At 39.2% G+C, this 115,343-nt stretch carries 84 protein-coding genes and 1 tRNA gene (2 of these 85 only partly in view); 51 read left to right on the plus strand and 34 right to left on the minus strand.

The window, feature by feature from the left end; translation table 11 throughout:
* The 7 genes from ACUN24_RS14490 to ACUN24_RS14520 form a co-directional block, all read left to right on the plus strand.
* A protein-coding gene (locus ACUN24_RS14490) for a DUF4832 domain-containing protein (protein WP_445563129.1) crosses the window boundary here: on the plus strand, positions 1–1,374 show its 3' portion. 615 nt of this gene lie to the left of the window's left edge; 1,374 of the gene's 1,989 nt are visible here — the last part of the coding sequence; the start codon falls outside the window, past its left edge; its stop codon occupies positions 1,372–1,374.
* A gap of 494 nt (positions 1,375–1,868) precedes the next feature.
* Entirely contained in the window at positions 1,869–2,492 is a 624-nt protein-coding gene (locus ACUN24_RS14495; RefSeq protein WP_445563130.1) for a Crp/Fnr family transcriptional regulator, read from the plus strand.
* A 784-nt stretch (positions 2,493–3,276) separates the two neighbouring features.
* Positions 3,277–3,996 carry a DUF2490 domain-containing protein gene (locus ACUN24_RS14500; RefSeq protein WP_445563131.1) on the plus strand — a complete coding sequence of 240 codons (720 nt, stop codon included), beginning with the start codon at positions 3,277–3,279 and terminating at the stop codon, positions 3,994–3,996.
* Between the two features lie 493 nt (positions 3,997–4,489).
* Entirely contained in the window at positions 4,490–5,281 is a 792-nt protein-coding gene (locus ACUN24_RS14505; RefSeq protein WP_445563132.1) for a sulfite exporter TauE/SafE family protein, read from the plus strand.
* Positions 5,282–5,361: 80 nt separating this feature from the next.
* Positions 5,362–6,750, plus strand: a complete 1,389-nt coding sequence (locus ACUN24_RS14510; protein WP_445563133.1) for an MBL fold metallo-hydrolase — start codon at positions 5,362–5,364, stop codon at positions 6,748–6,750.
* Between the two features lie 74 nt (positions 6,751–6,824).
* Positions 6,825–7,388, plus strand: coding sequence for a YeeE/YedE family protein (locus tag ACUN24_RS14515; protein ID WP_445563134.1), 564 nt, complete (start codon positions 6,825–6,827; stop codon positions 7,386–7,388).
* A 9-nt stretch (positions 7,389–7,397) separates the two neighbouring features.
* Positions 7,398–7,892: a DUF6691 family protein gene (locus ACUN24_RS14520; protein ID WP_445563135.1), complete on the plus strand. Its 495-nt coding sequence runs from the start codon at positions 7,398–7,400 to the stop codon at positions 7,890–7,892.
* 245 nt (positions 7,893–8,137) lie between these two features.
* On the opposite strand, the gene ACUN24_RS14525 is transcribed toward ACUN24_RS14520, so the two are convergent.
* Together ACUN24_RS14525 and ACUN24_RS14530 are read right to left on the minus strand one after the other, a co-directional pair.
* Complete coding sequence (locus ACUN24_RS14525) at positions 8,138–9,343, minus strand: sensor histidine kinase (RefSeq protein ID WP_445563136.1); 1,206 nt, start codon at positions 9,341–9,343, stop codon at positions 8,138–8,140.
* 36 nt (positions 9,344–9,379) lie between these two features.
* Positions 9,380–10,714: a putative sensor domain DACNV-containing protein gene (locus ACUN24_RS14530; protein ID WP_445563137.1), complete on the minus strand. Its 1,335-nt coding sequence runs from the start codon at positions 10,712–10,714 to the stop codon at positions 9,380–9,382.
* 549 nt (positions 10,715–11,263) lie between these two features.
* On the opposite strand from ACUN24_RS14530, the gene ACUN24_RS14535 reads away from it, so the two are divergent.
* From ACUN24_RS14535 to ACUN24_RS14560, 6 genes are all read left to right on the plus strand, one after another.
* Positions 11,264–11,851: an RNA polymerase sigma factor gene (locus ACUN24_RS14535; protein ID WP_445563138.1), complete on the plus strand. Its 588-nt coding sequence runs from the start codon at positions 11,264–11,266 to the stop codon at positions 11,849–11,851.
* Between the two features lie 79 nt (positions 11,852–11,930).
* The gene (locus ACUN24_RS14540; protein WP_445563139.1) at positions 11,931–13,001 is read left to right on the plus strand and encodes a FecR family protein; all 1,071 of its coding nucleotides are present in this window, start codon (positions 11,931–11,933) and stop codon (positions 12,999–13,001) included.
* Between the two features lie 81 nt (positions 13,002–13,082).
* Entirely contained in the window at positions 13,083–16,265 is a 3,183-nt protein-coding gene (locus ACUN24_RS14545; RefSeq protein ID WP_445563140.1) for a SusC/RagA family TonB-linked outer membrane protein, read from the plus strand.
* 67 nt (positions 16,266–16,332) lie between these two features.
* Positions 16,333–17,742, plus strand: coding sequence for a RagB/SusD family nutrient uptake outer membrane protein (locus tag ACUN24_RS14550; RefSeq protein ID WP_445563141.1), 1,410 nt, complete (start codon positions 16,333–16,335; stop codon positions 17,740–17,742).
* Between the two features lie 26 nt (positions 17,743–17,768).
* Positions 17,769–18,668 carry a glycerophosphodiester phosphodiesterase family protein gene (locus ACUN24_RS14555; RefSeq protein ID WP_445563142.1) on the plus strand — a complete coding sequence of 300 codons (900 nt, stop codon included), beginning with the start codon at positions 17,769–17,771 and terminating at the stop codon, positions 18,666–18,668.
* Positions 18,669–19,060: 392 nt separating this feature from the next.
* Positions 19,061–20,695: an ABC-F family ATP-binding cassette domain-containing protein gene (locus ACUN24_RS14560; RefSeq protein ID WP_445563143.1), complete on the plus strand. Its 1,635-nt coding sequence runs from the start codon at positions 19,061–19,063 to the stop codon at positions 20,693–20,695.
* Between the two features lie 440 nt (positions 20,696–21,135).
* Here ACUN24_RS14560 and ACUN24_RS14565 read toward each other — a convergent pair whose 3' ends face one another.
* The 5 genes from ACUN24_RS14565 to ACUN24_RS14585 form a co-directional block, all read right to left on the minus strand.
* Positions 21,136–21,732, minus strand: coding sequence for a GIN domain-containing protein (locus ACUN24_RS14565; protein WP_445563144.1), 597 nt, complete (start codon positions 21,730–21,732; stop codon positions 21,136–21,138).
* Between the two features lie 866 nt (positions 21,733–22,598).
* Positions 22,599–23,354, minus strand: coding sequence for an oxygenase MpaB family protein (locus ACUN24_RS14570; RefSeq protein ID WP_445563145.1), 756 nt, complete (start codon positions 23,352–23,354; stop codon positions 22,599–22,601).
* On the minus strand, positions 23,338–23,841 hold the full coding sequence (locus ACUN24_RS14575) for a hypothetical protein (protein ID WP_445563146.1): 504 nt from the start codon (positions 23,839–23,841) through the stop codon (positions 23,338–23,340). The genes ACUN24_RS14570 and ACUN24_RS14575 overlap by 17 nt, the downstream gene beginning before the upstream one ends.
* The gene (gene xrtN / locus ACUN24_RS14580; protein ID WP_445563147.1) at positions 23,838–25,175 is read right to left on the minus strand and encodes an exosortase N; all 1,338 of its coding nucleotides are present in this window, start codon (positions 25,173–25,175) and stop codon (positions 23,838–23,840) included. Before xrtN ends, ACUN24_RS14575 begins: the two co-directional genes overlap by 4 nt.
* The gene (locus ACUN24_RS14585) at positions 25,169–27,682 is read right to left on the minus strand and encodes an XrtN system VIT domain-containing protein (RefSeq protein ID WP_445563148.1); all 2,514 of its coding nucleotides are present in this window, start codon (positions 27,680–27,682) and stop codon (positions 25,169–25,171) included. The genes xrtN and ACUN24_RS14585 overlap by 7 nt, the downstream gene beginning before the upstream one ends.
* A gap of 581 nt (positions 27,683–28,263) precedes the next feature.
* Between ACUN24_RS14585 and ACUN24_RS14590 the strand changes: the two genes are divergently transcribed.
* The gene (locus ACUN24_RS14590; RefSeq protein WP_445563149.1) at positions 28,264–28,731 is read left to right on the plus strand and encodes an Lrp/AsnC family transcriptional regulator; all 468 of its coding nucleotides are present in this window, start codon (positions 28,264–28,266) and stop codon (positions 28,729–28,731) included.
* A gap of 39 nt (positions 28,732–28,770) precedes the next feature.
* Here the strand turns inward: ACUN24_RS14590 and ACUN24_RS14595 are convergent, their stop codons facing one another.
* Genes ACUN24_RS14595 through ACUN24_RS14625 form a run of 7 tightly spaced genes read right to left on the minus strand, consistent with a single transcriptional unit; the run spans position 28,771 to position 37,257 of the window.
* The gene (locus ACUN24_RS14595; protein ID WP_445563150.1) at positions 28,771–30,042 is read right to left on the minus strand and encodes a sensor histidine kinase; all 1,272 of its coding nucleotides are present in this window, start codon (positions 30,040–30,042) and stop codon (positions 28,771–28,773) included.
* Positions 30,026–31,399 (minus strand): sigma-54-dependent transcriptional regulator, encoded by a 1,374-nt coding sequence (locus ACUN24_RS14600; protein ID WP_445563151.1) that lies wholly within the window; start codon positions 31,397–31,399, stop codon positions 30,026–30,028. Before ACUN24_RS14600 ends, ACUN24_RS14595 begins: the two co-directional genes overlap by 17 nt.
* A gap of 18 nt (positions 31,400–31,417) precedes the next feature.
* A complete protein-coding gene (locus ACUN24_RS14605) occupies positions 31,418–32,602 on the minus strand; it encodes an ABC transporter permease (protein ID WP_445563152.1) in 1,185 nt (394 codons plus the stop codon).
* Positions 32,603–32,610: 8 nt separating this feature from the next.
* Positions 32,611–33,843, minus strand: coding sequence for an ABC transporter permease (locus tag ACUN24_RS14610; protein WP_445563153.1), 1,233 nt, complete (start codon positions 33,841–33,843; stop codon positions 32,611–32,613).
* A 9-nt stretch (positions 33,844–33,852) separates the two neighbouring features.
* A complete protein-coding gene (locus ACUN24_RS14615; RefSeq protein ID WP_121287904.1) occupies positions 33,853–34,518 on the minus strand; it encodes an ABC transporter ATP-binding protein in 666 nt (221 codons plus the stop codon).
* A gap of 26 nt (positions 34,519–34,544) precedes the next feature.
* The gene (locus ACUN24_RS14620) at positions 34,545–35,969 is read right to left on the minus strand and encodes a TolC family protein (protein WP_445563154.1); all 1,425 of its coding nucleotides are present in this window, start codon (positions 35,967–35,969) and stop codon (positions 34,545–34,547) included.
* 40 nt (positions 35,970–36,009) lie between these two features.
* The gene (locus tag ACUN24_RS14625) at positions 36,010–37,257 is read right to left on the minus strand and encodes an efflux RND transporter periplasmic adaptor subunit (protein ID WP_445563155.1); all 1,248 of its coding nucleotides are present in this window, start codon (positions 37,255–37,257) and stop codon (positions 36,010–36,012) included.
* Between the two features lie 328 nt (positions 37,258–37,585).
* On the opposite strand from ACUN24_RS14625, the gene ACUN24_RS14630 reads away from it, so the two are divergent.
* The gene (locus ACUN24_RS14630) at positions 37,586–38,956 is read left to right on the plus strand and encodes a YeiH family protein (protein ID WP_445563156.1); all 1,371 of its coding nucleotides are present in this window, start codon (positions 37,586–37,588) and stop codon (positions 38,954–38,956) included.
* A 358-nt stretch (positions 38,957–39,314) separates the two neighbouring features.
* On the opposite strand, the gene ACUN24_RS14635 is transcribed toward ACUN24_RS14630, so the two are convergent.
* Positions 39,315–39,914, minus strand: a complete 600-nt coding sequence (locus ACUN24_RS14635) for a GIN domain-containing protein (RefSeq protein WP_445563157.1) — start codon at positions 39,912–39,914, stop codon at positions 39,315–39,317.
* Between the two features lie 352 nt (positions 39,915–40,266).
* On the opposite strand from ACUN24_RS14635, the gene ACUN24_RS14640 reads away from it, so the two are divergent.
* Entirely contained in the window at positions 40,267–41,154 is an 888-nt protein-coding gene (locus ACUN24_RS14640; protein WP_445563158.1) for a sugar phosphate isomerase/epimerase family protein, read from the plus strand.
* A gap of 141 nt (positions 41,155–41,295) precedes the next feature.
* Here the strand turns inward: ACUN24_RS14640 and ACUN24_RS14645 are convergent, their stop codons facing one another.
* Positions 41,296–42,435: a sensor histidine kinase gene (locus ACUN24_RS14645; protein WP_445563159.1), complete on the minus strand. Its 1,140-nt coding sequence runs from the start codon at positions 42,433–42,435 to the stop codon at positions 41,296–41,298.
* 77 nt (positions 42,436–42,512) lie between these two features.
* Here ACUN24_RS14645 and ACUN24_RS14650 point away from each other — a divergent pair, with 77 nt between their 5' ends.
* Entirely contained in the window at positions 42,513–42,644 is a 132-nt protein-coding gene (locus ACUN24_RS14650) for a hypothetical protein (protein WP_445563160.1), read from the plus strand.
* 28 nt (positions 42,645–42,672) lie between these two features.
* On the opposite strand, the gene ACUN24_RS14655 is transcribed toward ACUN24_RS14650, so the two are convergent.
* Positions 42,673–43,398 (minus strand): LytR/AlgR family response regulator transcription factor, encoded by a 726-nt coding sequence (locus tag ACUN24_RS14655; RefSeq protein ID WP_445563161.1) that lies wholly within the window; start codon positions 43,396–43,398, stop codon positions 42,673–42,675.
* Between the two features lie 449 nt (positions 43,399–43,847).
* Here ACUN24_RS14655 and ACUN24_RS14660 point away from each other — a divergent pair, with 449 nt between their 5' ends.
* The 28 genes from ACUN24_RS14660 (at position 43,848) to ACUN24_RS14795 (ending at position 96,177) form a co-directional block, all read left to right on the plus strand.
* Positions 43,848–44,852: an LLM class flavin-dependent oxidoreductase gene (locus ACUN24_RS14660; protein ID WP_445563162.1), complete on the plus strand. Its 1,005-nt coding sequence runs from the start codon at positions 43,848–43,850 to the stop codon at positions 44,850–44,852.
* Positions 44,853–45,786: 934 nt separating this feature from the next.
* The gene (locus ACUN24_RS14665; RefSeq protein WP_445563163.1) at positions 45,787–46,302 is read left to right on the plus strand and encodes an RNA polymerase sigma-70 factor; all 516 of its coding nucleotides are present in this window, start codon (positions 45,787–45,789) and stop codon (positions 46,300–46,302) included.
* Between the two features lie 63 nt (positions 46,303–46,365).
* Positions 46,366–47,310 (plus strand): FecR family protein, encoded by a 945-nt coding sequence (locus ACUN24_RS14670; protein ID WP_445563164.1) that lies wholly within the window; start codon positions 46,366–46,368, stop codon positions 47,308–47,310.
* Positions 47,311–47,539: 229 nt separating this feature from the next.
* On the plus strand, positions 47,540–50,770 hold the full coding sequence (locus tag ACUN24_RS14675) for a SusC/RagA family TonB-linked outer membrane protein (RefSeq protein WP_445563165.1): 3,231 nt from the start codon (positions 47,540–47,542) through the stop codon (positions 50,768–50,770).
* Between the two features lie 13 nt (positions 50,771–50,783).
* A complete protein-coding gene (locus ACUN24_RS14680; RefSeq protein ID WP_445563166.1) occupies positions 50,784–52,307 on the plus strand; it encodes a RagB/SusD family nutrient uptake outer membrane protein in 1,524 nt (507 codons plus the stop codon).
* Positions 52,301–54,166 (plus strand): alkaline phosphatase, encoded by a 1,866-nt coding sequence (locus ACUN24_RS14685; protein WP_445563167.1) that lies wholly within the window; start codon positions 52,301–52,303, stop codon positions 54,164–54,166. The genes ACUN24_RS14680 and ACUN24_RS14685 overlap by 7 nt, the downstream gene beginning before the upstream one ends.
* A 401-nt stretch (positions 54,167–54,567) precedes the next feature.
* Positions 54,568–55,470 carry a metallophosphoesterase family protein gene (locus ACUN24_RS14690; protein WP_445563168.1) on the plus strand — a complete coding sequence of 301 codons (903 nt, stop codon included), beginning with the start codon at positions 54,568–54,570 and terminating at the stop codon, positions 55,468–55,470.
* 405 nt (positions 55,471–55,875) lie between these two features.
* Positions 55,876–57,171, plus strand: a complete 1,296-nt coding sequence (locus tag ACUN24_RS14695; RefSeq protein ID WP_445563169.1) for an esterase-like activity of phytase family protein — start codon at positions 55,876–55,878, stop codon at positions 57,169–57,171.
* Positions 57,172–57,350: 179 nt separating this feature from the next.
* A complete protein-coding gene (locus tag ACUN24_RS14700) occupies positions 57,351–57,731 on the plus strand; it encodes a LytR/AlgR family response regulator transcription factor (protein ID WP_445563170.1) in 381 nt (126 codons plus the stop codon).
* Positions 57,732–58,108: 377 nt separating this feature from the next.
* Positions 58,109–59,884 (plus strand): aminopeptidase P family protein, encoded by a 1,776-nt coding sequence (locus ACUN24_RS14705; protein WP_445563171.1) that lies wholly within the window; start codon positions 58,109–58,111, stop codon positions 59,882–59,884.
* Between the two features lie 793 nt (positions 59,885–60,677).
* Complete coding sequence (locus ACUN24_RS14710) at positions 60,678–63,443, plus strand: DUF5695 domain-containing protein (protein ID WP_445563172.1); 2,766 nt, start codon at positions 60,678–60,680, stop codon at positions 63,441–63,443.
* Between the two features lie 1,065 nt (positions 63,444–64,508).
* Positions 64,509–65,915 (plus strand): aminopeptidase P family protein, encoded by a 1,407-nt coding sequence (locus ACUN24_RS14715; RefSeq protein WP_445563173.1) that lies wholly within the window; start codon positions 64,509–64,511, stop codon positions 65,913–65,915.
* Positions 65,916–66,154: 239 nt separating this feature from the next.
* Positions 66,155–67,825 (plus strand): M1 family metallopeptidase, encoded by a 1,671-nt coding sequence (locus ACUN24_RS14720; protein WP_445563174.1) that lies wholly within the window; start codon positions 66,155–66,157, stop codon positions 67,823–67,825.
* A gap of 336 nt (positions 67,826–68,161) precedes the next feature.
* The gene (locus tag ACUN24_RS14725) at positions 68,162–69,079 is read left to right on the plus strand and encodes a dihydrodipicolinate synthase family protein (protein ID WP_121287921.1); all 918 of its coding nucleotides are present in this window, start codon (positions 68,162–68,164) and stop codon (positions 69,077–69,079) included.
* Positions 69,080–69,093: 14 nt separating this feature from the next.
* Entirely contained in the window at positions 69,094–70,680 is a 1,587-nt protein-coding gene (locus ACUN24_RS14730; RefSeq protein WP_445563175.1) for an aldehyde dehydrogenase (NADP(+)), read from the plus strand.
* Positions 70,673–71,674: a 4-hydroxyproline epimerase gene (locus ACUN24_RS14735; RefSeq protein ID WP_219078304.1), complete on the plus strand. Its 1,002-nt coding sequence runs from the start codon at positions 70,673–70,675 to the stop codon at positions 71,672–71,674. The genes ACUN24_RS14730 and ACUN24_RS14735 overlap by 8 nt, the downstream gene beginning before the upstream one ends.
* 40 nt (positions 71,675–71,714) lie before the next feature.
* Positions 71,715–72,956: an NAD(P)/FAD-dependent oxidoreductase gene (locus ACUN24_RS14740; RefSeq protein ID WP_445563176.1), complete on the plus strand. Its 1,242-nt coding sequence runs from the start codon at positions 71,715–71,717 to the stop codon at positions 72,954–72,956.
* Between the two features lie 818 nt (positions 72,957–73,774).
* Positions 73,775–74,677, plus strand: a complete 903-nt coding sequence (locus tag ACUN24_RS14745; RefSeq protein WP_445563177.1) for an AraC family transcriptional regulator — start codon at positions 73,775–73,777, stop codon at positions 74,675–74,677.
* Between the two features lie 85 nt (positions 74,678–74,762).
* Positions 74,763–76,541 (plus strand): DUF885 family protein, encoded by a 1,779-nt coding sequence (locus ACUN24_RS14750; protein WP_445563178.1) that lies wholly within the window; start codon positions 74,763–74,765, stop codon positions 76,539–76,541.
* Positions 76,542–76,581: 40 nt separating this feature from the next.
* A complete protein-coding gene (locus tag ACUN24_RS14755; protein ID WP_445563179.1) occupies positions 76,582–78,030 on the plus strand; it encodes an APC family permease in 1,449 nt (482 codons plus the stop codon).
* Between the two features lie 77 nt (positions 78,031–78,107).
* Entirely contained in the window at positions 78,108–80,402 is a 2,295-nt protein-coding gene (locus tag ACUN24_RS14760) for a DPP IV N-terminal domain-containing protein (protein ID WP_445563180.1), read from the plus strand.
* 114 nt (positions 80,403–80,516) lie between these two features.
* On the plus strand, positions 80,517–81,008 hold the full coding sequence (locus ACUN24_RS14765; protein ID WP_445563181.1) for a DUF6265 family protein: 492 nt from the start codon (positions 80,517–80,519) through the stop codon (positions 81,006–81,008).
* Positions 81,009–81,036: 28 nt separating this feature from the next.
* Positions 81,037–81,822, plus strand: coding sequence for an NIPSNAP family protein (locus tag ACUN24_RS14770; protein WP_445563182.1), 786 nt, complete (start codon positions 81,037–81,039; stop codon positions 81,820–81,822).
* A 1,596-nt stretch (positions 81,823–83,418) separates the two neighbouring features.
* Positions 83,419–87,546: a hybrid sensor histidine kinase/response regulator transcription factor gene (locus ACUN24_RS14775; RefSeq protein ID WP_445563183.1), complete on the plus strand. Its 4,128-nt coding sequence runs from the start codon at positions 83,419–83,421 to the stop codon at positions 87,544–87,546.
* Positions 87,547–87,771: 225 nt separating this feature from the next.
* Positions 87,772–90,954: a SusC/RagA family TonB-linked outer membrane protein gene (locus ACUN24_RS14780; protein WP_445563184.1), complete on the plus strand. Its 3,183-nt coding sequence runs from the start codon at positions 87,772–87,774 to the stop codon at positions 90,952–90,954.
* Positions 90,955–90,959: 5 nt separating this feature from the next.
* Positions 90,960–92,669 (plus strand): RagB/SusD family nutrient uptake outer membrane protein, encoded by a 1,710-nt coding sequence (locus ACUN24_RS14785; RefSeq protein WP_445563185.1) that lies wholly within the window; start codon positions 90,960–90,962, stop codon positions 92,667–92,669.
* A gap of 14 nt (positions 92,670–92,683) precedes the next feature.
* Positions 92,684–94,207 carry a glycoside hydrolase gene (locus ACUN24_RS14790; RefSeq protein ID WP_445563186.1) on the plus strand — a complete coding sequence of 508 codons (1,524 nt, stop codon included), beginning with the start codon at positions 92,684–92,686 and terminating at the stop codon, positions 94,205–94,207.
* A 128-nt stretch (positions 94,208–94,335) separates the two neighbouring features.
* Positions 94,336–96,177: a glycoside hydrolase family 35 protein gene (locus tag ACUN24_RS14795; protein ID WP_445563187.1), complete on the plus strand. Its 1,842-nt coding sequence runs from the start codon at positions 94,336–94,338 to the stop codon at positions 96,175–96,177.
* 232 nt (positions 96,178–96,409) lie between these two features.
* Here ACUN24_RS14795 and ACUN24_RS14800 read toward each other — a convergent pair whose 3' ends face one another.
* On the minus strand, positions 96,410–97,024 hold the full coding sequence (locus tag ACUN24_RS14800) for a Crp/Fnr family transcriptional regulator (protein ID WP_445563188.1): 615 nt from the start codon (positions 97,022–97,024) through the stop codon (positions 96,410–96,412).
* Between the two features lie 407 nt (positions 97,025–97,431).
* Here ACUN24_RS14800 and ACUN24_RS14805 point away from each other — a divergent pair.
* Together ACUN24_RS14805 and ACUN24_RS14810 are read left to right on the plus strand one after the other, a co-directional pair.
* Positions 97,432–97,504 (plus strand) — tRNA-Lys (locus tag ACUN24_RS14805).
* A 248-nt stretch (positions 97,505–97,752) separates the two neighbouring features.
* Positions 97,753–99,078: a site-specific integrase gene (locus tag ACUN24_RS14810; RefSeq protein ID WP_445563189.1), complete on the plus strand. Its 1,326-nt coding sequence runs from the start codon at positions 97,753–97,755 to the stop codon at positions 99,076–99,078.
* Between the two features lie 224 nt (positions 99,079–99,302).
* Here the strand turns inward: ACUN24_RS14810 and ACUN24_RS14815 are convergent, their stop codons facing one another.
* From ACUN24_RS14815 to ACUN24_RS14830, 4 genes are all read right to left on the minus strand, one after another.
* On the minus strand, positions 99,303–99,713 hold the full coding sequence (locus tag ACUN24_RS14815; protein ID WP_445563190.1) for a type II toxin-antitoxin system VapC family toxin: 411 nt from the start codon (positions 99,711–99,713) through the stop codon (positions 99,303–99,305).
* Positions 99,682–99,912, minus strand: a complete 231-nt coding sequence (locus tag ACUN24_RS14820) for a hypothetical protein (protein WP_445563191.1) — start codon at positions 99,910–99,912, stop codon at positions 99,682–99,684. The genes ACUN24_RS14815 and ACUN24_RS14820 overlap by 32 nt, the downstream gene beginning before the upstream one ends.
* A 114-nt stretch (positions 99,913–100,026) precedes the next feature.
* Positions 100,027–101,289, minus strand: coding sequence for a hypothetical protein (locus tag ACUN24_RS14825; RefSeq protein ID WP_445563192.1), 1,263 nt, complete (start codon positions 101,287–101,289; stop codon positions 100,027–100,029).
* A gap of 13 nt (positions 101,290–101,302) precedes the next feature.
* Positions 101,303–101,830 (minus strand): HEPN domain-containing protein, encoded by a 528-nt coding sequence (locus ACUN24_RS14830; RefSeq protein WP_445563193.1) that lies wholly within the window; start codon positions 101,828–101,830, stop codon positions 101,303–101,305.
* A 147-nt stretch (positions 101,831–101,977) separates the two neighbouring features.
* On the opposite strand from ACUN24_RS14830, the gene tnpA reads away from it, so the two are divergent.
* A complete protein-coding gene (gene tnpA / locus ACUN24_RS14835; protein ID WP_445563194.1) occupies positions 101,978–102,424 on the plus strand; it encodes an IS200/IS605 family transposase in 447 nt (148 codons plus the stop codon).
* On the opposite strand, the gene ACUN24_RS14840 is transcribed toward tnpA, so the two are convergent.
* Entirely contained in the window at positions 102,401–102,757 is a 357-nt protein-coding gene (locus ACUN24_RS14840) for a hypothetical protein (protein ID WP_445563195.1), read from the minus strand. The genes tnpA and ACUN24_RS14840 overlap by 24 nt on opposite strands.
* Positions 102,758–102,886: 129 nt before the next feature.
* Between ACUN24_RS14840 and ACUN24_RS14845 the strand changes: the two genes are divergently transcribed.
* On the plus strand, positions 102,887–103,267 hold the full coding sequence (locus tag ACUN24_RS14845) for a helix-turn-helix domain-containing protein (RefSeq protein WP_445563196.1): 381 nt from the start codon (positions 102,887–102,889) through the stop codon (positions 103,265–103,267).
* A gap of 167 nt (positions 103,268–103,434) precedes the next feature.
* Here the strand turns inward: ACUN24_RS14845 and ACUN24_RS14850 are convergent, their stop codons facing one another.
* From ACUN24_RS14850 to ACUN24_RS14900, 11 genes are all read right to left on the minus strand, one after another.
* Positions 103,435–104,043, minus strand: a complete 609-nt coding sequence (locus tag ACUN24_RS14850) for a hypothetical protein (RefSeq protein ID WP_445563197.1) — start codon at positions 104,041–104,043, stop codon at positions 103,435–103,437.
* 34 nt (positions 104,044–104,077) lie between these two features.
* Positions 104,078–105,064, minus strand: a complete 987-nt coding sequence (locus ACUN24_RS14855) for a relaxase/mobilization nuclease domain-containing protein (protein WP_445563198.1) — start codon at positions 105,062–105,064, stop codon at positions 104,078–104,080.
* Positions 105,054–105,431, minus strand: coding sequence for a plasmid mobilization protein (locus ACUN24_RS14860; RefSeq protein ID WP_445563199.1), 378 nt, complete (start codon positions 105,429–105,431; stop codon positions 105,054–105,056). The genes ACUN24_RS14855 and ACUN24_RS14860 overlap by 11 nt, the downstream gene beginning before the upstream one ends.
* Before the next feature lie 134 nt (positions 105,432–105,565).
* On the minus strand, positions 105,566–106,012 hold the full coding sequence (locus ACUN24_RS14865) for a hypothetical protein (protein WP_445563200.1): 447 nt from the start codon (positions 106,010–106,012) through the stop codon (positions 105,566–105,568).
* A complete protein-coding gene (locus tag ACUN24_RS14870; RefSeq protein WP_445563201.1) occupies positions 106,009–106,272 on the minus strand; it encodes a helix-turn-helix domain-containing protein in 264 nt (87 codons plus the stop codon). The genes ACUN24_RS14865 and ACUN24_RS14870 overlap by 4 nt, the downstream gene beginning before the upstream one ends.
* Positions 106,273–106,290: 18 nt before the next feature.
* Complete coding sequence (locus tag ACUN24_RS14875; protein ID WP_445563202.1) at positions 106,291–106,563, minus strand: helix-turn-helix transcriptional regulator; 273 nt, start codon at positions 106,561–106,563, stop codon at positions 106,291–106,293.
* 178 nt (positions 106,564–106,741) lie between these two features.
* Complete coding sequence (locus ACUN24_RS14880) at positions 106,742–107,491, minus strand: hypothetical protein (RefSeq protein WP_445563203.1); 750 nt, start codon at positions 107,489–107,491, stop codon at positions 106,742–106,744.
* A 118-nt stretch (positions 107,492–107,609) separates the two neighbouring features.
* Positions 107,610–108,494, minus strand: coding sequence for a hypothetical protein (locus ACUN24_RS14885; protein WP_445563204.1), 885 nt, complete (start codon positions 108,492–108,494; stop codon positions 107,610–107,612).
* 17 nt (positions 108,495–108,511) lie between these two features.
* Positions 108,512–108,916, minus strand: a complete 405-nt coding sequence (locus tag ACUN24_RS14890) for a hypothetical protein (RefSeq protein WP_445563205.1) — start codon at positions 108,914–108,916, stop codon at positions 108,512–108,514.
* A gap of 642 nt (positions 108,917–109,558) precedes the next feature.
* The gene (locus tag ACUN24_RS14895; protein ID WP_445563206.1) at positions 109,559–111,397 is read right to left on the minus strand and encodes a phosphoribosyltransferase-like protein; all 1,839 of its coding nucleotides are present in this window, start codon (positions 111,395–111,397) and stop codon (positions 109,559–109,561) included.
* Between the two features lie 205 nt (positions 111,398–111,602).
* Positions 111,603–112,523, minus strand: coding sequence for an AlbA family DNA-binding domain-containing protein (locus ACUN24_RS14900; RefSeq protein WP_445563207.1), 921 nt, complete (start codon positions 112,521–112,523; stop codon positions 111,603–111,605).
* A gap of 428 nt (positions 112,524–112,951) precedes the next feature.
* On the opposite strand from ACUN24_RS14900, the gene ACUN24_RS14905 reads away from it, so the two are divergent.
* Together ACUN24_RS14905 and ACUN24_RS14910 are read left to right on the plus strand one after the other, a co-directional pair.
* Complete coding sequence (locus ACUN24_RS14905; RefSeq protein ID WP_445563208.1) at positions 112,952–114,433, plus strand: caspase family protein; 1,482 nt, start codon at positions 112,952–112,954, stop codon at positions 114,431–114,433.
* 55 nt (positions 114,434–114,488) lie between these two features.
* A protein-coding gene (locus ACUN24_RS14910) for a hypothetical protein (RefSeq protein WP_445563209.1) crosses the window boundary here: on the plus strand, positions 114,489–115,343 show its 5' portion. Its footprint extends 771 nt past the window's final position; 855 of the gene's 1,626 nt are visible here — the first part of the coding sequence; it begins with the start codon at positions 114,489–114,491; its stop codon lies beyond the right edge, outside the window.

Genomic DNA, 115,343 nt, shown 5'->3' on the forward strand with positions numbered 1-115,343 from the left:
GATTTTAATGATCCGGTACGTACTTCTTTTATCGATGCCTATGGTTTGGGCAAATGGGGAGAAGCGCATAATGTTGTGTATGCAGAACCGGGTACTTTAACTGCTGCACAAACAGAAACAGCTAAAGAAGAGGTTTTAGACTGGATTATGGCATTATACAACAGAACATTTACCAAGGTACCGCTGGTGATCAATTACCATAGATTAATAGGCCACCCTACGAGTTGGGGGGCAGCCAACGCTAATAGCGATAGGTTACTGGTTAAAGCCATCAATCAAGGGTATAGCCTGAGGCATGATGCCTTTGGAATGACCGACTACTACCAAAGCTGGGAGAAAAACTTTGCTGCAACCTGGAAACATAAACGTCCGATTATTATGGAGGGAGGATGGATTGTGAGTGGTACCCATCGTTACTGGATCGACTCCAGCGGACAATACCGTGAAGGGCATCCGGAAGATGTAAGGCTTGGCGAATTTAACAAGTCGGCCGAAGCCGCAGTGAACATGATGGATTTTAGGGTTGGAGAAACAACTTCCTGGTTTCAGACCAGCTTTTCGCTGGTACAACGTTTTAATGCAGAGGGAGGCTATCGGTTATATCCTGATGAGTTATCGTTACCAAACGCAATTGCCAATGGCGCCACGGCTACTTTGAGCCATCGCTGGAAAAATATGGGCTGGGGGTATTGCCCTAACAATATCCCTCAGTGGAACTATAAGTACAAAGTTGCCTTTGCTATTCTGGATACTGCAGGTGTGGTAAAAAAACTTTTTATTGATGAAAACGGAGATCCTTCTAAATGGTTGAAAGATAATCCCATCACTTACAATTTCACTACAACGGCAATCAATTTGCCTCCTGGTACTTATAAATGGGGAGTAGCCATCGTTGATAAAACAAATTTGAATAAACCGGGTATTGCGCTTGCTGTAACCGGCACCTTTAAAAATGGATGGCTGGAACTCGGTAACTTGCAGGTTCAGGCAGAGGCGCCCATTGGTCAAACGGTAAAATTAAAAGGTCCCAACAATATGTTTGTATCCGGAGAAAATGGGGAAGCACCGATGAGATGTAATCGCGCTAATGCTTCTGGCTGGGAAACCTTTGCCATTATAGATGCAGGCGGAGGAAAAGTTGCTTTGCGCAGCATGAACAAATATGTATCCTCAGAAAATGGGGCTACAACCGGGATAACCTGCAACCGAACAACGATCAGCGATTGGGAAAAGTTTGATTGGGTGGTTAACGCCAATGGAAAAATCTCACTTAAGGGGAATAATGGCAAGTATATTTCTTCTGAAGGTGGACAATCGGTAATGAAATGTAACAGGGCCACTATCGCAGGCTGGGAGGCTTTTGTGTTGGAGTAGGATAAAACATTCTGGTCTTAGCGTCTCGCTAAGACCTTGCATATTCTATTCTTCGCGTAATAAGCTCTGTTTCGCCAGCCGTCATTTAGGGCATATCCCGTTCCAGTTCTGAATAAACTGTGTGTCCTTGAAAGCGGCGAATGTTGCAAGGTATTTTAAGATAAGCTGGTTGACGAAATCCTGGTCAAAAGGATCGTGAGTAAGTCCGTACTCATTCGAGTCACTAATGGTTATCTCCTGCGTGATTCTATGCAGCCATCAGATGGATTCCCCTTTTCAGGTATTCAGAATATTCCTGCTGGTATCTTGCTCTCAAATCCAACAATGAGCTTGCGATCTGAAATCCTGGGTCCAATGTTGTAAAGTTCAATAGCTTTTTTAATTTTTACATCAAAATAATTGGCATCACAATAAAATGTAAATTATTCTGATAAAATCCATTTAACTAACTATTTCGTGATGGATATCGGTTGATGATTTAATACATTTAGGTCATGGAAAATTTAAACCAGTTAAAAGAGTTGAAATCGTCACCGGAGTTAGTGGAAAAACTCTACCAGCACAGTATAATTAAAACCTATGAAGCTGGCAGCATTATTCTTAATGAGGATGCACATATCAGGTCTATCCCTATTGTTGTAAGGGGCAGTATGAAAGTGATGCGCACGGAAGAAGATGGACGGGAAATTTTATTATATTATATACAAGCTGGCGAAAGCTGTATTATGTCTTTTTTAGGTGGTATGCACAACGAAACCAGTAAGGTAAAAGCAGAAGTGGAAGAAGATGCTGAAATCTTGTTTCTTCCGGTAGATAAAGCGTCGCTTTTTATAAAGGAATATCCGCAATGGCTAGATTATATTTTCCGTTTATACCATAAACGTTTCGAAGAGCTTTTAGAAATTGTAAATGCCATTGCTTTCAAAAAAGTAGATGAACGCCTTTTGAATTTACTTAAAAAGAAGTCGGAACTCACCGCATCTCACATCATACCTGTTACCCATGAACAGCTTGCCAATGAGTTGGGGACAGCCAGGGTTGTCGTGTCCAGATTGCTGAAACAACTGGAGGAAAATGGGATTGTCAGGTTAGGTAGGAATAAAATCAATCTTTTATAACTATCGTTACCGTGCAGTTTTTTGAATTAAATGACCGTCCATCAATTCAAAAACATGATTTTTTTTAGCGTATTTCGCGTCCGTCCTTATCTTTAACCATTAGGTTTAATTGGTTGCGGTGGCGTTATCCTGACGGTTTCCTATTGGCATATCTTTTTGGTATAGGTGCCATCCTGTAAACTACCTACGCTCTGCTTAGAATCGTTACTGTTAGTTATGCCTGCTCAATGAAAGTAACAATTGGTTCATCGCTATTCATCATCGAGCCCTGCTCGCTTAGCGGATTCTCCCTTTCCATGGGCGATCAGATATTACAATGGTCATTTCTGCTCATCATTGTGGCATTCGTGATATTTTGGTTGGCGGTTTCCTTTCTACGAAGATCGACAGTAAAAACTTTAGCCAACATTTAGATGATTAGTACTGGCTATGAGCATCTATATATCATTAAGATACCTTATTGAAATAAAAGGCTGCTATGTAACTAAAGTAGCCGGGGGTGATAATTGTACATGGCATCTTTGCAGCATGAATAATTTTATCAAGCAATATGAAAATATTAAGCCCATGTTTTTTTCAATACATTTTGATAGGGATTTAGCCCAAAGCAGCTGTTTTGTAAACTGTCAGAAAACCGACGAACCCATTAAGATTGGAACCTTACCCTTGAAGTAATGCATATGCCCGGCCATACTCCCAAAACCATCAGCCTGCTGTTAAGTGCCATTCCGGTGCCCGGGTATATGGTGTACTAAGAGAATAATTACCTCAATAATCAGATTCGATGATGTTTTTAAAAACGATGCAGGCAACTGCTATCTCGTTGATGCTGTCTCAGGCTACGATCGCCCAGACACATTATAATACCTGGTTCCGTACAACGGTTAGCGTACCTGCAGGAAAAAAAATCACAGTTGATGCCGAGTGGCAACATAGGAGACAGGATGGTTTTACAAACAGCAATATGCTCAACAAAAATCTTTTATTCTCCTTCCGGAACTGGATAAATTACAAATACAACAAGCAGGTTACCTTCTCACTCTCCCCATTTGCCTATTTTTCAAATTATCATATCATTCAAAAGCTTTCGGATGAAACCGCTGCTCCCAGTCACGAAATAAGATTCTCAGGTGCTCTGATGGTACAGAACGAATTTGCATCAAGGTTTATTTTTACGGGCAGGACCGCTATTGAGTATAGGTTACCAGATAATTCAAACAATATTATCCGGGCAAGGGAAAGGTTGGGGCTGGGGTATGGTTTCTCATCCCGATATAAGTTAACCGTATTTAATGAAGTGCTGTTAAACGTAATGGGTACTACTAAAAATCACTTTTTTGATCATAACCGGATTGGAATAGATGTAGAATATAAACCCGCCAGGCTTGTAAAGCTGGACTTGGGCTATATATATATAGCCCGGTTGCCTCTTGGAAATATAGACCTCTTGAATGAGCACGATATTTTCTTGAATTTAAGTTTTCAGCTATTTAACCGTGATTGAGATTAACACCACCCTCACCTGTTGGGATAGTTTTTTATTTAACAGTCAGTTGGATACTGATAACTTCAATATGATCGGACTTTACTTTATATAAGCGAGAATAAATGGCCGATGTGCTATAAGCTTAATGGAACCTTCATTAATTCTGCTCATAGCAGATAGTAATATGAGCAAAACGTTATAAATGAGCATGGACATATCAGGGCTATTCCTATTGTGATCAAAGGTAGTGATTAAGGTGATGTGAAGAAGATCTGGACACCGTAAAGCCCAATGTCATTAAGTTAAGGATTTTTAGCCACAGATAAATGCGGATTTTCATATCTGTGTGCATCCTTCCTATCTGTGGTTAAATTATTTTCTTATGCCGAGTGGCTTAACTTAATGACATTGCCGTAAAGCCTGGGAGGAACAAAATTATCCTTGTGTAACCAAAGTAGCCGTAGTCCTTTTTCATTTGAACTAGCTTTGGAATTATTAAAGCAAAAAAAAAATGGAAACTACAGGATATCTGGCTTCAATTCTTATTGGTATATCGCTTGGCCTGATAGGCGGGGGTGGTAGCATTTTAACGGTACCAGTATTGGTTTACCTCTTTGCCGTCGATACGGTACTGGCCACAACCTACTCTCTTTTCGTGGTGGGATCTACCAGTTTGGCTGGCTCATTTCCGTATTTCAAAAAAGGATTGATAGATGTAAAAACCGCGGTATTTTTTGGTATACCTTCTATCATTGCCGTTTTCCTGACCCGCCATTATTTACTGCCTCACGTTCCTGAGCATATTATGAATGTAGGCAGCTTTGCACTTACCAAATCCATTTTGTTAATGCTGTTTTTTGCTGTTTTGATGGTATTCGCCTCTTACAGCATGATTAAAAAAGGTAGTGAAGACCAACCCGCAAGTCAGCGGCCGGCCAACGCTATTGGCGTAATTGTACAAGGTACAATGGTAGGCATAGTAACCGGGCTAATCGGTGCAGGAGGGGGATTTCTAATCATACCAGCCTTGGTTAACCTGTTAAAATTACCCATGAAAACGGCCATTGGCACCTCACTAATCATCATTGCGGTAAATTCATTAACTGGCTTTTGGTTTTCATTAGGACAGACTTACATCCAATGGCCGTTTTTACTTACCGTTACCTTAATTGCCATCGTTGGTATTTTTATAGGCAGTTATCTATCCACCAAAATAGACGGTAAAAAACTAAAACCTGCTTTTGGCTGGTTTGTACTGATAATGGGCGTTTACATCTTGATTAAAGAAACCCTATTAAAATAAATCCAGTTGTGTAACCAAAGTAACTTTATAAGAAAAATATAAGTCGCAATTTTGTAGTAGAAGATTTAACCCCAGAATTTATGTTTTTTCAACACGTATATGATAAAAGTTTAGCTCAGTCGAGCTATTTGATTGGCTGTCAGGTCAAAGGTGAAGCTATAGTGATTGACGCACAACGTGATATGGATGTATACCTAAAGATTGCAGCGCAGAACAGCCTTAAAATTACGCACATTGCAGAAACACATATCCATGCCGATTTTTTAGCTGGCTCCAGAGAATTGGCCTTGGTAACTGGCGCCAAACTTTATTTATCAGATGAGGGTGGAGCAGATTGGCAATATCAATTTGACCACGTTGGCTCAAAGCATGGCGATGTAATCAGGGTTGGAAATCTTACCTTGGAAGTTTTGCACACGCCCGGCCACACACCAGAGAGCATCAGCTTTTTGTTAACCGACCATCCTGCAACGAGCGAACCTGTGATGATTTTTACCGGAGATTTTGTTTTTGTAGGTGATGTTGGTCGACCTGATTTGTTGGAAAAAGCAGGTGGTGTAGTGGGCAGTCAGGAAAAAGGTGCCAAACAGATGTATCAATCTGTACAGCGTTTTGCAGAACTTGCTCCGTTTATCCAGGTCTGGCCTGGTCACGGTGCTGGTTCGGCCTGTGGTAAGTCACTAGGTGCTGTGCCAAGCTCGACTGTAGGTTATGAGAAAATTAGAAATTGGGCGTTCCAATATGAAAATGACGAAAAAGGCTTTGTAGACTATTTGTTGGCCGGACAGCCAGAGCCACCAAAATACTTTGCCATGATGAAACACCTGAACAAGGTAGACCGACCATTGCTTGTTGAAGTGCCTAAACATGTGCAATTATCTGCAGAAGCATTTAATAAGGCTTATGAAGACGGTATCAAAGTAATAGATACGCGCAACAAGGTAGACTTTGCTAAAGGCTTTCTCGCAGGCAGCATCAATATTCAGCACAATAACAGTTTAGCCACTTGGGCCGGTTGGATCTTAAACTACCAGGAGCAATTTATCTTAGTTGCCGGCGCAGATGAGATGGAAGAAATTACCAGAAAACTAATGCGCATTGGATTAGACAATATTTATGGTTTTGTGAGCCAAGTTGATGATTTAGGCATTGAGTTACAAACTGCTGATGTAATAGATTTGGATACATTTAAAACATATGTAGGTAGGGACAATGTGCAGATCGTAGATGTACGTGGTTTAACAGAATATAACGATGGACATATTGAAGGTGCAGAACATATTTTTGTGGGTACTTTACAAGATAACCTGGATAAAATTAATAAGGATAAACAGGTGGTGATCCATTGTCAAAGTGGCGACCGTGCTGCCATTGCATATTCCATTTTAAAGAAACATCATGTTGATAACGTAAAAAACTATTCTGGCGGAATGAAAGAGTGGTTGGCAAATGGAGGTAAAATCGTCTAGTATAGGATTATTTCATCATTTTCGGAACGATAAACAGTACAAATTTCGTACAAGTAATTAAATATCATATCAATATGTTAGAATTTTTAAAGCAACCCTGGCCTTGGTACGTAGCCGGCCCGCTAATTGGGTTAACCGTGCCAGCATTGTTAATACTCGGCAACAAATCATTTGGCATCAGCTCTTCTTTGAGACATATCTGTGCCGCCTGCCTACCTGTAAACATCCCTTTTTTTAAATACGATTGGAAGAAAGAAGCATGGAATTTGTTCTTCGTATTTGGGATTTTAATGGGGGGTGCCATTGCGATGGGCATTTTTTCTAACCCTAACCCTATTATTGTTAATCCAAAACTGGCCGCGGAGTTAGCAGGTTATGGCATTACCAATTACGATAATTTAATACCACAGGACATTATGAATTGGGCGGCGTTGCTCACGTTAAAAGGCTTTCTGCTAATGGTAGTTGGTGGGTTTTTAGTGGGTTTTGGCACCCGGTATGCTGGTGGCTGTACCAGCGGACACGCCATTATGGGTTTGTCTAATTTGCAATGGCCATCATTAATAGCCACCATTTGTTTTATGGCCGGCGGCTTTATTATGGCCAATTTAATTTTACCGTACATTTTATCCCTCTAGGCAATCATCATGAAGCAACATACAAACACAGATTTTGAAACCCGCTCTTTAGATGCGGTGTGCGTAAACGAAAGTCAATTAACACACAAATGGTATCATAACATCAAATACCTGATTGTAGGTGTGCTATTCGGTATCGTCTTTGTTAAATCAGAAGTGGTTAGCTGGTTCCGTATCCAGGAAATGTTTCGCCTCCAATCATTCCACATGTATGGCATTATAGGCAGTGCAATAGTGGTAGGGATGACTTCCATTTGGTTGATCAAAAAATTCCAGATTAAAACCATTTACGGGGAAAGTATCGAATTTCATCCGAAGACTTTCAATAAAGGCCAAATATTTGGCGGCTTGCTATTCGGCTTTGGTTGGGCCATTACAGGAGCCTGTCCGGGGCCGCTTTTTGCGCAAATTGGTACAGGCGCAACAGTAATCTCTGTTACGCTTTTAAGTGCTATTGCTGGTACCTGGGTATACGGACTACTCAGAGACAGGCTGCCACATTAATTTATCGATATGCTAAGAAATAGGTTGTTACCGATGTACATAATCACCTGATTTTTCAATTCTATATTTATACAGTTATTTTCTAAGCGTGAATCCCAAAAACTGTCGGTTATGTTAACGATGAAACGTTAACATAACCAAAGTTTACAGAGAGAGGCCGTATCATAAAAATAGAATCATAAATCATGATACAGCCTCTTTTTTATTTTATTACGATTTTCAAATTGTTGTGAGCGCTGGCTTTTTTATGATCTGATCGTAAAGGTAAAGGCGCTGCCTGTGCCAGGGGTAGACTGGACGCTGATTTGTCCACCAAGTTTCTCAACCAAAAGTTTTACCGTTGCAAGGCCAATTCCGGTTCCACTCTGGGCGAAGCGGTCAGCAGTGTTTAGGGTAACGTTCCTTTGAAAGATACGTTCCAGTTCTTCTTTTCTGATGCCCATACCATTATCGCAAACGGTGATGTAGGCCAGGTCGTCTTTAATTACACAACCGATTTGGATCAGGCAAGTCTGTTTGTCGTTATACCGCACCGAGTTGGTTAATAGGTTGATCATGATCTGCTGGAGTGCGATTGCTGAAGTGCTGATCTCTATCTTTGCTTCCGGGTAGCTGATTTGTACATTTTCTGGAATGCTGAGCATAGATACCGTTTTACGAAGGAAGCCACCAAGTTCGATGGGTTCGCGTTGCGCCGTCAGAATTTCTGGTCTGATGGAATAGTCGAGCATGTCGTTAATCAGTTTCGCGAGGGTTTTTGCACCATTTAGGCTGGTAGATGCCAACCTGTGACCTTTTTGGTCACCACTATGGTGCAGGTGACGGGTCAAAAGTTCTGCACTCATAGAAATGGTACTTAATGGGTTTTTGATGTCGTGGGCTGCAGCTGTAGCAAACTGTTGCATAAATTGATTGGTCTCATTAAGATGTCTGTTCGCCTCGCTGAGCAGTAGCAGTTTCTTTCTCAGTTCCATGTGGGCAATTACCTGTTTACCCAGTACCTTCAGCGACCATAGCTGCTGTTCATCTAGTGTTCGTGGTACAGTATCGATTACGCATAGCGAACCTAGTTGCATCCCTTCCGGGGTTTGGAGTGAAATCCCAGCGTAGAAGGCAATATTGGGATTACCCGTAACAAGCGGGTTTTCTGCAAATCGCTGGTCTTGCCTTGCGTTGCTAACCATCAGTATTCCAGATGGATCAGTAATAGTATGTGCGCAGAAAGCATGTTCTCTGGGAGTTTGTTGGACATCAATGCCAAGCTTACTTTTAAACCACTGGCGCGAGCTGTCTACCAGGGTAATCAGCGCAATGGGTGTTCCACAAATCTGGGAAGCCATTTTGGTGAGCTCATCGAAATCCTCTTCAGGCAGGCTATCCATAATCTGGTAGGAATCTAAAGCTTGTAGACGCTGTTTTTCGTAATCGGGGAGGTTTGGTGTATTGTTCAAATTGCGGTAAATGTAGCGTTAAATTTTTCTTTATGGTCAGTTTCTGGTTGCCTTGAGCTTCCCGCTCTTTTGGTACTGCTGGGTTTTGATGTTTTCCCACATGATCAGCTTGTCCTCTATTCTTGAGAATACACGGATATCCCCATCCTGGGAAATGACAATACCCAGGCTACCGGGATGCGACCAGCAGTGGGCGATCATTGAGCGGTGCCGGGTACCAAAATGTTTTGGATCTATGGGGATCAATGATTTAGGGGTTGCGGTGGCCGTAGAGGATATATAGATTTTTCCTGGCATCTTTTTCGATCGGATTACCCCACCAAAGCCGCGCGCCACCATGTCCTGTCCAAATAAAACTACGCCGTCTACGCAGCTTTGCGAAGCGATGAAACTCACTGAGCCCTTAATCTCGTTTGCCACTTCTGTTTTTGCATGCAGGGCGAGTGTTTCCTGATCATATAGCGATCTGGTTACCGTTTGCTTGCCAGAAGTCAGCCGCTGGTCGATCATGTGTTCCGTCACATAACTGTTGATGGTCTGCTTCAGGTAGGCGCTGATGGCAAGTAGCAATCTTTTGTAGTTTAGTGCATATTTAATGTCGACTGCGCTACTATCCTCTGAGATCAGCACCGCTCCGCCATGATGGTAGTTTTGAATTTTAAGCAGCAATCTGGAAAGTGTTTGGATCCAGATACTGTCTACAAATTCTTCCCAGTCTGCAAAATCTTCCCCCGGGTGTGAGGCAAACAGGAAGGCCTTGATCTCGGCCCTGATTGCGCCGGCATTTTTCCTGATAATCTTGGATACTGGTCCAATGGTGAATACATCCAGGTACCGGGTCACGAGTACATTCTGTTTTAAAGTGGCCAGGAGTTCGTAGTCGAACATCACCTTAAGCGTGGCAATGTCATCTATAAATACCTGGAACAGCCCGGGCTGCTCTGATCCCGATTCGGATTCGTAGTTCAGAAAGCTCTGGTAGTGCATCGCCTGGTCGATCATTCCCCAGATAAAAAGTTTTCCATCCTGATCATAATAAACTGCCAGCGAAGTTCCAGACGGGTCGGCTGCCTTAGACAGCTTGGTCAGTGACCTAATGTCAAGAGGAATGTGCTGGGCGAATTCTACACAGCTCCATCTTTCTGAAACGATCTTCCGTGGCGGATTGGGATCAGGATTGGCAGGATCGATCAGCGTAACGGCCACCTTTGTCAGCTCGCCCTCTTCGGTTCTCATCGAGGTATAGAAAAGGCACTCGAAAAGTTCTTCAAGAACAATTAATGGAGGAGTAGCCAGTGCCAATCTGCTATGGTTCAGCTTGGCATGGATGTGCGCTGCAAGGTCCGTTGTTTTTGATTTTTCCTCAATCATTGCTAGATCGCACTTGTTATTTTGGTTTGATATACGGTTTATAACAGCATATGGATGTATTGTGTTTTTAAAAAAAATAATTAACCACAGATAGGAAGAATGCACACAGATATTAAAATCCGTGTCTATCTGTGTTCATCTTTGGTTAAACTCTTAACTTAATGGTATTGGGATTATGGATTGGCCCAATGTGATTAAGTAAAGCCATTCGACCAGCAAAAATAATTAACCACAGATAGGAAATCCGTGTCTATCTGTGTTCATCTTTGGTTAAACTCTTAACTTAATGGTATTGGGGAGTATGGATTGGCCCAATGTGATTAAGTAAAGCCATTCTACTAGCAAAAATAATTAACCACAGATAGGGAGGATGCACACAGATAATAAAATCCGTGTTTATCAGTGCTCATCTGTGGTTAAAAACTCTTAACTTAATAACATTTAGGTTTGGCCTTGCATTACCGGGCATTGCGAAATAGAAAGCTTAATATATAGTTAACATGGACGCTGTATTTTTGTGCAAAATATTTTTGGTCAATCTAATTCTTCATGGTAAAGCATCAATTTCAAAACGATCCGTTGTATAACAGGGATGTTTTCGATCAGATTTACAAGGAGTACCACAAGGCTGTATATGCCAATATTTTTAAGCTGATCAAGGATACTTCTATCGCCGAGGATATTCTACAGGATGTATTTTTTGCACTTTGGGAAAATAAGGCTAAACTAGATCCTGAACAACCGGTATCGGCATGGTTATTTGTAGTGAGTTACAACAAATCAATATCTTACCTCAGAAAGAAAATAAAACAAAATATCAGCTATGTAGATAGTTATGATCCTTTTCATACTGTTGCAGAAGAAATATTTCCTGATCAATACCTGATTGAGGCAGAACTCAACATGCTTGAAGAAGCTATAAATGCACTATCTCCCCAGAAACAAAAGGTATTCAGGCTATGCCGGTTCGAAGGGAAATCGCAAAAAGAAACCGCACAACTCCTGGGATTATCTACAGAATCGGTAAAAGACTACCTCAAACAATCCAAGTACTTCATCAGGGAATATATGCTGTCCAGAAATCCAACTGGTGGAATTATCAGTGTATCGGTTTTGGTTATGTTAGTATATCTATAGTTTTCTTAATGGTAATTTAATGTTTTAATAACATAATTAGTCACCCCCATTTCACCCCCTTCAGCGTATTTACAGGCAGATGAAAGAAATAAAGGAACTCATAGATAAACTATGGGCTAACGAGATCAGTTTAGAAGAACAGCATAAACTCCTTGAATCTTTACAAAAAGATTCAGCAGGATTAAAGTCTGATTTAAAAACTGGCTATGATCTGGAGCTATCAGAGGGTAAGAAAGAAATTACGGAAAAGCGATTCGACCACATTTTAGCCAGGCTCCATATCCGGATGGATGATCACGAGGTAAAACACAGTGCAAAAATATTTCCACTCTACCATTGGATAAAAATGGTTGCTGCTTTATTAGTTGTTGCCTTAGTTACAGTGCTATATTTTAACCATAACCATGCCCCACAGAAGAAAGAACCAGCAGATCACTATGTACAGGTAAAAAAAGAAATACTCAGGCAGCCATACAATTCTGGTAAAAGTGCAATGATTATAAATCTTTCTGATGGTTCACGCGTTACCCTGCAGCCCAAGAGTTCATTGAGTTATTATGAACCTTTTGATAACAGAAGCAGAAATATCAGCATGAAAGGTGAGGCTACTTTCAAAGTTGCTAAAGATAAGCACCATCCTTTTATCGTAAGTGCAAATGGCTTTACCACAACTGCACTGGGTACCGAATTTACCGTTAACACCAATAAAGAGAATCGTCTTTCGGTAAAGTTGATAGAAGGGAAGGTAGTTGTTAAAGCTGGCTCCGAAAGCAGGATGAAAATGAGCGATGTTTATTTGATTCCCGGAGAGCAGTTATCCATTAATACCAAACTAAAGGTGCATAGCCTGATCAATTTTAAAGATCCGGATAAAGCAGTTAAGCCGCAGCCAACACTAAACGTAGCCACAAAGGATGCACTATTATTTAATGAAACGCCTTTGAGTGAGGTGTTTAGCAGCTTATCGAAACGCTATGAAACTGATCTTGTTTATGAGGGAGTTGAAGAGGCCGAACTGCAGAAACTATACTTTACCGGTAGCGTTGGTGCTGCTGAAAAATTGAATACGATACTGCCTGTTATCTGTAATATGAACGGGTTAACCTATAAACTTACCGCTAAAAGCATCATCATCAGCAAACAAAAATAATTTTTAAACCCTGGTTTTAACCAAAATGAATGTCCCCGAAACGGGATAAAGGGACGCTATTGCTTAATTTTTAATCATATCATGCAAACAAACAAACTTAAAAAGACAATCAGAAAATTCAAATGTTTTGCCGCATTTGCGCTACTGACCATGATTACCCATGCTGTTTATGCACAGCAGAATACCTCAGTTAAAGGAACCGTAGTTGATGAAAAAGGCGCTACACTTCCCGGGGTATCGGTAATGATGGTAGATCAGACAACTAAAAAACAAGAAAGTACGGTTACCGATTTAAAAGGAATATTTGTTTTTAACAATGTTAAAATAGGAAACAGGTACGATTTTTCTTTTAATTATGTCGGTTACGAAAAGAAGACGTCACTTGGCTTTCTAATCAATCCGGGTACCAATAATTCTATCCTCATCCGTATGGAAACCAGTTCTTCAGGTTTGAATGATGTGGTGGTGGTAGGTTATGGTAGCCAGCGGAAAACCAAGATTACCGGAGCAATTTCTCAGGTGAAATCAGAGGAACTGAATAAATACGCTGGCAGTAACTTCGCCCAGCAACTCGCCGGTAAAGCAGCTGGTGTGGTGATTAATGATGCTTCAGCGCAACCAGGCACCGATCCACAGATCGTGATTCGCGGTATCGGTACGCTTACGGCGGGTGTAAGTCCTTTGGTCGTAGTAGATGGTTTTCCACTTTCTGAAGGAAGTTCGCTCAATACCGTGAATCCACAGGATATAGAAACCATTGATATCCTAAAGGATCCGGCATCAGCAGCCATTTATGGTTCAAGGGCTGCCAATGGGGTGATCCTGATTACCACTAAAAATGGCCGTTCAGATAAGAATACCGTTTCTTTCGACTTTTATACTGGTGCGCAGGTGCGTGCAGATAAAGTTGATCTTGTAGACGGTTATCAGTTCGCCCAGCTGAATACCGAAGCACGGGACTGGGGCTATGTGTCCAGAAACACAACAAACAGAAGTATTAGCGATGATTATGCCACCAGGGTTTCGAAGGGTGCAAATAAAAGAGATTTAAGGTTAAACTACATTCAGCCCTATTTAAATAACCAGCCAGGATTAACCAATACCGATTGGCTGGACGAGATTTTTCGAACAGCCCCCATCAGCAGTTATAATGTTGCGGTTTCGGGTGGAAACGATAAATCTAAATATTATTTCTCGGGCAATTATTTTGATCAGGACGGGATCGTGATAGAAACCGGACTGAAACGTTACAGCATGTCGTTTAAGTTTGATTCCAAACTCTCTAAATCATTTGATATAGGTTTGAGCATTAACCCAAGTTACAACCGTCAGAAATTTTTCCAGAATGACGCAAGCAGGAGCAGCGATGCCATTGGTGCCGCACTGATTATGTATCCTTTTTTCCCTGCCAGAAACAACGATGGCACTTTAGCCATAAGCCAGCAGATTACGGCGAATACACCAGAAGATGGTGCCCTTGGTGAAAATCCTGTTGCGATAATGGAAAAAACGAAATACAATAAAAACCTGTTTCGCACCTTTGGTAATGCCTACCTTAATTTTAAACCGGTTGCAGGGCTTACCTTTAAATCACTTTTAGGTGGAGATTACAGCAATAGTTTTATCGACTTTTTTACCCCATCTGATGTGGGTGAATACCGTACCGCAGCACCAAAACCAGCCCGGGCGAGCGAAACAAATGGCTCAGTCATCAATTACCTTTGGGAGAACACCCTTACTTTTGAGAAGACCTTTGGGAAACACGATATCAATGTGCTGGCCGGAACCACTTTTCAGAAAGAATCTGGTAACAATACGCTGGTTTCGGGTACCGGAATTCCTGATAATAATATTGACAACATTGCCGGAGCATCTTCATTTTCTGTGGTTCCGCAAAGGTACGTCTGGACACAGCTTTCTTACCTGACCAGATTACAGTATGCTTATGCAAACAAATACCTGTTTTCGGCAGCTATCAGGAGAGATGGTTCTTCAAGGTTTGGTCAGGATGCAAAATGGGGTAATTTCCCATCGTTAACCGGGGGATGGATTTTGAGCAGGGAAGATTTTTTTCCAAAGGTAAACTGGATTAATTTATTAAAGTTTAGGGCTACTTACGGCAAGGCCGGAAATAATCAGATTGGTAATTACAGTTCTTATGCCCTTGCAAATCCGCTAAGTTATGTAAGCGGATCAACACTTCTTCCAGGCTTTGCTGCAGTTAACCCGGCAAACAGTACACTATCCTGGGAAACTAAAACCTCTTATAATTTTGGAATGGATTTAGGGCTTTTCAAGGTCTTGAACCTTTCTGCCAATTATTATTCGATGGTTACTTCAGATCTTTTATTGCAGGTTCCCTTGCCCTCGCAATCAGGTTATGATAGCGCACTGCAAAATGTGGGCAGGGCTAGCAACAAAGGCCTGGAACTCGAACTCTCTGGTACAAATATTAAACTCGGTCCTTTAAACTGGAATTTTGGTGCCAACATCGCCAGCAATAAAAATAAGGTATTGGAACTGGGGCCAGGGCAGAACCAGATTGTTACTGGTACCAATAGCGCATTCAGAACCAAGGTTGGTGGCCCCATTGCCGAACTTTATGGCTATAACGTAACCGGTGTATATAAAAACCAAAGTGAGATAGACAATAGCCCGCACGTTGCCGGAACCCTGCTTGGCGATTATATTGTGCAGGATGTAAACGGTGATGGAAAAATAACGCCCGATGACCGGATGGGCTTCGGTACCTATGCACCAAAAATTACCTATGGTTTCAACAGTAGTTTGGCTTATAAAAGCTTTGAACTGAGTTTCTCCATCAACGGAATATGGGGAAGGAAGATTTATGATAATGGATTAGTCAATATGGAATCCGGAGAAGGTTTCTCGATGGCCGATACTTATTATTACGAGAACAGGTACCATCCTGTTAATAACCCAAATGGTTTTTTGGCGCAACCCAATACCAATTATTCTGCCAACAGGCTCAATACGAATGCCTCGAATGTTTTCTTCCAAAAGGCTGATTATATCCGCCTGCGTAATGTTCAGCTTACTTATAACCTGTCTTCGAAATTATTGTCTAAACTAAAAGTATCCAGGGCAAGTGTATATGTAACCGGAAATAACCTGCTCACCGTAACTAATTTTCGGGGATTCAATCCTGATGCCACAAGCGATAACGTACTGACCTCAGGCTATTCTAATTCCAACTATCCCGTGGCCAGGTCTTTTGTAGCAGGTTTCAATTTAACCTTTTAATGTAAAGCAACATCTTAATTATATGAAACCATCATCCAGCCTGCTGCTTAAAAACCATAATATACCGATGAAAAAAATAATCAATAAAATACTTGTTACAGGAGGACTTTTCTGTCTTTTAGGAATAACTTCCTGTACTAAAGAACTCAATCAACAGCCCATCACTTCTAAATCTCTCACTAATTTTCTCACCACAGAAACCGAAGTTGAAGAGTATGTGAACGCGGTTTACGGTACCTTACAATTAAATGGCTTATATGGCCTTTACCTGCCTGCCATCGGAGAAATTCCCTCAGATAATACATTCGATGAGGTGCCTGCAAACGACAGCGGGATGTATGGCCAGCTCGATCAGTTTACTACCGTTGCCTCCAATGGTATGCTTTCAGATTTATGGAAGAATTCCTACCAGGGCATTCAGCGCGCCAATACGATACTGAACAGGATAGATGGTATTTCTTATTCCAGCGCTGGCACAAAGCAGGCCAGAAAAGGGGAAATGCATTTCGTACGAGCCCTGCTCTACTTTAATATGGTTCGTGTATTTGGCGATGTACCTTTAGTGACCAAAGAAACCACCAATCCTAACGAGTTTTTTGGGCAGGGGCGTACAAATAAAGATCTGGTATATGCGCAGATCATTTCAGACCTGACCAATGCCATACAAGAATTGCCTGTAAGTACTACTACACCGGGCAAAGCTGTTAAAACAGCTGCTCAATCTTTAATCGGAAAAGTATATTTAACCTTGGGCAAATTTGCAGAAAGCAAAGCCGTACTGGCAGATGTAGTTGCCTCGGGAAGGCACCAGTTGCTTGCTGAGCCAGCTGACATTTTCGCATTGACTAACAAGAACAATAATGAAATTATTTTTGCCGTGCAGTTTGCATCAGGTATAAATGGAAACAGCGAAGGCAGTTCAGCTTATCAGCAGTTCAGCCCATCGGGTACCATCAGCGGCGCAAAAGGCCATAACCTGCCAACCAAAAGTTTCTATCAGCTGTATAGTGCTTCGGATAAACGCAAAACAGCTTATGTTGGCCTAACCAGTGCCGGAACTCCTTTCTCTACCAAACTGAAGGCGTCAGCAACAACACCGGTAGATGGAGGCAGTAATTTTGTGGTGTTGCGTTATGCAGATGTATTGTTGATGCTGGCAGAAGATGAAAATGAGCTGGGGAATGCTGAGACAGCAAAAACTTACCTGAATCTGGTACGAAGAAGAGCGGGCCTGACCGATGCCACACAGCAGAGTCAGGTAGATGTTAGGGATGCAATTACGTTGGAGAGAAGATTGGAGCTGATAGGGGAAGGCCATCGTTGGTTTGATCTGCTCAGAACAGGTACTGCCGTTTCGGTAATGAACACCTGGTTTACCTCACAAAATATAACCACCAGAATTACAAACCACGATCTGCTGCAACCTATTCCGCAAGACCAGATTGATACAGATCCCGCAATTAAACAAAATCCATAAATACCATCAAATTTTAATAAAACGAAATGAAAAGAATTATTTTACAGTTATCCATAGCATGTATTGCTTTTAGTGGGTTTGCACAATCAGTACCAGAAGCTAGCTTAAAAGAAGTGCTAAACCCTAAAAGCCAAAGGGTATTGGTTACGGCCCATCGTGGCGACTGGCGCAATACGCCTGAAAATTCAATTCAGGCCCTTAAAAACTGCATTGCTATGGGAGTAGACATTATGGAACTGGACCTGAAGAAAACAAAAGACGGTCAGCTGGTGATCATGCACGATCAAACCATTGACAGGACCACAACAGGAAAGGGTAATGTGTCTGATTATACCCTAGCCGAATTGAAAACCTTTTTTCTACGCGCAGGTTCCGGGCATCCAACCAAACACCATATACCAACCTTTATTGAAATACTGGCCATTGCGAAAGATAAGATCATTATTGATGTAGATAAGGGATATGATTATTATCCTCAGGTAATTAAGGAATTGCGCGAACAGGGAATGATCGGCCAGGCCATTGTGAATGTAAAAGGAAGTACACCGTTACCCCAGATAGAACAGGAGGTAGGTAAAATTGAGGAAGACATTACCATCATGCCAATAGTGGATATGAAAAGAGCTGATGCTTCAGAAATTATCGCAAGTTATAAACCCCATCGTAAAACCATTATCCAGGCCAACTTCAGTACCGATACCTTATCTGTGTTAAGAAATATTGCCAGCCTGAGAACAAATTATGGTTTATGGATCAATAGTTTATGGCCAGAACAGAACGGTGGTCATGATGATGACCTGGCAGTTGAAGAAAACAAAAAGGATGAAAGCTGGGGCTGGCTGATTAGCCGTAAAGCAAACCTGATCCAGACCGACCGGCCCAAAGAACTTATTGAATATTTAAGAGCGAAAAAACTTCATAAATAGCATATTTGGTTAGATTTTGATTAAGTATAGTTAAGTATTGTATAGAGGCTGTATCATAAAGACTCCAATAGAATGGTCGTCATCTCGACCGGAGCAACGCGAAGTGGAGAGATCTATTTAGTTAGGTTTCTCGACTGCGTTGCACTCCGCTCGAAATGACGGTAACACAAGGGAATTTTTACGTGAAGATTAATTAGGTCATTTATATTGATTTTTATAAAATAAATTATCCTTCAGATTGACAGTTCAATATTTATGATACAGCTTCTTGTTTAAATTTCGTTCAGTTCAAATTTTATGAGATGGAGTCAATAGTTTGAGGTTTTTCCAGACTGGCTATTAAATTTAACCGCTTTCCTTTATCTTTGCCGCTAATTTAATATTCCCAATTCGTGATCAATGTAAATAATATCTCCGTTTCATTTGGCGGAACTACCCTTTTTAGCGATGTAACCTTTTCGATAAACGAGAACGATAAAATCGCGCTGATGGGTAAAAATGGTGCTGGCAAGTCGACCATACTAAAAATCATTGCCGATGTAGCTAAACCTACTTCCGGTAACGTAACAGGTCCGAAAGAAGCGGTGATTGCCTATTTGCCCCAACATTTGCTCACTCATGACAATGTTACTGTTTTTGAGGAAACCATGAAGGCTTTTGCAGAGGTAAACCAGATGCAAAAAGAACTTGATGAGCTGAATGAACAACTTACTATCCGTACCGATTACGAAAGTGATGATTATATGAAGCTTATCGAGCGCGTATCGGAACTGAGTGAGCAATTTTACTCCATTGAAGAAATCAATTATGATGCGGAAGTAGAGAAAGTGTTGAAGGGTTTGGGTTTTGAACGCAAAGACTTTAGCCGCCAAACTTCTGAGTTTTCGGGTGGATGGCGTATGCGCATTGAGTTAGCCAAGATTTTATTAAAGAAACCTGATCTGATCTTACTGGATGAGCCTACCAACCACATGGATATCGAAAGTATTCAATGGCTGGAAGATTTCCTGATCAATTCCGCAAAGGCCGTAATGGTGATCTCTCACGATCGTACTTTTGTAGATAACATTACCAACCGTACCATTGAGGTAACGATGGGCAGGATATATGATTATAAAGCCAAATATACCCATTACCTTCAACTGCGTGCTGATCGCCGTATACACCAGTTAAAGGCTTATGAAGAACAGCAACGTTTTATTGCCGATAACCAGGAGTTTATTGATCGTTTTAGGGGAACTTATTCTAAAACCTTACAGGTGCAATCGCGTGTTAAAATGCTCGAGAAGCTTGAAGTAATTGAGATTGATGAAGTAGATACATCGGCATTACGATTAAAGTTTCCGCCATCGCCACGTTCAGGTCAGTATCCGGTAATGGTAGAAGAACTTACTAAAACTTATGGCGATCATGTGGTTTTCGAAAAAGCATCCATGGTGATCGAACGGGGAGAAAAAGTGGCTTTCGTTGGTAAAAACGGCGAAGGTAAATCGACGATGATTAAAGCCATTATGGGGGAGATAGATTTTGAAGGCGGTTTAAAAGTAGGGCACAATGCTAAAATTGGCTATTTTGCGCAAAACCAGGCCGCATTACTTGATGAGAATCTCACTGTATTCGAAACCATTGATCAGATTCCATTAAGCGATGGCTCAATAAAAATTAAAGACCTTTTAGGTGCCTTTATGTTTAGTGGCGATGATACCACTAAAAAGGTTAAAGTGCTTTCTGGTGGCGAGAAAACGCGTTTAGCGATGATTAAATTGTTGTTAGAGCCTGTAAATGTATTAATCCTCGATGAGCCGACTAACCATTTGGATATGAAGACCAAAGACATTATTAAAGATGCATTAAAAGATTTTGATGGTACTTTAATTTTGGTATCGCATGACCGGGATTTCTTAGATGGATTGGTACAAAAAGTATTTGAATTTGGTAATAAACGTGTTCGCGAACACTTTGAAGATATAAAAGGATTCTTAGCTTATAAAAAAATGAATAGCCTGAAGGAAATTGAGCAGGGCTAAATAGTTTTCCCGATACTAAAATTGAAAAGCAGTTCTGAAGAGAGCTGCTTTTTTTTAAGCTAGCACCGCGAGTGGTCTCGAAGTATCGTCATTGCGAGAAGGCTTTTTCAGCCGACGAAGCAATCTTAATGCGGTCGCTATAAACCCATAGTTGTAAGATTGCTTCGTCGTTCCTCCTCGCAATGACGATCCTATTTAAAATCAAACATGGTACTTGATTAAAGGTCAGTGGCCAGCATCTTTTTATATATAAGCAAGACCCAATGCCATTAAGTTAAGCACCGCGAGTGGTTTCGAAGCATCGTCCTTTCGACCGCAGTGGAGAAATCTTTTAAGATAGTTCAAAGATCTCTCCATTTGCTGCGCTACATCCGATATTTATCGGATCGAGGTGACGACCATTCTATCGGAATCTGTCAATGGTAGAGGTTTGAATTTTTTTAAAGAACAAGAGCGGCAATTTCTTCATCAGAGGTTTCTACCCGGCTAACATCCGTTTGGGCAGCAGCAAAATGATCAATAGTTAAATTGGTTGCTTTGCCCATAATCAAAGCATGGCGATTGGTATTACCTTTTAATTTTAACGTACTGCTGTCGAGAATTTCAGTATAGAGCCCCTCAGTACTGGTGTCAATATCGGCAAAGGCATTTCCCTTAAGAATGATCTGGAGAAATTTCGTGGTGAGTTTTGCTTCTGTTTTCACTACCGCATTTTCATCTGCCTCAATGCGGTAGATATCGTTTACATAAATAATAAGTTTACACTTTTCTTTATCGAGGCTGGTAATACGTAGCACCTCGCCCTGCTGCGTAACTTTCACATGTCCAGTATTGTCATCGGCATAAAATACTCCAATAGTTGACCGCTGAACCAATATTACTTCTACATTGCCCTTTATCACAATCTTTCTAAAGTTTTGAATGTTGTAGAGTAACGTATTCTTTTTTTCTGCAGCTCTTAAATTGTTTGGAAGGGTAGCTGCCAAGGTTATTGCAGTTAATACCATCATGATTAGCGTTTTAATTGTGGTTTTCATATTGTGTTTAATTAAATGTAATTTTTTAGGCTATGGTGATCTGCTAATGGAAATTAGTTTGCACCAATATTATTCAGTTGCATGGTTAACTAAGCTGGTGCCAAAATGAAAATGTGCCCTTAATTGCTTCTTAAGAGGTGTTTCTGCTCATTTGCTTATCGAGAGCTGTTCATTTCCGAACAGTCGATGTGCGACAGCGAACAGTTTTTTTATAGCGCTTATAAAGAACTCCTGTTAAATATGGAAGTAGTTAACTTATTGATTAATAGTTGTTTGAAAATTAATATCAATGCTGGAGTCAATTTATTGCCTAAAATCGGTATGAAAGACAGGGAATTTAAACGAATTAATTGGCCGCGCAGAATCGTCATTCGATTGCTATCAGATGCGAGAAGGCTTTTTCAGCCGGCGAAGCAACTGATATTTAGTGTTATTTTTTTGACCATATAAGACATTTAAGGACATACAAGCTTACATGTTCTTTGTATGGTGTAAAGCTTAAAAGATTATTTAATGAATTAGATGTTCTTTGGTGTCTAAGGTAGTTAATTAAACTGCGTAGTCTTTAATTTTTACGACCACCTCAGACATCTTAACCCAATGAGTTTTGCAAGGATGCAAAATCTTAAACATAATACTTTAGAAAGTGCATATAGTACATCATTCCTATTTTTTTCAGGCCACAGACCTGATGGTTACTCAGCAATGACGACCATTTTATTAGATTCTTTCAATGGTAACCTGTCAAAGGACTAGATTAAATACGCCTTGGCAGGGCGTTTCGATACTTCGTCAAGCTCAGTACAGGCTGAGCTCAACGTGACAATACGAGTCGAAGTTAACTTTGTGATACAGCTTCATTATGCTTAAAAAGCTTCGAGGTTCAAAATCTGTGCCTTATACGCTGCCGGAAGAATTAAGTTTCGTAACGGTTTGTTCACTTTCAGTTTTCGGCTTATTTTGTATAAAGCAAGCACTGATTTAATGGGTTTTCCTTCTCCGAGTTCAAGCAACTCATTCACTTTATGTGGAACGATTAGTGCCTGTATTTTTATCATTAACAGATACCTCAGCGCACCCAGGTGTTTTTTGTACTGATCAAAAAGATCATGAGAAAAACAGCTGCAAATTAAGTTTTTCTCTAACTGTTGTTCATGCATCACTTGCCAGGCTGCAAAATTAGTTGGAAGTCCGTTTATTTCCATGCGATAGCCAACCAGATAGAAACTGGTAAATATTTCTTCCTTTTCTGTTAAAGTGAGTTTTCTTTCCAGCACTTCAAAAGCGCGGATAGAATAATCAATCAGCATGAACAATACATCCCGATAGGCCCAATCTGGAATTTTTGCCTTTCTTCCAGCTTCAACATGCTGATGGATCATGGTAATCTGATCTATCGCTGCATGGGCTTCAGTTAAAGTAGAAAATACGATTTTTTGCGCATAAGCAACCGTAGAAAAAAGTCTTCCCAACGGATCTTTTGGCAGTTTACCCGTAAAATATAACCAATCAACAGCTTTATTCAGGCTAAATTCTGCTGCTGCGCCGGCAAAAATAAAAAGAACAACATCTGTATTGCCCCATATTTTCCTTACGATGGAATGTTTATCTACAAAGTCCATAATCCTCTTCTAATATTTCAATTTTTTTAATGTTGATACGGCACAGTATCAACGGAATAATTCCGAGAATACCAAAAGAACAATCTATCATTTGCCAAAATATGGGAATCTGACGGATGTTCCCGGCAATTAAGGCCAATGGGATGATCGCGACACAGCAGATCATACCAAAATCGATCACCCATTTGTTTTTTACTGGATCTTTTAATGGGCCGATAAAAAGCACGGCCAGCATGAGATGCGCAAAAGCTAGCCAATCGGTGCCATAACTTAAAAATGGATAGCGTAGATTAGTCGTTTTAATTGCCTGATAAACCGTTCTAAGCCAGGTTTTAAGGCTAATTGGATATGTTTCACTGCGTTTAACCAAATAAGCCATTTCGGTTTCTAACGGAAAAGCGGTTAATCCGCTTATCGCCAATCCTACAATAATTGTACAGATATATATATTGACGTGTAGTCTTAGTTTTTGTTCTTCCGTATTCATCGCTTGCCAGTTAAATAATATTGATTTGCCAGCAATTGCACCACTTGATGGCGAAGGTCTTTACGATTGTTCGTATTTACATTTACCAGATAAAAAAGCTTCGATCCTGTTGCCCCAGTCCATCTCCAAAATAGCTGATCAATACTCTTAACCGTGCCATTGTCGAACCACCAGGCAGCATAAATCCGATCAGTTCCTTTGCTGAGGATGGCAGTGTAAATTTCAGTATTAGCTACTTTTTCTTTTTTAATATTATTAAAATCATAACCACTGCCTGTCCAGCATAGTTTAGGGTCGTGCCCGGGAACATAAAATGCCGCAGGCTTGATATAGATTAAGGCTTCGCTATTTTCGAACTTGGATATTCCTGTTTCCAATTGCTTCTTCTTAAAGCCGGATAATTGAATTTGATTGTTGATAGGCGTCAATTGATCCGCTTTTATAATATTTCGAGCAATAAAAATAAGCAAAGCTAATAAGGTGATATGTAATAACTGAAACCTGATATTATAACTTACTGAACTGCTTTGATTAGAAGGCTGTTCGACCGTCGAAAAGCGTTTGATTATAGCTTTCGAAATAAATATTAATGGCAGAATAACATAAATAGATAAGCAGATTATCCCGATCGCATCGTGAGAAATGGTACCAGGCATACTTTTGAAAAATACCAATAACAAGATCCTGAAAAAATTGCTGCAGATGTTTAATCCGATAGTTAGGGAAAACAGTCCGCCAACCAGTATAAATCGTAGCTGCTTGTCTGTCCGTTTTTGGTAATATACCAATAAGAATAAACAGATGATGAGCGAAATAACGAGCATATTTAAGCCTGCGCAGGCCGGATCTACTGCAAAACTATGTTTTTCGAGTTCGATAATGTTCCCAACAGCAGTAGCATGCATACCTATTGCATTAAGAAGCGCTGTTACTTTGGTGGTAAGCCATAAGCGGATGGGGAAATCGACAATGGAAATAAGATATTTAAATACCGGAGAAAGTAGAAAAAGTAAAAACAAAAAAGCTTCGCTTAACTTGCCCAGGCTATTTTCTATAAATAATAATGCCGCAAATAACAACGCAATAAAAAAGAAGGTCTTAACTGGTATACAAATAGCGAAAACAATTGTTATAACAGCAGGGATTAAGTACCTTAAAGAGAATTGACCGCTTTTAAAGTTGCAGATAAATGGAGATAGCAGGAGTCCTATATATAAATTTATACCCCAGCTTAAAAAGCCAGGTAGAAACCATAATAGTATAATAAAATACACGAAACTTATTCCCACAAACATAAATGGAAAGACTGGTTTTTTGAGATTGATAGCTAACATACTATAGCTTTTTTATCTTTCCTTTTAAAAAACATATAGCTAATAAAGCTCATACAAAGGGCAAAAAGTGCCCACTCGTGTGGCTCTGGCACGGCACCAGATGATTTCATTGAAGCATTTTTTAAACTGTTTTTGTTCTCCTCAATATTAAAACGATCATAATCTTTTTGTGTTTCGAGTACAATTAAGCTCGATACAGGTGATACAATGAAAGCTTGCTCTGCCTCTGCAATTAAATCAGGTTTGATGTAATTTTTCGAGAAAAAATCCGGACCTACTTTTTTCATAATATCATTATAGGCAAATAGGCGTAACAAATGATCAGGGACATTTTGAGTCTGTACATTATCTGCTTTTTTTATCATTAAAGCTGCATCTTCAATTACAACAGTTTGATCGTTTTCTTGATTCTGTATAAATAAATTATTGGCCATTAATTTATCCAGAGTTTCCATGCTTCCAGACGCATAGTTAAATACCCGAAGTTCTTTTAATGCTTTCAGATATGGACTTTCTAACAATCCCAGGTTAAAAAAATGGATCTGTTTTGGCGCTTTTAAATAATTTACAAGTTCCTTACTAAAATGGCTATCCCCAAGGTCGTTTAGGTTAGGGGTTTGTATACCTCCCTTCGATACAAGTAATGTTTTTTCGGGAGCGTTTATTTCCTGGATTGGAAACAAGCTAAAAGTGTAGCCAGAAAGCTTCTTAAACAGCTCTTCGCGGTTTTGCGGTGTAAGTTTAATCATCGAACGATCGAAAACATAGACAGGTTTTTCTTGCGCCATCATGCAAACTGAATCGAATTCTGCTTTACTCCAGCTGCGGTTAATGTCCAGGTATATGCAATCTGGACTAAATGAGCTATATTTTTTATTGTAATTGACGAGTTGATAACTGTTGCCAGCAAAAGAGAATGCTGCCGTTGATAATGGAGGGGCCAAACATGAAATACTTGCATTCCATTGCTGTTTTTCTTCAGATAAATAAACATTCCGGTCCATTTCTTTAAAAGATTTGGGTAGTTTTAATCCCGTTATTTTACCTGAATAGGTGAGTTGGGTAGTTTCTAAAACATTGCTGGCAACCGGACCCTCAAAAAATATTGGTTGATAGATCAGCTGCTTCCCTTCTTTCAGCAGCGGACTGGTTACACCAATCTTAAACTTGCGATTTTCTTTAGGCGTGCAAGGAAATACCCGTACTGTGATGGTATTGCCCTCTTGCCAATGAATTACAGAAGGATCACGTTGTTCTGTACCTACAATGGTATTATAAGCAGAGTCTGCTTTAGCTTTTGTAGTCAACCTCGATTTTTCTTCTTTTCCCGCTATCCATAACGATAATGAAGAAACTACCGAACCCTCTGAAAGATTAAAAGTGTAAATGGCCTCCTGACTGCTCCAGGAGGACTTAGCATTGTTTTTAATCATTACTGTTTTTTCGGTATAAGCTATTCGATATGCCGGAAATAATCTAATGTTATTGATCATACTTATGGTTTCGAGGTGGTCACCTGCCCATAAACGCTCTTGCGCCTGATGCCTTGCCCGATATAATGATTTTAAAATATTGATTCTTTGTTTTTCATCGAGGTTCGGTTTCTTAAACAACAATGTAGAAATCACCACTAATGGATCATGTTGTTGTTTCTCGTCAAATGATCTGTTAGGCATCCCCCCAAAAAAAAGATGGTCTATATCCGCTTCGTGATACACGAATCCTGTTTTCAATAAACGTTCGGTAACAAAAGTTGGTTCAAGTTGCTGGCCCACTTCAACCCATGCAGGCAATTTCGAATCATTCAAAGTATTTCTATTGATTATTGAATTGATTTTTTCATTGATTTTTTGCCACTTTAACGCGAAAAATGTTGCCGCGATGAGTGGTAATAGGCAACCTGCAACGATTGGATACCATAACTTTCTATCGATGCGTATCGCCTTTATGATAAGGGCAATGGTAATGATGGTTAAAAATAAAGGAACATAAGTATGAATGGAAATGCCTAAAGCCACTAAACCAATTAAACTGATGAAATAGAGCGGAAATAGAAATATTGAATAATAAATAAAAAGCATCAGGGCTAATCCAACAAAAAAGAACAGAACATAACTGAATTTTTGTAAAAGGACTAATCTAAAGTTAGAGGCTAGGATTAGTGTAACAACCGACAGAGCAATCCATACTGAACACCATGTTACCGAGCTATCAAATACATTTATTTCGCGGTTTAAACTAAATGCGCTAATGAATAATAGAATGAGTAATAAAACCGTATGGTGTAATTTTCCTTGCCCCCAATGCCATTTATAATTCGAAAAAAGATGTACAAGTAAACATATTTGATAAACTGCAGAAAGGGCATAGTTAACAAAAAATATACCTATACTATTTTCCTGTTCGATATTAATGGTTAATCCAAAAATGAGTGCAGAAATGGATACCATAATTAATCCGCCAAAGTATAGGGGATCCTGTGAGCGTAATTTATTCAATTGATTCATGTTTTTGGTTTTTAAAGTGCTTTGTATTTCAAAGTTAATATGGATAAAAAAACAGCTTTGTTGCTGTTTTGTAAAGTGCTTTGTATTTCAAAGTAAAAGCTAAAAACTGAATATTCCAAAAAAAGTTGAAGATTTTCGACATGATGAATTTTTATCTTCTTGTATTGAGATTGTAAATAGGGAGCCGGGTGTGCTTAAATATTGTGGGATAGTTGATTATTTACCGTGGGTTTGCACAAGATAAATATGCGTTTTTAAAAAGCAAAAGAGCCAGCATCGCGCTGGCGCTCTTGTTATCATTAACTAAACTAAATCAACGCACTGCTGCTAGCAGTTGTCTCATTCGTTAAACAAATATCCTTCGGATTGACAATTAAAACGAAGATGGTTGTTAAATACGGAAAATGTCCTGTTGAGTGGGTTTTGGCGGAATTTAATTTCGTTTGTATTTTTAATTATACTTTTAAGCGAAATTTTGTTCTTTTTTGTGATCTGCATAAGGGTTTAATAGAGAGTATTCATATATTTGGGTATTCATTATAAAACTAAGCCTAAAAGAAATAAATAGACTAACCACTATAATGGAATTATACACTCCTGACCAAACTGACAGAGATATTTTAACACTTTTACAAAAAGATGCAAGGCTAACCTACAAAGAACTTGCTGCTATACTACATCTTTCAAAATCTCCGATTCAGGAACGTGTAAAACGCCTGGAACGTTTAGGGTTCATTTCTTCTGTAGTGGCATTAATTGATCCTAATAAATTTGGCAACTGCATGATCTGTTATCTGCAGGTTCAGCTTACCAATCATTCTGTTAATACCTTCAGGTTATTTCAGCAGGAGGTAAGCAAATTCGATGAAGTATTGGAGTGTTACCATACTACAGGTGGCTTTGATTTTATGTTAAAGGTTGTTGCCAGGAATATGATCGCTTATAACGATTTTCTGACTAATAAATTTGGTCGTTTGGATAACATAGGCACCCTGAATAGTTCACTTGTAATTACACAGGCCAAACGCGAAACTGCTCTGCCTGTTTAGGGCTTAAAATAATATATTACTTTGATAATCACTAACCAATCAACCTAATGTAAACTTGATCGAAAACTGTGTTTCGTTAGGTTGTATTGTTTTTAGCGAGAAATCAAAGCCATGGTTTAAAAGAATTTCGCGCACTAAGGTCAATCCAATTCCCTGTCCATCTTTTTTAGTGCTGAAGAATGGACTGAACAACTGCTCAGTATCTTGTTGAGAAATTCCTTTTCCGGTATCTGATATGGTGAGCATTTGCTTAGACTGATCTAGCGTTAATGTAATTTTTCCTGTATTTTCGATCGCTTCAATTGCATTTTTAATAATATTGATCAGTGCCTGTTCCATTTGTTCAACATCGGCCGAGATAAAATAGCTTTCATGGGTACCTTCGAAATCAATTTTGATATTTTTTTCGTTTGCCTGAAAATACATGAGTTCAGTAACCGATTTTATCAGCTCAACCAGGTTTATTCTTTTTCTGTTTGCCGCTGGTAGTTTAACCAGATCTGCAAAGTTCCGCATAAAAATATTTAGGTTCTGATTCCTGTCTGCAGCAATTTTTAATGCATTTTTTAAGGAATAGTCCTGTTCGTTTAGCCACAGATTTTGTTGTGATAGCGCAGTATTGATGATCGAATTTACCGGCCCTACCGTATTATTTACTTCGTGTGCCATCATTCGGATCACTTTATTGTACACACCTTTCTCTGCCGCAAAAATTTCGGCGGTTACCTCTTCCATCATGATGAAAATACGCTCAAAACCGCGGTCAATAAATCTTGATTTCTGGATCTTATAGGTATGCACCCCGTTAACTCGCACTACTTTAGAACTGCCTGTTTCTATTTCATGTATCTGGTTTTCAAGAAAATGTTGGTTGTTGGCTAAAATTTCGGTTGCTTTTGGATTAATTTGTTTAACCTGCTTATCATAATCTAAAATAACAATGCCGGTAGGCGAGGTCTGAATCAATTTTTCGAGAAAAAAGTGTTGTTCCTGTTGTTTGGTCCGTTCCGTTCTAAGTTCATCAATCATCCGGTTGTAAACATCTACCAGCTCATCTACTTCTTTTTTGCCGGTAGATAGAAATTTAACATTAAAATCTTTATCTTTTATTGCCGAAACCCCCTGACTCAAATAACTAAGCGGCGCAATTAACTGTTTGTATAAACTCAGCGAAATCAATATCGAAATGATAATAAATACCTCAGCAAGCAAGAAAATAAGCTTATTTTCTTTGAAAATGAAGTAGCTCATCACCAGACAGATCAGGTGGAGCAGCACTAAAAAAAGGATATATTTAGTCTTCAGTTTCATTAAAAGGGATTTGATATTTTTCCAACCGGCGGTAAAGTGCATTTCGGGTAATGCCCAAAGATGCAGCGGCTTTTGTAATCCTGTTTTTATGGAAATTCATGGCTTGTTTAACCATCTCGGCTTCCATCTGGTCTAAAGTCATCGTGCCAACGCCAGGCAATTTTACTTTTTCGTTCCTTAAAGGGGATAAATTCAGTTGAGATTGAAATTCATCGATTCCCAATTCATTTTTATGGCTGATCAATACTGTTCGTTCTACCAGGTTTTTTAACTGCCTGATGTTTCCCGGCAAGGCCAGTTGTTGCAACCAGCGCATTGCCGCTGAGGAGATGGATAAATCAGGACGATCGTAAATCTCTTTCATGTTGTTAATGAAGAAATTTACAAGTAATGGAATATCTGATGGACGTTCTCTTAAAGCAGGCAGGTGAATGGTGATTAAATTGATCCGGTACAATAAATCTTCTCTGAAAAGGCCCGAAGCCACCATTTCGTTCAGGTTTTTATTGGTGGCGCAAACTACCCTGGTATCAACCGTTTTGGTGCGGCTGCTGCCCAAAACCTCGTAAGTTCTGTCTTGCAGTACCCTTAATAGTTTTACCTGACTCGAAGCTTCAAGGTCGCCAATTTCATCCAGGAATATAGTTCCCTTGTTTGCCATTTCAAAACGACCTGTTCTGTCAAAACGGGCATCGGTAAACGCACCCCGAACATGGCCAAACATTTCACTCTCAAATAAAGAGGAAGAAATGCCACCCAGGTTTACTTTTACAAAGGCTTTACTCATGCGGTTGCTGTTTTCATGGATGGCTTCCGCAATCAGCTCTTTTCCTGTCCCACTTTCACCTGTAATCAGAATTGAGGCATTGGTAGATGCAACACGACCAATAGTTTCAAGAATGGCCAGCAAACCCGGATCTTCCCCAATAATCTGCTTAAAATTATATTTTTTATCGAGTTCTTTTCGGCTTCTTGATATTACTTTTTTGCCGTTTAACTGTAGTAACGTTTCTACCGACTGTAATACATATTCATTGTTCCATGGCTTATTGATAAAATCGTTTGCACCCAGTTTCATTCCCTGTACAGCAAGTTCGATGCTTGCCCAGCCCGTGATCAATATTATAGGTATTGCAACATCAAAAGTCCTGATTTTTTTGAGCAGGTCCATACCTTCTTTACCCGAAGTACCAATCGAAAAGTTCAGATCTAAAATAATAAGTTCAGGCTTTTGGGTTTTTACCACCTCAAAAGCCTGAGCAGGACTATCTGTACTCACGATTTCATTTCCAGTATTTTTTAAAAGAAGCGAAAGTGAAGTACGTACAGCTATATCGTCATCAACAATTAATATCATATGCGAAGTTAAGATAAGTTATTCTTCATGCAATGCAACAGCAGGATGGATGCTGGCAGCCTGTTTACCGGGATATAACGAACAGAATAAAACCAGCAGATAAATGAATGCCACTGATAAGAGCATCGCAATGATATAAACACTTGCAGGAATATCAAAAACACTCAGTAATGGAAATTGGACAGCAAAAAAACAACCAACCAGTAAGGACATGGTAGCCAATATGATCGCTTCCATAACCAATTGATAAGAAACCGATCGACCGCTTGCACCGATGGCCCTGCGCAAGCCGATTTCTCCCTTTCTTTTATTGATGTTGTACCACAATACGCCAAATAAACCCAATGCAACATTAATAATCAGAAAACTGGCAATAATGATAAAAATAACCATTGGGGTAATGGTTCGCCTGTTTCTCTTATCGCGCATTTCATCTACATGTTGTATTTCCACAGCGTTATGCGTAGAGGTTGCCATAAATTTATACAATTTACTTTCGAAAGTGGCGTCTGCACTTTCGCGTACTTTAATTAGGACCGTACCGGTCCACTTTAAGTATCCCGTATCTAAAGGGCTGAACAAAGCATTATTGCCAGGCTGGAAATCGCCGTTCGCTTTAATATCAGCTACTACGCCAATAACCTTTAATTTGTTTTTGTCATCAAAATCGCCAATAAACTTTCCTATTGCTTTTTGTTTTCCAAACATTTCATTTTTTAAGGTTTCATTAATAATAACCCCTTTATCTTTGCTTACCGCATCTTCCGGCAAAAACCACCTGCCTTCGAGTAAAGAAACGTTCCATACTTTCTGATAATCATTGCCGACCATGTAATTACTCACACGATCGTATTTTCGTCTGTTGTGCGTAAGTCCTGTACTCATAAAACTATCAGAATAGGGATAATTAGAACTTGAAAGGGAGATACTTTCGATTTGCGGCATGGCTTTTAATGACTTAGTGAGATTATCATAAAAAGTAACCAGCGAATCGCGGTTTTTGGGAAGCTGGCCATTACCATAGGCAACCGACCAAACTCTTTTATAATCGAAACCAAGTGGTTTGCTATAATTCTGGTAATAATAAGTGAGGTAAGAAAAAACCGCAAATATCACCAGAAAGGAAATCAGGATTTCGGAAAGGAAAAGAAAATTCTGTTTCCTTTTATTCCATATCAATTTAAATAGGTGTTTAAACATCATAATATCTTTTAGGCTTTAAGGGCTTTAACTACATTCAATTTCGACATGCGCCAGGCTGGATAAACGCCAGAAATGAGTCCGAAAAATACGCAGGCAAGGAAACTATAGCACAGTACTGCGAAATTCATTGTAAGGCGCATGTTGGAAAGAAAATCGGATTCATTAATGAGCGTAATCACAACAAGTGAAAGAATTATACCGATAAATCCACCAAGAAAGGTAAGGATCATATTTTCTACAATAAACTGGTAAACCAATGTTTTTGAAGAGGCACCAAATGCTTTACGGACACCAATTTCAGACGAACGTTCCATAATCCTGGTGATGTTGATATTAACCAGGTTAATGGTTGGCAGTAGCAAGAAAAGCAGTATAAACCCGCCGGCCAAAGTAATTACCTTTGCAACTGCACCATTTGTAGAATCGCCTCCAATTCTTCTGCTAACGCTGGTAAAAAATGGATCGGCATTACAGTAAAGTTTATCAAAATCCTTGGGAATTGGTACTTTCTTGATCATCTGTTTAAATTCCTTTTCTAGTTTAGGAAGATCAGCTTTACTTTTTGCGAGCAGAACTGCATTGTAAGCACCCATTACATCAGTATTGTTGCGATTTTCTTTTGCAATACTGTAAGGTAAATACATATCGCCATTAAAATTCCGAACTGTTTCTGATACATTTTCAACTACCCCAATAACCCTGTAATTGATATTATCTGCAGAAATAAATTTGCCCACAACCGATTTTTCATCGCCAAAATAAGCTTCTTTTGTTTCTTTCGAAATTACCGCAACCAATTCTGCATTATCTATTTCCTTTTGTGAAAATGCTTTTCCTTCCAGAAATTTATATTCCAGTACATTCCAATAATCTGCGTTGGTGTATTGATAACCTATAACCAGTTTTTTATTGTTTACATAAGCATTAGATGCTTTCGAACCAGAGGTAATGGCCATTTTTTGCAGGTTTTTTAAGGTAGCTACATAATGTTCCAAAAAATAAACGGAAACATTACTGCTGTTCATCCAACCTTCTTTAGAATTTTTGATTTCAATTCGTTCTATGTATAATGATCGTTCTCTTTTATAATCGGGGTAATCCGGACTGATCATTTTATCAGCCAGTGCGGTAACCACCATCAAAATGGTGAGTGTAAAGCTAATCCCGAACAGGCTGATGAAGGTGAAGAATTTTCTCCGTTTCAATACAGCCAAGGCTATTTTAAAGTAGTTTTTTAACATAATTTCGGATTATTGAACTTGTGAACCATCAAATAGACGTACCAGGCGGTGTGTTTTATGTGCCATGCTTTCATCATGCGTTACCATAACAATGGTGGTACCTTCATTTTTATTCAGGTTGATCAGGATATCCATAATCTCGTTCCCCATAGCACTATCTAAATTTCCGGTGGGTTCATCGGCTAAAATAATCTGTGGATTGCCAACAATAGCCCTTGCAATGGCCACACGCTGCCGCTGACCGCCCGAAAGCTGTGTGGGGAAATGTTTTAAGCGGTTGCTTAACCCAACTTTTTCTAAAGCTGCAGTAGCAAGCACTTTTCGTTCTTTGGCTGATGAAGTACGGTACAATAGCGGTAATTCTACATTGTCCAATACCCGCAAATCATTGATCAGGTGATAACTTTGAAAGATAAAACCCAGTTTTTGATTTCTGAATTTTGCCAGTTTCTGATCGGAGAAACGGCTGATATCCTGTTCATCAATTTTAATGTTTCCTTTTGATGGCTCATCCAATAAGCCCATAATATTCAGGAGCGTACTTTTACCACAGCCTGATGGACCCATGATCGAAAGAAACTCACCTTTGGCAATATCCAGGCTGATTCCGTTGATGGCAAGTGTTTCTACCGTATCGGTCCGGTAAACTTTTTCAATGTTTTGTAAGCGAATCATAATGTATAATTAGTAATTAAGATTTATTAATAGGTTATTTTTCTGTTTTTTTCGAAATCGTAAAGCGAGAGGTAACGAAGCTGGTAGTAAGCACCCCAGAAATCGCGCAGGGAGGATACATAATCGCGTTTTGCCCTGTCGTTTTCCTGAAAGGCGATACTGAGGTCGGTAATACTGAGGTTGCCCAAAACATACCGCTCGCTGGCAATTTTGTATTTTTCGGCAGCAATCTTTTCGGCTTCATCAGTAAGCAGGATCTGTTCTTTCATCATGTTAAAAAGCGTTACCTGTGTTACAATCTGCTGTTTAAACGTCTGTTTATCCTGCTCTACAGCATAGGTGATAAATTGCTCGTTGGCCTGAGCAGTTTTGGTCCGCGATTTAGATCTTCCCCAATCCATTACAGGGATAGCGAGCTTTAATTCCACAGATTGCTGGTTTTTTGGCGAGCGGTAAATGTCGAAAGCGCTGTTTGCCGCATTAGAGAAACCAAGGTTAGCCCTTAAGGTTGCAGTTAAGCCATTTTCGCCTTTTGCTTTGGCTACATCTCTTTTGGCTTCGGCCAAACGGCGGATAAAGCCAATGGCATCCGAACGGTTTTCGAAAGCTTCGGCCAGAACTTTCTCTGTAATTACGGTCATTTGAGCTACTACTGCAGGCATCTGCAATTTAATCCTGTCGTCGCCTTCAATGCCAATGTAGCTTCGCAAGTTTAAGGTGGCAATTTCTACATCACGTTTTGCGGTACCCACTGCCTTCTGTGCATTTAAAACTTCTAACTGAAGTTGCAACATTTCATTTTTAGAGATTTTGCCCAATTCGAATTTTGTACCGGCAATGGTTAAAATGCGTTTGGTGTTTCCATAATTTAAATCGGCAATGTTCAGGTTAACCTGTGCCAGTAACAAATCGAAAAAATACTCTGTAACCGTAATAGCAATTTTTTCCTGTGTTTCTATAAAAACCTGTTTGCTTTCATTGAATTTTAAGGGTTCTATTTTCTTATCCCATTTTAGGCTGTTAAACTGTAGTAAGGGCTGTGTATAGCCAATGCCGTAGGGGATTCCGTTGTACAGCACACTGTTTCTGTCGAAATCATCAAAACGTTGGAGCTGCGTGGTTCCATAAACAGTTCCTCCGGTAGCGGCAATGCTCTGACTAAAATTTAATGTCAAAGAGGAGTTATCATAATGTACGGGTTGAAAAAGTATACTTCCGTTAGGCTGTTGAACCTGTGTGTAGGTTTTGGTGTATCCCGGTAAAATCCCTTCCAATGCGAGTTGTGGCTGGTAATTGGATTTAAATGTGCGCCACTCCCAATATTTGGTTTCCTTTACAGTGATAGCCTGTTTGGCCGCAATAGAGTTTGCCTTCGCCATTTCCACAACCTGCTGTAAGGTGAATTGCAGGGTGTCTGTTTTTGGAAATGCGAAACCTTTCCAAGTAACCATGATCAATAAACACATAAATAAAAATTTCCCTCGCATAGTCTTAATTACTGATGGTTATGGTTTTTGTATTTTTATAGTTGCCCATATCTGAGGTAATTACCTCATCGCCAGCTTTTAGTCCGCTTAAAATTTCTACATAATCGAAATTGCTTAAACCGGTTTTAACGGCTCTCCGCTCGGCAATCCCATTTTTAAGTACAAAAACTTCCTGGAGGTTGGAACCGTTAAATGCCGGGCCATTGGCAATCCTTAATACACCATTTCTGGTGGCGGTAACCAGAAAAACATCAACTTTTTGGTTTGGACGAAGTTCTTTACTGTCTTTTTGGTTCAATTGAATATCGAAGGAAACAATGGCGTTGCTGACTGAAGGAGAGATGTTTACAATGGAGCCACGTAACTGTGTATTGCCGATGCGGATAATGGCAGCCATATTGTTGTGGATTTTATCCAGCAGGTTATCAGACATGCTCCCGGCAACTTTAAAACCGCTTAAATCGGCAATTTTGACTAGAGCATCGCCCTCATGAACGCTCGAGCCTATATTTTTGTTTACCCAGGTAATTACGCCGGGTCTTGTTGCAATTACATCAGCCAGATCGAGCTTTCGTTTTAGCGCATCAAGATCATTCCTCTGGATGGCCAAAGCAATTTCAGCTTCCCTGATTTCGATTTTCATGGTCTGCTGTTTGCTCCTGATCTCATTTTCCAGTTGAAGTTTTTCCAGTTCAGCAACTTTTAGGTCAAGTTCAGTGCGTTCTACATCTTCCTTTGTTCCGCCGCCTGCTTTTAATAATCTTTTAGCTGAAGAAACTGCATCTTTTAGGTTACTGATGCGTAATTGTTTAATGTTGTTATTGGATTTGATATCGAAAAAACTCTTCTCCAGATCTAATTTCAGCTTACGGATCTCATTTTCTTTTGATTCCATTTGAAACTGAAGTTTTCCATAATCCGTTTGGGTAACGGATTTATCAAGCGATAAAATAGATTGACCTTTATTCACTTTGTTACCGGCATCCATTAATACATTTTTAATCGATGCGTTTATCGGACTTGTTAAAACCTCTTCGAATTCAGGTAGTATCTCGCCGGTAGCATTGATGGTATTTTCGATTATTCCGGTCTCTACCCTGGCTGTAGTAATATCAGCATCGGTTAGCGATGGCTTAAAATAAAACCGCACCAGCCATACGGTAGTCGCGAGAATAATGATGATGATAAAAATGATGAGGTAAGTTTTCTTTTTCCTTTTCGAAGAAACTTCTTCTTCAATGAGTTTGTCCATTTAAATATTTTATACCAGGCTTTACAATAGGAATGCCATTGTTAAGTTGTTGTTTATTAGAGGCTTATTCTTTATTCTGTAATTAAAAATGCCCGATATCGAACATCCTGTTTATTATCGGGCAAAAATTGAATTGCTGGGTTGTAGACGGATTTGTGGCAAAGGATTTAAGGTCAAATATTTGTTACGGATAAAACCTTGCTGAATAACTACTTTAGTTAGATATTGGGTAACGGTTTATCTTATAATAAGATCGTATTCGCTTGTTGCAGCCTGCCGAATGCAGCAATAAATGTTTTTAGAACTGAAATCAAATTAACATCATACTATGTCGAATCAAAACAATGCAGCAAATACTACCGGAGCCCTAACAGATGCCGGGATAAGTCCTGACAAGAAAACATTTTTGCAATCACTCACCGAAGATTGGTGGGCAGTTATATTGGGAACAGTGATTATTACCGCTGTACTATATTTAACCAGCGATGGCACTGCAATCAGTTTACCTGCATTTAAATGGGCAAATAGTGAAGATCTTTTGGGCAAGATATTATCAGCAGCTAACTTATTGCGGATTGTTGAAATGGGGGCTGTTTTTCTGGCTTTAGCTTCAATAGCTATAGGTTTATCAGGGGGTAATGTTGTAAGGTTTGCTGGTGGTTTTTCGCTTATCTATTTGTTAGCCATCGTTTCCTTTATTATAGGAGGCAATAAAAGTGTATCCTATTTTGGATTGGAATATGTGGTATTTGCATTGCTTATCGGTATTGCGTTAGGTAATTTAATCAAGTTGCCATCCTGGCTAAAAGAAGCGGTAAGATCTGAATTTTATATTAAGACAGGTTTAGTCATATTGGGAACGACTATTTTGTCGGCCGATTTGGTTAAAGCTGGTTTGCCTGGTATCATACAGGCGGTTATTGTTGTTACCGTAGTCTGGTTTTTTTCGATGTGGTTGAGCCGCAAGTTAAAAGTTGATGATGAATTTGGTGTGATATTAGCGTCAGCAGTGTCTATATGTGGGGTTTCTGCAGCAATTGTAGCCGCTGGCGCTATTAATGGCGATAAACGTAAATTATCTTATGTAACCACTTTAGTATTGATTATGGCTATCCCGATGATGATCATTTTGCCCTGGGCGGTAAAGTATTTTCATATACCTGAAGTGATTGGAGGAGCGTGGCTGGGCGGCACTTTAGATACCACGGCAACAGTAACTGCTGCTGGCGATTTGGTTGGGCCAATAGCTGTTAAAGCAGGTGTTATTGCTAAGTTTTCGCAAAATGTTTTTATTGGTGTCGCTGCATTTTTCATTGCAATATGGTGGGCCTATAAAAAACCTAAGGGTGATGATGGCGTAATCCTTAAAGCAGAGCGACCGGGATTGAAAATTGTGTGGGAGCGATTTCCGAAATTTGTATTGGGTTTTGTTGCGGCATCTTTAGTATTTTCTTTTCTTTTATCTCCTGCAACGGCAAAAAGTGTCGGGCCAACCTTAAATGGTTTACGAACCGTGTGGTTTGCAATCGCATTTATTTCGATCGGTATGGAAGCTAAATTTTCATCATTGGTGAAACTTCAGGGTGGTAAACCCGCATTTACTTTTGTTATAGCACAAATATTTAATATATTCTGGACCCTTTTATGGTCGTACATTTTATTTGGCGGGTATTTATTACCTGTGCCTGATTTTAAGTAGGTGAAGCATTGGATTTTACTCTATTATTCAAAGATTCCTGTAGAAAGGTCGTCATTGCGAGGAACGAAGATAACCGAACTAAGTGAGCTCATGAATGCCTTTAAAAACATGTGCAAAAATGAATAATCTTAATGCGGACGCTGGTAGCGATTGTTGTAAGATTGCTTCGTCTGCCTAAAAAAAGAGGGTATTCCATAAATTGTAATTCAATTGAAATTTGTCACGTTGAGCTCAGCATGTACTGAGCTTGACGAATGTATCGAAACGCCTTGTAAGGCATTTAAAATAGGCCCTTCGACAAGCTCAGGATGACAATTCTATATTTATGATATAGCCTCTTTTTACTTTTTTTGTTTCATTATTTTGCCAATGCAATAGTTTGCAATGCAATTGTTTCCGGGCTACTCATTTCTGTGGTTAGTGCAGCAAATCGGTCCAGGTTCAATTTTGGTGTTTTACCCATTACTAATGTATGTTTGTTAGTAGCTCCGCTTAATTTTAGATCGGCATTGTTTTCGATTACGGTATATAAACTTTCTGTATCAGAATTGATTTCTGCAAGAGCATTTCCTGTTAAAAATACCTGTAGATATTTAACATCCAATTTGCCTTGTGTTTTTACCACAGCGTAGTCGGATGCTTTAACCCTATAGATATTATTAACATAAAGGGTTATTCTGGCTATTTCTTTATCTTCTGAACTAATTTTTAATGCATATCCATCTTGTATTACTTTTACTTTGCCTGTATTGTCATCATTGTAGCTAATACCTTCTTTTTCTCGTTGAATTAAGGTAACTTCTACATTTCCACTTACGATAACCTGGTTAACGTTTTTAGGTGCTAAAACTTTAGTTGGTTGTTTCTCATCAGCCATTACACTTGTAGAGAAAATAGAAGCGCTTAAAACGATTGTTGCTAAAAGCGATTTTGTTAGGGTTTTAATAGAGGTTTTCATAATGCTGTTGTTTATTTTTTATATAATATTTTGTGATTGTTTTGTAGATAAGACGCCACTATGGGCGAAACGTTGCAGCTGAAATGCCGCTATTATACCAACACAGCTGAATTGTCGACGAACTGGATTTAAAAACTGCCCAATCGAAATTATTTTGTATTCGATCGATGTGGACTTCTGCTTATTTTGTTTCCCTTCCAATCCGTGATTTTTCTGATACAGAACTTAATGGTCAGATTTTATATTATCTTTAAACAAGGATTCCCACACACTCAACAACAAGTTATTCAGTTAATTAAGAGAGGGGATCTTGAGATTTCATTTTTTTTGACCAAATCATTTGAAGAATAATATGAGAAGTAAAAAATCTAGCTACCTGGCATTTTTGATTTGCCTGATTTATATCTGTTTTTCTGGTTTTATTTCAGATAAACAGGTTTATCCACGTTTAGGTATAGTATCTGGTTTAACACAAGATAGTTTAGCTTATGTTTCTGGTTTTAAAATGATCGGCGAATCGGTTCCGAAGATGCTTTCACCTGCATTAAGCGATGATCAATTTAATGCCAATTTAAAAAAGATTAAAGCAGCAAAATGTAAAGTGTTAAGCTGTAACCTTTTTTACCCGGCAAGTTTAAAAATAGCTGGTCCGGAGGTAGATGAGGCGAAGGTTTTAACTTACACCGAAACAGTTCTTTCAAGAGCGGGACAAGCAGGAGTTAAGTTTATTGTTTTGGGTAGCTCGGGTGCAAGAAGCATTCCCGCAGATTATGATGTCGTTAAGGCAAAATCTGATTTCGTTATTTTGGCTAGAAAGCTAGCGCGAATTGCCGGAAAATATAAGGTTACCATTTTGTTAGAAAATCTTGAGACTACCGAAACTAACTTCATTACCTCGTTAAAGTCGGCGGCAGAAATTGTAAGGGAAGTTAATCACCCTAATTTCAGGCTTAACGCCGATATATTTCACATGATGCGTGAAGGAGAATCTCCTGATGAAATTATAGAAGCCGGTGCCTTGATTGGATTTTCAGAGGTTGCCGAAAAACAAAACAGGACATTGCCTGGTGTTATGGGTGACGATTTTAGACCTTATTTGAGAGCTTTGCACAAAATAAACTATAAAGGTTTCATTTTTATTGAGGGGAGCATCAAAAATGCGGCGACAGAAATGCCGCTTGCTTTTAAATATCTATCTGCTCAGATTGCAGAAATATATTCAGAAAAGAAAACTAATTGATTGTTTATCGGCTATTTGAGATATAACTGGCCGTTATTCGATAATAAAACCAAAGATTGCATATTTGGTTCTTTTGCAGCGATGTCTCTCGCCGTGCCCGACAACATTTTTATTGTAAATATAAATTGGTTTTAACTATTCCTAAGCAGGAACAGGCTGTTCAGCTTTATTAGTTTTAGATACTATGTTTAGTGCATTTAAGGAAATACTGATGTTTAAAGTATAGAAACCTTCATCGTCAATTCCAGCGGTCATTTCTGCATTTTGATGATAGGCATATTTGAGTCGGTTATTGATATTGTCCATTCCTGAGCCGAAGCCTACCTTGCTTTTTATCAATCTCGGTAAATTACGGCTTTCGATATGCAATTTTCCATCAAAAGTGTAAACATCTATAGTAGCTTTATTTTCTACATCATTAAGGTTTCCATGTTTAAACATATTTTCCAGAATAGTAAGCAAAACAAGTGGAATTAATTTAATTTCATCAAGATCAGGTCCGCTGGCAAACTCAATATAAATTGCACCTTGGGTAATTCGGTGCAGGCCGATCAGGTTTTCACACTGCGAAATTTCATCACTTAAACTAACATAACCTTCGTTGTGTTGCGTACTCGCTGCAAAGCGCATCATGTCAGAAAGGTAAAGCATTACTTTAGCATCTTCCGGAGCGTAAGCACTTAGTTTTTGGTGCACAAACTCAAATGTATTAAAAAGCAGATGGGGATTAATCTGTGCTTTCATGAAAGCATTCTTAGACATGGCCAGTTCTTTATCCATTTTTTCCTTCTCAATAAGCATTTGAAAACGCTGTTTTTCGATACGGGATTTTTCAGCTTTTTCTTTGATGAACCGCTTTAAGAAATAATAACCTGTAGAAAAAAGAAGGAAAAACGAACCTCTATAAAGTACCCTGGATATTCTGATCTTCAGGCTTGGCAATTTCCCTGGTAAAATATTGGTATAAGTATTTAGCAAAATGTCAACTCCAGTAACTATGCCTAAATAAATCGAGATCGTAAATATAACAACCAGAGGAACCTTCCATATCGCTCTGTTAGGGAACGTTGTCGCTTTTTCCATCAGTAAAGCAGAGGTATAGAAAAAGGTAATATTAATGATATAATGAATGGCATAATTGCCGAATGTGCCTAGCATACCAGCAAAGTAAACAACCATAACAGTTTCCCAAATGATAAATACAGTCCATGCAATTATGTGTATCCTGTAAGTATATAGCCAGTTTCGCAACATGCTGTTGCTCCTTTTTAACCTATTCATAAAGACTTATTTACTATCCGTGTAACAATTAAAGTTACAGGGTGCCATCGCAGCTAGTTTTCGAAAAAAAACAAATTATGAAAACTCAAAAATTAGCTAAAAGAACACTTTTTGTATTTAAAAAAAAATATAGTGGAAAGATAAACGAAATAACAACCATTTCCGAGCCAACTACTGTAACAGTTACTACAAATACAGGCATAATTTAAAATTATTGAATGTTTTCATCAGTAGTCGCTATTTTTTACGGCTACTGATGATTAACCTTTCGGAAATAAAACTTTTAAACTCACTATAATAAATATCTCCAACGGTAAAGCTAATGTGGTTGTTCATCGTAATCCGATTGCCATCTATATACAAAATCTTATCAATGGCCACGATATAACCACGGTGTAATTGTATAAAGCCGTTTTTGATGCTAAGCTGTTCCCGAACATCTTTTAAGCTTAAGTAAGCAATAATTATTTTTCCTACAGTATGTAATTTAATATAATTATGAAAACTTTCAAAAGCAATAATATCTTCATATTTAACCATTACCGCACGGTGCTCTTCTTCCTTGTTTTTCACTAGAAAATAATCTTCGTTGGCACCCCCAGTCATTTCATGGCCAAAAAGCCGGGTAATTGTGGTGGCAAATTTAGCATAGCTATATGGCTTAAGCAAATAAGCATCTCCTGCAGCTTCAAAAGCATCAAAAGCATACTCTTGGTGTGAAGTAGTGAAGATGAGTTTTCTGGTTCTGAAGCGGATGGCCTTGGCCAGTTCCAGCCCTGAAATTTGGGGCATTTCCACGTCCATAAAAATTACATCAACTGTTTCTGAGCTGGCCAGCTCCCTTAAAGCAGTAATTGGGTCAGTATATTGCTGTATAAGCCGCATGTTTGGAGTATCTTCAATATATTTTTGTAGTCCCGCTAAGGAGCTGTACTGGTCGTCTATGGCTATGCACTTAATCATCTTCAAAATATCTGGTTCTCTTATAACGAAATTACGCCTTTTTGTAACGAAAAGAATACTATCTGTACGCTTTAATTTTAAATCCTTCCCTTATTCACTAATTTAAAGTAAAATTTATCGATTAAGTTTACAAGATGCGGGCAATAGCTACAATCCATAAAATATGCTGGCATCCCGATAAAATATACTCCACCTTAAATGGATTTGCTAATCTATTATAAGTTAAAGTTTATTTAATTAAGAGCACAGGCTCATCCGCTTTGTTACAAGAATATACATATACCTACACCCATGTAGTTTTAGCTGTTTATTAAGCCTTTTCATGTTTTGTGTCATTGCATTGCAATGTACCGTACTGATTATGTTGGCTAAACGTCATTTGTATTCATTTAAACGTGACTTGGTTTTATTAAAGATATTTTTGCAATACAGATTTATCCCTTTAATTTATGGCTGATCACTTATTGAAAAATGTACTTTATTCCGTTCTCGATCTTGCAACCGTTTTAGATGGTTTTACTGCTGCAGATACCTTTAAAACCAGTCTCGATTTAGCTAAACAGTCTGAAACTTTAGGTTATACACGTTACTGGTTTGCCGAACACCATAATATGGCCGGTGTAGCCAGTTCGGCAACGGCGGTACTTATTGGTTATATTGCCGGTAATACCAATAGTATACGTGTAGGTTCCGGAGGCATTATGCTGCCCAATCACGCACCCTTAATTGTAGCAGAACAATTTGGTACACTGGCTTCACTTTATCCTAATCGGATCGATCTGGGTTTGGGTAGGGCACCCGGAACCGATCAGGTTACGGCTATGGCCATCCGTGGCGAAAACTTTAATGCTGCCCATAGCTTTCCCAGGGATATTGAAAAACTGCAACAGTTGTTCTCTGCCAGTAATAATCGGGCAAGCGTAAGGGCAATGCCAGGAGAAGGCCTGGATATTCCGATCTGGATTTTAGGTTCGAGTACAGATAGCGCACGCTTAGCCGCAGAAAAAGGACTTCCTTACGCTTTTGCCAGTCATTTTGCCCCAACCTATTTCGAACAGGCGATATCCATTTATAAAAATAATTTTAAACCATCAGCATTTTTACAGGAACCCTATGTAATGGCATGTGTGAATGTGGTAGCTGCAGATACTGATGCAGAAGCAGAACGTTTATCAAGCTCAGTAAAACGTATGTTTTTAGGTGTCATTACAGGCAAAAGAGAATTACTAAAACCTGCTGTTGATGATATCAATGAATATTGGGGTCAGTTGGAAAAAGAAGCTGTAGAGCAGATGTTGTATTATTCTTTTATTGGCAGCGGTAATACCATTAAAGAAAATTTGGAAGCATTTGTTGCCAAATATGGTATAAACGAGATCATGAGCACATCGCATATTTACGACCATCAGGCAAAATTGCATTCGAATAAAATTTTTGCCGGGTTGTTTGAGTAGTTGCGAGTCATATCAATCGCGTCATGCTCCCGCAGATATCGCTGATTACGCAGAACCTATTGCTTTTTGATGTTAAGCAGTTAATGAAATTAAGACTATATTGTTAAATCAATCGCATCATATTCCCCGATATCGCTGATTATACAGAACTTATTTCATTTTGACCATTAAGTAGTTAATGACATTAAGACTCTGTTATAAATATCTGCGTCAATCTTCTTAGATCTGCGGGAAACAGATAGCCTACTTTTTTTCGCAAATATCGCTGACGTGCGCAGAATCCCGTCCATTTTACATCTTACATTTTCCCTTTAACCACCGAGTTCACAGAGAAAAAATCACAGAGGACACAAAGTTAGTGAGGTACAATTTCCGCGGTAGTCTTCTTAAATCTGCGGTAGCTAATCGCTTAATGTTCCCGCAGATATCGCTGACGTACGCAGAATCCCGTCCATTTTCCATCTTACATCTTCCATTTAACCACTGAGTTCACAGAGAAAAAATCACAGAGGACACAAAGTTAGTCCGATACAATTTCCGCGGTATTCTACTTAAATCTGCGGGAGCTAATCGCTTAATGTTCCCGCAAATATCGCTGACGCGCGCAGAATCCCGTCCATTTTACATCTTACATTTTCCCTTTAACCACCGAGTTCACAGAGAAAAAATCACAGAGGACACAAAGTTAGTGAGATACAATTTCCGCGGTAGTCTTCTTAAATCTGGGGGAGCTAATCGCTTAATGTTCCCGCAGATATCGCTGACGCGCGCAGAATCCCGATCCATTTTACATCTTACATTTTCCATCATCACTTATACTTTAAGATTTGTTAATAATAAGGGAATATTGAGCTGGTAGCTTTGCTGTGAAAATAAGCACCATCCCTTGAGCGAAACTTTACTTTCATCTTTACAGTGCGGAAGCCATCGGGCAATGGAAAAAATCTACCAGTTTTATTGGGGAGATATTTTTGATGCTGCACTAAAAAAAACGGGTGATGAAGCCCTTGCACAGGATATTACCCAGGAGATTTTCATTTCGCTCTGGGAAAACCATAAAACGATTAACCTGTCTGGAAGCCTGGCTGCTTATCTGCATGGAGCTGTAAAATATAAAGTGATTAATTATTTCAGGTCGGGCAGTATTAAAGAACAGCACCAAACTGCGCTTGCAGCCCTGATGGATGAGCAGCATACTGCCGCGGCGGATGATAAATTAATTTTAAAAGAGCTTCACCTGGAGGTAGATGCCGCCATTGCACTTTTACCCGAAAAAATGCAACTGGTATTCTCAATGAGCCGAAAACAGGAGAAATCCATCAAAGAAATTGCTGCTGAACTCAACGTTTCTGTACAAACAGTAAAAAACCAGATCTCTGCAGCATTAAAGCTTCTTAAAAAAAGTCTTTCCTATATCATGTTAATTGCTGTATTGATCGGATTAACATAAAGTTAATCTATAGATAACATCTTTGGTTAGTACCTCTTTGCTTTTGAACTGACATGTATTTAAATGACAGAAGAACAGGCAAAGGAACTGCTGCAGAAATATCTCGATCAGCAGGCAAGTCCGCAAGAGCAAAAAAAAGTTGAAGAGTGGTACGCCACACTTCAGGCAAAAGATGTGGTGTTACCCGCCGATCGGAAAGCTGCGATAGGGGCAGAAATGTTTGCTCACCTTCAGATCGCTATGCATGGGAAGCCAGAACCAGGCAAAGTATTCAAACTACAATCTTTTATCAGGATTGCTGCCGCCGTATTCCTCATCATTACAATAGGAATAAGTGTTTGGAAGCTCAATACCAAAGTGGCGTGTGAAAATCAGGTAACCATAGTTACCGGAAGGGCACAACAGAAGCGAATTACTTTATCAGATGGTTCGGTGGTTTTATTAGGTCCGTCAGCGAAACTCTGCTATCCTAAAACCTTTGCATTAAACAGCCGCCATATTGCACTTAAAGAGGGGGAAGCTTTTTTTGATATTGCTCATCAGGAAAAAAGACCATTTACAGTGCATACAAGCGCTGGGTTGGATATTAAAGTTTTAGGGACTTCTTTCAAAGTTAAAGCTTATCAGGGCAATAAGCAGCTTGAGGTTGCTGTAGTTACGGGTAAAGTTGCGGTGAGTAATCAAAAAGGCAACCTGGCTACGCTGGTTAAGGATGAGTTTTTAACCTATGATAAAAATGAAGGTCGCGCTGCCATCCGTAAAATCAAAGCGTCTGCTTTTATCGAATTTGCTTTCGATGGTGCAAACCTCGATCAGGTGATCACTAAACTCCAATATGTGTACAGTATTAAAATTTTGCTGAACGATACGGCTTTGGGCAAACTTAAAACTACTGCATCCTTCAGCAGCAAACAATCGCCTGAAGAGATTTTGGATATTATCTGCAGTCTGCATCACCTCAGGTTCAATGCATCAAAAAATCATAAAACATTTAATATATACAGATGAGATAGGATATAGAATTTTCTACGGTACCGGTCAGACTGGTCGCCGCAATCTTTCTTTCTGGCCAATGGCCAGCATAATTAAAGCTTTACAAAAATAAAATCAAACAAATTAAGCAATGAAAACAACCTCCGCTAAGAGGACACCAGCTCTTTACAAGATCATGAAATACTCATGTTTAACATTTACAATCCTCTGCTTTTTTTGCAGCTCTATCCTCGCTTCAGCAGGTATGGCACAAAAATTAGAGAAAACTACGGTTAGCATTACCATCAATAAAGGCCGTAAGATGACTGAGATCATCAAAGAAATTGAATCCCGTACCGGACTTAGTTTTGTGTACAATCCAGATCAGCTGCAACAAAAAAATATGTTTTTAAGCGGCGATTTTAATACAGAACCCGTAAGATCACTTTTAGACAGGCTTGGTTTGCAGGTTTTGGAAAAAGGTGGATATGTGATTTTAAACAATGCCGTGATGAATAAGCCTGACCGGGTGGTTACAGGCGTAGTAAAAGATACCACAGGTTTGGCACTTCCAGGTGTTTCGGTAAAGGTATTGGGCACACAAAGTGGTACTATTACCGATGGAAATGGTACTTATCGCATTGCAGTTGGCGCTGATGCTGTGCTGTCATTCTCCATGATCGGTTACCAGACCAGGGAAGCGAAAGTTGGCGAAGACCAGGTCATTAATATTGTTTTGAAAGAAGAACGCTCCACACTTGCCGATGTAGTGGTTGTGGGTTACGGTACGCAGAAAAAAGAAACCTTAACCGGAGCAATTAGTATTGTGGGGATGGATAAACTTTCATCACGTTCGTTAAATAGTGTAGGCGAGGTGCTTGCCGGAAAAACCCCGGGTGTGATTGTAACCAATGAGGGTGGTGATCCAACATCTACACCGCGTATCAACGTTCGTGGCTCAGGTGGTCTTAATGGAGAAAATGTACTGTATGTAATTGATGGATCTATATTTTCGGGTACACCACAGCTTAACCCTAACGATATAGAGTCGATATCGGTACTAAAAGATGGATCTGCTGCCATTTACGGCGCAAGGGCTTCTGGTGGCGTGGTATTAATAACCACCAAAAAAGGTAAAAACGGAAAAATGCAGATCAGTTTCGACGCCAAGGTTGGCCAACAAAGCGCCTGGAAAAAGCTAGAACCACTAAATGCACAACAACGTGCACAGGTGGCAGCAACAGCGGCCAAAAATGGCGGAACTACGATTTTGCCTTCCTTTGATGCCGCAAAATATCCTGACGGACAGATTACCCGCACCAATTGGATGGACGAGGTTTTTAGGGATGGATTGTTGCAAGACTACAATGCCGCAATAAACGGTGGTAGCGAAAAATCGAACTATTATCTAAGTTTTAATTACCGCAATGCAGAAGGGATTGTGTTAAACACCAAAGCCAAACGTTACAACTTCAGGATCAATACCGAGCATGAGGTGACCAATTGGTTAAAAGTTGGCGAAAACCTTTCGTATAGCAGTACCAACGGTAACGGAGCCAACACCAGCAGCGATTACACAGGGGCCTTGCTTTCGGCCATTTATTACCCAACCAATGGTACACCTTATAATGCCGATGGCAGTTTTGCAGGTTTGCCTGGACCGTATGCAGGAGATTACGGGGATGTAGTTAACCCTGTTGCTGAGTTGAAACGTATCGATATCAACAACCCTAAAAATGTGTTGGTGATTAATCCTTATGTTAACATTAAACTGGCTAAAGGCCTAAGCTTTAGATCGAATTTAAGTATCACTAAAATTGATTCGACATTTAAAAGCTTTACACCCAAAAGGCCAGAGGTAGGTAAACCTGTGTTGAGCAATAGTTTGCGTGAAAGTAGCAACCATAACAGCGATTTCCTGGCAGAACAAGTTTTAAATTACAAAACTACCTTTGGTAACCATCAGCTAGATCTTACCGGTGGTTATTCGTTTCAAAAAATGCAGTATAGAAGTTTAGTTGCTTCAGGGGCTGGTTTTGACGATGAATCGCCACAATACAGATATTTGATGAATGCTACAGTAATTCAACCTTCATATAGTGGTTATATTGCACAGGCACTTTCATCACTGTTTCTGAGGGCGAACTATAACTATCGTGAAAAATATCTGGTGTCGTTAATCGGTCGCCGTGATGGATCATCGTTACTCACCAAAAATAACAGGACCAGGAATTATGGTTCGGCTTCGGTTGGATGGGTAATGAGCAAAGAAGATTTTCTTAAAGATGTAAGTTGGTTAAATGAATTGAAATTAAGGAGCAGCTACGGCTTTCTCGGTAATTTAGCTTCACTAACTACCGATGCGGTTAATCCATTATTAACGCCAACGCAAAGTTATTTTGGGCAAACGCCAACTTTGCAAAATGGTTATGTACAAAACATTTTAGCCAATCCTAATATAGCATGGGCAGAATCAAAACAAACCAACATTGGTGCTGATGTAGCAGTACTGGGACGGATAAATCTTTCAGCAGATTATTTTATCAAAGAAATCGATAGAATGATCTTAACCAGAACATTGCCCGGAACTGCAGGTTTAAATACTCAAATCATTAATGCAGGTAAGGTAAAAGATAAAGGTATTGAGTTAGGGTTAACTTACAATAGTGATAAAAATGCAGCTTTCACCTACTCGGTAAATGCTACTTTAACCAAAATAAATAACAAAATAGAAGAACTTATACCTGGTATAGAAAACCAGGTTGTATCTACCAATTTCCGGAATGAGGTTGCTCCCCTTACCAATAGGGTAGGACAGGCGTTGTATAGTTATTTTGTATTAAAAACTGATGGCATTTTCCAAAGTCAGGCAGAAGCCGATAACTACAAAAACGCTAATGGACAAAAGATACAGCCGAATGCAAAAGCTGGTGATTTTAAATTTGTTGATATGAATGGAGATGGATCAATTGATAGTAAAGACCGTTATTTTGCAGGCAGTGCATACCCTAACTTTACTTACGGTTTAAGCTTTAATGCAAGTTATAAAAATTTCGACTTTAATATTTTTGCACAAGGTGTACAAGGCAATAAATTATTCAATGCGGTAAAACGTACTACTTACAGCGCTAGTGGCCCTTCTTACAATAAACTGGTCGGTATTCTTGATGCCTGGTCTCCTGAAAATCCAGGGGGTAAAGTTCCAATTATTTCTACCAGCGATGCCAATGGAAACTTTGCAGCTTCTGATTTTTATATTGAAGATGGTTCTTACCTGCGCATCCGTAATGTAACCTTAGGGTATAGTTTGCCAAAATCAATCGCCAATAAATTAAAAACAGGTGGCGTAAGGGTTTATGCCACAGCAAACAACCTTTTTACCATTACTAAATATTCGGGCTTTGATCCGGAAATCGGAATGGACAACAACGGAGTGGATGTTGGGCGTTATCCGCAAGCCAGAAGCTTTATCCTTGGTTTAAGTGTAAATCTATAATCACAAAATAACAATGAAAACGAATTTAAAATATATGGCATTTGCCGCCCTTGCTTTTTTCTCTTCCTGTACAAAAGAGCTTGATATCGTGCCTGAGGGATCTCCATCGGCACAAAATTTCTGGAAAACAAAAGAAGATGCGCTAAAAGCCGAGGGCGGAATGTACGAAAACTACAACGCCGAAGATTTTTACGGTCGCGGGATGTTCTGGTTTATCAATGCCAGCGATGATATGGTTACCGGCCGCAACAAGCCAGAGGCCGATAACATTAAAAACTTTAACCGTACTTACGTAGGCGGTGGTTATACCGAAACGCAATGGAGTATGCGTTATGCCATCATCAAACGTGCCAACGATATCATTATCAATGTGCCAAAGATCAATATGGATGAAAGTTTAAAGAAACAGATCATTGGCGATGCTTATTTTAATGCTGGTTTGGTTTATTTTCAGCTGGCTGCAAATTATGGAAATGATAAAGCGGGTGTACCAATTGTTAGGCCTGAAACCGATGCATCTCAGCCCATTCCCCGCGCCAGCAATGTAAACGAAAACTACGATTATATTATTTCGCTTTTATTAAAGGCAGCCGATAACCTTCCCTTGTTCTCTGCAATGAAAGCTGCAGATTATGGTAAAGCGCACAAAACTGCTGCATGGGCTTACCTATCTAAAGTGTACCTGTTCAAAAAAGATTATGCCAATGCTGCTAAATATGCTGATATGGTCATCACTTCAGGTCAGCATGATTTAATCAATACGGGTTTTGCAGATGTTTTTAAAGCTTCAAACAACTGGTCTAAAGAATACATTTGGTCAGTAGTTTGTACGCCAAGCGGCGGCGGAACAGGCTGGGGAAGCAAGCTCCCTGGTGTAATGCTAACCAACAAAGCATGGGGTATTTATAATGGATGGGGTTATTACCTGCCAACCAAAGAACTTTACGATTCTTACGAAGCCGGAGATCAACGCAGGGAAGCTACCATTTTGAAACCTGGTGATAAATTTATGTTCTTTGGTACTGAGCGCAGCTTTACCAAAGATGCAGGAGCGACTTCAAATTACCAGTTTAAAAAATACATGGAGCCGTTTTCTTATGCTAACCCAATTCCAACACATGTTAACCCTAACGGTGATAACGGAACTACGGATTTAAATGTGCCATTAATGCGTTATGCCGAAGTTTTGCTAATCAAAGCCGAAGCTGCAATTAACCTAAGCGGTGCAGGAGCGGGCGATACCGAACTGAACAAAATCAGGCTTCGTGCAGGTTTAGGTGCCAAAACGGGAATGACTATAAATGATCTTAAGCGCGAACGCCGTAATGAGCTTGCCGGAGAATGGGCAGATCGTCACCGCGATTTAGTAAGATGGGGCGATGCTCAATCCGCTTATGCCAAGCCATTACACGATTTTGATGGAACTGTAATCTGGCCGGCAAGAACTTTCAACCCACAGATACACGATGTTTGGGCGGTGCCACAAAGAGAAATCGATAACAGTGCAGGTGTAATTAAACAAAATCCAGGATGGTAAAAAAAATAGGGATAAACTTTGCAGTGCTGGCCTTTGTGCTGGGGCTGCAAAGTGCATCTGCCCAGGTAAAGCTAAATGCAAACCGTGGACATAGCCATAACGATTATAAGCAGGAAATCCCCCTTTTAACGGCATATTATGCCGAAATGGGATCTATTGAGGCCGATGTATTTTTAAAAGACGGACAATTATATGTAGCACATGAAGCTTCAGAAATTAAGCCGGGTTTTACCCTTAAAAAAATATACCTCGATCCGCTAGCCGGGTTTTTTAAAGCAAAAGGAAATCATCCTTATAGCAATGCGACCTTAAAACTACAATTGGTAGTTGATGTAAAGGAAGATTACAAGCATGTACTCCCGGTATTGCTAAAAGAGCTCGAAGGTTATGCTGAGGTATTCGATGCAAAAAAGAATGCCAATGCAATTAAAGTAGTGGTTAGTGGCGATATGCCTGCGCCAGCCGATTTTAAAGATTATGATGAGAAATTATTTTTCGACGGCAGGCCGGCAACCACTTATACCGATGCGCAATTGGCAAGGGTAGCGATGATCAGCGATGATTTGAAAAATCAGACCGTATGGAACGGAAAGGGTAATCCTACCAAAACAGATGAAGCAAAGATGAGAGGCACGATAGAGCAGGCACATCGTAAAGGCAAACCTTTCCGCTTTTGGGCTTCACAGGATAGTCCGAACACCTGGATTGTACTCGAAAGGCTTGGTGCAGATTGGATTAATACGGATAAACCGACCAAACTGAAAGATTTTTATCTTCATCAGGATAAATTGAGTTATACCAATCCAAAACCATATACGACCTATACACCAACTTATAAAACCGACGGCCAAGACAAAGCGCCCAAACATGTTATTTTGTTAATTGGTGATGGGATGGGACTGGCTGCAATCCACGCTGGCTTGATTGCCAATCATGGAGATCTGAACATGGCAAAGTTCCATTATATTGGCTTTTCTGAAACCGCTGCTGCCGATGCTGGAAACACCGATTCGGCTGCGGGAGGCAGTGCCATGGCAATTGGTTATAAAACCAATAACCGTTACATTGGTATGGGACCTGATGATCAGAATAAAACCAATTTGGTTGATACTTTAGCTATCTTCGGTATCAAAAGTGGTATCATCACCGCTGGCGATCTGACTGATGCAACACCAGCAGTATTTTACGCCCATCAGCTCGACCGCTCTTATAACGGTGCAATTGCGAATGATCTGTTAAGCAGCAAGGCCGAAGTTTTAGTCGGTTCTAACCGCAAAGCTTTCGAGCAGAATAAAAACAGCAGGCTTTTGGCAGATCTAAAAACTAAAGGTTTTCAGGTAACAAATAGATTAGCTGATTTTGAAAAGCAGCATGAAGGTAAACAATTGGTTTTACTTGATGATTCGGCTACCCGGCCTGTGCTAAAAGGCCGTGGCGGTATGCTTAAAAAATCTTTATCACACACCACGCAGATTTTATCAAAAAATAAACCTGGTTTCTTCATTATGGCCGAAGGTGCGCAGATCGATTACGGTGGCCATACCAACGATCTGCCTTATCTCGTTACCGAACTACACGATTTCGACCGTACCGTTGCCGAAGCCCTTCGCTTTGCTGATCAGGATGGTGAAACATTGGTGATCGTAACTGCCGATCATGAAACCGGTGGATTAACACTTTTAGATGGTGCCGCCGAAAAAGGAATGGTAAGGGGCGAATTTAGCACCAACGATCATACGGGTATCATGGTTCCGGTGTTTGCTTACGGTCCTGGCTCGCAAAACTTTACTGGTGTTTATCCTAATAACCAGATTTTTCATAAAATCATCAAGTCTTACCGTTTAGCGAAGGCTAAATAAAAGGAATAAGCCAAATCCCAATGGTGGTGTCTGCATACCAGAGCACAATATCATTAACCACTGATGCACACAGATAAACACGGATCTATATCTGTGTGCATCCTTTTTTCTGTGGTTAAATATATTTACGTCTACCTGATGCTTAACGTAATAACATTATTTACAATGCCGCTCTTTTAATTCGTTTTAAGTTAACAGGTGGTGTCTGTATACCAAAGCACAATATCATTAACCACTGATGCACACAGATAAACACGGATCCTATATCTGTGTGCATCCTTTTTATCTGTGGTGAAATATTATGCTTAACGTAATGACCTTATTTAATTTACAACGCTGCTTTTTTAATTCGTGTTAAGTTAACATACCGTTGCTAATTTTAACCCAACAAATAACAGATAATGGAAAGAAGATCTGCACTCAAAAATATCGGTGGCCTGTTTTTGCTGCCAACCTTATCAAAAAAATCATTCTCAACAGAGAAAAAACCTGTTTTAAGGGTTGCGCACATTACCGATGTACATCTGAAAAACCAATTTAATGCACCAGCAAGATTTGCAAAATGCCTGCACCACTTACAGGCACAATTTCCAAAAGTAGATTTGATTTTAAATGGTGGAGATATTGTTTTCGACATGAACAAAGAAAACATAGACACCATTAACGATCAATGGAAACTGGTACAGGAAACCATGAAAAACGAATGCAGCATTCCTGTACATTACTGTTTGGGGAACCACGATATCTGGTGGAATGAAACGGCTAAAGGAGATGTTTTTTATGGAAAAAAATATGCCATGGATAAATTGCAGTTGGCTAAACCTTATTACAGTGTGGTAAAAAGCAATTGGAAAATCATTGTGCTGGATAGTACCCATTTGGATATCGATAATACCTGGTACATTGGCAAACTGGGCGATGAGCAATTAGATTGGCTTAAAAACGAACTGGAAAACACCAGTAAAACGATGCCGGTGATGGTGATGTCGCACATTCCGATCCTTACGGCACTATTGATGATAGAAGATAATATTGTAAACAAATGGACCATGTTGGGTGGGGATATGCATACCGATACCGCTAAAATTATTAATCTTTTTTATCAGCATCCCAATGTAAAACTGTGTTTAAGTGGTCATTTGCATATGCGCGATAAAGTGGTGTACAACAATGTGACCTATCTTTGCAATGGAGCGGTATCTGGTGCGTGGTGGGAAGGCAACAGAAGAGAAACCGCACCAGGTTACGGTTTAATTGATTTGTATAACGATGGGGGTTTTGAAGAAAAATATGTGAATTATTAAATGATGAAAATGTAATATGGGTGATAGAGCAGGCTAGTTTAGGCCCAGTTGAATACTGCATCTGTATAGTTGTTCTACGCTTCAAGTCCTTCATTCATAAACCTGACAGCAACGGAAATCCTTTTTGTTTTGCAGCAACCTCAAATATACTGTCATGCTGAGGTACGAAGCATCTGCAGGCTATAAAACAGATGCTTCGTACCTCAGCATGACAGCATCACAAAAAGATTGAAGTGGATGGCAGGGCTGCAGTTCCCGATGGAAAAATGGGCATATATTTCCAAAAAAAAAAGCAAAAATAATCTATAAAATCTGAGCGGAACTTTCTAACGTTCTAAAACTATTCTTGTTATTCCCTTAACATTGCCTTCACATCCAGATCCTTGCTTTGTTCAAAAAAATTAAATGAAGAAAGAACTACTCACCTTGATAGTAGCCATATCTATCGGTATGGTATCGTGTAAGAAAAGTCACGAAGAAACCCCGGTACAATTTACTTATCCTGCCTTTGCAGAAGTTTCCGATCCTTCGGTGCTTTTCACAACTGCAGCCGGCGTAAAAGTGTACAACGGAGGTTTTGGATCAGCAGTTGCCGCCGACCCCAACTCGCCAGATGTTTTTTATATGCTAACCGATAGGGGAGCGAACGTTGCCGGACAGCTCGCAAACTCAATCATCATCGGAAAACCTGATTTTGATCCACAGATTGGAAAATTCAGGCTGAAAGATGGGAAATTGGTACTCGAACAAACTATCGAACTTAAAAATGCATCTGGCAATAAATTAAATGGCCTTCCAAATCCTGCGGGAATGGGGGCTTCCGGTGAAACTGCTTACGACTTAAATGGACAGGTGATTGCTCCAAGTGCTGATGGAATCGATTCAGAAGGCTTGGTAAGGGCAGCTGACGGATCATTTTGGATCAGTGATGAATACGGCCCACATATTGCACACTTCGATGCAACTGGTAAAACGATAGAACGCATTAACCCATTTGGGACGGGAACCGGTGGACGTACCATTCCGGCTGTATTCGCCAATAGAAGAGCAAACCGTGGTATGGAAGGTTTGGCCATTACCCCAGATGGAAAAACTTTGGTAGGCATGATGCAGTCGCCAATGTACAATCCGTCTAAAGCTGCAGTTACCAATTCGGTGGTATTAAGAATTTTGACTTTTGATATCGCAAGCGGAGCTACCAGACAATATGCTTACCTGATGGATAATGCTACTTTAACAGGTGTGAGCGATATTGTTGCCGTTAACAGCACCACTTTCCTAACCATTGAACGTGATGGATTGTATGGCGGCGCAGCAAGCAATCCCGCAACATTTAAAAAAGTTTTCAAAATAGACCTGAGTGGTGCTACGGATATTTCTGATTCCGGCAATGGCGCAACAGGAAAACTTTATGGCGGCAAAACCGTGGAAGAGCTGAATAACGCAGCAGGTTTAAGCACCGCGGGAATTATCCCGGTAAGCAAATCCATTGTTTTAGACCTGTTGAAAGATCTACCTTCCATTTATCCGCATGATAAAGCAGAAGGTTTAGCCTTACTACCAGGCAATATCCTCGTAATTTCTAACGATGATGATTTTGGTGTGGTGGATAATGGAGCTAGTGGCTTTGCACAGAAAATATTGCCTTTAACAAATTCGGTTGATAGAAACCGTTTATACTTTGTTAAAATTAAACTTTAAAGCATTTAGCCATGTGTCAATTGACTCATGGCTAATTTAATATCATGAAATAAGGCATAAGTTGAAAATTATGTACACTTAGTGAGTAGTTAAATACCGTAATTTTACCTTTTTTATGTCTTTCTGTATGGATTAAGGATAAGATTGTTAAGTTTGGTGTAGCCTATCTTAATTTGCCTATGTATTATAGCTGTGCAATTGTTGACGATGAACAGCATGCCATTGATGTACTTCATGATTATATTGAAGACACCTGTTTTTTGAAACTGTTTAGTACCTTTAATAATCCCATTGATGCATTAAAAACAATTAGTGAAGGTGATAAAATCGATTTTCTTTTTTTAGATATAGATATGGATGGAATGAAGGGGACTGAATTATCCCGGCATCTCCGCTCCAAAGCCAGGTTTGTAATCTACGCATCTTCCCATCTTGAAAATGAGGTGAGAAAAATAGATTCCAGCTTTGAATGTTATCTTGGCAAACCAATCTCAATGAAACGTTTTGCAGGTACCATTGATAAACTGATAAGACTTAATAATTTGCCGGTAAACAATTGAAATAGTTTATGATCGAACTCGCTTGCCCTGGTATTATCTGGTTGCAAAGGAGGCGCAAACGTCTTAAACAACGCTTTATACTGAGGGTTCATGCGTTGGCGCAAAGAAAATCGGGCCTTGTTTTTACCTTGCTTTCAGAGATCAGATTATTATGAGGTGCTTAAAGCGCTGGCGATTGATCTTTACGTTAAATTTCTTATCGCATTCGCGCTTCTAATGATGAATGATTTTCTAATTAGGTGGCGCTCCGATACGACAATTCTCTTTGCTTATTCTGGTTTCAGGGAAAAACAATCTCAACAGTATGGTATTAATTCTTGTTTGTTTTAAGATGTCAATGTAATATTTAAATTTGGCCCGATAAAACAATCCTCAATATGACCTTTGTAGAAAAATTGCAGGCCTTACGCCAATTAATGCTTGCTCAACAGGTAGATGCTTATATTATAACCGCTGCAGATCCACACATCAGTGAATATTTACCGGCACATTATAAGGCTATACCTTTTGCTTGTGGATTTACAGGGTCGGCTGGTACACTGGTCATTACTCAGGATTTTGCAGGTCTGTGGACTGATTCGCGATATTTTACACAAGCTGAAACAGAATTGAGCGGTACCGGTTACGAATTGGTAAAGTTGAAAGTGCCACATACACCAGAGTATATCAATTGGCTGCCCGAAATTTTGCCGGGTGGTGCAAAAGTAGGCTTTAACCACGAACTCATTACGGTGGCATTAGCACTTGAGATGCAGAATAGTTTATCCCAGCGTGAAATAGAAATCATTGATATTGATTTTATCAGCACAATTTGGCAGGATAGGGCAGGTCTACCCGCAGAAAAGGCTTTTTTAATCGGCGAAGAGGCTGCGGGACTTAGTATTTCGGCTAAAATAAACGAAGTAAGAGCGGCTTTAAAAATAAATGGGGCAGATTATCATTTTATTTCTTCGCTTGATGACATCGCCTGGCTTTTTAACTTAAGGGGAAAAGATGTAGATTATAATCCTGTAACTTTAAGTTTTGCTTTAATAACACCTGCAGCGGTAAAACTCTTTATCGACAAACAAAAGCTTTCGCAAACTGATATCGATACTTTAAATCAGCAGGACGTAACTTTGCATCCGTATGGTGAGGTAGCTGAGGCATTAAAAAATCTACCAACAGACTCGAAGGTTTTTATTGATCCAAAACGTACCAGTTTCGGCTTGTTTGAATGTTTGCCAAAAAGTTCTAAGATAATTCAGGGAATTAATCCAAGTACACATTTAAAGAGTTTAAAGAACAATACTGAAATTAATCATATCCGCAAGGCGATGTTGCAAGATGGAGTTGCTTTAACCAGGTTCTTTAAATGGATGGAAGATCATTTGGGCAAAGAAAAAATTACAGAATGGTCTGCAGCAGAGAAATTGGCAACCTTTAGAGCAGAACAAGCTTCTTTTGTGGGCTTAAGTTTTAATACCATAGCTGGTTATAATGCAAATGGAGCATTGCCACATTATAGCGTAACAGCAGAAAGCAACCAGGAAATTTTAGGTAATGGTTTGTTCCTTGTCGATTCCGGAGGTCAGTATTGGTATGGTACAACCGATATTACCAGGGTAATGCCTATTGGTAATTGCTCAGTAACCCATGCTGATGATTATACCTTAGTATTAAAGGGCCTGATTGAAGGTTCTAAATTAATTTTTCCAGAAGGTACCAAAGGTTATCAAATCGATTCCATCTGTAGAAAACCGCTGTGGGAACATGCCATAAATTTTGGTCATGGAACAGGTCACGGCATAGGTTTTTTTCTTAATGTACATGAAGGACCTCAGAATATTAGTCCTGCAAATGTAGATGTTGCCTTTAAGTCAGGTATGGTAACCTCCATCGAACCTGGAATTTATCGTCCTGGTAAACATGGCGTGCGGATTGAAAACCTGGTTTTATGTGTACCTAAGGGAAATAGTGAATTCGGCGATTTTCTCACTTTTGAAACCTTAACCTTATGTTTTATTGATACCATTATCATTAATAAAACACTTTTAGCAACAGATCAGATCACCTGGTTAAATCAATACAATCAAATGGTATTCGAGAAGCTTCAACCTATGTTATCTGATGAAGAATCAGAATGGTTGAAAGTGAAATGTCAGCCTATTTAAAAGTCTGGATAAGCTAAATGGTCAGCCTGAGCTGGTCTAAGCCCCTTTTGCTATTTAGTGATAAACGGCTTAAATGTCCTTATATCTCTTATATGGTTAATGATTGATATAGGAAAGCAATTCCTGCACTTCAATCAATATCCGTTGCGGTTTCTGCTACATCTGCGATCATCCTTAAGTTCCAGATGCCATGCTAATATGCTAGGTTTTCCATCATGTATGATAATCTGCGTTTTTTGCGTAATCTGTGGGAAATTAATGGACTAGTATTTAATATAATCACTGTCAGTCTGAGCTTGTCGAAGATCCTTATTACTATTAGTGATAAACTGCTTAAATGTTCCTATACCTCTTATGTGGTTAATAATTTGATATGGTAAAGCAATTCCTGCACTTCAATCAATATCCGTTGCGCTTTCTGCTACATCTGCGATCATCCTTAAGTTCCCGATGCGATGCTAATATGCTAGGTTTTCCATCATGTATGATAATCTGCGTTTTTTGCGTAATCTGCGGGAAATTAATTGACTAGTATTTAATATAATCACTGTCAGTCTGAGCTTGTCGAAGACCCTTATTGCTATTTAGTGATAAACTGCTTAAATGTTCTTATATCTCTTATGTGGTTAATAATTGGGAAAGCAATTCCCGCCATCCGCTTACCGCCTCACGCCCAACTTCTCGTAAATACACCAATTCTTTACCGATTTTGCGCTATTTATAACTTCCATGCCCGCTTTACTTTTTAAAGTTTATTTTTGATTAACTACATTCCTAAATCTGCTTTTTCGCTATGATTATCGAACCAAAAAAGAAAAGAGTCTTATCCATAATAACTTTTAAAGCAATATTTTGCTGTATTTTAACTTTTATAAATATTGGTGTCATTCATGCCCAATCGCCGTGGATTGCTTTAGGCAAAAAGCCATCCACTTTGGGTTTGGAAAATGGTTTTTCGACCTACAACGCCGGGGCATTTAATCTAAAGCTCGTTAAGTCATCGCAAACCGTGGCAGGTCTTCAACCTAAAATGGTTAAAGATTTCGATTTTGTACCCAGCGATAGTTTAAAAGTGCGGAGTTCTGATGGTTTGTACCATTTGGGAGATATCAATTTAAAATTGCGCAATGTTGGTGAAGAAGCCTGGAAAAGCTATAGCACTGCGGCAAAACGAAGTCCTGTGAAAAATATAGTGCCGGGTAAAAATGTACTCGCCGCTGCCGATCTTGCTGCAACACTTCCAGCCGATATACCATTGCAGGTTAAAAGGACTTGGGAAATTTTGAACGGAAAGCTGGTGCTGCGCTTCGAACTAAAAAACAAGACCGATAAAAACGTAGAAATTGGTGCGCTAGGTATCCCGATGATTTTCGATAACATTTTAGAAGGCCGTACATTGGAGCAAACTCATGCTAAGAATGTATTTTACGATCCCTACATCGGGAAAGATGCTGGTTATTTGCAGGTTACCCGGTTAAGTGGGCATGCGCCTTCTTTGCTGGTTGCGCCATTGGGACATACACCATTTGAAGCTTATAATCCACTTAATGACGACCGCACACCAAGGGGAATTGCTTTTGAAGGCTTTTACGAATGGATGGTGTACAGTAAAGCCTATGCAGAAAACGAATGGAAAAATGCCGAACAATGGAATACACCTACTTCAACCTTTTTAATGCCTGGCGAAAGCCGGAGTTATGCCCTTCAGTTTATTCTGTCAGGAACCGCGAAAGATATAGAAAGCAAACTGATCGAAAATAAAAGACCTGTTGCCATATCCGTTCCAGGTTATGTACTGCCTAAAGATGTGGAAGGGAAATTGTTTATCAACTACCCTAAAAAGATTAAAGCTATTCAGGTTCAGCCCGAAAATGCCTTAACAATAGTCGCATCAGGCTCAACCAAAAATGGTTGGAAAAGTTACTCCGTGAAAGGAAATATCTGGGGAAGAGCCAGATTATCCATTACTTACGAAGATGGCTTGGAGCAAAGTATTAATTATAAAGTAATTGAAGCAGAAAGTGATGTGATTGCGAGTTACGGCAATTTTTTAACAACTAAACAATGGTTTAACCAGGCCGATCCCGTTTTTAATAGAAATCCTTCTGTTATTACCTACGACAATGAAAAACAGCAGCAGGTAATTCAGGATAACCGCGCCTGGATATCGGGTTTGAGCGACGAAGGCGGTGCAGGTTCGTGGTTAGGTGCAATGATGAAGCAGTTGGTACAACCAAAAAAAGAAGAGGTTGATAAACTGAAGCAATTTGTAGATAGTGTAATGTTTGGGAGGATACAACTTAAAAGCGGCCCTCAGAAATATGGGGTAAAAAAGAGTTTGTTTTATTATGCGCCGGATTCGCTCCCTAAAGATACTTATGATGCAAAGATCAATTTTAAAATATGGTCTGCATGGCCAAAAAAAGAAGCTGATAACCTGGGGCGGTCTTATAACTACCCACATGTAGCAGCAGCCCATTGGGTAATGTACCGGTTGGCACGTAATTATAACGGCCTTGTAGAGGAGCAGAGCTGGAAACAACACCTTATAGATGCTGCTGAAACTGGTATGGCTATGGTTAATATTGCTCCTTATTACGCACAGTTTGGTCAAATGGAAGGTACAGTCTTTTACCTCATCTTAAACGACCTTAAAAACGAAGGACTAACAGACGAAGCAGCCAGGTTAGAAAATGAAATGAAGAAGCGGGCCAACCACTGGCGATCTTTACAATATCCATTTGGTAGTGAGATGCCTTGGGACTCTACAGGTCAGGAAGAAGTTTATGTGTGGTCGAACTATTTTGGCTACCAGGATAAGGCGAATGTAACGCTTGACGCCATTTTAGCCTATATGCCTGTGGTACCGCATTGGGCTTACAATGGTAATGCCCGAAGATATTGGGATTTCCTTTATGGAGGTAAACTCTCACGTATCGAGCGGATGATCCATCATTATGGTTCGGCGCTTAATGCCATTCCTGTGTTAATGGATTACCGCAAAAATCCAGGAGATTTCTATCTTTTACGTGCCGGTTACGGTGGGTTATTGGGTTCGATCTCCAATATCACCCAGGAAGGTTTTGCGCCTGCTGCATTTCATGCTTATCCATCAACCTTAAAAAATGACGGTATTACCGGCGATTATGGATCTGGCTTTTTTGGCTACGCGGTTAATACATCATCTTACATTTTACAGCATCCTGAATTTGGCTGGTTAGCTTTTGGTGGCAATTTGAACAAAAAAGGGAACATTATCAATGTTAAATTAACCACGGCAGCAAAATCGTCGGTTTACATTGCGCCTGCCGGGCTATGGATCAGCCTTGATGCCGGAACCATTGATGAAGTTGATTATAATACTGTAAATGGTGAAATTCGCTTAAAGCTCACTAAGGCAAACGAATACTTACCTAATGCCTTGTTGAGGTTGTCGCAACCAACAAAAGTCAATGGTGTTGGAATTTATTCCATAAAAGGCAATGGTGTCAAGAAAAGAGGAGGGTACGAATTTCCACTTTCAAAAGCTAATTCTACTGAAATTATTCTTCAAAGATAATATCAATTCATCTACTGTCTGTGCCCCGTGAAATAAAATTTACGGGGCTTTTTAGGATAATTTAAATTGCTGATAATGAGTCGAAAATATGTGTTTAAATTTAAAATGAGGTAGATTTTTCTTATTTAAAAAGAGGATGCATGAGAAAGGCAATTTTATCGCCGATAAACATATTTTTATTTGTAACCCCCAACAAATGTCATTCTCGCGGAAAGCATATTGAGTGTGGCATTTCTTGAGGTTGATTTTTTATGCGTTTTGCAAGCTTCCTCGAATAACACACTGTTTTAACCGAAGAACGCCGTCAATCCCAAGGGCCAGAGAAATCAAAAAAACAGTTGCAGGAAAGAACAGATAGCCCTGCCAAACCTAAAACGCAGTGGTTTTGTGTTCGTAATCACTGAATTAAAGTTCAAAAAAGGATTGAACACAAAACAAAGTGCCGCTGTTTTTTTGATGCGCGTAGGGTTGTGTGAAGGGCCCATTGCTGGATTGACAGAGCGCTTTGGGTACTTTGGCGCTCCAAAATGCAGAGCATTCTTGAGCACAAATAAAAACAACATTATCTGCGAAAAACTACCATGCCACCGCGGCATAGAGCGGAAAAAATAACAACATTTATCTCCAAATTAATAGTTAAGATATCAAAGCTTGTTATTTCGAAGGAAAGATGCTGACCACGTAGTAGCTACAAGGCGATTGAAAACACTATTTCTACTTGTAAAATAAATTCAGCATGACGATCGTCTTAGGAATATCTACTAAAAACAAATACATGCTAATGTAGATGTGTCCGTAAGATAGCCGCAGTTGGAATAACGGAACGCCTTATAAATACTCAACGCCATCTATATCTCCGTAGCTAAAAATTGTAAATGATACCTATAGACTTTCTTTCATCATCCATAAATCTGTAGATTTTACCCTTATTTTTCGCTAACCTAAAATTTATTGTGATTTTTGTGCCATAACCATAGCTTATAATTTGCAGATATAAACCATATTTTATCCATTCATTTTAATTCTGATGTAATGAATATGGCTTTTTGGATATTTGCTTAACACATGAAAAATATGTTTGAAAAGAAAGTTTACCTCCAAAGAAGAGCAGCACTAAAATCAAAGATAAATTCGGGAATATTACTCTTTTTGGGTAATGAAGAAAGCCCGATGAATTATAAAGACAATACCTATCATTTTAGGCAGGATAGTACCTTTTTATATTATTTTGGGATCAGTGAGCCATCTTTAGGCGCTATTATCGACCTGGATGAAGATCAGGTAATTCTTTTTGGCGATGAAATGGGCATTGATGATATTGTGTGGATGGGCAGGCAGAAAACACTTGAAGAAAAAAGTCTGGATGCTGGCCTAACCAAAGTTCTGCCTTTTGCGCAACTAAATACTTATCTTAAACAATACCAGGACAAAAATCGTGAGGTTCATTTCTTACCTCCTTATCGTTCTGAGAATAAGATTAAATTGGCCAACTGGCTTAACCTGCCAATCGATCAGCTTAAAGAAAAAGCTTCGCTAAACTTTATTAAAGCTGTTGTTGCACAGCGATCGGTTAAATCTGTCGAAGAAATTGAAGAGCTGGACCGTGCTGCAGCAATATCTGCCGATATTCATTTAATGGTGATGCAGCAGGCAAAACCTGGAATGTATGAACGCGAACTTGCCGCAAAAATTCAGGGAGCTGCGCTGGCTTCTGGCGGTAACCTGGCCTATCCGGTTATTTTGACCGTTCGCGGCGAAATTCTGCATAACCATTACCATGGGAATCAGCTCCAGGAAGGACAATTGGTTTTAAACGATTCTGGGGTAGAAACTGCTTTAGGCTATGCCGGCGATCTCACTCGTACTTTTCCTGTAGGTAAAAAGTTTAGTGCAGAGCAGAAAGATGTTTATGATATCGTATTAAATGCTTACACGCATGGAAAAAATATGCTGGCACCGGGGGTAAGGTACTTAGATGTGCATTTGGCCTCGTGTAAAATGCTGGCACAGGGTTTAAAAGATATTGGCCTGATGAAAGGTAATATAGACGATGCCGTGCAGGCTGGTGCGCATGCCATGTTTTTTCAATGTGGAACAGGGCATATGATGGGCTTAGATGTACACGATATGGAAGATTTAGGTGAGCAGTACGTAGGTTATACAGATGAGCTGACTAAAAACACCACGCAGTTCGGATTGAAATCGTTAAGGTTGGGCAAAGCACTTGAAGCAGGTTATGTATTAACGGTAGAACCAGGTGTTTACATTATCCCGGAACTAATAGACCGTTGGAAAGCCACTAACCAGTTTGCCGAATTTATTAACTACGATAAATTGGAGCAGTTCAGGAACTTTAGCGGCATCAGGGTAGAAGACGATTTTCTGGTTACGGAAAACGGAAGCCGGATGTTGGGAAAACATTTGGCCTTAACTACGGATGAAATTGAATCGATTAGAAGCGAAGCTTATTAGTAACGTTGGTTATTTGGAATAACTGCTGTTTTTTGTTTTGGAGCGCAGGGTTTTTCGATTTTTTAAAAGATAGCCCCGACAGAAGCACAGAACCAGGATTAAATAAACCTGATAGAACGGATGCTCCCGATTCTTCATCGGAGCAGGAGGGATAGCAGGACTACCGTAACCGATGAAAAACTGAAACTGCTTTTCAAATTATAAATACGCTATTGCAACATGATAACCAGCAAAAAGATATGAAACAAATAACCTCCTTAACCCTGCTTTTCTTAACGTTTAGTACCCTGCTTTTTGCACAAAACCCCAAAAAGGTTTACACTTTGGCCGATACTTTAAGGGGAAGCTTAAATGCCGAACGGACCTGGTGGGATGTTCAGCGTTACGAACTTTCGGTTAAGCCCGATTACAATGACAAGAGCATAACAGGCTCAAATAAAATCGTTTATAAAGTAGTGCAGCACAATAATGGTAATACCCGTATGCAGATCGATTTGCAGGAGCCATTAATCATTGATAGTGTTTTATATAATGGTGGTTCAAAGGTAAAATTCGAACATATTGGCAGTGTTTGGTATGTACATGTGCCTGCGCAAAAGTTATCGGCACTGAATGACGTGAATATTTTTTACCATGGAAAAGTGCATCAGGCCAAAAGAGCACCCTGGGATGGTGGTTTTATTTTTACTACCGATTCGCTTTCGCGTCCGTGGATGACAGTGGCCTGCCAGGGCTTGGGTGCTTCGGTTTGGTATCCAAATAAGGATCATCAAAGCGACGAGCCTAATCTGGGTGCATCTTTAACCATGACTGTTCCGGATACATTGGTAGCAGTAGGTAACGGGCGCCTGGTATTTAAAAAGGATAACCACGATGGTACCACGACCTATCAGTACAATGTTAAAAATCCGATCAGTAATTATTGCATTATCCCTTACATTGGCAAGTATGTTAATTTTAAGGAGAAATATGCAGGCGAAAAAGGTGCCCTTGATGTGAATTATTGGGTGCTTGATTACAACTACCCAAAGGCGAAAACTTACATGCCAGATCAGGTGCATAAAATGATGAAAAGTATGGAGCATTGGTTTGGCCCATATCCTTTTTATGAAGATGGTTATCAGTTAATCGATGCTTCGCATACGGGTATGGAGCATCAATCGGCAGTTTCTTATGGCAATGGGTACAAGTTTGGCTACAGAGGTAGAGATATGTCTGGCAACGGCTGGGGTTTGAAGTGGGATTTTATCATTATTCACGAAAGCGGGCACGAATGGTTTGGCAACAACATCACCACCAACGATCTGGCCGACATGTGGGTACACGAAGGCTTTACTAACTATAGCGAAACACTTTTCGTTGATTATATTTTTGGTAAGCAGGCTGGTAATGAATACAATTTTGGCATTAGAAAAGGCATTAAAAATGATAGCCCGATTATTCCCCCTTATGGTGTAAATGCACAAGGCAGTGGCGATATGTATCCTAAAGGGGGCAACATGCTGCATTCCATCAGGCATAGTTTAAATAACGACGAACTTTTTAGAGCCATATTGCGTGGGCTTAACCAAACCTTTTACCACCAAACGGTAACCACTGCGCAGATCGAAAATTATGTTTCTAAAAAAGCAGGTTATAATTTTTCAAAGGTTTTTGATCAATATTTACGTACGGTACAGGTTCCCACTTTTGAATACTATCTTAAAGATGGTAAAGCCTTTTACCGGTATAGCGATTGTGTTAAGGGCTTCAATTTGCCTTTAAGTCTTAAAAAAGAAGGAATTAAAACACTTAAAATTATTCCTTCGCAAAACTGGCAGCAGGTTACGTTAGCCAAAGGGCAGGATGCACTTTTTACAAAACCGGCTATTGAATTTATGTACTACCTTCAGGTAAAAAATACAAAATAAATCATTTTGAAATAAAAAGAGAAGGAAGACGTTCTCTATCTGACTGATTTTAAAGGTATTCTTGTTTGAGGTGTTAGCTTTTTTTATGGTATCTAATTTCTTTTACAAATGTTCCGGGCTTTTTCTAATTAAATCTGTCTGATTGAAATGGCGTATTTATGACCAATATCGGTTAAAATACAACAATATTGAAGTTTTGTAATTCCCTAACTTTGAATATCGTTTACATGATTCTATCTTCGATAATCTGATTAAATGATGCTTGCCAATTACATCCGGTTTTTGGATTAAAGGCCGGATTAATTTTGAAAATATTTATTAAAACATAACATTACAATGGGTATCAAATGGACTGGGGTTTTCCCTGCTGTAACTACTAAATTTACAGCAAATGATGAGTTAGATTTTCCGGCTTTCGATTTAAATATCGAAGCGCAATTAGAAGCAGGTGCTGAAGGGATAATTTTAGGTGGATCGCTTGGTGAAGCCAGTGTATTAACCGATGAGGAAAAGTTTGGCCTGTTATCGCATACCTTAACCGTGGTAAACGGTCGCGTACCGGTTTTATTGAACATTGCTGAGTCAACTACAAAAAAAGCAATCGAAGTAGCTCAAAAAGCCGAATCGCTTGGTGCGCAAGGTTTAATGTTGTTGCCGCCAATGCGTTACAATGCTGCTCCAGACGAAACCTTGGCCTTTTTTGGTGCCATTGCTGAAAGCACAAGTCTTCCGATCATGATTTATAACAATCCTGTTGATTATAAAATTGAGGTAACCTTAGATATGTTCGAGGTTTTGACCAAATACGATAACATACAGGCGATCAAAGAATCTACAAGAGATGTGTCAAATGTAACGCGGTTAATCAACCGTTTTGGCGACCGTTTCAAAATCTTCACAGGAGTAGATCCATTAGCGATGGAAAGCATTGTGATGGGTGCACACGGATGGGTTGCGGGTTTGGTTGATGCTTTCCCAAGAGAAACCGTTGCTATTTTCAGATTGATTAAAGAAAATCGCATTGCTGAAGCACTAACGATCTACCGTTGGTTTTTACCAGTGCTTGAGTTGGATATTCATGCGAAATTGGTGCAATACATTAAACTTGCAGAGGTTGCAACAGGATTAGGAACCGAAGCCGTTCGTGCACCGCGCTTACCATTAAGTGGCGCAGAGAGAGAGAAAGTATTAAAAATTATTAATGATGCATTAGCTGTTCGTCCGGAATTACCTGCAGGTAGCTGGGGAAAATAGTTTAAAAACCAAATATGAACGGGAAAAATATTGTAGCCAGCACTTATAGTGAAATTAATGAAAAAAGCCTTAAAGCTGTTAATCCCGCAACGGGATTAACGCTTGATGGCGAATTTTTTAAAGCGAACGAAAACCTGGTTAATGAGGCTTTAACATCAGCAACATCGGCTTTCCAAAGTTATCGAAGTCTAAACAAAGATCTTAAAGCAGCTTTTTTAAATGCCATTGCTGATGAAATCGCCAATCTTGGCGAGGAACTGGTAAACAGGGCTTCGGCAGAAAGTGGTTTGCCTTTAGGTCGTTTACAGGGTGAATTGGGCAGAACTACCGGCCAATTAAGGTTATTTGCCAATCTGGTGGCAGAAGGCTCTTGGGTTGATGCCATTATTGACACCGCATTACCTGAAAGACAGCCTTTACCGCGACCTGATATCAGGAGAATGCTGATCCCAATCGGACCAGTGGTAGTTTTCGGTGCAAGTAATTTTCCACTTGCTTTTTCAGTTGCAGGTGGCGATACCGCATCAGCACTAGCTTCTGGTTGCCCGGTAGTTGTGAAAGCACATCCTGCACATTACGGAACCAGTGCTTTGGTAGGTGGTGCCATTATTAAAGCTGCAGAAAAAACAGGAATGCCTAAAGGTGTTTTCTCTTTGTTGTATGATGATGGTTATACCATTGGCGCTGGCCTGGTTCAGCATCCGTTAACTAAAGCAGTAACTTTTACCGGTTCGTTTAAAGGTGGAATGGCCTTAATTAATCTTGCTCAACAGCGCGAACAACCTATTCCGGTTTTTGCCGAAATGGGAAGTATTAACCCGGTAATCTTTCTTCCGCTGGCCATAGAAAACCAGGCAGAAGAACTGGCTAAAAAATATGCCGCATCTATTACCCTGGGCGCCGGTCAGTTTTGTACTAACCCAGGTTTATTGTTAGCGGTACAATCACCTGCATTAGAAAATTTTAAAGCCGTTTTAAAAGAAGCTATTTCAACTATTCCTTCGGCAACCATGCTTACTGAAGGTATTGCCAATAATTATGGTAAACTTTCTGCCGGGGTAGTAAACGAAAGCGGTGTTGCCCTTTTATCGGCATCAACCGTAAAAAATACCGAGCTTCAAAATCAATCAGAGGCGAAAGTTGCCCAGGTAAGTGCTGCCGATTTTATTGAAAATCCAAAACTCCGCGAAGAAATTTTCGGTCCCTACTCATTATTGGTTGTAGCTCAGGATCGTGCAGAACTGGAGCAGGCTATTGAAGTTTTGGAAGGACAGCTTACTGTAACCTTAATGGCCGAAAAACAGGAACTTCAGCATTACCAGACTCTCGTAAACAGGTTGACTGATAAAACCGGAAGGATTATACTGAACGGTGTGCCTACAGGTGTAGAAGTTTGTGCGGCCATGCAACATGGTGGTCCATTTCCGGCTACTAACGATAGCCGTTTTACTTCTGTTGGTTCTACTGCAATCAATCGTTTTGTAAGGCCATTGGCTTACCAGGATTGGGAACAGGAACTATTGCCAGATGAATTGAAAGATGGTAATCCATTGGATATTTTCAGAACGGTAAATCAAAAATTAACGAAATCTCATGAGTAAAACTTTTTTTTGTGTAGATGCACATACTTGCGGAAATCCGGTTAGATTAGTTGCAGGAGGGGGGCCTCAGCTTATTGGCTCAAACATGAGTGAAAAGCGTCAGCATTTTCTGAAAGAATTTGATTGGATCAGAAAAGGTTTAATGTTCGAACCCCGTGGACATGATATGATGTCGGGTAGTATTCTTTATCCGCCTCACGATCCTGCTAATGATGTAGCTGTACTTTTTATCGAAACCAGTGGTTGCCTCCCAATGTGTGGGCACGGTACCATTGGCACCATTACCATTGCTATTGAAGAAGGACTCATCCAACCGAAAATACCAGGGGTGATCAGAATGGAAGCGCCAGCCGGATTGGTATTGATTGAATATAAACAGGAAGGAAAAAAAGTAAAGTCTGTTAAGCTGAAAAATGTGGCATCTTACCTCGCGGCTGAAAATCTTCAGGTAGAGTGCCCTGATTTAGGCACACTTACTTTCGATGTAGCTTATGGTGGAAATTTTTACGCAATCGTTGATCCACAGGAGAATTTCCCTGGACTGGAAAACTATACCGCTTCGCAACTGATTAGCTGGAGCCAGATCATCAGGAAACGCATTAATGAACTTTATAGCTTCGTTCATCCACAAGACCCTACGATAAATGGCTGTAGCCATATTTTGTGGACAGGGAAAACAATAGATCCTACATCAACTGCCAGGAATGCAGTTTTTTATGGCGATAAAGCCATCGATCGTTCGCCATGTGGTACGGGTACTTCTGCCCGTTTGGCACAGTGGTTTGCTAAAGGAAAACTAAAACAGGGAGAGGATTTTATCCATGAAAGTTTTATAGGCAGTAAGTTTATTGGAAGAGTGGAAGAGGTTGTGGATCTGAATGGAATTAAAGCCATTATACCAAGTGTAGAAGGTTGGGCAAAGGTTTACGGTTACAATACTATAAAAATCGATGCCGAAGATGATCCGTATGCATACGGATTTCAGGTGATTTAATGAGTTTTTAAAAAGAATGTCAGCAGTATAAATTAAAAGCATGTCGAAAGTATTAATTATAGGTGGTGGAATAGTAGGTTTAACTTCAGCATATTACCTGCAGAAAAGAGGCTACGAGGTAACAGTTTTGGATAAAGGAGAGATTACCGACAATTGCTCATTTGGTAATGCGGGGATGATTGTTCCAAGCCATTTTGTTCCTTTGGCTGCACCGGGAATGATCAAGCAGGGGATCCGTTGGATGTTCGACAGCAAAAGCCCCTTTTATGTTCGCCCATCTTTAAATATGAACCTCGTTAATTGGGGTTTGAAATTTATGAAACATGCTACGGCAAAACATGTAAGCGAGGCGGCAGTGCCATTGCGCGATTTATCGTTGCTAAGCAAAAAACTATATGAAGGTCTGGCAAAAGAGTCTGATTTCGATTTCGAATTAACCAACAATGGTATTCTCGCATTTTATAAAACAGAAAAAGCAGGAGAAGAAGAAGCGCATTTAGCTGCAAGGGCAATTGAACTGGGCTTGGATATGGCTGTACTCACTGCCGACGAATGCCATGCGTTACAGCCAGATTTAAAGTTAGATGTTTTAGGAGCGGTACATTATCGTTGCGATGCACACCTTTATCCAACAAAGTTGATGAATGCTTTGCTTAAGTATTTATTAAACAATGGGGTTAAAATAGTGCGTAATAAAGAAGTTGATAAAATTGAGACGGCAAGTAATCGCATTACAAAGGTTTTTACAGGTGGTATTGCCTGGGAAGCCGATCAGTATGTTTTGGCAACTGGTTCGTGGTCGCCTGCTGTGGCTAAAATGGCCGATGTTAAAATATCTTTAATGCCAGGAAAAGGTTATTCTTTTATGGAGCCTGAACCTCAGCAGCGTTTAAGTATTCCGGCCTTGTTATGTGAAGCCAGGGTAGCCATAACACCAATGAACGGTCAGATCAGATACGGCGGTACGATGGAACTGGATAAGATCAATACCCGGATCAATATGCAAAGAGTTAAAGGGATCGTAGAATCCGTTCCGGCATATTTTCCCGATTTAAAACCTGCGGTTCCTGCAGAAAAAGATATCTGGTATGGCTTCCGTCCTTCATCGCCTGATGGTTTGCCGTATATTGGCAGAAGCGAAAAAAGAGAAAATCTGATCATCGCTACAGGCCACGGCATGATGGGTTTAAGTTTAGGACCGGCAACAGGTTTGTTAGTTAGCCAGATTGTTTCAGGCATAGCCACTGATCTGAAAATGGAGCCATACAGAGTAGTTCGATAGTATACTATAGAGGTCTGGTTTTTACAGTTAGTCGGGATTTGTAATCCCGTCTTCATCGATTTTGAATTCTTTACCAGTGGATTGAAAATCCACAGTACTTCGGTCTGGATTACAAATCCAGACCAGCATCAGGTATCGTCATCTCGACCGTAGTGGAGAGATCTTTTAAATTTTCAATAACTTGGTACAAAGATATCTCCATTTCGCTATGCTACAGTCGAAAGGAAGACTACTACAGTTAGTCGGGATTTGTAATCCCGTCTCCATTAGATTTTGAATTCTTTACCAGTGGATTGAAAATCCACAGTACTTCGGTCTGGATTAAAAATCCAGACCAGCATCCCAGTATATATCTAAGAGGTCTGTGGCATTTAAAATGGGTCTTTCGACAAGTTCAGGAAGACAAAATCCATTAGCACGGCCGTTATTCTGTTAGTCGGGATTTGTAATCCCGTCCATCATTAGATTTCAATGCTGTACCAGTGGATTGAAAATCCACAATACTTAGGTCCGGATTACAAATCCAGACCAGCATATCAGCTGTATTATTTCAACGTTAACGCTTAAAGTAATTATAAATCACGTGATGTCATTGTGTATTTTGTTAATTCTAGTTTAATTTATTCGTTTTAAATCTTGCATTACAGTAGGTTAACTAAATGTGTAGTGATTTTCGAACTACCGAATTCATCATCAAATCCGTCATATATTATCAAATTATAGCAGGATTTTAACCTTATTTAGGTTTTATTGGTTTATTTGAGTTAATATTCATACATTCAGTTCATAATCAACAACCAAACCTCACTAACTGAATCATGAAAGTATTACCATTTACCATGCTTGTTCCCGATGACAAGAGTGTGATATCGGAACATATTGAATTGCCTTTTTTTTACCAATACCTGCACCGCCACGATGAATGGCAGATCACGTATATCGAAAAAGGAGAGGGGACGTTAATTGCGGGCAATGATATGCATGCCTTCCGATCGGGCGATATTTTTGTAATTGGGGCAAAACTTCCACACTTATTTAAAAGTAACCCCGAATATTTCTCTGCTGATAGCAATAAAACAATCAAAGCATGTTCCATTTACTTTAATCCGAACGGTATTTTAGCGGCTTTGTTTAATCTTCCCGAAATGAAGATGGCAAGTAGTTTTTTAGCTAAAAACAAACATGGTTTTAAGGTTCCTGCTAATGCTACCAAAAACATGATCACCAAAATGTTGAATGTTCATGAGGCATCAGGAGTTGATGTATTGTTTAACTTTCTGAAATTGGTTAACAGTTTTCAGGATTTAAATGAAGATGTAGAATCCTTATGCTCAGATATGTATTCTTCTAACGTAACAGAAAATGAAGGTATGCGTTTGAGTAAAATCATTAACTTCATTACCGAAAACTACAATAATCAAATTTCATTAGAAGATGTAGCCAATGCTGCGTTTATGACACCACAGGCATTTTGCAGGTATTTTAAGAAACATACCGGTCATACTTTCGTGTCATTTTTAAATGAAGTAAGAATAAACGATGCCTGTAAAAGTCTAATATCAGGAGAAAAAGCCGATTGCATCTCAGGCGTGGCTTATAAGGCTGGCTTTAATAGTATTACCAATTTTAACAGGGTATTTAAAAGTATTATTGGTCAATCGCCAAGAGCATATATCGATACTTATAATAATGTAAGCAGGGTGAGCTATATAGGCGCTTAAGCAAAAAAAAACATTCTTTAAATTAAATAAGCTAACCATTTTTCAAGTGGAGGCAAATGCTATTTGCCTGTTTTAACCAAACCAAATGCAAAACAAATTAAACTTTTTTGCCATTTTTTTAATGGTTAGTCTGTTATCAGGCACTGTTGTACTGGCGCAAACATCAAATGAAAGCTTGTACGAACAAACCAGCGAAATGGGTACGTTGATCGTAGGTTACCAAAGAGACGTTGATGCCATTAATGATTTCTACTATCCTTATTCCGCAGGTGGCACTTATTCTTATCCGATGACTACTTTTAAAAGTCCGGAGCAAAGAAAACGTCTGCAAGACATCAATAATGATTACTTAAACAAGTTAAAATCTGCCAAATTTGAAGCCTTTAGTACTTACGGTAAAGTAGATTATATCCTTCTTAAAAAACAGATCGAATCTTCTGTCTGGCTCTTAGGTAAAGAGGAGGCAGACTATAGTGTTCTATCGAAGTATTTTACCTTTGCCGATGCGATTTATGCACTCGAAAAATTAAGAAGAAGGGGCACTTATAAAGAAGGTGCTTTGCTGGCTGCCGAGATAGATGAAATTTCGAAGCAGATTGATGCCCTGAGTCTAAATTTTAAGAAAGGAATATTAACACCCGATCAGCTTAAAATGGCGACGGCGATAACCTCGAGTTTAAAACACCGCTTAAAGGGCTTTTACCAATTCTACATGGATTATGAGCCTGGTTTTACCTGGTGGGTACCTAAACCTTACGAAAAGTTAGACCTGGCCTTAACCAATTACGCTAAACTTTTTAACGATAATGGTGATGCTGCTCCTTCCGTAAAATCAAATAAACCAGAAATTAAAGGAAATCCTATTGGAAGGGAAGAACTGATCAGGCAGCTAAATGCAGAGCTTATTCCTTACACGCCAGAAGAACTGATCAAGCTTGCGGAAAAAGAGTTTAAGTTTTGCGACGAAGAGCTTTTGAAAGCATCAGCGGCTATGGGCTTCGGAAATGACTGGAAAAAAGCGCAGGAGAAAATCAAGAACAGCTATGTGCCTTTAGGTAAACAGCCAGAGTTGATTGTAAAACTACAGGATGATGCCTTAAGTTTTATAAAGGCCAACGATCTGATCACTATTCCGGCATTGGCAGAAGAAACCTGGGGGATGGTCATGATGTCGGCCGAACGCCAGTTAGTGAATCCATTTTTTACCGGTGGACGCGAAATCAGTATTTCTTATCCAACAAATTCGATGGAGGAAGACGATAAGTTAATGAGTATGCGTGGGAATAATCCTTATTTTTCGAGAGGAACGGTACAGCACGAACTCTTACCAGGCCATCATTACCAGTATTTTATGAATAACCGTTATAAAAGCTATCGGGATCCTTTTAAAACACCTTTCAGCGTAGAAGGCTGGCCGTTATATTGGGAGCTTTTGCTTTACGATAAAGGTTTTGCCAAAACGCCTGAAGAAAAAATGGGGATGCTTTTCTGGCGAATGCACCGTTGCGCCAGGATTCTTTTTTCGCTGAACTTTCACCTCGGTAAATGGACACCTCAGCAGTGTGTTGATTTCTTAGTAGACCGTGTAGGGCACGAACGTGCCAATGCAGAAGGCGAAGTACGCAGATCTTTCAAAGGCGATTATAGTCCTTTATACCAGGTAGCTTACCTTACCGGTGGTCTTCAGCTTTTTGCACTGAAAAAAGAACTGGTCGATAGTGGCAAAATGAGCTTTAAGGATTTCCATGATGCAGTGATTAAAGAAAACTTGATTCCTGTGGAATTGATCAGGGCTACCTTAACCAATCAGCCTTTAACACGCGATTTTAAAACCTCGTGGCATTTTTACGATCAGCTTAAATAAATAAACTCAACCAACCTTAGAACCACCAAGCAAAGAACACATGATTGAAAAAGAAACCACACAATTTAAACCCTCTCTTAAACTGATGGATGCAACTATGCTTGTAGCCGGAAGTATGATTGGCTCAGGTATTTTTATTGTAAGTGCAGATATTACCCGAAATGTAGGCAGCTCTGGCTGGCTGTTAGTAGTTTGGCTAATTACAGGCTTCATGACGCTTACTGCTGCATTAAGTTATGGCGAATTAAGTGCCATGTTTCCAAAAGCAGGCGGACAGTATATTTATTTAAAGGAAGCATACAATCCGCTGATTAGTTTTTTATATGGCTGGAGTTTTTTTACGGTAATTCAAACCGCTACTATTGCTGCAGTAGGCGTGGCATTTGCCAAGTTTACCGCTTATCTCATACCTGCATTAAGTGAAGATTTAGTCGCCATCGATTTAGGCTTCTTTACCATATCACCAGCACAACTGCTGGCCATTGGGGTAATTATATTACTCACTTATATCAACAGTAGGGGGGTAAATGGCGGTAAAGTAATCCAGACAACCTTTACAGTGGCCAAATTGTTAAGCTTGTTTGGCTTGATTGTTTTTGGACTTTTCTTTTTAGATAAAGGAATCTGGAAAACCAATTGGGAAAATATGTGGGTTTTGGGTCCCTTATCTGCCGATGGAAATATTGGTTCTTATACCACTTTGGCTGCCTTCGGAGCCATTGCTGCCGCAATGGTAGGTTCGATATTCAGTAGCGATTCCTGGCACAATGTTACCTTTATTGCCGGCGAAATTAAAAATCCTGCACGCAATATTGGTTTGAGTTTAGCCCTGGGAACGATTATGGTAACGGTGCTCTACATCCTTACCAATGTGATGTATACCGGTGTACTTTCATTACACGATATTGCCTACGCTGATAAAGACCGGGTGGCAGTTTCTGCTGCCAACCATATTTTCGGTACAGCAGGTACCATCATTATTGCACTAATGATTATGGTTTCAACCTTCGGTTGCAATAACGGTTTAATTATGGCTGGTGCCAGGGTGTATTACTCAATGGCCAAAGACGGGCTATTCTTTAAAAAAGTGGGTACACTGAACAAAAATGCAGTTCCTGGATTTGGACTCTGGATCCAGAGTATTTTTGCTTGTTTATGGTGTATTAGCGGGAAATATGGCGATCTGTTGGATATGATCTCATTTGTGGTGGTAATGTTTTACATGCTCACCATTTTCGGAATTTTTATCCTCCGTAAAAAACGACCTGATGCCGAAAGACCTTACAAGGCCTTTGGTTACCCTGTATTGCCAATTATTTATATGGTAATGGGCCTGGCCTTTTGCATATTGCTGATTATGTTTAAACCCAAATTTACCTGGCCCGGATTAATCATCACATTAATCGGTATCCCGGTTTATTACCTCATTAAAGGAAATATAGTCCGCCAGGATTTGAAATCAAAAGATCCGGTTGATGAGAATGGTTAAAATATTAATGTTATTTATCAAAATCTAAAAGAAACCTGCAAAACTGCAGTATTATATTTACCCGCAAAAAATCTGTAATGATCATTTACGCAACCGCTAAAAAATCAATAGTTTTCATCTTATTAAGCTTTGTTTCCGCTCAACTGCTGGCACAGCAAGCCAGGTTGCAGCCTTATGCCCCTAATGCTGCTGAAGTGGCAGATGCTTATCAACTATCCTTGAAAATGGATAGCACTTTACGTAATATTCCAACCAACAATGATATTATTCCTTTCTGGAAAAAGGATGGAACTGCATTTTGGTATAAAAAGAATCTTCCTGATAGAACATGGGAATATTATTATGTTGATGCTGCAACAGGTAAACGCCAGGCCGCATTTGATCATCATAAACTTGCGCAGAATATCGAAAAGGTTACCGGTAAAAAACAGAACCCACTAAAAATTCAGCTTGCTGAGTTATATTTCGCCGATCAGGGTAATACGGCAAAACTAAAAATACAGGATAAATGGTATGAATTAAACTTAGGCGATTACAGTTTAGCGGACACTAAAGACACTATAATTTATCGTTACAATGCCAAAAGACCTCTGCAACAAAGGAAATCGCGCTGGCAAGGAAATCGCCAATCCAAAAAATCTCCGGATGGCAAAAGTGAAATCCTGATTCGCGGTGGCAACCTTTTTGTAATTGATTTAGCAACAAAGGTGGAAACTCAGCTGAGTACCGACGGTAATGCCGATAAACCTTACGGCGAATTTGCATGGTCTCCTGATGGGAAAAATATTGTTGCTTACAAAATCGATCCCAAAGAAATTAAAAAAGTATATTATGTGTTAAGTTCTGTTCTAGGTACTACACGCGGCGAATTAAAATCGAGAGAATATGCACAACCTGGTGATGACTTTACGGCTTATCAGCCCTATGTTTTTAATGTAGCGAAAAAAACTGCCATTAAAGTTGATGCTGATCCGATCGATTTCTTTGGTGCACCGGAACTACATTGGCGGGGAAATAGCAGCAGGTATTATACTTATGAGAAAGTAGACCGGGGGCATCAGCGTTTCAGGGTAATTGAAGTGGAGGTTTTAACAGGGAAAACCAAAAATATCATCGACGAGAAAACCAAAACCTTCATTTATGAAAATCGCATTTATACCAGATACTTACCTAAAACAAACGAAATATTGTGGACGAGTGAGCAAGATGGCTGGCAACACCTTTATCTGGTAAATGCCTTAACCGGAAGGCAGCAGTTAATTACAAAAGGAAATTATGTAGTTCGTGATATTGATAGTGTAGATATCGTAAAACGCCAGGTGTGGTTCAGGGCAAATGGAATGCATGCTGACGAAGATCCTTATTTTATCCATTACTACCGGATCGGGTTTGATGGAAAAGGTCTGGTAAACCTCACACCAGAAAAAGGTAATCATAACCTCAGCTTTTCTCCTGATCGTAAATATTATATCGATACCTACTCACAAGTAAATGTACCACCGGTTAGCGAATTAAGGTTAACGGCAAGCACCAAAAAATTAAACGAAATAGAACATGGAAAAACAGATGCCTATTTGGCTACAGGCGTTAAATTGCCTGATGTGTTTGTAGCCAAAGGAAGAGATGGCAAAACCGATATTTGGGGCATTGTTTGCCTTCCTTCAAAAATGGATTCGAATAAAACTTATCCTGTAATCGAAAATATTTATGCAGGTCCCCATGATAGCTTTGTGCCTAAAAGTTTCTTGCCAGCCAGTGAAATGCAGAGTATTGCCGAATTGGGTTTTATTGTAGTACAGATTGATGGAATGGGTACGGCCAACCGGTCTAAAGCTTTTCATGATGTATGTTGGAAAAACATAGCCGATTCCGGATTTCCTGACAGAATATTGTGGATGAAAGCCATGGCGGTTAAATATCCAAATGCTGATATTTCACGGGTAGGGATTTATGGCACTTCGGCGGGTGGGCAAAGCTCAACAGGTGCACTGTTATCTCATCCTGAGTTTTATAAGGCTGCAGTTTCTGCCTGTGGTTGTCATGATAACCGCATCGATAAACAATGGTGGAACGAACAATGGATGGGCTATCCCGTAGGACCACATTATGGAGAACAATCAAACATTACAAATGCAGGTAAATTACAGGGAAATCTATTTCTAATTGTTGGCGAAGCAGATGAAAATGTACCGCCAGAATCGACCTATCGACTTGCCGATGCATTGATCAAAGCAAATAAAAATTTCGATATTTTAAGCATTCCAGGCATGGGACACAGTGATGGGGGAGTTTACGGACGCAGACGTAAACGCGACTTCTTTGTGAAGCATTTACTAAATGCCGAACCTCCAAATCCAAATATTTCAAAGTAAGATGCTTCATTGGTCATTGGTAACTGTAAACTGTTTATTGCAAACCGGAAATTGGTCGCTGACTCATTCTATAATTGGATATAATTAGTTATTTTAGCTGTAATAAATTACGCTATGAAAAATAACTTTTTGATTTTGGCTTTCTTATTCTTTTCTATTTCGGCTTTTGCGCAAATAAAAAAGGCTGCCGTAAAAGATTTGGCATTTATGTCTGGAACCTGGGTACAGAAAAGTGAATGGGGCGATTTGGAAGAGTTTTGGAGCCAGCCAAACGGCGAAAGCATGATGAGCAGCTTTAGGTGTGTTAAAGATGGGAAAGCTTTATTTTACGAATTTGTTGTGATTGAACTTGAAGAAGGTTTGCCTGTGATGAAGATGCGGCATTTTAACCGCGGAAGCATTGCCTGGGAAGAAAAAGAAAAACCACTGTTTTTTCCGCTGGTAACCTTAAAGGGAAAACTTGCTGTTTTTGAAATGAAAGATCAATCGGTGAGGTTAAGCTATCAATTGATTACTGAAAATAAATTAAGCGTTGTGCTGGAAGAAAAGGATAAAAATGGTCAGCCTAAAAAAGATATTTTCAGTTTTACCCGAAAACTTTATTAATTTTCCATTCCAAATCAGTCAATCTAAAATGTCACCAAAAATTAAAATATCCAGTCTGTTTTTAATAGTGCTATTATTTAGCGCATTTGCCGCTAATGCATCGATAGATTTCTATCAGATTAAAATTTACCACTTAAAAACCGATGCGCAAGAAAAAACTGTGGATGAATATTTGCAAAAAGCATATTTGCCCGCTTTACACCGCTGTGGCATAGCTAAAGTTGGTGTGTTTAAACCAATTGTGAGTGATCAGACTGTCGTTACAGAAAAACTGATTTATGTATTTATTCCTTTAAAATCATTTAATGGAATTTTAGAATTGGATAAAAAGCTGGCAAAAGACAAACAATATGCCGCTGATGGTGAGATCTATCTGGACGCAGTCTACACGGAAGCACCTTTTGAGCGGTTAGAATCTATTGTATTAAAAGCCTTTGAAGACGCACCTCATTTTATGCTGCCTAATTTAAAATCGCCGATGAAAGAACGGGTGTACGAATTAAGAAGCTATGAGGCACCAACGGAGAAATATTTTCAGAATAAAGTTGAAATGTTTAATAAAGGCGACGAAATCGGTTTATTCAAAAGATTAAATTTTAATGCCGTATTTTATGGAGAAGTAATCGCCGGGAGTCGTATGCCTAACCTGATGTATTTAACCACTTTCGAAAATAAAACAGATAGAGATGCGCATTGGAAAGCATTCTCAGCAGATGAATATTGGAAGAAACTATCGGCAATGCCAGAGTATCAACACAATGTTTCTAAAAATGATACTAAATTTGTTTACCCAACAGACTATTCAGATTTTTAATAAAGGTAAAAGACTAAAGCGGAAAGCAAAAAGGTAAACTAAATTCCGTGCAAATCTGTGTTTCCGTGGCAAAAAAACTAAGCAGAAAGATCCTGAAACAAGTTCAGCAGGACGATTGCGGGAGCTGAGCGATAAAAATCTTAATTTTCTTAATTGCTTAATGGTAGTAAAGGATAAAGGTTAAAGACTAAAGCGGAAAGCAAAAAGGGAAACTAAATTCCGTGCAAATCTGTGTTTCCGTGGCAAAAAAAAACTAACCAGATAGATCCTGAAACAAGTTCAGGAGGACGATCGAGGGATGACGATTGCGGGATTTGAGCTATGAAAATCTTTTTGTATTTAATTGCTTGATGGCCAATGTCATTAAGTTAAGCGCTGTGGTTGTCAGTTTGAGCGTAGTCGAAGACTTCTTGAGATTGATAAATCGCAAATGCCCTTCGACTACGCTACCATTGACAGACTCCAAAAAAAAGGTCGTCATTGCGAGGCACGAAGCAATCTTAAAGCGCACGCTGTTAGCGATCGTTGTAAGATTGCTTCGTCGGCTGAAAAAGCCTTCTCGCAATGACGATTCCTCGCCGGAACATAGCTATAGACCCCTCTGTCATTCATATTGATTTTTATAAAATAAATTATCCCTCAGGGTGACATTTTTTAAGATTTATCCCCCAACTCAATGTTAAAAAAGTCAAAAGCAGAAAGCCAAACTAAATTCTGTGCAATTCTGTGTTTCCGTGGCAAAAAAACTAACCAAATAGATCCTGAAACAAGTTCAGGAGGACGATCGAGGATGACGATTGCGGGAGCTGAGCTATGAAAGCAAAAAGGGAAACTAAATTCCGTGCAAATCTGTGCTTTCTTGGCAAGAGAACTAACCAAAAAGATCCTGAAACAAGTTCAGGAGGACGATCGAGGGATGACGATTGCGGGATTTGAGCTATGAAAATCTTTTTGTATTTAATTGCTTGATGGCCAATGTCATTAAGTTAAGCGCCGTGGTTGTCAGTCTGAGCGTAGTCGAAGACTTCTTGAGATTGATAAATCGCAAATGCCCTTCGACTACGTTACCATTGACAGACTCCAAAAAAAAGGTCGTCATTGCGAGGCACGAAGCAATCTTAAAGCGCACGCTGTTAGCGATCGTTGTAAGATTGTTTCGTCGGCTGAAAAAGCCTTCTCGCAATGACGATTCCTCGCCGGAACATAGCTATAGAACCCTCTGTCATTCATATTGGTTTTTATAAAATAAATTATCCCTCAGGGTGACATTTTTTAAGATCTATCCCCCAACTCAATGTTAAAAAAGTCAAAAGCAGAAAGTCAAACTAAATTCCGTGCAATTCTGTGTTTCCGTGGCAAAAAAAACTAACCAAATAGATCCTGAAACAAGTTCAGGATGAAGATCGCAGGAGCTGAGCGATAAAAATCTTAATTTTCTTAATTGCTTAATGTGGTAGTAAAGGATAAAGCTTAAAGACTTTTCAGATAAATAGAACTACAGATTGACAGCTTTTTGTGTAACAATAATTTAGCAAATTGTATCTTTACATCCGCTAAAAGATTTTTTTTCAGCTGTTCTGTCGGTTTGCCCTTCTAATGATGAGATTTATTAAAGCATTTGTTTTTATAATGCAATTCTGGTTGTTTTTTAACAGCGTTAATGCGCAGGTAGTAGATCAAACTGCTATCCCGGAACATTATGTGCTTAAAACCTATGGCATTAACGATGGCCTCCCATCTAAAAATACCACCGTTGCTTTAAAAGATAAAAGAGGTTTTGTATGGATAGGTACAGAAAATGGGCTCTGTAAGTTTGATGGTTATTCTTTTAAAGTTTATGTAAATATTGCTGGTGATAGCACCTCTTTAACCAACAATTATATTAATGCTATAGTAGAAGACAGCAATGGTTTTTTTTGGGTGGGGACTATGAATGGTTTAAACAGGTTTGATCCGGTTACCGAAAAATTTGAACGTTTTTATCATAAAGAAAACGATAGGACTTCGCTAAGCAATAATAAAGTCTGGTCTTTACTGATCGATAAAACGAATAAATTATGGGTTGGTACCGATGACGGATTTAACCTTTATAACAAAAATTCAAAAACTTTTAAGGTTTATCAACCCGATGCAAAAAATCAGTATGCTATAAAAGGAAAATCGGTTAACGCTATTGCAGAAGATGCAGCTGGTAATTTATGGTTGGGCAACTGGAGTGCCGGACTGAATAAATTCGATCAAAAAACAAAGCGGTTTACCAATTACATGCAAAAGGAAATCGCGAACCAAAAAAATCCAAACGACATCTGGACCCTCTGCCTTGATCATGATGGCATGATATGGATTGGATGTTATTGGAAAGGCGACCTGTTCCGCTTTGATCCGAAAAGTGAAAAGTTTACTGCCTATCCAGGTGTGGGAACAGGTAATTCTTCCATATTTAATGTTTTAAGTTTAGGTGCCGAAAAATTACTGGTAGGTGGCAGCGCCGGAATATTCTGGGTAAATACAAAACTAAATAAATGGGAAAAAATAGACAAGCTCGAATTTTTTGCCAACGGCGGTTTATATCGTGATAAAAGCGGAATGATATGGCTCTGTGGTAAAAACGGCCTTACTAAAATTGATTTTAACCAATATAAATTTAATTTCATTTCACTTCCTTTCGGACAGGCAGAAATCAGATCGATAATTAGTGATCGTGGCAATTTTTGGCTGGGTACCAGCAAGGGCCTTTATAAATACAATCCAAATAACCGCGCTATTACCAAATTTTTGCACACCGGTAACCCAAACAGTTTATCCAGTAATGATATTATTAACCTATCTGTTGATTTAAAAGGTCAGTTATGGGTAATGAGCGAGAATGGATTTGACCGGTATAGCGAAAAGGAGAATAATTTTGTACATCACCACCATCGTTCTGCACTTGGAAGTTTTTTTAACGAAGATGTTTTTAGAGATCTGATAGAGGTAAATGATGGCGAATATTATTTAGCTACAGATGCAGGCTTAAAAATCTATAACGATAAAATTAAAGCTTATACGCATTACTATAACGATCCTAAAAATTTGGGCTCTCTGAGTAATAACCATTTATACTGCCTTCTAAAAGATGCGCAGGGAAATATCTGGATAGGCACATACGGGAGTGGCCTCAGCCGATTTAACCCTAAAACAAAAAAGTTCAGCAATTACATGATCAATAATTCAAAAACGGGAGGCATTAGCAATAACATTGTAAATAGCCTGTATCTGGATTCGCACCAAAATGTATGGATATGCACCCGCGATGGATTGAATAAATATGTTGCTAAAACAAATACTTTCGAGATCTATTCAAAACAAAACGGTTTTGCCACTAATGTTTTTACCGACCTGGTAGAAGATAATAATGGCAGGCTGTGGGTAACTACTGAGCAAGGTATTTCACTTTTCGATCCGGTAAACAAAACGGTTAAAAATTACGATGAGAAGGATGGTGTTTATGCCAATGCTGCCATCTGTAAAAATGCAAAAGGAGAAATTTTCCTGGCAGGTAGTAAAGGCATCGTTTATTTTAATCCACAACAACTTAAGTACAATAAAGCAGCTCCTGCAGTTTACTTTTCTGATTTTTCGGTTTTTAATAAACTGATTCTCCCCGGCAAAGATTCTCCTTTAAAATTGCCTGTTTATATGACGAAAAGTGTCACACTACCTTACGATCAGAGTGTACTTTCTTTTGGCTTTGTGGCCTTGAACTATACCCTTTCAGAAAAAAATCAATATGCTTATTTTCTCGAAGGTTTTGATAAAAAATGGAATTATAGCGGCAGCGAACATAAAGTTACCTATACCAACTTAAATCCTGGTAAATATACTTTAAGAGTAAGGGCATCAAACAATGATGGTGTTTGGAATAGGAGAGGAAATTCGATCCAGATCATCATTACGCCGCCCTGGTACCGTACCTGGTGGGCTTTTTGTTTTTATGGTTTGGCTTTCTTTGGTGTTGTGTATGCCTATCTTAAATATCGTGAGCACCAGTCTAACTTAAAATTTCAGATTAAACTGGCCCACGTAGAAAGCGAAAAAGAAAAGGAACTAAGTGAAAAGAAACTATCCTTTTTTACCAATGTATCGCACGAGTTCCGTACACCGCTTACCTTAATTATCAATCCGGTTAAGGAGCTTTTATATAAGAATGATAATAATGTCGATACTACTGATTTAAATATTGTGTACAGGAATGCCAAACGACTTTTAAGTTTGGTAGACCAGCTGTTATTGTTTAGAAAAGCAGATACTTATGGCGAAAAGTTAAAAGTGGCACCGATAAATCTGGTGAGTTTGTGCAAAGAAGTATTCCTTTGCTTTATACACCAGGCCCGGTCAAAAAATGTAATACTCGAATTTAGCGGTACCGATGAGGTGATTGCTTTTTATGCCGATAGGGAAAAAATTGAAATTGTGTTCTTTAATCTCCTTTCTAATGCGATAAAATTTACACCAGAAGGGGGTAAGGTTAGGATGATTGTAGATAACAGCAAGGAAAATGTAATCATTAGCATTGAAGACTCAGGCTGCGGTATCACTGATGTGGCAGGAGAAAAATTGTACGAGAAATTTTATCAGGATCCCGGTAACAAATCAGCTAAAGGTGGTTTTGGCATTGGTTTATACCTCGCTAAAAATTTTATTGAAATGCATGGCGGCACCATAAACTACACCAGTATAGAAAATAAGGGTACTACCTTTAATATTGCTTTATTAAGAGGAATGAGTCATTTTAAAGATGCCATCATATTGCAGGAAGAATTAGTCGATACCGACTCTTCATTATTTAAAGAATTGATAGAAGATGAGATCAGTGCTAACAAGGTTGTAGAAGCTGCTGAAGAACCAATAGTGGATAACCAGCTGGCCATCGAGTTAAAAAGCATGCTTATTATTGATGATAATATTGAAATAAGAGAATACCTTAAACAGGTTTTTAGAATGGATTATCATCTTTACGAAGCCAGTAACGGAGAAAAAGGCTATGAGATGACGAAAGAGCTATTACCCGATATTGTGATCTGCGATGTAATGATGGATGGTATAACTGGTATAGAACTATGCAGTAAAATAAAAGAAGATGTTTCTATCTCTCATATTCCGATTATTTTACTTACTGCCATTTCTGCTCCGGAGGTTAAGCTTAAAGGAATAGAAGGTGGCGCCGACGATTATATCAGTAAACCTTTTGATAAGGATTTTTTAAAAGCGAGGGTAGCCAGTATATTAAAGAGTAAAAATGCCCTGCAGAAGTACTTTTATAACGAAATTACACTCAACTCGAACAATACCAAAATCTCTGCAGAATACAAAGAGTTTTTAGATAACTGTATCCGTATTGTAGAAGAACACCTTACCGATCCTGATTTTAATATCGATATCCTGTCGGCCGTCCTGGGCATGTCGAGATCTAATTTATACCGTAAAATAAAATCCATTTCGGGTCAGTCGGCCAATGGGTTTATCCGTTTCATCAGGTTAAGAAAAGCGGCCGAAATCTTTATCAATACAGATAAAACCATTCAGGAAACTTCTTACATGGTGGGTATAAACGACCCGAAATATTTTAGAGAGCAGTTTTCCAAACTCTTTAACATGAATCCATCACAGTATATTAAAAAATTCAGGAAGCCGTTTTCCAATCATATCCAATTAAATTCAACTGGCAAAAAAGGTAAATCATAAATTGATTTATTTGCCCGTTTTTCTGTAATATGCCTCAAAACCTCATTTAGGCTATTTTTCGGTCTGTTTACCCCTCTAATTTGGATTGTTTGCACCCTATAGGAGTGGTTTGTTGGCGCTAATTTAGCCTTTTATAAAGCAGCTATAATCGCGATTCCGATAGAGGGTTCTGTTGGGTAGGTTATAAAATTGATCTGCTAACCAAATATTAACTTGCAAACAAATATGAGAAGAAAAGTTCTGAAAGGATTTTTGCCAAAATTCTTTACAATTAAAACACTGGCATTTCTATTTATCGTATCCATCAGTTTACCGGCAATGGCATCTTTAGTTTCTGTTAAAACAGGGATAAAGAACAAGCTTAGAGAAATTGTGGTAACAGGTACAGTAACAAGCGAAACCGGAGCTACATTTCCGGGGGTAGCGGTTAAAATTAAGGGAACCGAAAAAGCGGTTCAGACCGATGCAAAAGGTAAATTTAGTATCACAGTTGCCGCCTCTACAGACGTACTTGTTTTTTCTTATGTAGGCTACACCAGTCAGGAGCAAACAGTTGGCGATAGAACAACCATTAATGTTCAGCTTGGTTCCGATACCAAAACACTAAACGAGTTAGTAGTGGTTGGTTACGGAACACAAAAGAAAGCAACACTTACGGGGTCAATATCGCAGGTAAAGGGAAGTGAATTAATGAAAAGCCCACAACCAAACCTGTCAAACTCTTTGGCGGGCCGTTTTTCGGGGGTAATCGTAAATAACCGCAGTGGCGAACCTGGTGTTGATGGTTCTACCATTACAGTAAGGGGGCTTGCTACTACCGGGAGCAATAATGTATTAATTGTTGTAGACGGAATTCCGGGTCAAATTGGTGGACTTGAGCGTTTAGATCCAAACGATATTGAAAGTGTATCGGTGCTAAAAGATGCCTCTGCAGCTATTTACGGTAACAGAGCAGCCAATGGCGTAATTTTAGTGACTACGAAAAAAGGAAAAACCGGTAAACCAACTATAAATTATAGTTTTAACCAGGGGTTTAGCTCGCCAACAAGGCTGCCTAAAATGGCAGATGCCGCAACTTATGCACAGATTATGAACGAAATTAGTTTCGATTCCAATCCTGCAGGCGGTCTTAATCAATCTTACACAGCAGATCAGATCGAAAAATTTCGTAATGGTTCCGATCCGTTATTATACCCAAATACCAATTGGCTAGATCAAACTTTAGAAAAAACAGCCTTACAGAGCCAGCATAGCCTTTCGGTTAATGGCGGTAGTGAAGATGTAAAATATTACATGTCCTTAGGAACTGTTTCTCAGGATGGGTTGTACAAAAATGGAACAACTAAATACAATCAATACAATTTCCGTACGAATATAGATGCCAATGTTTCTAAATACCTTAAAGTTGGCTTATCGGTATCAGGCAGACAGGAAAATCGTTTGTTCCCTCAGGTTGCAGCCGGCGATATTTTTAGATCCATTTATAGGGCAAAACCTATTGTAGCTGCTTATTATCCAAATGGTTTGCCTACAACAGGTATAGAAAATGCCAACCCTGCGGTGCAGGTTACTGATATCGGTGGAACCAATAAAAACCCTACACAGGTTTTAAATGGTATTTTAAGAGCTACTTTTATTATTCCTGGCGTAGAAGGTCTTTCTGTTGATGGTTTCTTTTCTGCTGATAAATCTAATGTATTTACCAAAAGTTTCAACAAGCCATATTTGCTGTATCAATATGATTCTAACTCTAAAACCTATAACAGTGTAATTACAGGTGGTAATAATCAAAAAGCTACATTAATAGAAAAACACCAAAACGAATCGTTACTTACTTCAAACATCAAATTAAATTACGTACGTCGTTTTAACCTGCACGATATCAATGCTTTTGTAGGTTACGAACAGAGCGAAAACCATTTAGAATATTTCGATGCACAACGTTTTAATTTCTTATCTACCAATCTGCCCGAACTTTCACAGGGAGGTGCGGCGGCTACCGATTATCTGAACTCTGGCTATAGCTCAAACTATAACCGTAAAAGTGTAATCAGTCGTTTGGCTTACAGTTATGATGATAAATATCTCTTTGAAGGACAGTTACGTATCGATGGATCGTCTATATTTCCGGAGGGTAACCGATTTGGCTATTTTCCTTCTGCATCTGCAGGATGGGTGATGTCAAAAGAAAAATGGTTCAGTGATAATGTTAAATTTGTTGATAATTTAAAAATCAGGGCTTCATACGGAGCACTCGGTAACGATAACGTAAAAGGGTTCCAGTATTTTGATAACTATGTACTGGTTGGGAATGGATTTGTAGCCCAAAGTCCGGGAGCCGCATCATCAAGCATACAACAAGGCGTAAACCTGGTAAAGCTTGCCAACCCAAACATCACCTGGGAAGTGGCAAAAAAGCTTGATATTGGGATTAATGCCACTGTGTTTAAAAACTTTAGCATTGAGGCCATTTATTTCCAGCAAAAAAGATCTGATATCTTAACCACACGTAATGCTTCATTGCCAGGTTCTTCAGGTATTGTAAATCCATTTGATGATAAGAGCGTGAACTATACGCCGTTAGTGCCTTCAGAGAATATTGGAAAGGTGAACAGTAATGGTTTCGAAGCAACGGTTGGTTATAACCATAATGGCGAGAATCTGAAATGGAATATTTCTGGAAATATAACCTATGCAAAAAGCAAAGTAATTTTTATTGATGAAGCCAGTGGTACGCCAGATAATCAACGAAAAACGGGCAGACCATTAAATGTTGATCTACTTTACAATAGTATTGGCATATTTAGAACACAACAAGAGTTAGATGCTTATCCTCATGTTAGTGGTGCTAAAGTGGGCGATCTTAAATATCTTGATTCTAACAATGATGGCAAAATAACTGCCGATGATCAAACCAGAACCCCATATAGCAATACCCCTCAAATTACCTATGGTTTAAATTTTGGAGCATCGTACAAAAATTTCGATTTATCATTTGTTGTATCAGGTCAGGGACAAGTTAGTCAATACGTTTTACCGGAAGCAGGAAGCGTTGGTAACTTTTACAGCAGCTGGGCCGATAACAGGTTTAGTGCCGCAAATCCTAATGGAACTTATCCAAGGGTAACCGACCGTTCTTCTAATGCCATCAGTGGCGGGCAGTTCAATAATACTTTTTGGTTAAATGATGCCTCATTTTTAAGGCTTAAAAATGTAGAACTTGCCTATAACATTAAAGCTAGTTTCTTAGATCGGATCAATGTATCTGGATTAAGGCTTTATGCCAGTGCCTTTAACTTGTTCACCATTTCTAAAGTAAAAGATTACGATCCTGAAGGAAACAGCGGTAGCGGGCAGTTTTATCCACAACAAAGGATCATTAATATCGGGGCTAACATTAAATTTTAAACACCATGAAAACCAAATCAATATATAAAATATCATTCTTATGCCTGTTTCTGATTGCAATAGGCGTTGCAGGCTGTAAAAAAGACATTTTAAATGTAGAACCAACCGATATTCTTTCGCCTTCTACAATAGAAACTGATACAACCGCATTAGAGGCTTATATAACCAACCGGTACCTTGGTACACGCTTGCAGGATAAAGAAGCTGATGGGTCTGCCCCGGGTTTTGGCAGAGGCTTTGAGTATAGCATGTGGAGTTCTTTTACTGATGAATCTGTTTACAATAATGACGATGCTACCTGGTTAATCCAAAGAGGACAGCTGGAACCTGAAAATTTAGGAAGTGCGGGTGTATATTGGGGCAGGAGTTATCGGGGCATCAGAGAGTGTAATTACGCACTAGGTGTGCTGTCTAAAATTGCAATAAGCCCATCACATAAGAAGAATTTAATTGCAGAACTAAAATTTATAAGGGCCTTCCGTTATCATGATTTAATCAGAAACTATGGCGGCATCGTTTTGATGGGAGATAAGATAACCGAACTCTCCGATAATCTGCAGGATCCGGCATTGTTTCAACGCGCCTCGATTAAAGAGTCTATAGATTATGTAGCAGCACAACTAGACCAGGCTGCAGCAGATTTACCATTAGATAATAGTAGCAACTGGCTAACGGGTAGGGCAACGAAAGGCGCGGCGCTGGCGCTTAAATCACGTCTGCTCTTGTATGCGGCAAGTCCATTGTACAATGCAGGTACCTGGCAGGCAGCCGTTACGGCTGCGCAGGCGGTTATTTCTTTAAATAAATATGGAATATATACCGGTGGATACGCAAAATTGTTTTTAACTGACCAAAGCAATGAAGTTATTTTTGCAAGGTTGTTTACCAAAAATGCCAACCATACCCATTTAGAAATTGCAAACGGACCAAACGGTTATGGTGGTTGGGGTGGAAATTTGCCGATGCAGAACCTGGTAGATGATTATGAAATGGCCAACGGGAAACCCATTAGCGACCCTACTTCTGGTTACGACATTAATGAACCTTACAAAGGCCGTGATCCGCGTTTTGCAGCAACCATTTTATACAATGGAGCAGCTTATCGCGAGCGTAATATAGAAACTTTTATTCCTGGTGGAAAAGACAGTAAAGATGGAAATGATAATTGGAATACCAGCAAAACCGGTTATTACCTTAAAAAATATATGAATGATGCCTATCCATTGCAAAACCCCTGGGGTAACGCAGGTTTTCAGCCATGGATCTATTTTAGATATGCAGAAATTTTGCTTAACTATGCTGAAGCGGCTAACGAAGCTTACGGACCTGACGCTGTTCCTGCCGGATCGACAATGTCGGCCAGACAAGCCATCAATATGGTAAGGGCAAGGCCAGATGTTAATATGCCTGAATTGGCTGTTGGACTTACGCAATCACAAATGCAAGATGCGGTACGTTACGAGCGCAGGGTAGAGCTTGCTTTTGAGGAACATCGCTTTTATGATGTAAGAAGATGGAAAATTGCCGATGTAACTGAAAACAAACCTGCTGGTGGAATGATTATTACCAAAACAGCTAGTGGATTTACTTATACACCTAAGGTTGCATTAGATGGGCGTAAGTTTGAAACCAAACACTATTGGTTACCTATACCCAGAGCCGAAATTTTAGCTTCAGGTGGTAAATTGCAGCAAAACCCTGGTTATAATAAATAGAAATTAAGTTTTGCATGGTAAAGTCATATCAACATCTTAACCGTTTTTTTATCTGTCTGGCCTTATTTTTCTGTGGTAGAACAACGCTTGCACAAGAAACTGTTCTAAAAATAGAAATTGATCCTGCCCACACCTTTCAGGTCATAGAAGGCTTTGGTGCTTCTGATGCCTGGAGTTGTCAGTTTGCCGGATTATGGCCTGCTGAGAAAAAGGATAAGATGGCTGATTTGCTTTTTAGTACTCAAACCACAAAAGAGGGGCAACCCCTTGGTATTGGGCTTAACATGTGGCGTTTCAGTATTGGTGGTGGTAGTGCCGCCCAAGGTAAGGCAAGCGATATTGGCGACGAATGGCGTCGTCAATACGCTTTTTTGCAGCCAGACCGTACTTATAATTGGAACGCGATGCCAGGACAAGTCTGGTTCTTAAAGGCAGCCAAAACCCGGGGAGTGAAACAGTTTATCGGATTTGTAAACAGTCCGCATGTACTGTTTACCAAAAACGGGAAAGCCTATTCTACAGATGGCCATTGCAATCTGAATTTTGATAAACTTCCGGATTTTGCCGCCGATCTTGTTACTACCATCAAAGGAATAAAAAAAACAACCGGGATAGAACTGAATTACCTGAGCCCTGCAAATGAGCCGCAGTGGAAATGGAATGAACACAAACAGGAAGGCTGTCCTTATAACAATAACGAACTTGCTCAACTTTACAGGGGTGTTAATGAAGCCTTTGTTAAAAATCAGGTCAAAACCAAAATACAAATAGGAGAGGCTGGCCAACTTGATTATTTATATAATAATGGCAACAGTGTAAAAGGAAACCAGGTATATCAGTTCTTTAATCCTTCATCACCCAATTATGTCGGCAACCTAGCGGGCATAGATCAATCTATTTCTGGCCATAGCTATTTTACAACAAGTCCGGAGCAAAAGTTTATTACTGTTCGAAAAAAAATACGAGCGGCAGTAGCGCAAATAAAAGGTTTAAGGTATTGGATGTCTGAATATTGCATTTTAGGCGATAGTTTAATGAAAGGAGAAAAACGTGACCTGGGTATGGCGCCTGCATTATTTATCGCCCGGTTGATCCATCACGACCTGGCTTTGTCTAACGCTACCTCATGGCAGTGGTGGCTGGGCATATCAGCCAGCGATTATAAGGATGGTTTGGTTTACATCGACAAAAATAAAACAGATGGACAGGTTTATGATAGTAAAATGTTGTGGGCTTTGGGTAATTATAGTCGTTTTGTTAGTCCTGGTAGTAAGCGCCTTCAGGTTAAAACACTCGGGGCAAATGTACCTCAGGTTGATGTATCATCTTATATGCAAAATAACAAGCTCGTAACAGTAGTGGTTAACCCTACAGAAAACGATCTTGATCTGGATATTGAGGTAAAGGGAAATAAACAAAATTCTGTACAAACCTATGTTACCTCAGCCAAATACAACTTATCACCCTATAAACAATACCAGGATACCAAACATGTTCGTATTCCCGCTAAATCTGTTACCACTGTACTCAGTAATTAACCTGATTGATTTGAAATTATAACGCATCTCATTTTTTAATCCCATCCTATTTGGTTGAGCTGAAAAGCAATTATAAATCGATATTGGAAAACTATGTTTTTGATTTTTTAATACTTAACACACCTTAAATGAAACCTACCCTAAAACTCGTAATGATTAAAGTAATTTTAATTACTTGTTTTGCCAGCTTTAGTGCATTTGCACAAGTTCAGCACACTTTTAAACTTGCAGACTCTGTTTTTCTGCTCGATAATAAACCTTTTCAGATCATTTCTGGAGAAATGCATTATCCCCGTATACCTAGAGAGGCCTGGCGCGACAGAATGAAAATGGCTAAAGCCATGGGCTTAAATACGATTGGTACCTATGTGTTTTGGAATGTGCACGAGCCTCAGAAAGATCAGTTTGATTTTTCTGGTAATAATGATATTGCCGAATTTGTGCGTATTGCAAAAGAAGAAGGCTTATGGGTATTGCTTCGCCCTAGTCCGTATGTATGTGCCGAATGGGAATTTGGCGGTTATCCATTTTGGTTACAGAACATTAAAGGTTTACAGGTGAGGAGTAAAGAGGCACAATATTTAAAAGAATATAAAGAATATCTTACAGAGATTGGTAAACGTTTAGCGCCGTTGCAAATTAACCATGGTGGCAACATCTTAATGGTGCAGGTTGAAAACGAATACGGTTCTTATGGGAATGACAAAGAATACCTGAAAATTAATGCCCAACTGTTTAAAGATGCCGGTTTTGATGGTGTACTTTCCACCTGCGATCCGGTTCCGGCACTAGAAGGCGGTCATTTGGCGGGCTTACTTCCAGGCGTAAACGGTATTGATAATCCAGCTCAGATCAGAACATTAATTAAAAAGTATAACAATGGTTCCGGACCTTACTTTGTGCCAGAATGGTATCCGGCCTGGTTCGATTGGTGGGGTACAAAACACCACGAGGTAGACCCGAAAACATACGCCAATAAACTAGATACTGTACTTAAAGGCGGAATTTCTATTAATATGTACATGTTTCATGGTGGTACAACCAGAGGTTTTATGAATGGCGCAAATTTTAATGATTCTACAGCTTTCGAGCCACAGATTAGTAGTTATGATTATGATGCACCTTTAGATGAAGCAGGTAATGCGACAGCAAAATTTATGCTTTTTCGCGAAGCGATTAAAAAGAATCTGCCTGCAAACCAAACACTTCCTGATGTACCCGGCGCTAAGCCAGCGGCGGCATTGCCTGCAATTACATTTACCAAATCAACAGATATTTTTAGCCTGATTGGGAAACCAAAATTAAGTGATAAACCACTAACCTTTGAAGCCCTTAACCAACCCTATGGGTTTGTATTGTACAGCAGTACAATAAAAGGTGGACGTAAAGGTATAATTAAAATCAACGAGCTGCGCGATTATGGATTGGTATATATCAATAAAAAACTTGTAGGTGTTTTAGACAGAAGGCTTTATCAGGATAGTTTAGTGGTTAATCTTCCTGCCGGCAATGTACAATTGGATATTTTGGTAGAAAACATGGGGAGGATTAATTTTGGCCCTTACTTACTTAAAAATAATAAAGGGATTACTAAAAACGTAACTTTTAATGGTAAAGAAATTAAATCGTGGAAAATGTATCCATTGCCATTTGATAAAATCGAAACCCAAAAGATACAGGCTAAAGTAAGCAGCCCATCTGCAGCAGCGCTCAAATCAGCTAGTTTTAATTTAACAAAAGTTGCCGATACTTATTTAGATATGCGTAAATGGGGGAAAGGACTGGTTTGGGTTAATGGACATAATTTAGGTAAATATTGGGGCATCGGACCACAACAAACCATTTATTTACCAGCAGAATGGCTTAAGAAAGGAAAGAATGAAATTGTAGTTTTTGAACTGCTTAAACCTGCGCAGAAAACGTTAACCAGTTTAGATAAAGCTATTTTGAATGAATTGAAAAGTAAATAATATTTTGATTTCCTTCTGGTTAATGCTTAATCAATATAATTACAGCACGCAAGAAAATTAAACTATTAATCGTAACAATAGCCATTATGTTAGTATATGCTTAACATAATGGCTATTGCTGCTTTATCGCTAACCGTTTGAAGATATGGTTAGGTTTGATTTTTTAGCAATGCATCTGTTTTTCGCAAACGTTTGATGCGTCGATATTGAAAATATTTCCTTGTTGTTCCAGTTAAGGTATTTTCCTGATTCTGCTCAATGTTTCGAGCCTCATGCCTGTAAATGAGGCTACATACTTTAATGGTACACGGTTTATCAGGTGTGGATAAGAGATCAAGAACCTTTGGTAGCGTTTTAATGCGGTAGGAAGCCTGCAGATATAGGCTCTTTCAGATGCGCCCTGAAAATAAATTTCGGTCATCTTTCTACCTATGTAGTTTGCTATGGGAAAATTTTCGTAAAGCAGTTTCGTCATTTCATGCGGAATAGCAATTGCAAATACCGGATCTATCGTTTCAACATACTCGTCAGAGCTTTCATTCTCCCATAAATTCCTGATGGTTCCTGCCAATTCATTTTCTGCAGCAATCCAGGTAGTAATCTTTTTATTCCCCATTTTAAGGTAGCCATGTACTGCTCCTTCTAAAATAAGGAAAATGTAGCGGTTATATTTTAATGGCGAGGCAATATGTTTGTTTTTAGCAAAACGTACAGGGAAGGTGTCGCGGTTAATGATGTCTTCCATTTCTGGAGTGAGTGCATGGTAAGACCTGAAGACTGTAATAATTGGAGAGAAACCACCAAGCGCAGCCCATTTATCTTCACCATAAATATTTTCAATATTCATTGAGAAAAACGAGTGTGTATTAAAAGTGAAAAATAATTATAAAAATAAAAAAATCATTATTCTACTTACAACCAAGGGGAATGTCGGTTGTTGATCAGCTACAAATTCATAAAAATTATGGTAAAGTAATTCGCTTTTTGGTTGTTTTAAGGTGAAATTGATAAAACGGATCTAAAAGATTTTAGGCTAGTTAAATACATATTCCGTTTATAGGTTTATTAATTTGTAATTAGTTAGGTGAAAAGAGAGAAAAAATGAATTTTTTTTATTCGTATTTAACCTGATGATTCCTAAATATTTAACTGCATTTTATTTAGTTAATGTTAACTTTCTATTAAATATTTTGGGTTTACCTTTTGCAAGAATGGATTTAATTCCTAACTTCGCAGCCTCGAAAGGGAGAAAATGATTCCGTAGCTCAGCTGGTAGAGCATTACACTTTTAATGTAGTGGTCCTGGGTTCGAATCCCAGCGGGATCACAAGAAACAATATCAAAGAGAACTAAAACCCTGCAAATCAAATGATTGCAGGGTTTTTGCTTTTACGGGTTATGCCAAAATATGCACGAAATCGCATATAAAATGTGCGTCATTCGGAGCGTCGTTCTTTATAATACCAAACTCCCCTAATTCGTATTAATACACTGATAGTCAACCTGTTTAACAGATGAACATCTTGTATGAATGTAACCGCAAAGCTATTTTTGTTTAACCTTAATGTTATCGTTATGAAAACTAATTTTAGCGTGCTTTTCTTTCTGAAAAAGCCAAAGAACTACACCAAAGGGGCTGTTTACTTCATTTTCTTAAGAATTACGGTGGATGGGGTGCGTGCGGAAATGTCGACAAGCCGGAATTGCGAGCCGGAGCGGTGGAATGCAAAGGCCGGAAAAGTCATCGGCACAAAGGAAGATGTCAAAACACTCAATGCCTATCTGGAAAATATGAAAGCGGAAGTTTATGCAGCTCATAGCCAGCTAAGCGTGGACGGAGCCGAAATAACCGCCGATGGCGTAAAATGCAAATTCTTAGGCAAAGAAGAAAAAGCACACACCATACTGGAAGCCATTAAAACCCACAATGAAAAAATGAAAGCATTGGTGGAGAAAGAAGAATATGCGCCCGGAACGCTTAGAAGATTTGGAGTATTGGAAAGGCATGTAGAAGAGTTCATTGCCGCCAAATATGGCAGAACCGATTTTAATGTAAAACGTATTGACCATGAGTTTATCGACGACTTTGACTTCTACCTGCATACGGTAAAGGAAAACGATACCAATACCGCAAACAAGCATATTAAAAATCTCAAAAAGATCGTAAGCATCTGCCGGAAATATAAATGGATCAGTACTGACCCCTTCTTTGGCCACACGCTAAAATCCAAGCCCGTTCACAGGGAATTTTTAACCGCAGATGAATTGCAGAAGATTACCGAAAAACAGTTTACTACTGACAGGTTATCGCAGGTACGGGACTTTTTTCTGTTCAGTTGTTATACCGGACTTTCCTATGCGGATGTCCAAAAACTTAAACTAGCCGATGTAAGCATTGGGGTTGACGGGGAAAGGTGGATATTTACCTACCGAAAAAAAACAGATACAAGGGTAGCAATACCCTTGCTTCCAATTGCTGCAAGCATCCTTGATAAATACAAAGATCACCCTTATTGCCTCCATAACAACAGGGCTTTACCAGTTTCCAGCAACCAAAAGATGAACGAATACCTGGTTGAAATTGCGGCACTTTCAGGGGTCAATAAAACATTGGGCAACCGGATTGCCAAACGGACTTTTGGGACTACGGTAACTTTATTGAACGGTGTACCTATCGAAAGTGTGTCTAAAATGCTTGGACACACCAACATACGCACCACGCAACTATATGCCAAGGTATTGGATACAAAAGTCAGCGAAGATATGGCTCCGCTCATGGGAAAATTTACTGCCCAACATGCCAAAGCCCATCAGGTCACAGAATCGAAAATAAGCGCAGACATTGCATTAATCCGGGAAAAATATACTGTAGTAACACCAGAAATGGAAGAAGCGTCGTAATAAAAGCTAATAGCACTTTCCATCTATTGACCACGTATTGTTATTGCAATACGTGGTTTTCAAATAACTAAGCAACGATACCGATTTTTATACTGCAAGCCTGTGTATAATGGCAGAAATCAACGGTTACCACTCCGTAGAAGCCCAGAGCGAGAACAGCGTGCGGATATTTGAGCGTAGGGGTTTCGCAGGCCGCCCCGAGCGTGGGGTCAATATGCCGAAGATTACCAGCTCTGTAAATTGAGGTTGTCTATTTCCTTAAAGTGCTTGTCCTTGGTGTGTAGCTTTAGGTCAAATTGCTTTGATACTGCGGCTATCCACATGTCATTCTCCGGTATTGGCTTACCTTTTTGCAACAAGGCAGTTTTGATTAAGGCATAGTGATTTGCTGTTTCATCATCAGCAATAAGAACATTACACCTTTCAAGAAAAGAGTTGATCTGTTTAATGTGCTTTTTTGGGTTGGCTGATCTGTAAGCACCCAGATATAGTTCTCCTAATACAGCAAAAGGAATGTTTATTTCCTCCTCTAAGGTTTCAAGAAAAGCAGTAATTGTAGAATTGCCTTTAAATAACTCAATAACGATATTGGTATCTAATAGATTACTTCCAGTCATCTGGGTGGATTGTTTCACAAGATTCCGCAATTATACGTTCCATTTCTTCCGCCTCGTCCTTAGACCAGATTCCAGAAAAATCTTTTAAGCTTGGTGTTTTCTTAACTGTTTTATTATTGGTATTCTTTAATAGCTTCTCCAAAGCAGATAAAGTAGCTTCACTCTTTACTTTGAGCATTTCTTCTATCAAATGTAATTTACGTGTTTCTATGTGCATGGATATGATATTGAGTGTTAACACAAAAATAAAGAATTATTTCTACAATAACCATACCCCTAAATCCAATGAATATGAGCAAATGATTTCGAGTTTTTATTTTTTTCGTGATCTTTATTTATCAATAAACCCATATCCCATCCTTAACCGATCTACAAAATCTTTAAAATCCCCGTCATAGTGTTTCTTTAGTACCAAGAGCTGAAATTGGCTTTGCTGAAAATAACTGACCAGTTCGCTATCCATAACAGAATTCAATAGCACATATTTTCTCGGGCTATAGCTCAGCATAGCAAAGAAAGCCGTGTTGAAGTAATATTGTAACTGATGTATTTTCCCTCCAAGCATTAATCGAAGCTCCAGTTTATAATAATCGCCCATGTCTTTCCATAGAAAACAGATTTCCGGCGTTTCACTGTTAAAGCTACATGAAATCATGTCTGATCTTCTCGGTTTGCCCTTTACATTTCGCATCCCAAATGTATAACAATAATGGGTATACAGCCTTCCGGAAAGTAAAGGAAGTGCCTTTTGCCATAGCTCAAAAAGCTGATTGAAATTATTCTGGTTCTGTTTCCGTTTTTCGGCAAGCCTATGAGTATCTTCTTTATATGCTGGGCTTGCTACTAAGGCTATCTTTCTCATGTCGAAGCAAATCTCAACGAGGTATTGTTGTTCGTCCGTAAGATCGATTTCCGAAAGTTGCATTTCATTAAGCACGTATGCTGTAAAGCTTCTTACCTCGGTTTTAGCCTTGTTCAAAATCCCTGTATAAGGAATTAAAAAGGGATAATGGTTTGTTCGGAACCTTTCATTGTTGTTATCTGCCAAACAGAAACCCAATATTGTGTGTGTTTCTCTAGGGGACTGTTCTTGAATTGAGGCAACTGCCTTCCGTGGCTCAAATACATTTGCAGATACTATAGGAAGTTGTTTTCCAGGTTTATATAAGCCTTTATATCTCACTTTTGATGATACATGTAAATTATCCTTTGACTTATGGATCATCAGATACTTAGATCCCCCTGTTTCCTGATCAAAGAATCCCGGCCAATAATAGTCTTCGAAATCATATTCAGTGTCATAGTACATCAGTTGGGTAAGCGAAAAATAAGCGTATCGGCTCAAATAGTTTTCATGGGTATCAATGCTGCAACTTATTAATAGTTCGGAGGCGGTAACCTTAATGTAAACCATTTCTTCAGGCTCTTTATCCAGAATTACACCGATTACAAGCAGTTCATTGCTGAAAGATATTTTTCTAATTTTAATGGGGAAATAACCCCTTTTTGGTTTTCTGATCTCGGAATATTGGTTCAGTGTATTTTCTGTAAGTATTCTTGTATTTGGCGTAAAAGGCAAACGAAAGAAGTTCATTGATGGAATAGTTTTATCCGGCATAATCTACCTCCCTTTCTTTTTTTAATTGCGTGTAAGATTCCGCCACTTTTGCAAGGGATTTTATCTTGTCACCGCACATAATTTCAGTAAGCTTTAAAAAGGTGGAAACACGGGTGAATATTTGTTCCGCATCGGCCTGATCAACCTTAAAATCATCTTTGTAACGTGCAGCGGAATAACTTTTTACCATAATATCAAATAGCCGTTTGTCCTCTTCAATGCCTGATAAGAATAGCCTTGATGGTGCCGGAGAAAAGCTATCGCACATCCGAAGCTGTCTATATAGGTTGTGTATATCAGAGCGGTAAGCCAGATAAACCCTGATCAAAACAATACAGCATTGTTCCACTACCTGATGCGCCATAAATGCACTTAGATTGTAATGTTGGTTCGTCAGGCATTCTTTTGCACTTTTTAAAAATCCTGTTGCCAATGGAAAGCGGTGGTTGTAATGTTTTTGAGCTTTTACCGCTCCCTGTGTAGGTATTAAACCTATAGCCTGAAAAGGTTGTACCATACCATCCCGACTATAGAGAATCTGACCCTCATTGTAAACGGTAATGAAAAACCTGTTATTGGCCTTTATTCCGAGAATACCTCGAGGCTTGCCTCGGGGTCAAAGCGGAAAGTTTGAAAACGAAGAGTTTTCAAATACATTTGCATTGTGGATGAACATATTTATAAACGTCACAATAAGACCCTTTTGTTATACCATCTGGTATTTCCTCTGAAATATAGACGTGGAGCACTAAACAGTTCTTCAGGTGTTTCATTGAAAGATATTTGCGTGGAGATATCCGAGCGTTATGAATTGCAGTTTTTGGAAATAGGTTACGAGCCAGACCATGTTCATTTTTTAGTTCAATCTGTTCCCTCGATGAGTGTTTCGAAACTTGTGACCTTGATAAAAAGCCTCACAGCTCGTGAGCTTTTTAAACGCCATCCGGAAATAAAGCAATTGTTGTGGGGAGGCAATTTTTGGACAAGTGGCTACTATGCAAATACTGTTGGTCAATATGGCAATAAAGACGTGATAAAAAAATATATAGAGAATCAAGGCAAGGAAAATGAGTATCAAAAAGTGCATTTAGAACAACTCCGGCTCTTTTAATACCTCGAGGCTTGCCTCGGGGTTATTTATTGCCGCTACAATTGTTTCTTGCCCATGAGCCATTATGGTGATCTTGCCGAAAGGGTATTTGTTATTGGCGAAGTCTTGCACTTCGTGTTCAATTCTGGTAACGCTTTCGGTTACCATCAACAAAAAATAATGATAGTTTTCTGTACTTTGGTTCTCTATAAAGCATCCGTCATTGACTTTAAAATCAATGTATTTACCAAAGCTATAGATTTGCTCGGGCTTAAATTTTTGAACCAGTTCTTTGATAAAGGCCGAAAAGTTTTCTTTCTGGAACTGACCAGATTGCAAGAATTGTGTTTCCATAATCGTGACATTTTTGATTTCTGAGATCAAAAATGCGGTACGGCAACGCCGTAACCTACCAATTAAAGTGGTACCTTACCATAGTTTATTGGTTTCGTACTACCTAAAAAAACAATTATATTTGCCAATATGGAAACATCTACAAAGTCTAGCAAAATGCACATCGGCAGAAAGATTAGTCGTATTCGTGAAATCAGAGGAATAAAACAAGATTTTCTTGCTGTTGAACTTGGAGTAAGCCAACAGACGATTTCTAAAATTGAACAAAGTGAAGAAGTAGAAGATTCTACATTGGAGAAGATTGCGAATGTTTTAGGTGTAACTGCTGAGGCAATAAAAAACTTTAATGAAGAATTTGTCTTTAACATTATTGGTAACACTTTTACTGATAGTAGTTCGAATAACAACAACTATTTATGTACGTTCAATCCGTTGGACAAGGTAATAGAACTATATGAGCGTCTACTTGCTAGCGAGAGAGAAAAAAATGAACTATTAAAAAATAAGTAATTCAAATACTACGCGGTGTTGTTAAGTCGTGGATTGTAATCTAATCTTTGTTATGATCGCCGCTCTGATTTGCCATTCATTATTTATTGAATGGCAAATTATTTCATATCATCACCTAGGTAGCATTTAGTCGCACTTCTTATTTTCATCATTTCACATAAACAAACTCAATCTTTCTTTTTCAGCGAATGCAGCCGCTTCCTGGCTTGCTTTGCCTCTTCTGCCGTTTCTCTGGCAATTTCTTCCGCATAGACTTTTTCCAACGCTTCGACTTCCAGTTTGATGGTGTTCTCTTCCATCGCTTTGGGGTTACGGCTGTAGGTGGTATCTGCCCAATGTCCCCATTTAGGAGCTATCTGCCTAATCGCTCGGAACTTGATATCATTGGCACTCATGCGGTTGTTTTCGTGGTTCAGGTACAAAGCTGTTCCGAAAGATGAGGCGGTGATTAAGAAACAGGCCGCTACACCAATGATGAGGTTTTTTGACCATGCCCCGAAATGGTGGTGATGTTCGTTTTTCACAGTGATGACCTTGGGCATAGTGCCCACGAGGTCTTTGACCTGATCGATCTGCTGGCTGATCTTCTGATCGTCATAACGCTTGTTGGATTTTTCTATCTGGCCAGAGATGTTAGCTAAAGTCTCTTTATACTGCTGCAAAAACGACTTTAAAAATTCTGGCAGTTCGCTTTCGATGACTTCCATCCGCTTAACTAAACCTAGAATGAGTTCTTCGGCCATTGTTACCTTTTCTTCTAATTCGTCCTGTTCCATAACATTGAATTTTGTTGGTGAATAGTTTGTTTATTTATCTGGTTACTCCCTGTGCTTGCTCTGCCTCGTGTTTCTTTCGCTTCCTACGGGCTATTTCTGCATCACCTACCGGGTCTGGGGCCGATGGCACAAACTCCGGCCTAAGCAGGATATTCAGCAGGTTTTCAACTACACCAGACGCATTCGGACTATCCGCATGCTCGGCGGCATGAATGTCATGTCGGATGGTCTCTCTCAACTGCTGCGCCAATGAGGGCTGATGTGCCTCCCTTGCGTTATGGTAAGCCTGTACCTGCTGGTTGCGGTTCAACTGTGCATCCATACGGGAAAAGCTTAAACTCCTATCAATAGCGGAGCCCTTCATTTTCAGCTCCCCCTTTTCAAAAGAGATGCCCTGCACTTCTTTGGTGCCGCTCTTGAACTTAAAGGCGATACCGATGCCCCGTACGGTCAACTTCGCTTCCAACTCTTTCCAGTTCTTGGACTTTTTCATATCGGACTTGATCGCATCATACAGTTCATACCTGATCTTTTCCCTGCCATTTAAAGCCTGCCTGTTGACCTGTTCTTTGCCCTTGCCCCAATGGTAGCCGTATTTTAGGGTAAGCTCTTTGCAGGCTTTGATATTACGTGCGTAATTATTCTTATCGGTGATCGTCGCCCCCTTGTTGTCCACCCGGTTATAGACCACGTGCAAATGTGGGTGCAATCTATCTTGGTGACGTACCACCACATACTGCGTATCCCGGATTCCCATCTTCTGCATATACTCTTTGGCATGTTCCAGCATGATCTTATCGGTCAGTTTGGGCAGGTCTTCCTTGCTCCAGCTTAACACCAGATGCCCGACCGCCTTGCCCAGCTCCGGCCTCATTTTGCGTTGCAGGTTAAAATCATTGGTCAGCGTGGTGGAGTTCTGCATCCTTACTCCCTCGGCAAAAAGGATCTTAGCTTCGGGCTTGTCCACGATGTAGCGGACACAGCCACCGAAGCTTCTTCCCGTGATCGGTTTACCCATCATGGCTGTTGATCTTGGTTAACAGTTCTTCGATCTGCCTGATCAGTGTCTGGCATTTTAAAGCCAGCGTAGGCAACCCTTCCACGTGGGCAAGATGGGTCAACTGGTTGAGGTTATTGGCCATCCCCGATAGCATCCTGAACCATCCGCTTTCCTCTGGGGTAAAGCGGGGGGAAACCCTGGCATTCTTTGCCGCCCTGCGGAACCATTCACTGGGTTTCAGCCCTGCATTTTTCGCACGCTGGGCAATCAGTTGTTTTTCCGTTGGTGTTAACCGGATCATCAGCAGGTCACTACGGCTAATCTTTTTTTGTGGTCTGCCGGGTACTCTTTTTTTCTTTATTTCACTATTGGCTGTCGCTGTTTTCATGCGCTGTGTTCCTTTCCAAATCTTCTATAGATCCTTTCTTAATTCCTTTTTTTAACCGACCAACGGGAGCGAGTCCGGGGCATCCCTTTAGGGTGAATCCGGGTTTTTGTATAGCAAAAACATTAACTCGCTCCCTACAAAGCGCATAAGTTTGACGTGCTAAAAGCTTCGGCAAACCTTAGCGGTTTCCATGTCCCGATGGCTCCTGTAAGGAGCGTCAGGGTGTAAACTTCGCCGGGATTTCCCGGCTCCTTTTTTCTGGTCGTCTGCCCGGAGCAACCGGGCGGCCAATAGACCAGGCTGCCCCTGATCGGATGGTAAGACGGCTGGTAGCGGATATACCCAAATGCATCCAGTTCTTTGATGCATTTGTGGTATGTGGCAACCGATGCGATCCTGCTGTAGGCCATCAGTTTTTTGCGGGTAACGGCAAAGGGACTGATAAATCCGCCACGCTGCCAACAGACAAAAAGTGCGGCAAACAGGCTGACATGGGTAGCCAGTATCCCGCTGTCCGCACCCATGCGTCTCACCCATCTGCTGTAGTCAGCCGCCTTGGTGTGAATGCTGGTTTCTGTCATGATTTACCTCCTTCTAAGAGCCTGGTAATGTCTTCCAGTTTGTAATACATCATCCCGCCGATCTTGGTAAATCGCAGCGTTCCGTTGATGCGTAGGTTTTGCAGGGTTCCCGGTGAGATGTTCAGCAGCTTTCTCACTTCGGCGCTTTTTAGCCATTGTTTACTTTGCCTGTCTTCCGGTTTAATGAGCTGCCTGATCTCGGCCAGCATCTCGGTCTTTAATTGTTTTAAATCTTCCTTAGTGATGATCTCCACGTGCATAATAATTCCCTCCTTAAATTAATCTGTAATGTCTTGTTGCATGATTTTAAGCACTTCGCTTTTTTTGAAATACACACGCCTGTGCAGGCGTAAAAAGGGCAGCCCCTTTTTCATCCAGTCCGTCAGGGTGACCAGTGATACGCCAAGTTCTGCGGATAGTTCCTGTTTGGACAACAGGCGTTCTTCCTGTTCCTTACTGGAACTGCCGCCTGTTTTGAAATGCTCTTGTAGTTCTGCCCGCAATGCATCCCGGATGCACTGGCTAAGGGCTTGTTCATTGATAATCTCCATAGCCTTTGTTTTGGGACAAAAGAATGCTATGGAAATGGCTTGCCTGTACCATAAAGATTTTTATGGTAACTTGGGGATGTTTAAATTAAGTTGGTATTCAATCGCAAAATACTTGATATCAAATTGATACGATTTTAAAGTGTAAAAGATTTACGATCAGCTATGAATGCGTTTTTTCCTATCTTTTTTTAGGTTTGATCTCAAAAATCTTCTGATCTATTGGAACAAGGCGGGATCGCTCGCCAGGATTTTCCCTGTCTTTTGGAAAATAACTGCGTACACGTTCCATGTCTAGCTCCTTCTTATCCACCCGAAAATACTTACATATTATCTTGACCCATACAATCGGGAATTTTGTAACCATCAGCTTTTCGTCCTTGATTTTGAGATCAATCAATTGGTTAAAAATGTCATAAACGGTCAATAGGTGACCCTTGGGGATATCTATATATTGTTTGGTTTCCAGCTTTTTTGCTATCTTTAACTCTTCTTTTAAAAGCTCAATCTTTGATTGCTGATTCCTTATTTCCTCATACTGGTCTGCGATAATTTCAGGTAAGGTCTTTTGAGTATGCCACTGGTCAATCGAACGAAGATATTTTTGAAAATCTGTGAGTTTCTCGAGTATTTCCATATCCAGCGCATGGCTTGAATTAAATGGGTTCTTATGCTCAATAAAATTAATACGTCTAAGGACGATTTGCCAGACAAAGGTGAAAAATTCCTCTTCGCCGTCTGGTTCCTTTCCTAGAAAATAAGCAAGGTGATATTGGTAAAAGGCGGGATATTCCGGTTCGGGTAGCGTAAATAGTTTTCTAATAAAAAGATTATCCTCGAAGCCATTTTTTAACCCGATGATAGTACCTACATCGTAGCGGTGGGGATTAAGGTTGTAGGCTTCGTGTGCTTTAAAATATTTGTTAGGCATGGCTTAGGTATTAGTTATCTCACATGAACGATAAAATGCTTTACCCAAATTTAATGATATTTAGCAAGCCAACTGCCATATTGCCAAACCGATGTTATGTGCTCGGCATTTTTTGTTGTTAGTCAATTCCAAGTTCCTTGTGCATTGCGTGCCATTCTTTTCCAAATTCAATCATTTCTAATGCAGCTTTTCGTTTGTCTTCAGGCAGGCATTGTATGCAAGTTGGATACTGAATGCCTTTGTAATGTACTTTACAATTAGGGCATAACTCCATATTTTTTAAATCATAGTTAGAAGCACATCTTCTACAAGCAGTTATTGTGTCTGCAAATGAAAGATATTTTATGTCGTCAGTTAAATAGAGTAAAAATGCTTCTTTCCCGATTATTTCTTCATTTTTGGTTTTAGCCTTTTCTCTTTGAAACCAATATTTTATATTCGATAAATTGTGATTGTTTTTCCATTTGTCTTTCCATACAAAACACTTGTCTCGAACATCAATAGCTTCTTCGTCTGTATAAAAAATTGTGATGAGTTCTTCTAACGATTTATAAATTGGTTCATTAAACTCGTGTTGGCATAATGCACAACGATATTGTGGTAGTTTTCTCACTCTCTTGTTAGGACGGTTGTCTCCACAATTTGGGCATAAAGGAACAGCTATGTAATCATAGTTTTTTACAATATGTTTCTTAAATTCTGATTTATCAAAGTCAGAATTAGTTTCTTTAAAAATTTGAGTGCATTTTCTTGTTATTTCTCTTTCGTAGTCGGAATATTTTTTTGGATGAGAACGATGCTGAATAGTTAAAGTGTCTGTACTATCACAGATTTCGCATTTTTCTTTGAGAATTTTAGCTCGTCTTTCTTTCCAATCTTTTGTGTGCCACGACCGTTGTCCTTCTCTGTAATCCTTCCAATATAGTTCCTTGGCAAGTTCTAATGAAATTTCTCCATTAGTCAATTTTTCCCTTAATTCGATACGTTCGTTATATGTTAACATACTTCAATCATATTGATTTAATTATTTTCATTTAATATTCGAGCCACCATTCTTTTTTCTGAGTCAAAGTTCCATTGTACCTGCCACGCTCTACCGTCTACTTGGTCAAGCAAAATGAAGTTATATGTGTTTGTTGTTGGATAAAGAAAAAACCTACCGTTCTTCTCTGCATCTTTAGTTACCCGTGAAATGTCAGATAATGTAGTTTCAAATTGATTGTCTTTTAGGCTCCATTGGACTTGCCACATTTGTCCATTTCTCGTATTTAATTTGATAAAATTATAAGTATTATTTGTAGCAAAGAGCCGATAGACAACAGTGCTATCCGTAGAAATATTTTGAATAGGAGGTTGGGATGTGCTTTGAGCAAAAGTTAACATTGTCGTTAATGCAAAAATCGATGTTAAAAAAAATGTTCTCATACAATCGTTGTTACTAGTGTTCGTTTTAGGAGTAATGTCGGTTTATACTGACACATACAGTTTCAGCGCTTGGCGCAGTGCCGGATTCAGAGCACAAAACTGTTAATACACCACAAAAGTTGATGCGAGGTGGAATGCTCAATTAACCACGTCACCCTCCATTGAGCCAAATGCGTGTTATGGCTGTTCTTCTTTCAATGTTGTGATGTCTTGTACGTTTCTTAGGTCAATAATCACCTCACTACCATCATCTTTTGTTAATGTTATGGTAACTTTAAAGGTTCTGCTGTCGTATGCTGAGCTTTAAGTCTTCATGTAATGCGTTTGCGATCAAATAAATAACAGTCATTCTCATTCGTTAGTAAATAGGATACCCTACATACCTAAAGCTAAAGCATAAATTTTGTTGTTGTTCATTCATAATTGTATTGTTTAATTGGTTTTTAATAGGTATGATTGTGCAGTCGGTGAAATTGTTTTGAAGTCGTATTCATTCTTTAAAATAGTCAGGGTTATTTTCTGTAAAAACTGATTTTGTACCACATGAAACTAAACTTTCGGCAAACACTAAACTGTCTGGTAAGCACGAAACCGCGCATATTGCAAATTTACTGTTATGGCTAGTGGTTTTTTCGGGTGTCTTCATTTAAGTTTTAGTTTGTCAATACTTTTATAAATGGCATCTCTCAGGTCTTGGGTCATTTCTTCCGATTCTTCAAATGTTATTTTTAGTTCGCCATTAATTGTTTCTGCCTCTTCGTCAAAGTTGATTTCATATGGAATTTCAAATTCATACTTTTCAAGATTCATACGAGTAACTTCAACCTTTTTGTTTTGGTTGTTGTTATGTCCGATGCGTAAGTTTTCAAATAATTTATAATCATAGTATGTATTTTCAATTATAGGCTCTCTCTTTGGGCCAAAAGATAATGGTGCAAATTTCGTTGTCGACATAACAACCCTTCCATATCTATTTTCTTTGTCATAGTCGGAAAGGACTGGTTTACTTTTATCGAAAGTTGGTTTGGGTAAATCGTCAAAATCATTTAAAAGTAGTTCTCCAGAATTGTAGTTGACTTTAACAGTGGAATTTGTTGCTGCAATGTTTCCTGAATTTGCTATTTGAAAAACCACATCATAATTACTTGCCTGCCTATGAATATAGTCTTTGAATAATATATTGTAGTCCTCAATTTGTTTATTATACTCATCAATTGCATTCCTGTATTTTTGATAGTCAATTGTTGAAACACTATCAGATGAAGTAGGATAAATATTTTGTAACATTGATTGTATATTGTCTCTCCTTGATTGCTTAACATTTGGTTCGTATTCTTTCTTTTTTGAAGTAAAATATTTTAGAAATTGTTTTTCAATGAAATTTTTTGAAGGAATTTTTACTGAAATATGTTGAGTAATTCCTTCATTGGTTAAAAAGCCAAATTTGATGTTAGGTTTTCTGTTTTGAGGAATTGAATTTATCCAACTATTTATTGCTTCTAATTGATAGTATTCTAATTTAATATTATTTTCAATTATTTTTTTCTGCTGTTGAGTTTCAGGAAATAAAGGAATCCAAGGCTTACCATTGTAATTGCCAGACTTCCAAAAAACTGGAATAAGTGATTTGGGAACGTTATAATAAAATACTGTCAGTTTTCCTAAATTTCCGTATCCTAACAATCTATTATAAACAGTATCAGTTGACCAATTTTTATCTTCATATAGTGGTTCAGAAATCTCCCTAATGAATTCTCTTGTGAATTTCGCTTCTTCTTCGCTTTTCATTGTATTAGACTGGAAATCCAAGTGATTATTAAAATCAACTTTGCCACTATAAATTTCTAAGTCTATGTTATATTTTACTTTTAGAGAATTTACAATATTGTTACTTTCTTCTGTCAATTGAATTGCATAACAAACTCTAATTGGTGTTTTTTTTAATGCTTCAAATTCGGATGCAGTTAAAGGTATTTTTACCATTTCTGCCTGCGCCTTGCCGTCAATAAGTTCTTCGAAAAAGTCGGCTAATTGAGTTCCTGAAGTTATGTTGTCATCAAAGAAAATTATTGATGAAGGAGATTCACTTTCAAGAGATTTGCCTATTGAGTTTACATCTGTTATTAAGTTTAATATTGCTTCTTCACTGTCAAATAATTGTTTCAACAATTGATAACAGACTACTGCACTGCTGTCTTGAATACTTCCCAAGGAAGAAATTAAAGGTTTGCTTTTAAAATTTTCAGGTATTTTCTCAAATGCTTTTTTCAACAGGAATGTCATTCTATTGCTGTCAATAAAATCGACACTCTGAATTAACTTAATAATAACTTCAATTCTCTCATATGTTTCAAACTGTGAAATAAAATAAATTATCCTTTGCAAATCAATTTTTACGACTTGATATGCAGATAACTTTTCAGTCAACACTTTCAGAAGTGGTATATTTTGAATTATTAGGTCTTTTGCACGAGAATCCATTGTTTTATTTTAAATGTGTCTAATTAGCAAACTTAGTTAGTCATTGTGCTCGTCCTAGCATTTCCTATAACGATTTAGAGCTTTGCGATGTAGGGGAAATAGAACTACGTCAGCCCAACCTTAGCACAGAAGCTAAATTGGAAAACCAAACTGGAGCTTTTGTTCGTTAGCCCAACTATTGCAAAGCACCTTGTTAAGCGTTCGTTTATTTCCCCTCTATAATTTCTTGACCCTTAATAATTTCCATCCTACTTCCATCTTCAGTACAAATTAAAAGCTCAATTTCCAATTCTTGTTTGATTAAATTAGAATAAAAAGTTATTTCACCAATTTGTCTTTTAGTTCTAGGAAGTATTGGACTTCTATCTGTTCCTATGATAAAGTCATTATCACTGATAGTTAATTTTCGTTCTTCCTCATTTGAGAATAACAGTTGAAAGTTTTTTCCATTTTCAACAAAAGGTTTAATAATAAATTCAGAAGCATCTTTTCTTCCCGAAATGAAAACTTGAAGATATTGAGCGACTTTATTACCGTTATTATATGCCCAAATTGAAGCAGTTATTTTGATGTTATCACTTTCAGCATATTTTTTAAACCATTCCTTTCCGTGGTAATTTTCAAAAGATATTTTTATGTCCGTTTTATTTGTTCTATTTATTATATCTTTTATTTCATAATCATCCATTGCAACACTTTCAAAATTATACCTTCTGTAATATTTCTTGTCTTTTGCTTGATGAGCAGTATTGCTTTGTGGAATTTCTACGACATAAACCACTTTATTCTCTTCGGTTTTCCCAATTGTAATAGGATGTATTATTATTCCGTTTATTTTAGGTGAAATATTAGAATTGATAACTTGTTCCAGCCACTCTTTTGTAAAAACTAACCTGTCAACTGGATTAATTTTTTCTGGTAAATGTTTTTTTTCAGCTTCATTAAATTCGTTAATTCCATAGACTATTATACCACCTGCACTATTTGCAAATGCACTTATATCTTTGCTAATTTCTGCTTTTTTTCCATCGGATTTACTAAGTGCATCAGCTGATTTATAATCTAAATTTAAATTTTCTTCAATACCTGAAGCTATTAAGTTTTCAATTTTTTCTAAGTTCCACATTCGTGTTTTTTCTTTTAAATGACGCCTCACGTCCGTTGGCTTGGTGAAGTTCGCTCTGTGCCTAAAGCCTTTGTTCTACGAACATAAGCAATCGGGCGAATTTTGCCAAATCGACAGTTATGTGGTGTTTAGTACCACTGAACATTTTAAAGTTCGGCGTTGATAACCTTTTCACTATCTTTTCTGGATTATTTACTTAGATCTTCGATTGATGAAGTCTTCCAAAATCATTTTCGAAACACTATTAGCTAGAACTGCTAAACTGGGCGAAACATATGAGGATATACTTGACAAACAGATAAATTTCGATTACCCCTTATGTGCATCTTGCATGGCAGATACAGCGAATCAAGCATCGCCGAAAGCACCTGCAAAAAGGCGGAATAGTTTTATCTTTATTGCTCCACTTATCAGCAACTTAAAACATTATGTACAACTATATCGGTGTTATAATAGCGGTCGAGAATTATCATAGCGAGCCGGCAATCAGGAAAGTCAAATTTGCACTGAACGACGCAAAAGAATTCAGAGACAGTTTAATAGACTTAGGATGCGATCCTGACAGGCTTAAGCTATTAACCGACAACTTGGCCACCAAAACGACAATAAAAGAGGAAATCAAAAAGGTAGCAAAGCTGGCAACATCCAAAGATGTAATCGTTCTTTATTTCGCCGGGCACGGGTTGTTGAATAATGGTAAAAACCTGCTCACCTGCGTAGATACATCACTTACCAACATCGAGAATACCACGGTAGATTTAAACTTTATACTGTCTCAATTCGAGAAAAGTGCCTCCAACAAAATCATCGCATTTTTAGATTGCTGCCATAGCGGGATTAAATTCAGTGAGAATGAGAGAAGCACACTTGGCAGATTTTCTACAGATCAATTGCAGTATGATTATCATAATGCAGAGCATTTGACGGTATTCGCTTCGTGTAAGGACGACGAGAAATCGCAGAGTGATTTAGAGCGGAGCCATGGAGCCTGGTCTTATTACCTGATAGAAGCTTTAAGAGGAAATGCCGGAAACATTTACGACAGCGGGCTGCTGTTTAGTGACAAGCTTCAACGATATCTTGCCGACAATACATATCAACGTGTAAAAAAAATCACTGTAGCTAAAAAAAATCAGACACCTGTAAAATTTGGAAAAGAAACGGTCGAACGGTTCATTGTCGCCGATGTGAATACAGCTTTGAAAAAGAAAGAGGTTAAGGCGGATGACTCCTTGGCTAAATTTGAAAGTGCGGTGATCTCCACTTCCGACTGGGACAACGTACGGACGCTTCCAGGTTTTGCCAGTAACCACAAAGAACCCAAAGATATCGACAGCTACCATGAAAGATACATACAGAAAATAGCTTATGACTTGCTTGTTGAAGAAATAGACAGTATTGCGAAGATGCTAAAAACAAATATGCGTTATAAGCGAAAAGATATAGAAGAACCTGTTTTTGAGGATGGCACCGGTCAGATCACTACTACGGATTTTGATTACGTCGTTCGAGTGACGCAATCGGAATTTAAGGCAAACCGTTATGTTCTGACAAAAAGCGTCGAAAACTTCAAAAACAGTGACATCTTAAGCAAGGATGAATTCAATCGGATTTTCGGCGAAACTTTCGATGAATTGGAATTGAGCCGCAACAAAAAAATTAATGTAGCCGATGTGATTGACCTGATCGAAGAGATAGACAATGAAGATCTTGTGCGAGTTGAATATGAAACATCCAATACCAGCCGGTGCAAAATCTATCTGAACGATGTACCCGGCACTATTCACGTCACCGAGCGCAGCATCAAACTTGTTTCGGAGCAAAAACATTCTCCGCGTGAACTTATTTTATCGTTTCAGCAAGCTTATCTGAAATTGAATGAACAGGGTGTAAGAGCTTTACTTGAATAACAAGTCATTAATTATTATAGCAATTATAAAAATGGCAATCAGTTAAAATATAATCATGATCAAATTTATCGACGACAAGATGCTTTACATTTTATATGGAAAACGTTCGTACTTCAAATATAACAGGCTCTATGTAGATAGTCTTTTAGAGAAGTTTGGTGAAGGGAAATTTGACCAGGAGCCGTTGACCCATGATATCTTAAAATTCTCCTACGAGTGGGCGGCAGACACGTTTTTGGAATTGATGCATAGTCAAAAGGATGTACGATTCCTGTATTACCTCTTCAAGGTACATGAAGATAGTATTAAACTATACTACCACAGTCAAACGGATCCTGTTGCGTTGGAAAAGAAAGAGGTTCATATCAGTACGCTTTCTGTAAACAGGCGCATCCTGAAGCTTGCCTTAGAGCAAGCCTGCGATATAAATTACACTGGCAAAATTGACCCTGATCCTTCCGTCATGCCTGGATTCCTGATGCGTATGGAAGATCTGCTTTTTGTCGGAGAGCGTTTGTTTGCTTTTGCTGAATATATGGCAGAACGAAGAATGATGGAAGATCCACTGGAGATTATTATTGAAAAAAACGCCTATACCATCCAACGTAAATACCACTATGATGCAATCTATGGCAATATGGAAAAGCTATTTCAGGAAGGTTTTTCAAGCGGCTTGGTAGACAAGGATTCTGTTAAGGAATTGCGTGAAGAATTACAGAAATGCATGGGTATCAACTATGATTTCGCTGGCGGCCAGATCAAGGAAATAAAAAAGCATTTTTCGCCTGCGGCACCGGATATGCAGACGGTCCAGTACGAAGCCTTACTTATCAATCTGCAACACAATGGGGTAAGTTTAGAGAACAGTGAAAACTTTTACGCAGGCCTGGTATTATCCAGGGCGAATAAA

The organism is Pedobacter sp. WC2501 (assembly GCF_052682415.1).

Bases quoted from the DNA above. Each gene is read 5' to 3' on its own strand.
- ACUN24_RS14795 (WP_445563187.1), top strand. From the start codon at position 94,336: ATGAAACCTACCCTAAAACTCGTAATGATTAAAGTAATTTTAATTACT.
- ACUN24_RS14500 (WP_445563131.1), top strand. From the start codon at position 3,277: ATGATGTTTTTAAAAACGATGCAGGCAACTGCTATCTCGTTGATGCTG.
- ACUN24_RS14675 (WP_445563165.1), top strand. From the start codon at position 47,540: ATGGCACAAAAATTAGAGAAAACTACGGTTAGCATTACCATCAATAAA.
- ACUN24_RS14780 (WP_445563184.1), top strand. From the start codon at position 87,772: ATGAGAAGAAAAGTTCTGAAAGGATTTTTGCCAAAATTCTTTACAATT.
- ACUN24_RS14850 (WP_445563197.1), bottom strand. From the start codon at position 104,043: ATGGAACAGGACGAATTAGAAGAAAAGGTAACAATGGCCGAAGAACTC.
- ACUN24_RS14735 (WP_219078304.1), top strand. From the start codon at position 70,673: ATGAGTAAAACTTTTTTTTGTGTAGATGCACATACTTGCGGAAATCCG.
- ACUN24_RS14630 (WP_445563156.1), top strand. From the start codon at position 37,586: ATGTCGAATCAAAACAATGCAGCAAATACTACCGGAGCCCTAACAGAT.
- ACUN24_RS14610 (WP_445563153.1), bottom strand. From the start codon at position 33,843: ATGTTAAAAAACTACTTTAAAATAGCCTTGGCTGTATTGAAACGGAGA.
- ACUN24_RS14600 (WP_445563151.1), bottom strand. From the start codon at position 31,399: ATGATATTAATTGTTGATGACGATATAGCTGTACGTACTTCACTTTCG.
- ACUN24_RS14665 (WP_445563163.1), top strand. From the start codon at position 45,787: ATGGAAAAAATCTACCAGTTTTATTGGGGAGATATTTTTGATGCTGCA.
- ACUN24_RS14720 (WP_445563174.1), top strand. From the start codon at position 66,155: ATGAAACAAATAACCTCCTTAACCCTGCTTTTCTTAACGTTTAGTACC.
- ACUN24_RS14905 (WP_445563208.1), top strand. From the start codon at position 112,952: ATGTACAACTATATCGGTGTTATAATAGCGGTCGAGAATTATCATAGC.
- ACUN24_RS14825 (WP_445563192.1), bottom strand. From the start codon at position 101,289: ATGAACTTCTTTCGTTTGCCTTTTACGCCAAATACAAGAATACTTACA.
- ACUN24_RS14570 (WP_445563145.1), bottom strand. From the start codon at position 23,354: ATGGACTTTGTAGATAAACATTCCATCGTAAGGAAAATATGGGGCAAT.
- ACUN24_RS14535 (WP_445563138.1), top strand. From the start codon at position 11,264: ATGGTAAAGCATCAATTTCAAAACGATCCGTTGTATAACAGGGATGTT.
- ACUN24_RS14770 (WP_445563182.1), top strand. From the start codon at position 81,037: ATGTCACCAAAAATTAAAATATCCAGTCTGTTTTTAATAGTGCTATTA.
- ACUN24_RS14510 (WP_445563133.1), top strand. From the start codon at position 5,362: ATGTTTTTTCAACACGTATATGATAAAAGTTTAGCTCAGTCGAGCTAT.
- ACUN24_RS14705 (WP_445563171.1), top strand. From the start codon at position 58,109: ATGACCTTTGTAGAAAAATTGCAGGCCTTACGCCAATTAATGCTTGCT.
- ACUN24_RS14845 (WP_445563196.1), top strand. From the start codon at position 102,887: ATGGAAACATCTACAAAGTCTAGCAAAATGCACATCGGCAGAAAGATT.
- ACUN24_RS14870 (WP_445563201.1), bottom strand. From the start codon at position 106,272: ATGCACGTGGAGATCATCACTAAGGAAGATTTAAAACAATTAAAGACC.
- ACUN24_RS14895 (WP_445563206.1), bottom strand. From the start codon at position 111,397: ATGGATTCTCGTGCAAAAGACCTAATAATTCAAAATATACCACTTCTG.
- ACUN24_RS14760 (WP_445563180.1), top strand. From the start codon at position 78,108: ATGATCATTTACGCAACCGCTAAAAAATCAATAGTTTTCATCTTATTA.
- ACUN24_RS14545 (WP_445563140.1), top strand. From the start codon at position 13,083: ATGCAAACAAACAAACTTAAAAAGACAATCAGAAAATTCAAATGTTTT.
- ACUN24_RS14775 (WP_445563183.1), top strand. From the start codon at position 83,419: ATGATGAGATTTATTAAAGCATTTGTTTTTATAATGCAATTCTGGTTG.
- ACUN24_RS14605 (WP_445563152.1), bottom strand. From the start codon at position 32,602: ATGATGTTTAAACACCTATTTAAATTGATATGGAATAAAAGGAAACAG.
- ACUN24_RS14540 (WP_445563139.1), top strand. From the start codon at position 11,931: ATGAAAGAAATAAAGGAACTCATAGATAAACTATGGGCTAACGAGATC.
- ACUN24_RS14640 (WP_445563158.1), top strand. From the start codon at position 40,267: ATGAGAAGTAAAAAATCTAGCTACCTGGCATTTTTGATTTGCCTGATT.
- ACUN24_RS14715 (WP_445563173.1), top strand. From the start codon at position 64,509: ATGAAAAATATGTTTGAAAAGAAAGTTTACCTCCAAAGAAGAGCAGCA.
- ACUN24_RS14900 (WP_445563207.1), bottom strand. From the start codon at position 112,523: ATGTGGAACTTAGAAAAAATTGAAAACTTAATAGCTTCAGGTATTGAA.
- ACUN24_RS14785 (WP_445563185.1), top strand. From the start codon at position 90,960: ATGAAAACCAAATCAATATATAAAATATCATTCTTATGCCTGTTTCTG.
- ACUN24_RS14865 (WP_445563200.1), bottom strand. From the start codon at position 106,012: ATGACAGAAACCAGCATTCACACCAAGGCGGCTGACTACAGCAGATGG.
- ACUN24_RS14730 (WP_445563175.1), top strand. From the start codon at position 69,094: ATGAACGGGAAAAATATTGTAGCCAGCACTTATAGTGAAATTAATGAA.
- ACUN24_RS14710 (WP_445563172.1), top strand. From the start codon at position 60,678: ATGATTATCGAACCAAAAAAGAAAAGAGTCTTATCCATAATAACTTTT.
- ACUN24_RS14660 (WP_445563162.1), top strand. From the start codon at position 43,848: ATGGCTGATCACTTATTGAAAAATGTACTTTATTCCGTTCTCGATCTT.
- ACUN24_RS14530 (WP_445563137.1), bottom strand. From the start codon at position 10,714: ATGATTGAGGAAAAATCAAAAACAACGGACCTTGCAGCGCACATCCAT.
- ACUN24_RS14750 (WP_445563178.1), top strand. From the start codon at position 74,763: ATGCAAAACAAATTAAACTTTTTTGCCATTTTTTTAATGGTTAGTCTG.
- xrtN (WP_445563147.1), bottom strand. From the start codon at position 25,175: ATGTTAGCTATCAATCTCAAAAAACCAGTCTTTCCATTTATGTTTGTG.
- ACUN24_RS14800 (WP_445563188.1), bottom strand. From the start codon at position 97,024: ATGAATATTGAAAATATTTATGGTGAAGATAAATGGGCTGCGCTTGGT.
- ACUN24_RS14855 (WP_445563198.1), bottom strand. From the start codon at position 105,064: ATGATGGGTAAACCGATCACGGGAAGAAGCTTCGGTGGCTGTGTCCGC.
- ACUN24_RS14670 (WP_445563164.1), top strand. From the start codon at position 46,366: ATGACAGAAGAACAGGCAAAGGAACTGCTGCAGAAATATCTCGATCAG.
- ACUN24_RS14690 (WP_445563168.1), top strand. From the start codon at position 54,568: ATGGAAAGAAGATCTGCACTCAAAAATATCGGTGGCCTGTTTTTGCTG.
- ACUN24_RS14755 (WP_445563179.1), top strand. From the start codon at position 76,582: ATGATTGAAAAAGAAACCACACAATTTAAACCCTCTCTTAAACTGATG.
- ACUN24_RS14790 (WP_445563186.1), top strand. From the start codon at position 92,684: ATGGTAAAGTCATATCAACATCTTAACCGTTTTTTTATCTGTCTGGCC.
- ACUN24_RS14680 (WP_445563166.1), top strand. From the start codon at position 50,784: ATGAAAACGAATTTAAAATATATGGCATTTGCCGCCCTTGCTTTTTTC.
- ACUN24_RS14695 (WP_445563169.1), top strand. From the start codon at position 55,876: ATGAAGAAAGAACTACTCACCTTGATAGTAGCCATATCTATCGGTATG.
- ACUN24_RS14615 (WP_121287904.1), bottom strand. From the start codon at position 34,518: ATGATTCGCTTACAAAACATTGAAAAAGTTTACCGGACCGATACGGTA.
- ACUN24_RS14515 (WP_445563134.1), top strand. From the start codon at position 6,825: ATGTTAGAATTTTTAAAGCAACCCTGGCCTTGGTACGTAGCCGGCCCG.
- ACUN24_RS14585 (WP_445563148.1), bottom strand. From the start codon at position 27,682: ATGAATCAATTGAATAAATTACGCTCACAGGATCCCCTATACTTTGGC.
- ACUN24_RS14555 (WP_445563142.1), top strand. From the start codon at position 17,769: ATGAAAAGAATTATTTTACAGTTATCCATAGCATGTATTGCTTTTAGT.
- ACUN24_RS14740 (WP_445563176.1), top strand. From the start codon at position 71,715: ATGTCGAAAGTATTAATTATAGGTGGTGGAATAGTAGGTTTAACTTCA.
- ACUN24_RS14590 (WP_445563149.1), top strand. From the start codon at position 28,264: ATGGAATTATACACTCCTGACCAAACTGACAGAGATATTTTAACACTT.
- ACUN24_RS14885 (WP_445563204.1), bottom strand. From the start codon at position 108,494: ATGTTAACATATAACGAACGTATCGAATTAAGGGAAAAATTGACTAAT.
- ACUN24_RS14810 (WP_445563189.1), top strand. From the start codon at position 97,753: ATGAAAACTAATTTTAGCGTGCTTTTCTTTCTGAAAAAGCCAAAGAAC.
- ACUN24_RS14890 (WP_445563205.1), bottom strand. From the start codon at position 108,916: ATGAGAACATTTTTTTTAACATCGATTTTTGCATTAACGACAATGTTA.
- ACUN24_RS14565 (WP_445563144.1), bottom strand. From the start codon at position 21,732: ATGAAAACCACAATTAAAACGCTAATCATGATGGTATTAACTGCAATA.
- ACUN24_RS14830 (WP_445563193.1), bottom strand. From the start codon at position 101,830: ATGGTACAACCTTTTCAGGCTATAGGTTTAATACCTACACAGGGAGCG.
- ACUN24_RS14685 (WP_445563167.1), top strand. From the start codon at position 52,301: ATGGTAAAAAAAATAGGGATAAACTTTGCAGTGCTGGCCTTTGTGCTG.
- ACUN24_RS14860 (WP_445563199.1), bottom strand. From the start codon at position 105,431: ATGAAAACAGCGACAGCCAATAGTGAAATAAAGAAAAAAAGAGTACCC.
- ACUN24_RS14765 (WP_445563181.1), top strand. From the start codon at position 80,517: ATGAAAAATAACTTTTTGATTTTGGCTTTCTTATTCTTTTCTATTTCG.
- ACUN24_RS14635 (WP_445563157.1), bottom strand. From the start codon at position 39,914: ATGAAAACCTCTATTAAAACCCTAACAAAATCGCTTTTAGCAACAATC.
- ACUN24_RS14745 (WP_445563177.1), top strand. From the start codon at position 73,775: ATGAAAGTATTACCATTTACCATGCTTGTTCCCGATGACAAGAGTGTG.
- ACUN24_RS14875 (WP_445563202.1), bottom strand. From the start codon at position 106,563: ATGGAGATTATCAATGAACAAGCCCTTAGCCAGTGCATCCGGGATGCA.
- ACUN24_RS14550 (WP_445563141.1), top strand. From the start codon at position 16,333: ATGAAAAAAATAATCAATAAAATACTTGTTACAGGAGGACTTTTCTGT.
- ACUN24_RS14880 (WP_445563203.1), bottom strand. From the start codon at position 107,491: ATGCCTAACAAATATTTTAAAGCACACGAAGCCTACAACCTTAATCCC.
- ACUN24_RS14625 (WP_445563155.1), bottom strand. From the start codon at position 37,257: ATGGACAAACTCATTGAAGAAGAAGTTTCTTCGAAAAGGAAAAAGAAA.
- ACUN24_RS14725 (WP_121287921.1), top strand. From the start codon at position 68,162: ATGGGTATCAAATGGACTGGGGTTTTCCCTGCTGTAACTACTAAATTT.
- ACUN24_RS14820 (WP_445563191.1), bottom strand. From the start codon at position 99,912: ATGCACATAGAAACACGTAAATTACATTTGATAGAAGAAATGCTCAAA.
- ACUN24_RS14505 (WP_445563132.1), top strand. From the start codon at position 4,490: ATGGAAACTACAGGATATCTGGCTTCAATTCTTATTGGTATATCGCTT.
- ACUN24_RS14495 (WP_445563130.1), top strand. From the start codon at position 1,869: ATGGAAAATTTAAACCAGTTAAAAGAGTTGAAATCGTCACCGGAGTTA.
- ACUN24_RS14575 (WP_445563146.1), bottom strand. From the start codon at position 23,841: ATGAATACGGAAGAACAAAAACTAAGACTACACGTCAATATATATATC.
- ACUN24_RS14700 (WP_445563170.1), top strand. From the start codon at position 57,351: ATGTATTATAGCTGTGCAATTGTTGACGATGAACAGCATGCCATTGAT.
- ACUN24_RS14655 (WP_445563161.1), bottom strand. From the start codon at position 43,398: ATGATTAAGTGCATAGCCATAGACGACCAGTACAGCTCCTTAGCGGGA.
- ACUN24_RS14520 (WP_445563135.1), top strand. From the start codon at position 7,398: ATGAAGCAACATACAAACACAGATTTTGAAACCCGCTCTTTAGATGCG.
- ACUN24_RS14620 (WP_445563154.1), bottom strand. From the start codon at position 35,969: ATGGTTACTTGGAAAGGTTTCGCATTTCCAAAAACAGACACCCTGCAA.
- ACUN24_RS14645 (WP_445563159.1), bottom strand. From the start codon at position 42,435: ATGAATAGGTTAAAAAGGAGCAACAGCATGTTGCGAAACTGGCTATAT.
- ACUN24_RS14595 (WP_445563150.1), bottom strand. From the start codon at position 30,042: ATGAAACTGAAGACTAAATATATCCTTTTTTTAGTGCTGCTCCACCTG.
- ACUN24_RS14650 (WP_445563160.1), top strand. From the start codon at position 42,513: ATGAAAACTCAAAAATTAGCTAAAAGAACACTTTTTGTATTTAAAAAA.
- ACUN24_RS14840 (WP_445563195.1), bottom strand. From the start codon at position 102,757: ATGGAAACACAATTCTTGCAATCTGGTCAGTTCCAGAAAGAAAACTTT.